94 protein-coding genes, 1 tRNA gene and 5 pseudogenes (1 of these 100 only partly in view) are annotated in these 115,343 nt (G+C 50.5%); 72 read left to right on the top strand and 28 right to left on the bottom strand.

Translation table 11 applies throughout. The annotated features are described in order from the left end of the window. From FPZ45_RS13555 to FPZ45_RS13535, 5 genes are all read left to right on the top strand, one after another. Nucleotides 1–76, top strand: the final stretch of a protein-coding gene (locus FPZ45_RS13555; protein WP_186438383.1) for a DUF2232 domain-containing protein. 836 nt of this gene lie to the left of the window's left edge; only the last 76 of its 912 coding nucleotides appear in the window; its start codon lies off the left edge, out of view; it ends in the stop codon at nucleotides 74–76. A gap of 73 nt (nucleotides 77–149) precedes the next feature. Continuing rightward, complete coding sequence (locus FPZ45_RS13550; RefSeq protein ID WP_144702505.1) at nucleotides 150–2,114, top strand: DHH family phosphoesterase; 1,965 nt, start codon at nucleotides 150–152, stop codon at nucleotides 2,112–2,114. Continuing rightward, entirely contained in the window at nucleotides 2,111–2,554 is a 444-nt protein-coding gene (gene rplI / locus FPZ45_RS13545) for a 50S ribosomal protein L9 (RefSeq protein WP_144702502.1), read from the top strand. The genes FPZ45_RS13550 and rplI overlap by 4 nt, the downstream gene beginning before the upstream one ends. Nucleotides 2,555–2,558: 4 nt before the next feature. After that, nucleotides 2,559–3,935 (top strand): replicative DNA helicase, encoded by a 1,377-nt coding sequence (dnaB, locus tag FPZ45_RS13540; protein ID WP_144702499.1) that lies wholly within the window; start codon nucleotides 2,559–2,561, stop codon nucleotides 3,933–3,935. 177 nt (nucleotides 3,936–4,112) lie between these two features. Beyond that, nucleotides 4,113–5,402: an adenylosuccinate synthase gene (locus FPZ45_RS13535; RefSeq protein WP_144702496.1), complete on the top strand. Its 1,290-nt coding sequence runs from the start codon at nucleotides 4,113–4,115 to the stop codon at nucleotides 5,400–5,402. An 835-nt stretch (nucleotides 5,403–6,237) separates the two neighbouring features. Here the strand turns inward: FPZ45_RS13535 and FPZ45_RS13530 are convergent. Further along, nucleotides 6,238–6,810 carry a GbsR/MarR family transcriptional regulator gene (locus FPZ45_RS13530; protein WP_144702493.1) on the bottom strand — a complete coding sequence of 191 codons (573 nt, stop codon included), beginning with the start codon at nucleotides 6,808–6,810 and terminating at the stop codon, nucleotides 6,238–6,240. Between the two features lie 265 nt (nucleotides 6,811–7,075). Here FPZ45_RS13530 and proV point away from each other — a divergent pair, with 265 nt between their 5' ends. From proV to FPZ45_RS13455, 15 genes are all read left to right on the top strand, one after another. Continuing rightward, nucleotides 7,076–8,275, top strand: coding sequence for a glycine betaine/L-proline ABC transporter ATP-binding protein ProV (proV, locus tag FPZ45_RS13525; protein WP_144702490.1), 1,200 nt, complete (start codon nucleotides 7,076–7,078; stop codon nucleotides 8,273–8,275). After that, the gene (locus FPZ45_RS13520) at nucleotides 8,272–9,117 is read left to right on the top strand and encodes an ABC transporter permease (RefSeq protein WP_222430776.1); all 846 of its coding nucleotides are present in this window, start codon (nucleotides 8,272–8,274) and stop codon (nucleotides 9,115–9,117) included. The genes proV and FPZ45_RS13520 overlap by 4 nt, the downstream gene beginning before the upstream one ends. Continuing rightward, nucleotides 9,117–10,022, top strand: coding sequence for a glycine betaine ABC transporter substrate-binding protein (locus tag FPZ45_RS13515; RefSeq protein ID WP_144702486.1), 906 nt, complete (start codon nucleotides 9,117–9,119; stop codon nucleotides 10,020–10,022). Before FPZ45_RS13520 ends, FPZ45_RS13515 begins: the two co-directional genes overlap by 1 nt. A 217-nt stretch (nucleotides 10,023–10,239) precedes the next feature. Continuing rightward, complete coding sequence (locus tag FPZ45_RS13510; RefSeq protein WP_186438382.1) at nucleotides 10,240–12,006, top strand: iron-siderophore ABC transporter substrate-binding protein; 1,767 nt, start codon at nucleotides 10,240–10,242, stop codon at nucleotides 12,004–12,006. Nucleotides 12,007–12,244: 238 nt separating this feature from the next. Continuing rightward, nucleotides 12,245–13,348, top strand: a complete 1,104-nt coding sequence (locus FPZ45_RS13505) for an iron-siderophore ABC transporter substrate-binding protein (RefSeq protein WP_144702480.1) — start codon at nucleotides 12,245–12,247, stop codon at nucleotides 13,346–13,348. Further along, on the top strand, nucleotides 13,341–14,378 hold the full coding sequence (locus tag FPZ45_RS13500; RefSeq protein ID WP_144702477.1) for a FecCD family ABC transporter permease: 1,038 nt from the start codon (nucleotides 13,341–13,343) through the stop codon (nucleotides 14,376–14,378). The genes FPZ45_RS13505 and FPZ45_RS13500 overlap by 8 nt, the downstream gene beginning before the upstream one ends. Further along, complete coding sequence (locus FPZ45_RS13495; RefSeq protein ID WP_144702474.1) at nucleotides 14,375–15,406, top strand: FecCD family ABC transporter permease; 1,032 nt, start codon at nucleotides 14,375–14,377, stop codon at nucleotides 15,404–15,406. The genes FPZ45_RS13500 and FPZ45_RS13495 overlap by 4 nt, the downstream gene beginning before the upstream one ends. Continuing rightward, nucleotides 15,406–16,245 carry an ABC transporter ATP-binding protein gene (locus FPZ45_RS13490; RefSeq protein WP_144702687.1) on the top strand — a complete coding sequence of 280 codons (840 nt, stop codon included), beginning with the start codon at nucleotides 15,406–15,408 and terminating at the stop codon, nucleotides 16,243–16,245. The genes FPZ45_RS13495 and FPZ45_RS13490 overlap by 1 nt, the downstream gene beginning before the upstream one ends. A gap of 82 nt (nucleotides 16,246–16,327) precedes the next feature. Beyond that, nucleotides 16,328–17,011, top strand: coding sequence for a hypothetical protein (locus FPZ45_RS13485; RefSeq protein ID WP_144702470.1), 684 nt, complete (start codon nucleotides 16,328–16,330; stop codon nucleotides 17,009–17,011). A gap of 178 nt (nucleotides 17,012–17,189) precedes the next feature. After that, nucleotides 17,190–18,764, top strand: a complete 1,575-nt coding sequence (locus tag FPZ45_RS13480) for a peptidoglycan DD-metalloendopeptidase family protein (RefSeq protein WP_144702467.1) — start codon at nucleotides 17,190–17,192, stop codon at nucleotides 18,762–18,764. Between the two features lie 177 nt (nucleotides 18,765–18,941). After that, a complete protein-coding gene (yycF, locus tag FPZ45_RS13475) occupies nucleotides 18,942–19,682 on the top strand; it encodes a response regulator YycF (RefSeq protein ID WP_144702464.1) in 741 nt (246 codons plus the stop codon). Further along, nucleotides 19,679–21,523: a cell wall metabolism sensor histidine kinase WalK gene (gene walK / locus FPZ45_RS13470; RefSeq protein ID WP_144702461.1), complete on the top strand. Its 1,845-nt coding sequence runs from the start codon at nucleotides 19,679–19,681 to the stop codon at nucleotides 21,521–21,523. The genes yycF and walK overlap by 4 nt, the downstream gene beginning before the upstream one ends. Beyond that, nucleotides 21,520–22,836 (top strand): YycH family regulatory protein, encoded by a 1,317-nt coding sequence (locus tag FPZ45_RS13465; protein ID WP_144702457.1) that lies wholly within the window; start codon nucleotides 21,520–21,522, stop codon nucleotides 22,834–22,836. The genes walK and FPZ45_RS13465 overlap by 4 nt, the downstream gene beginning before the upstream one ends. Nucleotides 22,837–22,867: 31 nt before the next feature. Beyond that, the gene (yycI, locus tag FPZ45_RS13460; RefSeq protein ID WP_144702454.1) at nucleotides 22,868–23,632 is read left to right on the top strand and encodes a two-component system regulatory protein YycI; all 765 of its coding nucleotides are present in this window, start codon (nucleotides 22,868–22,870) and stop codon (nucleotides 23,630–23,632) included. A gap of 56 nt (nucleotides 23,633–23,688) precedes the next feature. Continuing rightward, nucleotides 23,689–24,492 (top strand): MBL fold metallo-hydrolase, encoded by an 804-nt coding sequence (locus tag FPZ45_RS13455; protein WP_144702451.1) that lies wholly within the window; start codon nucleotides 23,689–23,691, stop codon nucleotides 24,490–24,492. A 3-nt stretch (nucleotides 24,493–24,495) separates the two neighbouring features. Here FPZ45_RS13455 and FPZ45_RS13450 read toward each other — a convergent pair whose 3' ends face one another. Beyond that, the gene (locus FPZ45_RS13450; RefSeq protein ID WP_144702448.1) at nucleotides 24,496–24,693 is read right to left on the bottom strand and encodes a hypothetical protein; all 198 of its coding nucleotides are present in this window, start codon (nucleotides 24,691–24,693) and stop codon (nucleotides 24,496–24,498) included. Nucleotides 24,694–24,910: 217 nt separating this feature from the next. Between FPZ45_RS13450 and FPZ45_RS13445 the strand changes: the two genes are divergently transcribed. Together FPZ45_RS13445 and FPZ45_RS13440 are read left to right on the top strand one after the other, a co-directional pair. After that, the gene (locus FPZ45_RS13445; protein ID WP_144702684.1) at nucleotides 24,911–26,224 is read left to right on the top strand and encodes a S1C family serine protease; all 1,314 of its coding nucleotides are present in this window, start codon (nucleotides 24,911–24,913) and stop codon (nucleotides 26,222–26,224) included. 79 nt (nucleotides 26,225–26,303) lie between these two features. Beyond that, nucleotides 26,304–26,471 (top strand): CxxH/CxxC protein, encoded by a 168-nt coding sequence (locus FPZ45_RS13440; RefSeq protein ID WP_144702445.1) that lies wholly within the window; start codon nucleotides 26,304–26,306, stop codon nucleotides 26,469–26,471. A gap of 50 nt (nucleotides 26,472–26,521) precedes the next feature. On the opposite strand, the gene FPZ45_RS13435 is transcribed toward FPZ45_RS13440, so the two are convergent. Then, nucleotides 26,522–26,950, bottom strand: coding sequence for a threonine/serine exporter family protein (locus FPZ45_RS13435; protein ID WP_144702442.1), 429 nt, complete (start codon nucleotides 26,948–26,950; stop codon nucleotides 26,522–26,524). Between the two features lie 12 nt (nucleotides 26,951–26,962). Further along, complete coding sequence (locus FPZ45_RS13430) at nucleotides 26,963–27,727, bottom strand: threonine/serine exporter family protein (RefSeq protein WP_246120443.1); 765 nt, start codon at nucleotides 27,725–27,727, stop codon at nucleotides 26,963–26,965. A gap of 581 nt (nucleotides 27,728–28,308) precedes the next feature. Here FPZ45_RS13430 and FPZ45_RS13425 point away from each other — a divergent pair. From FPZ45_RS13425 to FPZ45_RS13390, 8 genes are all read left to right on the top strand, one after another. Next, on the top strand, nucleotides 28,309–30,060 hold the full coding sequence (locus FPZ45_RS13425; RefSeq protein ID WP_144702439.1) for an ABC transporter ATP-binding protein: 1,752 nt from the start codon (nucleotides 28,309–28,311) through the stop codon (nucleotides 30,058–30,060). A gap of 61 nt (nucleotides 30,061–30,121) precedes the next feature. Next, a complete protein-coding gene (locus FPZ45_RS13420) occupies nucleotides 30,122–32,143 on the top strand; it encodes an ABC transporter ATP-binding protein (RefSeq protein WP_144702436.1) in 2,022 nt (673 codons plus the stop codon). 304 nt (nucleotides 32,144–32,447) lie between these two features. Next, a complete protein-coding gene (locus tag FPZ45_RS13415) occupies nucleotides 32,448–33,290 on the top strand; it encodes a protein phosphatase 2C domain-containing protein (RefSeq protein ID WP_144702433.1) in 843 nt (280 codons plus the stop codon). A 134-nt stretch (nucleotides 33,291–33,424) separates the two neighbouring features. Next, complete coding sequence (locus FPZ45_RS13410; RefSeq protein ID WP_144702430.1) at nucleotides 33,425–34,546, top strand: ABC transporter ATP-binding protein; 1,122 nt, start codon at nucleotides 33,425–33,427, stop codon at nucleotides 34,544–34,546. Next, nucleotides 34,543–35,349 (top strand): ABC transporter permease, encoded by an 807-nt coding sequence (locus FPZ45_RS13405; RefSeq protein ID WP_144702427.1) that lies wholly within the window; start codon nucleotides 34,543–34,545, stop codon nucleotides 35,347–35,349. The genes FPZ45_RS13410 and FPZ45_RS13405 overlap by 4 nt, the downstream gene beginning before the upstream one ends. Continuing rightward, nucleotides 35,346–36,152, top strand: a complete 807-nt coding sequence (locus FPZ45_RS13400) for an ABC transporter permease (RefSeq protein ID WP_144702424.1) — start codon at nucleotides 35,346–35,348, stop codon at nucleotides 36,150–36,152. Before FPZ45_RS13405 ends, FPZ45_RS13400 begins: the two co-directional genes overlap by 4 nt. After that, complete coding sequence (locus FPZ45_RS13395) at nucleotides 36,149–37,222, top strand: ABC transporter substrate-binding protein (protein WP_144702390.1); 1,074 nt, start codon at nucleotides 36,149–36,151, stop codon at nucleotides 37,220–37,222. The genes FPZ45_RS13400 and FPZ45_RS13395 overlap by 4 nt, the downstream gene beginning before the upstream one ends. Nucleotides 37,223–37,245: 23 nt before the next feature. Further along, a complete protein-coding gene (locus FPZ45_RS13390; RefSeq protein ID WP_144702387.1) occupies nucleotides 37,246–38,760 on the top strand; it encodes a gluconokinase in 1,515 nt (504 codons plus the stop codon). Between the two features lie 134 nt (nucleotides 38,761–38,894). Here the strand turns inward: FPZ45_RS13390 and FPZ45_RS13385 are convergent, their stop codons facing one another. Continuing rightward, entirely contained in the window at nucleotides 38,895–39,050 is a 156-nt protein-coding gene (locus tag FPZ45_RS13385) for a DUF1540 domain-containing protein (RefSeq protein ID WP_144702384.1), read from the bottom strand. A gap of 303 nt (nucleotides 39,051–39,353) precedes the next feature. Between FPZ45_RS13385 and FPZ45_RS13380 the strand changes: the two genes are divergently transcribed. From FPZ45_RS13380 to FPZ45_RS13365, 4 genes are all read left to right on the top strand, one after another. Continuing rightward, a complete protein-coding gene (locus FPZ45_RS13380) occupies nucleotides 39,354–40,655 on the top strand; it encodes an SPFH domain-containing protein (RefSeq protein WP_144702380.1) in 1,302 nt (433 codons plus the stop codon). A 14-nt stretch (nucleotides 40,656–40,669) separates the two neighbouring features. Continuing rightward, the gene (locus FPZ45_RS13375) at nucleotides 40,670–41,116 is read left to right on the top strand and encodes a hypothetical protein (protein ID WP_144702377.1); all 447 of its coding nucleotides are present in this window, start codon (nucleotides 40,670–40,672) and stop codon (nucleotides 41,114–41,116) included. A 27-nt stretch (nucleotides 41,117–41,143) separates the two neighbouring features. Then, nucleotides 41,144–41,872: a hypothetical protein gene (locus FPZ45_RS13370; protein ID WP_144702374.1), complete on the top strand. Its 729-nt coding sequence runs from the start codon at nucleotides 41,144–41,146 to the stop codon at nucleotides 41,870–41,872. Nucleotides 41,873–42,388: 516 nt separating this feature from the next. Next, entirely contained in the window at nucleotides 42,389–43,909 is a 1,521-nt protein-coding gene (locus tag FPZ45_RS13365; protein ID WP_425457001.1) for a DEAD/DEAH box helicase, read from the top strand. A gap of 44 nt (nucleotides 43,910–43,953) precedes the next feature. Here FPZ45_RS13365 and FPZ45_RS13360 read toward each other — a convergent pair whose 3' ends face one another. After that, nucleotides 43,954–46,197 (bottom strand): putative bifunctional diguanylate cyclase/phosphodiesterase, encoded by a 2,244-nt coding sequence (locus FPZ45_RS13360; RefSeq protein ID WP_144702371.1) that lies wholly within the window; start codon nucleotides 46,195–46,197, stop codon nucleotides 43,954–43,956. Between the two features lie 114 nt (nucleotides 46,198–46,311). Further along, nucleotides 46,312–46,935 (bottom strand): TetR/AcrR family transcriptional regulator, encoded by a 624-nt coding sequence (locus FPZ45_RS13355; protein ID WP_144702368.1) that lies wholly within the window; start codon nucleotides 46,933–46,935, stop codon nucleotides 46,312–46,314. 181 nt (nucleotides 46,936–47,116) lie between these two features. Between FPZ45_RS13355 and FPZ45_RS13350 the strand changes: the two genes are divergently transcribed. From FPZ45_RS13350 to FPZ45_RS26035, 6 genes and pseudogenes are all read left to right on the top strand, one after another. Continuing rightward, nucleotides 47,117–48,316 (top strand): YhgE/Pip domain-containing protein, encoded by a 1,200-nt coding sequence (locus tag FPZ45_RS13350; protein WP_144702365.1) that lies wholly within the window; start codon nucleotides 47,117–47,119, stop codon nucleotides 48,314–48,316. 122 nt (nucleotides 48,317–48,438) lie between these two features. Beyond that, nucleotides 48,439–48,657 carry a YwbE family protein gene (locus FPZ45_RS13345; protein WP_144702362.1) on the top strand — a complete coding sequence of 73 codons (219 nt, stop codon included), beginning with the start codon at nucleotides 48,439–48,441 and terminating at the stop codon, nucleotides 48,655–48,657. 53 nt (nucleotides 48,658–48,710) lie between these two features. Then, a complete protein-coding gene (gene rlmH / locus FPZ45_RS13340; RefSeq protein ID WP_144702359.1) occupies nucleotides 48,711–49,190 on the top strand; it encodes a 23S rRNA (pseudouridine(1915)-N(3))-methyltransferase RlmH in 480 nt (159 codons plus the stop codon). Between the two features lie 79 nt (nucleotides 49,191–49,269). Next, on the top strand, nucleotides 49,270–49,800 hold the full coding sequence (locus FPZ45_RS13335; RefSeq protein ID WP_144702356.1) for a GNAT family N-acetyltransferase: 531 nt from the start codon (nucleotides 49,270–49,272) through the stop codon (nucleotides 49,798–49,800). Nucleotides 49,801–50,288: 488 nt separating this feature from the next. Beyond that, nucleotides 50,289–51,548: an MFS transporter gene (locus FPZ45_RS13330; protein WP_144702353.1), complete on the top strand. Its 1,260-nt coding sequence runs from the start codon at nucleotides 50,289–50,291 to the stop codon at nucleotides 51,546–51,548. 71 nt (nucleotides 51,549–51,619) lie between these two features. Next, a pseudogene (locus FPZ45_RS26035) lies at nucleotides 51,620–51,724 on the top strand (AraC family transcriptional regulator); the annotation flags it as partial. Between the two features lie 317 nt (nucleotides 51,725–52,041). Here the strand turns inward: FPZ45_RS26035 and FPZ45_RS13320 are convergent. Beyond that, nucleotides 52,042–53,469, bottom strand: coding sequence for a serine hydrolase domain-containing protein (locus FPZ45_RS13320; protein WP_144702350.1), 1,428 nt, complete (start codon nucleotides 53,467–53,469; stop codon nucleotides 52,042–52,044). A 1,222-nt stretch (nucleotides 53,470–54,691) separates the two neighbouring features. Here FPZ45_RS13320 and FPZ45_RS26030 point away from each other — a divergent pair. Beyond that, nucleotides 54,692–56,143 (top strand): annotated as a pseudogene (locus FPZ45_RS26030) (leucine-rich repeat protein); the annotation flags it as partial. A gap of 177 nt (nucleotides 56,144–56,320) precedes the next feature. Continuing rightward, nucleotides 56,321–57,268: an S-layer homology domain-containing protein gene (locus tag FPZ45_RS25755; protein WP_246120441.1), complete on the top strand. Its 948-nt coding sequence runs from the start codon at nucleotides 56,321–56,323 to the stop codon at nucleotides 57,266–57,268. A gap of 73 nt (nucleotides 57,269–57,341) precedes the next feature. On the opposite strand, the gene FPZ45_RS13310 is transcribed toward FPZ45_RS25755, so the two are convergent. The 3 genes from FPZ45_RS13310 to FPZ45_RS13300 all read right to left on the bottom strand — a co-directional run bounded on the left by FPZ45_RS13310 (nucleotide 57,342) and on the right by FPZ45_RS13300 (nucleotide 60,162). Beyond that, a complete protein-coding gene (locus FPZ45_RS13310; RefSeq protein ID WP_144702344.1) occupies nucleotides 57,342–58,766 on the bottom strand; it encodes a HAMP domain-containing sensor histidine kinase in 1,425 nt (474 codons plus the stop codon). Continuing rightward, the gene (locus FPZ45_RS13305; protein WP_281284904.1) at nucleotides 58,763–59,437 is read right to left on the bottom strand and encodes a response regulator transcription factor; all 675 of its coding nucleotides are present in this window, start codon (nucleotides 59,435–59,437) and stop codon (nucleotides 58,763–58,765) included. Before FPZ45_RS13305 ends, FPZ45_RS13310 begins: the two co-directional genes overlap by 4 nt. A gap of 362 nt (nucleotides 59,438–59,799) precedes the next feature. Continuing rightward, nucleotides 59,800–60,162, bottom strand: a complete 363-nt coding sequence (locus FPZ45_RS13300; RefSeq protein WP_222430775.1) for a winged helix-turn-helix transcriptional regulator — start codon at nucleotides 60,160–60,162, stop codon at nucleotides 59,800–59,802. A gap of 140 nt (nucleotides 60,163–60,302) precedes the next feature. Between FPZ45_RS13300 and FPZ45_RS13295 the strand changes: the two genes are divergently transcribed. Together FPZ45_RS13295 and FPZ45_RS13290 are read left to right on the top strand one after the other, a co-directional pair. After that, entirely contained in the window at nucleotides 60,303–61,031 is a 729-nt protein-coding gene (locus FPZ45_RS13295) for an NAD(P)-dependent oxidoreductase (protein WP_144702338.1), read from the top strand. Further along, the gene (locus tag FPZ45_RS13290; RefSeq protein WP_186438380.1) at nucleotides 61,024–61,470 is read left to right on the top strand and encodes a DUF2269 family protein; all 447 of its coding nucleotides are present in this window, start codon (nucleotides 61,024–61,026) and stop codon (nucleotides 61,468–61,470) included. Before FPZ45_RS13295 ends, FPZ45_RS13290 begins: the two co-directional genes overlap by 8 nt. Before the next feature lie 98 nt (nucleotides 61,471–61,568). Here the strand turns inward: FPZ45_RS13290 and FPZ45_RS13285 are convergent, their stop codons facing one another. Continuing rightward, the gene (locus FPZ45_RS13285) at nucleotides 61,569–62,369 is read right to left on the bottom strand and encodes a hypothetical protein (RefSeq protein ID WP_144702332.1); all 801 of its coding nucleotides are present in this window, start codon (nucleotides 62,367–62,369) and stop codon (nucleotides 61,569–61,571) included. Continuing rightward, nucleotides 62,353–62,901: an RNA polymerase sigma factor gene (locus FPZ45_RS13280; protein WP_246120440.1), complete on the bottom strand. Its 549-nt coding sequence runs from the start codon at nucleotides 62,899–62,901 to the stop codon at nucleotides 62,353–62,355. Before FPZ45_RS13280 ends, FPZ45_RS13285 begins: the two co-directional genes overlap by 17 nt. A 447-nt stretch (nucleotides 62,902–63,348) precedes the next feature. On the opposite strand from FPZ45_RS13280, the gene FPZ45_RS13275 reads away from it, so the two are divergent. The 7 genes and pseudogenes from FPZ45_RS13275 to FPZ45_RS13250 all read left to right on the top strand — a co-directional run bounded on the left by FPZ45_RS13275 (nucleotide 63,349) and on the right by FPZ45_RS13250 (nucleotide 73,993). Further along, nucleotides 63,349–65,088: an ABC-F family ATP-binding cassette domain-containing protein gene (locus FPZ45_RS13275; protein WP_144702329.1), complete on the top strand. Its 1,740-nt coding sequence runs from the start codon at nucleotides 63,349–63,351 to the stop codon at nucleotides 65,086–65,088. Between the two features lie 26 nt (nucleotides 65,089–65,114). Further along, complete coding sequence (locus FPZ45_RS13270) at nucleotides 65,115–66,689, top strand: ABC-F family ATP-binding cassette domain-containing protein (RefSeq protein ID WP_144702326.1); 1,575 nt, start codon at nucleotides 65,115–65,117, stop codon at nucleotides 66,687–66,689. Between the two features lie 300 nt (nucleotides 66,690–66,989). Continuing rightward, nucleotides 66,990–68,105, top strand: a pseudogene (locus FPZ45_RS13265) (response regulator); the annotation flags it as partial. Nucleotides 68,106–68,146: 41 nt separating this feature from the next. Continuing rightward, a pseudogene (locus tag FPZ45_RS26025) lies at nucleotides 68,147–68,214 on the top strand (PhnA domain-containing protein); the annotation flags it as partial. A gap of 336 nt (nucleotides 68,215–68,550) precedes the next feature. Continuing rightward, nucleotides 68,551–72,639 (top strand): S-layer homology domain-containing protein, encoded by a 4,089-nt coding sequence (locus tag FPZ45_RS25750; RefSeq protein WP_246120439.1) that lies wholly within the window; start codon nucleotides 68,551–68,553, stop codon nucleotides 72,637–72,639. Nucleotides 72,640–72,830: 191 nt separating this feature from the next. Beyond that, nucleotides 72,831–73,259, top strand: a complete 429-nt coding sequence (locus tag FPZ45_RS13255) for a VOC family protein (RefSeq protein ID WP_144702321.1) — start codon at nucleotides 72,831–72,833, stop codon at nucleotides 73,257–73,259. A gap of 149 nt (nucleotides 73,260–73,408) precedes the next feature. Further along, entirely contained in the window at nucleotides 73,409–73,993 is a 585-nt protein-coding gene (locus FPZ45_RS13250) for a TetR/AcrR family transcriptional regulator (RefSeq protein ID WP_144702318.1), read from the top strand. Nucleotides 73,994–74,154: 161 nt separating this feature from the next. Here FPZ45_RS13250 and FPZ45_RS13245 read toward each other — a convergent pair whose 3' ends face one another. Next, the gene (locus FPZ45_RS13245) at nucleotides 74,155–74,793 is read right to left on the bottom strand and encodes a nitroreductase family protein (protein ID WP_144702315.1); all 639 of its coding nucleotides are present in this window, start codon (nucleotides 74,791–74,793) and stop codon (nucleotides 74,155–74,157) included. Nucleotides 74,794–74,912: 119 nt separating this feature from the next. Between FPZ45_RS13245 and FPZ45_RS13240 the strand changes: the two genes are divergently transcribed. Beyond that, nucleotides 74,913–75,272 (top strand): MerR family transcriptional regulator, encoded by a 360-nt coding sequence (locus FPZ45_RS13240; RefSeq protein WP_144702312.1) that lies wholly within the window; start codon nucleotides 74,913–74,915, stop codon nucleotides 75,270–75,272. A 48-nt stretch (nucleotides 75,273–75,320) separates the two neighbouring features. Here FPZ45_RS13240 and FPZ45_RS13235 read toward each other — a convergent pair whose 3' ends face one another. The 6 genes and pseudogenes from FPZ45_RS13235 to FPZ45_RS13190 all read right to left on the bottom strand — a co-directional run bounded on the left by FPZ45_RS13235 (nucleotide 75,321) and on the right by FPZ45_RS13190 (nucleotide 83,889). Then, on the bottom strand, nucleotides 75,321–75,962 hold the full coding sequence (locus FPZ45_RS13235) for a DUF1266 domain-containing protein (protein WP_144702309.1): 642 nt from the start codon (nucleotides 75,960–75,962) through the stop codon (nucleotides 75,321–75,323). A 22-nt stretch (nucleotides 75,963–75,984) separates the two neighbouring features. Next, on the bottom strand, nucleotides 75,985–77,928 hold the full coding sequence (locus FPZ45_RS13230; RefSeq protein WP_186438379.1) for a J domain-containing protein: 1,944 nt from the start codon (nucleotides 77,926–77,928) through the stop codon (nucleotides 75,985–75,987). A 34-nt stretch (nucleotides 77,929–77,962) separates the two neighbouring features. Further along, nucleotides 77,963–78,118, bottom strand: a pseudogene (locus tag FPZ45_RS13220) (Hsp70 family protein); the annotation flags it as partial. Nucleotides 78,119–78,279: 161 nt separating this feature from the next. Then, complete coding sequence (locus tag FPZ45_RS13200) at nucleotides 78,280–82,587, bottom strand: S-layer homology domain-containing protein (RefSeq protein ID WP_186438378.1); 4,308 nt, start codon at nucleotides 82,585–82,587, stop codon at nucleotides 78,280–78,282. A gap of 219 nt (nucleotides 82,588–82,806) precedes the next feature. Next, entirely contained in the window at nucleotides 82,807–83,241 is a 435-nt protein-coding gene (locus tag FPZ45_RS13195) for a hypothetical protein (RefSeq protein ID WP_144702303.1), read from the bottom strand. 138 nt (nucleotides 83,242–83,379) lie between these two features. Continuing rightward, entirely contained in the window at nucleotides 83,380–83,889 is a 510-nt protein-coding gene (locus FPZ45_RS13190; protein WP_144702300.1) for a dihydrofolate reductase family protein, read from the bottom strand. Nucleotides 83,890–84,020: 131 nt separating this feature from the next. On the opposite strand from FPZ45_RS13190, the gene FPZ45_RS13185 reads away from it, so the two are divergent. From FPZ45_RS13185 to FPZ45_RS13175, 3 genes are all read left to right on the top strand, one after another. Next, a complete protein-coding gene (locus FPZ45_RS13185; RefSeq protein ID WP_144702297.1) occupies nucleotides 84,021–84,386 on the top strand; it encodes a winged helix-turn-helix transcriptional regulator in 366 nt (121 codons plus the stop codon). 170 nt (nucleotides 84,387–84,556) lie between these two features. Next, the gene (locus tag FPZ45_RS13180; protein ID WP_144702295.1) at nucleotides 84,557–85,102 is read left to right on the top strand and encodes a dihydrofolate reductase family protein; all 546 of its coding nucleotides are present in this window, start codon (nucleotides 84,557–84,559) and stop codon (nucleotides 85,100–85,102) included. Between the two features lie 141 nt (nucleotides 85,103–85,243). Continuing rightward, a complete protein-coding gene (locus FPZ45_RS13175) occupies nucleotides 85,244–85,600 on the top strand; it encodes a nucleotide excision repair endonuclease (protein ID WP_144702663.1) in 357 nt (118 codons plus the stop codon). Nucleotides 85,601–85,720: 120 nt separating this feature from the next. Here FPZ45_RS13175 and FPZ45_RS13170 read toward each other — a convergent pair. The 3 genes from FPZ45_RS13170 to FPZ45_RS13160 form a co-directional block, all read right to left on the bottom strand. After that, a tRNA-Met gene (locus FPZ45_RS13170) sits at nucleotides 85,721–85,797 on the bottom strand. Nucleotides 85,798–85,937: 140 nt separating this feature from the next. Beyond that, nucleotides 85,938–87,677 (bottom strand): fibronectin type III domain-containing protein, encoded by a 1,740-nt coding sequence (locus FPZ45_RS13165; protein WP_144702292.1) that lies wholly within the window; start codon nucleotides 87,675–87,677, stop codon nucleotides 85,938–85,940. A gap of 322 nt (nucleotides 87,678–87,999) precedes the next feature. Next, nucleotides 88,000–88,734 carry a DUF1266 domain-containing protein gene (locus FPZ45_RS13160; RefSeq protein ID WP_246120447.1) on the bottom strand — a complete coding sequence of 245 codons (735 nt, stop codon included), beginning with the start codon at nucleotides 88,732–88,734 and terminating at the stop codon, nucleotides 88,000–88,002. A 268-nt stretch (nucleotides 88,735–89,002) separates the two neighbouring features. Between FPZ45_RS13160 and FPZ45_RS13155 the strand changes: the two genes are divergently transcribed. Both FPZ45_RS13155 and FPZ45_RS13150 read left to right on the top strand, forming a co-directional pair. After that, nucleotides 89,003–90,304: a BaiN/RdsA family NAD(P)/FAD-dependent oxidoreductase gene (locus FPZ45_RS13155; RefSeq protein ID WP_144702286.1), complete on the top strand. Its 1,302-nt coding sequence runs from the start codon at nucleotides 89,003–89,005 to the stop codon at nucleotides 90,302–90,304. Further along, nucleotides 90,270–91,646: a BaiN/RdsA family NAD(P)/FAD-dependent oxidoreductase gene (locus FPZ45_RS13150; RefSeq protein WP_246120438.1), complete on the top strand. Its 1,377-nt coding sequence runs from the start codon at nucleotides 90,270–90,272 to the stop codon at nucleotides 91,644–91,646. The genes FPZ45_RS13155 and FPZ45_RS13150 overlap by 35 nt, the downstream gene beginning before the upstream one ends. A gap of 123 nt (nucleotides 91,647–91,769) precedes the next feature. On the opposite strand, the gene FPZ45_RS13145 is transcribed toward FPZ45_RS13150, so the two are convergent. Beyond that, entirely contained in the window at nucleotides 91,770–92,534 is a 765-nt protein-coding gene (locus tag FPZ45_RS13145; RefSeq protein WP_144702279.1) for an SDR family oxidoreductase, read from the bottom strand. A gap of 285 nt (nucleotides 92,535–92,819) precedes the next feature. Between FPZ45_RS13145 and FPZ45_RS13140 the strand changes: the two genes are divergently transcribed. From FPZ45_RS13140 to FPZ45_RS13090, 11 genes are all read left to right on the top strand, one after another. Continuing rightward, nucleotides 92,820–94,124, top strand: a complete 1,305-nt coding sequence (locus FPZ45_RS13140) for a DUF5050 domain-containing protein (RefSeq protein WP_144702276.1) — start codon at nucleotides 92,820–92,822, stop codon at nucleotides 94,122–94,124. A 171-nt stretch (nucleotides 94,125–94,295) separates the two neighbouring features. Further along, the gene (locus tag FPZ45_RS13135; protein ID WP_144702273.1) at nucleotides 94,296–94,643 is read left to right on the top strand and encodes a DUF4260 domain-containing protein; all 348 of its coding nucleotides are present in this window, start codon (nucleotides 94,296–94,298) and stop codon (nucleotides 94,641–94,643) included. Nucleotides 94,644–94,816: 173 nt separating this feature from the next. Further along, nucleotides 94,817–95,767, top strand: a complete 951-nt coding sequence (locus FPZ45_RS13130) for a LysR family transcriptional regulator (protein ID WP_144702270.1) — start codon at nucleotides 94,817–94,819, stop codon at nucleotides 95,765–95,767. 271 nt (nucleotides 95,768–96,038) lie between these two features. Then, nucleotides 96,039–97,718, top strand: a complete 1,680-nt coding sequence (locus tag FPZ45_RS13125) for an ABC transporter substrate-binding protein (RefSeq protein WP_144702267.1) — start codon at nucleotides 96,039–96,041, stop codon at nucleotides 97,716–97,718. Between the two features lie 24 nt (nucleotides 97,719–97,742). Next, nucleotides 97,743–98,669, top strand: coding sequence for an ABC transporter permease (locus FPZ45_RS13120; protein ID WP_144702264.1), 927 nt, complete (start codon nucleotides 97,743–97,745; stop codon nucleotides 98,667–98,669). Between the two features lie 12 nt (nucleotides 98,670–98,681). Next, nucleotides 98,682–99,578, top strand: coding sequence for an ABC transporter permease (locus tag FPZ45_RS13115; protein ID WP_144702261.1), 897 nt, complete (start codon nucleotides 98,682–98,684; stop codon nucleotides 99,576–99,578). Nucleotides 99,579–99,604: 26 nt separating this feature from the next. Beyond that, on the top strand, nucleotides 99,605–101,686 hold the full coding sequence (locus FPZ45_RS13110) for an ABC transporter ATP-binding protein (protein ID WP_144702258.1): 2,082 nt from the start codon (nucleotides 99,605–99,607) through the stop codon (nucleotides 101,684–101,686). Nucleotides 101,687–101,733: 47 nt separating this feature from the next. After that, nucleotides 101,734–102,693, top strand: coding sequence for a glutathione S-transferase C-terminal domain-containing protein (locus FPZ45_RS13105; protein WP_144702254.1), 960 nt, complete (start codon nucleotides 101,734–101,736; stop codon nucleotides 102,691–102,693). A gap of 238 nt (nucleotides 102,694–102,931) precedes the next feature. Next, complete coding sequence (locus FPZ45_RS13100) at nucleotides 102,932–103,630, top strand: hypothetical protein (protein WP_144702251.1); 699 nt, start codon at nucleotides 102,932–102,934, stop codon at nucleotides 103,628–103,630. Nucleotides 103,631–103,767: 137 nt separating this feature from the next. After that, entirely contained in the window at nucleotides 103,768–105,906 is a 2,139-nt protein-coding gene (locus tag FPZ45_RS13095) for a penicillin-binding transpeptidase domain-containing protein (RefSeq protein ID WP_144702248.1), read from the top strand. A gap of 18 nt (nucleotides 105,907–105,924) precedes the next feature. Continuing rightward, a complete protein-coding gene (locus FPZ45_RS13090; protein WP_144702245.1) occupies nucleotides 105,925–107,013 on the top strand; it encodes an ankyrin repeat domain-containing protein in 1,089 nt (362 codons plus the stop codon). Nucleotides 107,014–107,077: 64 nt separating this feature from the next. On the opposite strand, the gene FPZ45_RS13085 is transcribed toward FPZ45_RS13090, so the two are convergent. Further along, nucleotides 107,078–107,551 (bottom strand): SRPBCC family protein, encoded by a 474-nt coding sequence (locus FPZ45_RS13085; RefSeq protein WP_144702240.1) that lies wholly within the window; start codon nucleotides 107,549–107,551, stop codon nucleotides 107,078–107,080. Between the two features lie 113 nt (nucleotides 107,552–107,664). On the opposite strand from FPZ45_RS13085, the gene FPZ45_RS13080 reads away from it, so the two are divergent. Continuing rightward, a complete protein-coding gene (locus tag FPZ45_RS13080) occupies nucleotides 107,665–108,081 on the top strand; it encodes a winged helix-turn-helix transcriptional regulator (protein ID WP_186438377.1) in 417 nt (138 codons plus the stop codon). Between the two features lie 56 nt (nucleotides 108,082–108,137). Here FPZ45_RS13080 and FPZ45_RS13075 read toward each other — a convergent pair whose 3' ends face one another. Together FPZ45_RS13075 and FPZ45_RS13070 are read right to left on the bottom strand one after the other, a co-directional pair. Further along, the gene (locus FPZ45_RS13075) at nucleotides 108,138–108,800 is read right to left on the bottom strand and encodes a response regulator transcription factor (RefSeq protein WP_144702234.1); all 663 of its coding nucleotides are present in this window, start codon (nucleotides 108,798–108,800) and stop codon (nucleotides 108,138–108,140) included. Further along, the gene (locus tag FPZ45_RS13070; protein WP_144702231.1) at nucleotides 108,797–109,975 is read right to left on the bottom strand and encodes a sensor histidine kinase; all 1,179 of its coding nucleotides are present in this window, start codon (nucleotides 109,973–109,975) and stop codon (nucleotides 108,797–108,799) included. The genes FPZ45_RS13075 and FPZ45_RS13070 overlap by 4 nt, the downstream gene beginning before the upstream one ends. 197 nt (nucleotides 109,976–110,172) lie before the next feature. On the opposite strand from FPZ45_RS13070, the gene FPZ45_RS13065 reads away from it, so the two are divergent. The 3 genes from FPZ45_RS13065 to FPZ45_RS13055 all read left to right on the top strand — a co-directional run bounded on the left by FPZ45_RS13065 (nucleotide 110,173) and on the right by FPZ45_RS13055 (nucleotide 111,955). Beyond that, entirely contained in the window at nucleotides 110,173–110,940 is a 768-nt protein-coding gene (locus tag FPZ45_RS13065; protein WP_144702228.1) for a CPBP family intramembrane glutamic endopeptidase, read from the top strand. Nucleotides 110,941–111,040: 100 nt separating this feature from the next. After that, on the top strand, nucleotides 111,041–111,415 hold the full coding sequence (locus FPZ45_RS13060; protein ID WP_144702226.1) for a YciI family protein: 375 nt from the start codon (nucleotides 111,041–111,043) through the stop codon (nucleotides 111,413–111,415). A 90-nt stretch (nucleotides 111,416–111,505) separates the two neighbouring features. Further along, entirely contained in the window at nucleotides 111,506–111,955 is a 450-nt protein-coding gene (locus tag FPZ45_RS13055) for a YdeI/OmpD-associated family protein (RefSeq protein WP_144702223.1), read from the top strand. 135 nt (nucleotides 111,956–112,090) lie between these two features. Here the strand turns inward: FPZ45_RS13055 and FPZ45_RS25745 are convergent, their stop codons facing one another. After that, a complete protein-coding gene (locus FPZ45_RS25745) occupies nucleotides 112,091–115,324 on the bottom strand; it encodes a glycosyl hydrolase family 18 protein (protein WP_144702220.1) in 3,234 nt (1,077 codons plus the stop codon). Nucleotides 115,325–115,343 lie beyond the last annotated feature (19 nt).

Raw genomic sequence — 115,343 nt, 5'->3', positions numbered from 1 at the left:
GCTGTTCTATCCCCGGACCTTTCTTATCGGCCTGTTAGACGCAGCGTTCCCGCTGCGCAAATACTTCGTGAAATAACGCGGGAAAGCGATATGGGGGCGTAGCGAACGCCACCATTTTCATCTCGATAATAGACGGGAGCGAAGTGGATATGCCCAAGTTTCTCGTGCAACGCTGGCACGGCATGCATATCGTCTGGGCACTGGTGCTCATCTTTGTATTGACCGTGGCGCTGGCGTGGTACCAATGGGTACTCGGTTTATTAGGTTTACTGTTGGGCGGCTTTGTCGCTGGATACGGCATTCTGGCGGAGAAAGCGTTCCGGCACGACCTGGACGATTACGTTCTGACGTTGTCCCACCGGATCAAGAATGCAAGCAACGATGTCATCGGCCATCTTCCGTTCGGCATCGTCATCTATAACGAAGACAAAGAAATTCAATGGCACAATGGATTCGTCGCTGCTATCATCGGCAAGCCCTCTGTAGTGGGAGAATCGCTATTCGCGATTTTCCCGGTGCTGCAGCCACCCGGAAAGGACAAGGAACCGGGTACGGAGATTACGATCGGAGGCCGCGTATACGAGCTTCTGCTACGACAGAATGAGCGGGTTCTCTACGTTACCGACATTACCGATCGTTGGACGCTCAAGAAGCGTTATGAAGAAGAGAAGCTCGCGCTTGGAATCGTGATGATGGACAACCTCGAAGAGGTTGCCCAAGGAATGGACGAACAGCAACGGGCGCTCATGCTGTCCAAGGTGACCGGGGAGATCAACGAATGGGCGCAGAAGTACGGCTTGCTCTTGCGCAGATTGTCTTCGGACCGCTATATGATCATTACGAACCAGGCGTCGCTTAAAAACCTAGAGCAGTCGCGTTTCGAATTGCTGGACGACGTACGCGAGATTACGATCGAACAGAAGCTCCCGATGACGCTAAGCATCGGATTCGCTTCCGGGACGGACAACGTCGTCGAGCTCGGACATCTGGTGCAAGGCAGTCTGGATATTGCGCTCGGCCGCGGAGGCGACCAAGCGGTCGTCAAGTTCGGCCAGCGGCAGAGCTTCTACGGCGGCAAGAGCAACGCGGTAGAGAAGAGGACGCGGGTGCGCGCCCGAGTCATTGCCCACGCGCTGCGTGATTTGATGAAAGAAAGCGACAATATGATCATAATGGGTCATAAAATGCCGGATATGGACTCCGTCGGAGCGGCGATCGGCGTCCTGAAGGCGGCCCAATTGTATGGCAAGGAAGCTTTTATCGTTCTGGAAGGCGTCAACCCGTCGATTCAACGGATGATGGATATGCTCAGGGAAGATGAGAAGCTGATGAAGCGGTTCATTACGCCTGAGCAAGCTTTAGGAATGACGGGCAAGCGATCGCTCGCCGTCGTCGTCGATACGCATCGCGCTTCGATGGTTGCTGAACCGAGGCTGCTGCAAGCGACGGAGCGCATCGTCGTTCTGGACCACCATCGGCGCAGCGAGGAGTTTATTGACGACGCGGTACTCGTGTACATGGAACCTTACGCTTCGTCTACTTGCGAACTGGTAACGGAATTGTTGCAATATATTCACGAACGCGTATCTTTGGATATGAGGGAGGCGACGGCGCTGCTTGCGGGCATTACCGTCGACACGAAGAGCTTTGCTTTCCGTACGGGCTCTCGGACGTTCGAAGCCGCATCCTTCCTTCGCCGCAACGGAGCGGATTCGGCGCTGATTCAGCGGATGCTGAAGGAGGATCTGGAGGAATACGTCCGCAAAGCGGAGATTATTCGCCACGCGGAGATGTATCGCGAGTGCATCGCAATCGCGGCCGCCGATTCTGGCAAGCAAGTCACCCAACTGCTCATCGCGCAAGCGGCGGACACGCTGCTTAACATGACGGGGATTAAAGCTTCGTTCGTCATTGGAACAAGGCCCGACGGACTGATCGGGGTGAGCGCCCGGTCGATCGGCCAGATCAACGTTCAGGTGGTCATGGAACGGATGGGCGGAGGCGGGCACTTTACGAACGCCGCCGCGCAGATTCAGGGGACGATCGCGGAAGCGACGTCCAAGTTAAAGCACGTACTACAAGAACTCGAGAAGGAAGAGGGGTTGTTCGAATGAAAGTTATTTTTCTGCAAGACGTGAAGGGTCAGGGGAAAAAAGGCGAAATTAAAGAAGTATCCGAAGGTTATGCACGCAATTTTCTATTGCCTAAGGGAGTCGTCCAGATCGCGACCGAAGGAGCGAAGAAGACGCTGAACCAACAAACCGCATCCGCCCAGAAGAAAAAGGACAACGAGAAGAAGGATGCGCAAGATCTTGCCGCCCGTCTATCCGAGATGACGATTGTCATTAAAGCGAAATCAGGAGAAGGCGGACGTCTATTCGGAGCGATTACGAGCAAACAAATCTCCGAGGCGTTGGAGCTGCAAAAAATCGTTATCGACAAACGGAAAATCGAGCTCGACGAACCGATTCGTGTACTCGGCGTCACGAAAGTAACCGTAAAACTCTATCCAGACGTAAAGGGCACGTTAAACGTTCAAGTCGTGGAGGAATAATCGAATGAACGGAAGCGGGGACCAACACCTGATGTACGATCGCGTTCCGCCTCAGAATCTTGAGGCGGAGCAAGCGGTTCTTGGCGCGATCCTGCTTGAAGCCGAGGCTTTGATCGCGGCGATGGAGCGCTTGAAGTCGGAGGATTTCTACAGCGTCTCTCACCAGCGGATATTCGATGCCATGATTGCTCTTAACGACGACAACGAACCGATCGATCTCATCACGTTGACGGCCAGGCTCCAAGATCTGGGCCAGGTGGAAGAGGTCGGAGGCATTATTTATTTGACCAAACTCGCCAATGCGGTTCCTACGGCGGCGAACGTGGAATACTATGCCCAGATCGTCGAGGAGAAGTCGATTCTTAGACGATTGATCCGCACGGCGACGCAGATCGTCTCCAACGGCTATGCCACGGAAGAGGACGTCGGCATTTTGCTGAACGACGCCGAGGCGCGGATCATGGAAATTTCCAGCGGCCGTACCGCAACGGGATTTATCAGCATTCGCGACGTGCTCATGGAAGTGTTCGAGCGCGTCGAGTTTTTGTATAACAATCGCGGAGGCGTTACTGGGATTCCTTCGGGATTCGTCGATCTCGACCGCATGACGTCGGGCTTTCAGCCGAACGATCTCATTATCGTAGCCGCCCGTCCGTCCGTCGGTAAAACCGCATTCGCTTTGAATATCGCCCAGAACGTAGCTGTCCGAGCTTCGGAGACGGTTGCGATCTTCAGTCTGGAGATGTCTGCAGCCCAGCTCGTTCAGCGGATTATATGCGCCGAATCCAACGTCGACGCGCAGCGGATGAGAACGGGACACCTGGAAGGAGACGACTGGGAGAAGCTGTCGATGGCGATCGGTTCGTTATCGGAAGCCCAGATTTACATCGACGACACGCCGGGAATTACCGTATCCGATATTCGCGCGAAATGCCGCCGTCTGAAAAAAGAAAAAGGGCTGGGCATGATCCTGATCGATTATTTGCAACTGATTCAGGGTCGGGGCAAAGCCGGGGAGAACCGTCAGCAGGAAGTCTCTGAAATTTCCCGTACGCTCAAGCAGATCGCGCGCGAGCTCTCCGTGCCGGTCATCGCCCTATCGCAGTTGTCGCGGGGCGTCGAGCAGCGCCAGGATAAACGTCCAATGATGTCCGACCTTCGGGAATCGGGCTCGATCGAGCAAGATGCCGACATTGTCGCGTTCCTGTATCGGGACGATTACTACGACAAGGAATCGGAGAAAAAGAATATTATCGAGATTATTATCGCCAAGCAGCGGAACGGTCCGGTCGGAACGGTCGAGCTGGTGTTTCTGAAAAATTTCAATAAATTCGTCAGTCTTGACCGATCTCATAGCGAAGCCTATGCGGGCACTGCATAATTGGACGATTTAGGTCCAAATTCCGAACATTCATATGGGCAGTTTCGCTATTGTTCGTTTTTGCGTTGACTTCGCCGTTTCCAGTTGATACACTTATCATGCTGCCTGATCGCTGTTTGCGATGTCGGGTAGCATTATCATGCCGGCGTGGGGAACGCTCCGGACGGAGGGATTGCAATGTCAACAGTCGTTGTTGTAGGTACGCAATGGGGAGACGAGGGCAAAGGGAAGATCACCGATTTTCTGGCTGAGAAAGCCGACGTCGTCGCTCGTTATCAAGGTGGGAATAACGCCGGACATACGATCCTGATCGATAACAAAAAGTACAAATTGACAATGGTTCCTTCCGGTATTTTCAATGAAAACAAGCTCTGCGTTATCGGCAACGGAATGGTTATCAACCCGGCCGCTCTAGTAGAGGAAATTCAATATATCCGAGACAACGGATTTTCGACCGACAATTTGAAGATTAGTGACCGTGCTCATGTTATCATGCCGTACCACCTTGTGCTCGACGCCTTGGAGGAAGACCGCAAAGCGGACAACAAAATCGGCACGACGCGTAAAGGCATCGGTCCTGCATATATGGATAAAGCGGCCCGCAACGGGATCCGCATCGCTGATCTGATGGTCGCGGAAGCTTTCGAAGAGAAGGCTCGCGCCGTCGTCGCGGAGAAAAACCAAATCATTACCCAAATGTATAACGGAGAAGCGTTGGACGCTGACTCCATTATCAAGGATTACCTGGCGCTTGCCGAAATCCTTCGTCCGTTCGTGACCGATACTTCGGTCGTTCTGAACGATGCGATTGACACCAACAAGAAGGTGCTATTCGAAGGCGCGCAAGGCGTTATGCTCGACATCGACCAAGGAACCTATCCGTATGTTACGAGCTCCAACCCTTCGGCTGGCGGCGTATGCATCGGTTCGGGCGTTGGCCCTTCGAAGATCAAGGAAGTTATCGGGGTAGCGAAAGCCTACACGACCCGCGTCGGCGACGGTCCGTTCCCTACGGAGCTGGACAACGAGATCGGCCAATGGATCCGCGACAAAGGCCACGAGTACGGTACAGTAACGGGTCGCCCTCGCCGCGTCGGCTGGTTTGACTCGGTCGTCGTTCGCCATGCCCGCCGCGTCAGCGGTATCACGGGGCTTAGCTTGAACTCGCTCGACGTGCTGACCGGACTTGAGACAGTCAAAATCTGCACGGCTTACAAATTCCGCGGCGAACTTATGGAGCACTACCCGGCTAACCTGAAACTGCTGGAAGAATGCGAAGCGGTATACGAGGAACTTCCGGGCTGGAGCGAGGATATTTCTGGCGCGAAGAAGATCGCCGATCTGCCGGCGACGACCCAGAAGTTCATTCAGCGGATTACGGAGCTTACCGGAATTCCGATAGCGATCTTCTCGGTCGGCCGCAACCGCGAGCAAACGAACCAAGTCGCTCCGATCTACGGGAATTAAGCAAAGCGAGTAAGCCGTTCGGTAGAAATTCAGCCATATGAAGAACCTCAGATCTTACTAAGATAAGGGATCTGGGGTTTTTTCGCATACAAGGAGACCAGCGCACTGAAGCGGATTTGCTCTCTGGCCCGGGGAAATTAGCGATGAAAAACACCATACTTTCGCTTCGTGGGCCGAGTGTTGCTAGTAAGTACGATGAAAAACATCGCTTTTAGCGGAGATGCGCTACATATGCTCGCTCCCCGGGATGATTAGCGATGAAAAACATCGTACTATCGTCTAGTGGGCCAAGTGTTGTGAGTAAGTACGATGAATAGCATCGTTATTAGCGGAGATCTGCCACACTTGCTCGCTCCCGGGACGATTAGCGATGAAAAACATCGTACTATCGTCTAGTGGGCCAAGTGTTGTGAGTAACTACGATGAATAACATCGTTATTAGCTGAGATGTGCCACACTTGCTCGTTCCCCGAGACGATTAGCGATGAAAAACATCGTACTATCGTCTCGTTGGCCAAGTGTTGGGGGTAAGTACGATGAATAACATCGCTATTAGCGGAGATGTGCCACACTTGCTCGTTCCCGGGACGATTAGCGATGAAAAACATCGTACTATCGTCTAGTGGGCCAAGTGTTGGGAGTAAGTACGATGAATAGCATCGTTATTAGCGGAGATGTGCCACACTTGCGCGCTCCCCGGGACGATTAGCGATGAAAAACATCGTACTATCGCCTCGTTGGCCAAGTGTTGTGAGTAAGTACGATGAATAACATCGCTATTAGCTGAGTGGTGCGCTTATTCAGAAGAGAGAGGAATATTTACAAAAAGCCCGCCTTATTCGGCGGGCTTTGTCTCTTCCTTCGGAACCCAGTCGAAGATTTCTCCGGATTCGAGTGCGTCGATGAAACGGTCAAGCCATCTATAGTATTGGAGGGCGTGCGTCATTTTCTGAATGTCGAATTCGACCTGATCTGCCAGCTTCTCCTGACCGGGATTCTCGTCGCGAAGCTTGCGCAATTCCGCCAGTGATTTATTCAAAGACGACATATTGATCTCGAGCGACTTCCGCCACTTGATGGAGAAGTAATCGACGAAATTCTGATGCCAGTCCTCTTCGACCCCGTAGAGGTCCTTCCTCGAACCTTTGCCCCAGATTTTGCTGATCATCTTCAGATCAACGAGCGTGCGCATACCTGTGCTGATGCTTGTCTTGCTCATGCCCATCTCTTCGCCCATTTCGTCGAGCGTGACGGGACCTTCGTGAAAATACATCATGCCGTACAGATGCCCAATCGACGTGGTGACGCCATACAAATCCATGTTATTGCCGATGGAATCGACGACCCGCCGACGCGATTTCTCGATTGCTTTGATCTGATCTTCCGTTAATCCCTCGAAAGGCGTCATGCCCCTACACTCCCTATTCCTTAAACGCTACATGAGCTGAAGATATCCATTGTCTCCTATTGTAGAAAAGAGTCATTCGTAAGTAAAGATCGCGCTTCGGAAGGAAGTGTAAGGAAACGGGAGTATACAGTAAATAAAGTGTGTAAAGTTAAAACTGTACGAACTATACGGCGGGATATCAATTTTGACCCCCCAAAGAAGAGGCGTCTACACTTGTAACAGCGGCTGTATGAGAAGCATGGGATTTTTCAGAAGGGGGAGTCATATGGCGATCATTGAAGTCCGAGAGTTATCGAAAGTGTTTGGAAACGACCCGAAACGGGCTTATCGTTTGCTGGATCAAGGGTGGTCGAAGGAACGCATCGCCAAGGAAACGAAGCTGACAGTAGGCGTCAATCGGGTCAGCTTCTCGATCGAGCCCGGCGAGATTTTCGTCATCATGGGGTTGTCGGGGAGCGGCAAGTCGACATTGGTTCGGCTGCTCAACCGGTTGATCGAGCCCACGTCGGGGCAGGTACTGATCGATGGCAAAGATATCGTGCGGTTAAGCGCGGAAGAGCTGCGCCAGGTCAGGCGTAAGACGATCAGCATGGTTTTTCAGAAGTTCGCCCTGTTTCCTCATCGGACCGTACTGGAGAACGTGGAGTATGGGCTCGAGATTCAGGGAGTAGCGAAGAGCGCTCGTACGGAGAAGGCGCTAAAGACATTGGAACTCGTCGGTTTGGGAGGTTGGGCGGATAAGAGTCCGGATGAACTCAGCGGAGGCATGCAGCAGCGCGTCGGGCTTGCCCGAGGGCTGGCTAACGATCCGGACATTCTTCTGATGGACGAAGCGTTCAGCGCGCTGGACCCGCTCATTCGCAAGGATATGCAGGATGAACTGTTGGAGCTTCAGGCGACGATGAAGAAGACAATCGTATTCATTACGCACGATCTAGATGAGGCGCTGCGCATCGGCGACCGGATTGCGCTCATGAAGGACGGTGTGGTCGTGCAGATCGGGACGCCGGAAGAGATACTAACGCATCCCGCGAACGAGTACGTAGAACGCTTCGTCGAGGATGTCGACTTGTCCAAGGTGCTTACGGCTTCGCATGTCATGATCCGTGCCGAGACGATCACGATGGACCGCGGGCCGAGGGTCGCGCTGCAGCTCATGCGAGACCGCGGGATTTCCAACCTCTATGTCGTAGATAAAAGCCGGCAGCTCCTCGGTGTCGTTACGGCCGAAGCGTCTGCGGAAGCGGCGAAAACGGGCAGGGGATTGGAAGACATCCTTGTCCGGGAGATGACAACCGTCCCGCCCGATGTCCATCTGAGCGAGCTGTTCGAGGTTGTGAGCGCCGCGAAAATCCCGGTTGCCGTCGTCGACGATCGGCAGCGATTGCTTGGCATCATTATCCGCGGGGCCGTTCTGTCGGCACTGAGCGGAAACACGGAGACGGAAGCGGGTGATGCCGAATGAATCTGGATTTGCCAAAATTGCCGATCGGTCGCTGGGTAGAGACGGTTGAGGGATGGCTGGAGTCGAATGCTGGACCTCTCTTTAAGGGGATCAAGACGCTGATCGGCTCAACCGTAAACGGGCTTTCGGATGCTTTCAACGCGGTACCCGCGCTCTTGATGATCGTTCTCTTTACCGTCCTAGCCTATTGGATCGGTAGAACTAGAATCGCCCTATTCACGTTGCTCGGGCTGTACCTTGTTTATAACCTAGGCTACTGGGAGCATACGATGGAGACGCTCGCGCTGGTGCTGACCGCCTCGGTCATCTCCGTGGTGATCGGGGTCCCTTTGGGGATCGGGTGCGCGAGAAGTAACGGCTTGCAGAAGATCGTCACGCCCGTGCTTGACTTCATGCAGACGATGCCCGCGTTCGTCTATCTGCTGCCCGCCGTCGCCTTCTTCTCGCTGGGCGTCGTGCCCGGTGTGATCGCGTCCGTGATCTTCGGCATCCCGCCGACCATTCGGTTGACGAACCTTGGCATTCGCCAGGTTCCGGGCGATCTGGTCGAAGCGGCCGACGCGTTCGGATCGACGCCGATGCAGAAGCTGTTCAAGCTGCAGCTTCCGATCGCCGCGCCGACGATCATGGCGGGAGTCAATCAGACGATCATGCTGTCGCTCTCGATGGTGGTCATCGCTTCGATGATCGGCGCGCAGGGCGTAGGAGCGGATGTCTATCGGGCAGTCACCCAGGCCAAGACGGGAGTCGGTTTCGAAGCGGGCTTGGCCGTAGTCGTGCTTGCGATCATTCTCGATCGGATCACGCAAAATCTGATCACCAATAAACGAAAAGGAAAGTGATGAGTTTGAAGAAAAGCGTATATCTGTTGTTGGCAGCCGTTATGGTCTTCGCGTTCGCGCTTGCGGGATGCTCGAAAGGGGAGAACGAGGGCAAGAATACAGGTTCCCCGGCGAAAAATAAAGAGATTACGCTTGCGTACGTGGCATGGGATTCGGAGATCGCCAGCACGAATGTCGTCAGGGAAGTGCTGGAGAGCAAGCTCGGCTACAAAGTGAAAATGATGCAGGTCGACGCCGGCCCGATGTATGTCGGCATTGCCGACGGCAGCGCCGACGCGATGGTTGCGGCTTGGCTCCCGAGCACGCATGGGGATAACTATTACGAGCCGAATAAGAATAAGTTCGAGGATCTTGGCGTGAATCTAGATGGAACGAAGGTCGGATTGACCGTTCCTGCTAACATGGATATTTCCTCTATCGAGGACTTGAACAATGCGGAAATCGGCAAATCCTTGAATTTTACGATTACGGGAATCGAGCCCGGGGCGGGCATTATGATGGCCACGAGCAAGGCGATAGAGGAATACGGCTTAAAAGATTGGAAGCTGCTTGAAAGCTCTTCGGCGGCGATGACAAAAGTTCTTCAGGATGCCTATGCCAAGCAAGAACCGGTCATCGTGACGGGCTGGACGCCGCACTGGATGTTCGCCGAGATGGATCTGAAGTATTTGGAAGATCCTAAGGGGGTATTCGGAGGCGACGAGCAAATCCATACGCTGGTGCGTCTAGGTCTGAAAGACGATCATCCGGACGCTTATAAGTTCCTGGATCAGTTCGAGTGGACTCCGGCAGATATGGAATCCGTCATGGTCGATATCTACGGCGGCATGAGCGAAGAGGAAGCTTCGAAAAAATGGGTCGAGAATAACGCGGACAAAGTGAACCAGTGGATCGATGGGATCTAATTCGGAGAGACGTTGATAGAGCCGGGGGCGCATGCAGCGCCTCCGGTTCTATTTTATGGGAGCAATTCGGGGGAGAAGCAATTGCAAAAACTGCATACCATGCGCATAATTTGGTAAGGTAGAATAATAGACAAAGATTTGAAGAGCGGCACGATACGGTCATGTTATGAGCAAGGGGTGCATTCGTATAACTTCGACGATAAATCTGGAAGAACATTTGCAGCTATGGAATCAAGCTCATCTGCAACTGATTGAGGTGCGGTTATGCACGGTCGAGGTGGCTATGGATTTCTCCATGCCTACCAGCGGATTTATCTATGCGGCGGATCATATCCAATATGTCGAATTCGGCGATGTCCGTTACACGGAGCCGGCCGATATCGTTCTGCACGGCGGATCGGGAACGCCCGTGAAGATCGTCCCCCGGTTTAATCGAGGCCGATTTTATCTGGTGACTTACCATGCAGAGTGGGGACGGAATACGGATAGCCGGTGGCGCCGGTTGGCTGAACAATCGCATTTTGGCGAGAGGGTTAGCACAGTGCATGCCGGAGCGGAAACTTCGCTGCGCATGCTGCTGCACACGATGGAGGAGATCTGGCAGCAACGACAGCCTGGGGCGCAACTGCAAGCCAAAGCGTATTTTCTATCTTTTCTGTATGAATGGATCAAAATGCAGCATCAGCAGTCCGAGAGGACCGACTCCAGTCCAATAGCGCAAGTGATTCAATATATGCAGCATTTCTACGCGCAGCCGATCACGCTGAAGCAGTTAGCCGAGCGCGCGAGTTACAGCGTTCCGCATCTCTGTGCGCTGTTTAGGGAAGCTACCGGTTACACGGCTATTGAATTTTTGACCCGACTGCGCGTCGAGGCGGCGAAGACACTGTTGACGGATAGTACGCTCGGGTTGCCGGAAGTGGCCGAAAAAGTCGGCTACCGCGATCCTTCTTATTTCGGAAGGGTATTCAAGCGCATTGTCGGTTTGTCGCCGCTGCATTACAAGCACGCTGGGCAGAACAAGCCAAGCTTGGCGCCTGGCCCGGCCACGGAAGTATCCGAATTCAACCCGCTGACGATTAAGCGTTCTCTGCTGCGGAATATCGAGCACGCGCTCGGCGAAGCGGAGATAACCGCTATTCCGCAACGTATCATCGCGTTGGACTGGACGATGGCCGAGTATTTGCTAGCGCTTGGCATAATTCCGCTAGGTGTCTCGGAAGCGTGCGATATGCATCGTTGGGTAGGTCTGCCGATGACCATTCCGGATGGCATCGAAGATATCGGACCGCGCATCCAGCCTGACCTGCAGAGAATCGCCGAGCTGTCGCCTGACTTGATCATCGGCATCCGCTCGCTGACAGCGCCTCATTATGATGCTTTACAGCAGATCGCGCCTACCGTTGCCTACGATTTGTTTCCGCCGCGCAAGCAAACTTCGGAATACGAATCTCTGGAATTCTCTTTCCGGCATTTGGCCTCCGTTCTGGATAGGGGGACTCTTGCGGCCGGTATTCAGTATCGGCTGGAGGATTCGTACAAGGAGATGCGCGAGCATATCCGTACCTCCCGAATCGTAACGAGCAAAGTGATGATCGCCTTCGGATATTCCAGACATCAGAATTCCTTGCTGCGTTTGTCCAATGACGGCTCCTTGTCCGTCGGCGTTCTGGAGCGACTCGGTCTGACCAATGCCTTCAAGCCGGGGCATTATGAACCGTACGGCTTCACCACAGCTCATATCGATGAGATCGAAATTGAAGACAATGCCCTGATGATGTACGTTGTTCAGCGCGATGACAAGATCGCACTCTCGCGGTTGTTGAAAGAACGGAATTGGAGGATGCTGAACGTGTCTTCTCACAGACGAAGCCTGATGATTCCGTCCGGTATGATTTGGCCATATGGCGGCCCCCTTTCGGTAAACAGACTGGCCGTGGCCGCTACTCGTTCTCTGACTCTGCAATCTTCTCGCTATCGCTGACAAAGTTGAGCCGATATTCGGTCAACGGCTTGTCGGCGGTAGCTTTTTTATGTGCAGAAAAGGTGGTTGATATCCGAATATTGTCCGGTTTTTCAGGCGAATATCGTCTATTGTGACGATACCCGGTACTTGCTATACTGTTATCTGTCATCAATTGATAATGATTATCAACATCATTTAGTTGATGGAACGGCCGGAAGGGGCGTTGAAAATTCTTAAAATGAAAGGGATAGGGAAAATGAGAGATAAACAAAAAGTTACTGTTCTACTTACGTTGCTTATTGCTTTTATGCTGATTATAGCGGGGTGCGGAAACGCGTCGTCTAATTCCTCGGGCTCCAAAACCCCGGAGGAAACGAAGGAATCCGCAACTGCAGAGGCATCTGAAGCGTCTCCGACATCGTCTGATGCCGAGGAGGCGGGCGTGAAATATCCTATCGTGATCGAGCACGCTTTGGGAACGACGGTAATTGAGAAAAAGCCTGAACGCATCGCCACCATTCAATGGGCGAATCATGATATCGTACTCGCTCTTGGCGTGGAACCGGTCGGTTTCTCGGCGGCCAATTTCGGCGTGCAGGACGGAAGCGGGATGTTGCCTTGGACTCTTCAGGAAGTCAAGAAACTAGGGATCGAGAAGCCGAATATTTTCCAAGATACCGACGGACTTGATTTCGAAGCCATCTCGGATGCGAAGCCGGATGTGATTCTGGCCGCTTACTCGGGCATAACGAAGGAAGATTATGACTTGTTGACCAAGATTGCTCCTGTCGTTGCTTATCCGACAGCGCCTTGGGCTACGACTTGGCGGGAGCAGGTCATCTACAATGCGACGGGCATGGGGATGGCTCCCGAAGGGGAACGGCTGATTAAGGATACCGAAGGGCTGATTCAAGATAAATTGACGCAATATCCGCAAATCAACGGCAAGAAGGTCGTTTGGGCCAATTTCTCGGGAAAAGATTTGTCCAAGCTGCATATATACACCCCGATCGATTCACGCGTTGCGTTTTTGCATGAGCTTGGCCTGTCCTACCCTGATGCGGTGACCAAGCAAATTACTGATCCGAAGAGCTACGCCTTGGAATTGAGCGCTGAAAATGCGCAGGCGTTGTACGAGGCGGACGTTATCGTCGGGTACGGTAATAACGAGTTGCTTAAAGTGCTTCAGGCGGATCGCTTGCTGGGTAAAATTCCGGCGATCAAGAAGGGGGCGGTCGCCTTTATCGACACCGATACGCCTCTAGTTGCCGCCGGCACGCCAAACCCGCTTTCCATCGCTTACACGATTGACGAGTATCTGAAGCTGATCGGGGACGCTCTGGATCGAGGAAATGAATAATTCATCCTCAACTCTGCCCCAGCACAGTTGGCGTGTGCCGAAGCACTTCAAGCTCATTCTGCTCTGCAGCATCGTCTTGCTTGTCGTATGCGCGGCGGCATCGCTGATGCTGGGCTCGCGGGGAGTCGGATTTTCCGAGATGATGGACGGCTTGTTCCGTCCGGAAATCGACTCCTATGAGGCGAATATCGTTCGGAAGCGCATCTCGCGGACGGTGTTCAGTTTGTGCTGCGGCGCAGCGCTAGGCGTATCGGGCGCGTTGATGCAATCCGTGACGCGCAATCCGATTGCCGATCCGAGCATATTAGGCGTGAATACCGGCGCTGCTTTGTTCGTCGTAAGCGGAATGGCCTTCTTGAATATCGGCTCCGCCGAACCTTCCATCTGGCTGGCGCTTGCAGGCGCTGGGGGAACCGCGATTTTCGTTTACGGAATCGGGTCGATGGGGCGGGGCGGCGCCACGCCGATCAAGCTTGTACTGGCTGGAGCGGCTACCAGCGCAGCACTGTCCTCACTGGTGGCCGCTATCATGCTTCCGCGCGCTTATGTGATGGATCAGTTTCGGTTTTGGCAGGTAGGCAGTGTGGGGGCCGGCTCCTGGAGTGCAGTCGCCACGATTGGGCCGTTTCTCATCGCTGGCCTCCTGATTGCGATCGTGACTGCCCCGGCGCTGAACGCATTGGCGCTCGGAGACGAAGCCGCCGCGGGCTTAGGCGTACGGACAGGGGTGCTCAGAATTATGGCTGCATTTGCCGGCGTTATCCTGTGCGGCGCCACGACGGCTTTGTCGGGCCCGATCGGCTTTGTCGGTCTGCTGGCGACGCATGTGATGCGTCTGATTCTTGGCCCCGATCTGAGATATGTCATTCCCATGTCAGCGATTTCGGGCGCGCTGATCTTGACGATCTCCGATGTGTGCGGCAGAGTCATCGGAAGCCCCGGCGAGTTGGAAGTCGGCGTGGTTACAGCATTTATAGGAGCTCCGATTCTTATCCTGCTGGCGATAAGATCGAAAGTGCGGTCGCTATGAACAATGAAACGATATCTATCATTCGCCAGGGCAGGAATTCGCGTCGCCGCCGCTGGGTGCTGATTACCGCCTTGCTTGCGGTGCTCGCATTCGCGCTCTGCTGCGCGATGCTGCTCTTGGGCAACACGATCTATTCCATAGATGAGGTCATCCGGGCGCTGCTTGGGGAGCAGATCAAGGGTGCGTCTTTTGCGGTCAATACGATACGGCTGCCGAGAATGCTGGCGGGGCTGTTTGCCGGATTCGCTTTCGGCATTGCCGGATACACGTTCCAGACGATGCTGCGCAATCCTCTGGCTAATCCCAATGTGATCGGGATCACGTCCGGTTCAAGCGCTGCTGCCGTATTTTGCATCACGGTGCTGCATGCGAGCGGTGCAGTTGTGTCCGCCGCATCGATCGTTGCTGGCTTGGCCACCGTTACGGTGATGTACATTCTGTCCAGAGGCAAATCCTTTTCGATTGGAAGACTGATTCTGGTCGGGATCGGCATCCAGGCGATGCTCGACGCAGTTATTTCCTATCTCATATTGATCAGCTCCTCGAAGGATATTCCGGCAGCGATGAGATGGCTGGGAGGCAGCCTGAACGGCTCGCAGCTGCATGAGCTGCAACCGCTCGTCATCGCGGTGCTGGTGTTATCGCCGATCCTGATCGGATTGGGCAAGCACTTGAATCTGCTGGAGCTTGGCGAGCATTCGGCGACTTCCCTCGGCATGAATACGGACAAAACCCGCATGATGCTCATTCTGATCTCCGTCTTCATCATTGCGATCGCGACGGCTGCCACAGGGCCGATTGCCTTTGTCTCCTTTCTGGCTGGACCTATTGCCAATCGGTTGGTTGGCAGGGGAGGCTCGAATATTGTGCCTGCGGGACTGGTTGGCGTGAATTTGGTATTAGCGGCCGATCTGATCGGACAATTTGCCTTCGAGACCCGATTCCCCGTGGGCATCATCACGGGGATGCTCGGGGCACCGTATCTGATCTATTTGCTAATCCGAATGAACCAAAAGGGAGCGCTATGATGAAATCGACACATCTCTTTCAAGCGCAGCAGCTTGTCGCCGGCTACGACCATAAAGCGATCATTCATGGCATAGACCTTGCAATCCCCAGCCATAAGATCAGTGTTATCATGGGATCCAATGGCTGTGGAAAGTCGACGCTGCTCAAAACGTTAGCCAGACTCATCAAGCCGATGTCCGGCACGATCACGATCGACAATGAAGCGATTGGGGACTTGTCGCCGAGGAAATTCGCGAAGGTGGTCGGCCTTCTGCCGCAATCGCCGATCGTGCCGGAGGGGATTACAGTCGCGGATCTGGTCGGTCGCGGCCGCTTCCCCCATCAATCCTGGTTTGGCGGCTGGACGAAAAGGGATTATGAAGCTGTAGCTGAAGCTATGGATATGATGAATATTACCGAGTATGCCAACCAGCACATGGATGAATTATCAGGCGGTCAGCGGCAGCGGGTATGGATTGCGATGGCGCTTGCCCAGCAAACGGATATTTTGTTTCTGGATGAGCCTACCACTTTTTTAGATATTACCTACCAGATCGAAATTCTGGACCTGCTTACGGACTTGAACCGCAAGTACGGGACGACCATTGTGATGGTTCTTCACGATATTAACCTGTCGGCGCGTTACGCCGATCATGTGTTTGCGCTGCGCGAGGGCAAGCTGGTGGCCGGGGGTACGCCGACAGAAGTGATCACCAGCGAGCGGATCAAAGATATTTTCGGCCTGAGCTGTTCGGTCATCACGGACCCGCTGTCCGGGTCGCCTTTAGTCGTCCCGCAGGGGCGTCATCATGTGCAAGAAGCGTCCTCTAGCGATTCGAACCGCTTTCTAACGAAGTAGAGAAAACAATAGAAAGAAAGGTTTGCAGGTAGTCCGGTTTGCCCATACTAAACTATGAAAACCTATAGCAGGAGGTTACGTAATGGTTAAGTGGGCAAGCTGGGTCATCCGGGTAGTAGCGACCGCTCTGCTGCTCAGCTTCTTGTGCATATGGACGACGGGTTACATCGTGAACAGCTACATGGAATCGGTACTTAAACAATTGGATATCCCGCTTGAGATTAAGCCGATGGCGCTGTCGGGGGTCTGGGGCACGTTGTGGGGGGCGGATAAGTCTCCCAAGAAGAATGCCGATTCTAGCGGCGCTCCTTCGAAAAAGCAGCTAGACGGAGCTGGTGAGCCGGAATCTACCCCTGCGGCAGAAAATCGGAACGGCGAGCCGGGCAGCCGGGAGCCGGATCAGGGGAATCGAAGCGGGACTGTTCTGGACGAGAAAGCCGATGAGGACAAGCCAGATGAGTTGTCGAACGCAATCCCGAATCCGGGCGTTTCCGAAGATGACGCGGTTCCGGCGTTCGGCGGAACTTCCGCCGCAAGTCAGCTGACCGATGAGCAGAGGCAAACTTTATATGCAACGGTCGTATCTAAGCTGAACCAGGAGCAATTGAAGCAGCTTTCCGACTCGTTGCAGGGGGGGCTGACTCCGGAAGGGCTGACGCAAGTGCAAGAGATGTTGAAATCGGCTCTTACAGATGAAGAATATTCGCAAATGATGGAAATGCTGCAAGGGCAGCGAGAGCCGGAATCGGACGCGCCGCCCCACTAAATGAATCGCTTACAATGACAAGGACCGCCGGGGTCTAAAACCGGCGGTTCTTTCCATTTTTCATAATTCTAATCCTTCCAAACTGTTGATAGGGCTGTCGATCCTATGCTAAAGTGAAATACAAGCTTCTGGCAGAACCGGGAAAAGAATACCGAAAGCAAGGGAAAAGGAGAAGATCATGGCCGTTTTTAGGGGAACGGATCGGATCCGGAAAATCCTTGTCGCATCGCGGCAAACCTTCCGGTTTATTCGATTCAAGAAAGCTCAAGCACTACCCGTTTCCAACAAACAGACACAGCCTATACCTACTAACTTTTATAGAAAATATCGCAAGCCGATCGCCTATGCATTATGCGGCCTTGTTGCTGCTACGGTGATAGGAATCCTCGGAAGACAATACGTTCAAGCTCATAGCGTTGACTATTATAGCGTGACGATTAACGGGGAAACGGCAGGAAATATCAGCGCCAAGGAGAAAGTCGAAGAGCTGCTGGCGGCCAAAGCCGAAGAGCTTGAGAACGCGGAAACTACCGTCCATCTGGTCCTGAACGACAATCAGGTCACATATTCGGCTGAAAGGGCTTACAAGAAGAAGGTCGACGACGAAGAGACGCTGGTTCGACTCGAAGGCATGCTGCAAACCCATGCCGTCGGCGTCAAATTGATCGTAAACGGCGAAGAGGTCGGAATCGTTCGCGACGAGATGGCCGCGAAGAAGCTTCTTCAGCGGGTCAAGAACAAATACGTTCCGGCAAGGTTAGTCGCGAAGAAAGCCGCAACGGAAGTCAGGTCGTTGTCTCTTACGGCGGGTGCTTCGGATGCTGCGACGGCGGAAGCCAAGCCGCAAAGAATCGTGACTTCCGTCGAATTCGCGGAGAAGGTGGAGATGGTTGATTCCCAGATCGACGCGGCACAGTTATCCGATCCGGACGAACTGTTTGCCAAGCTGACGGAGGGCGAACCGATTCCGCGGACGTATACCGTCCAGAAAGGCGATTGCATCGGTTGCATCGCCGCCAAGATGGACGTCACGGAAGAATTGATCCATCAGAACAACACCTGGATCAAAGGCGACCGAATCACGGTCGGCGACGTCCTGGATCTGTCTGAATCGGAACCGCCGATTCTGAACGTGAACTCGGAGGAAGAGGTCACCGAGATCGAGGAAATCGAACCTCCGATCGAATACGAGAAGAGCGACTCGATGAAGCTCGGCCAACAGAAGGTGCTCCAAGAGGGGACGCCGGGCAAGCAACAGGTTACATACCGACTGCTGAAAAGAAACGGTTCTCTCATAGAAGAAGAGCAAGTGTCCGTGAACGTGTTGGAGGCTCCGATCGCGACCCGTATTCTGAGAGGAACAAAAGTCATTCGCGGCGAAGGTTCCGGCAAGTTCTCATGGCCTGTCGTAGGAGCTCGGATTACCAGCTACCAAGGTCAAAGATGGGGGCGCATGCATAAGGGCATCGACATTATCGGCAAGAGCAACATCCTGGCCGCGGACGAAGGCGTCGTCGAATTCGCGGGTTACAAGTCCGGCGGATTGGGCAATTCGGTTACGATCAATCACCAGAACGGCTTCAAAACCGTCTACGGGCACATGAAGAGCGTGAAGGTAAAGAAAGGCCAGATCGTCGAGAAAGGCGATATCATCGGCGTCATGGGCAGCACGGGACATTCTACCGGCACCCATCTCCATTTCGAAGTCTACTTGAACAGCAACCTCAAGAATCCGACAAGTTATTTGAAATAATCATATATATAGAGGCTTTCCCTCAGGCTAAGTCGGCCGGGGAAAGCCTTTTTCCGTCTTGCGGGAGGGGCGCCGCGGAACGGTTCGCTTCCTGCGAAACGCCATTGGGGTCTTGACTTCGATATGGTAAAATAGAAACAGGAGCAAGCTGCCGAATAACGGGAGGCGGTGACGCATATGTTAGGCAAAATTCTGGTCGTCGACGATGAACGGCCAATTGCGGATATTCTTAAATTCAATTTGGAGAAAGAAGGCTACGAGGTCGTCTGCGCATTCGACGGGGAGACGGCGGTTCGGCTCGCGTTCGAGGAGGAGCCGGATTTGATCCTGCTCGATCTGATGCTGCCAATCAAGGACGGTATGGATGTGTGCCGCGAAGTGAGAACGCGGTTGTCCACGCCGATCATTATGCTGACGGCCAAAGATAACGAGATCGACAAGGTGCTCGGCCTCGAGCTAGGCGCCGACGATTACGTCACAAAGCCGTTCGGAGCGCGTGAGCTGCTTGCCAGAGTGAAGGCGCATCTGCGCCGCCAGCGTAAGATGGAAGCGCCACGGGCGGACGAAGAGACGCAGCCGGAAGCCGAGCGCCAGGGCATCAAGCTATTTAATCTTTTTATCGATACGGATATGTACGTCGTCTACAAAAATAACCAGCCGCTCGATCTGACACACAGGGAGTTCGAGCTCGTGCATTACTTGGCCAAGAACAGCGGGAAAGTCATGACGCGCGAACATCTCTTGCAAGCGGTGTGGGGCTTCGAATATTTCGGGGACGTGCGCACGGTGGACGTGACGATCCGCCGGCTTCGGGAGAAGCTCGAGGACGATCCGAGTCGTCCCGAGATTATTTTGACGCGGCGCGGTCTCGGTTATTTGGTGCGTAATCCGAAGATTACGGGCGGTTATTACGGATGAAAGGCGTCCGTTTCTACCGCAGCATTCAGATCAAGCTGATCATGATGGTGCTGTTGCTCATCTTGATCGCGGTTCAACTGATCGGAGTATACTTCATCAGCACGATGAAAACTTCGCTCACCAATTCTTTTACGAACAACTTGAATGACCAGGCGAATTTGCTGACGTCCCTCTTGTCCGCGCCGACGCTGTCTTCGGACAACAAGGACGCGAACGCCCCGACGGACGCCGAAGCGAAGCTCAACGACCTGGTCAGCAACTTCTCAAGCAGCGGGGCGGAGATCCAGGTGCTGGACGCAGGAGGGAAAGTGCTTGCGATCTCTCAGAATTCCCAGCCCGCGCAGCAAGCCTTTATCGGCCGCAAGAACACGTCCTTGCTCGTGAGCCGTGCGCTCCAAGGCGTACGGGACAATGAAGAGGATATTATCGACGAGGACAACAATCGCAATAAGGTCATCGCGAAGCCGATCTTCAGCAGCAACGGAAAAATCATTGGCGCGATTTATATCGTCGCTTCGATGAAAGATCTCTATCGGACGATGGAGGGCATTAACCAAATTTTCGTGTCCGCGACTTTAATCGCGCTCGGGCTTACAGCTGTACTGGGGGTGCTGCTTGCGGGCACGATTACGTCGCCGATCAAGGCGTTGACCCGCCAAGCTACCGCGGTGGCGGAAGGGCGGTTCGATGAAAGGGTTCCGGTATTCGGCAAAGACGAGATCGGTCAACTTAGCGTCGCGTTTAACGATATGACCGACCGGCTCAGCGACGCGTTGTCCGTGAACGAGGAAGAGAAAGAAAAGCTGTCTTCCATTCTATCGAACATGAGCGATGGGGTCTTGGCGACGGACGAATTAGGACGGGTCATCGTGACGAATCGAAGAGCGAGGGCGATGCTCGACATCTCCGAGCTGAAGGACGGCATCACGTTATCCGAAGCGCTCGGCATCGAGAAGGAGCCGATCGCAGAGACGCTGCAGGGCAACGAATCGTCCTTGCTGCTGAACCGGGAGCTTGCGGATCAAGGCGAGGAACTCGTATTTAGAGTAACGCTGACGCCGATTCGCCGAAGGGATAAAGGGGTAGCCGGAGCGATCGCGGTGCTGCAGGACGTGACGGAGGCGGAGAAGCTGGAGCAATCGCGGCGGGAATTCGTCGCGAACGTCTCTCATGAGCTGCGCACGCCGTTAACGACGATTAAAAGCTACGCGGAAGCACTGGATGACGGAGCGCTGGACGAGCCTCCGCTCGCCGATCGTTTCGTCGGCGTCATTCGCAGCGAGACGGAACGGATGATCCGGCTCGTAACCGATCTGCTGCATCTGTCCCGTTTCGATTCTCGCCATAACCAATTGCGTAGGCAGAAGACCGACTTGACGGAGATGCTGGAGGAAGTTGTCGACCGATTCTCGTTCCAGCTACGGCAGAAAGCGATCACCGTATCGGTGAAGGTGGACCATCAGCAGAAGTCGGCGTGGTTGGACCGGGATGGAATCGACCAGGTACTGGACAACCTTGTATCGAACGCGATCAAGTATACGCTCGACGGCGGATCGATCGACATCACCGCCGGCGCCAACGAAACGGGACAGCTTGCGATCGCGGTGAAGGATACCGGGATCGGCATCCCGAAGAAAGATCTTCATCGCATCTTCGAGCGGTTCTACCGCGTGGACAAGGCTCGCTCGCGCAATATGGGAGGTACGGGTCTGGGCTTATCGATTGCCCGGGAAATCGTCCGGGCGCACGGCGGCTCCATCGCCATCGATTCCGAGGCAAACGTAGGCACTGTCGTGACGGTGCAGCTGCCGATCGTGCCGGAAGGAAGTGAGACCGCATGATCGAGAAAGGCAAATCCGTTCTGTTGTTCCTGTTAGTCGTCATGAGCCTGTATCAGAGCTACTTGCTCGCTTACAGCAAACCCTTCATGGAAGCGAAGGTCAAGACGGAGCTGGACTACGTGAAGACGGAACCGCTCGGCAAAGAGGAAGAGATCAAGAACCTGATCTTCCCCGAGCAGCTCGTCATTCATCTCGGGGATAACAAGCATACGGTGTTCTATCCGAACACGCGACCGTATTACGATCTCATCCTCGGCAAGCTGCAGGGTCGGGATTTTAAAGGGATGCAGCGGGATTCGGTCAAGTCGATCGACTGGGATCAGATCCGGCGGGAGGACCAAGGGGTCGAGCTGCGATTCGGCCGCGCGGTGCCTTTCGAAATGCTGCAACGGGTATTCAAGATCGACGGAGATTTTTTGTTCTATAGAGATTCGATAGACAGGATCTGGATCTATACGAGCAAGCTTCGCGACGAAGTGCGGACGTTCTTCTTCAGCTCGGACGGACATAGCGTCTACGAAGCTCAAAAAGCGGATTTAACGGTAGGCGACGTCGAAGGTTACGTAGGGTTCGGCCAATATTGGGACCCCTATATGATCTTGGACGACGATCTGTACGTGCCTGAAAAGCCAATTACAAGAATGCTCGAGATGGAAGTGGCCTTTAATCGCTATTCGACGGAACAGATGCAAGACAATCTATTCTTCGATCCGGGAAGCACAAGAACGCTTCAAGACGGCAAAACGGGTCCTCAACTCTACACCAACGGGAAGAGAGGGCTCAAGATCGAGCAGAACGGGACGTGGCTCTCGTATACCGACATCGCCGAGCCGACGGAGGACAAGAACGAATTGACCGACAATGTCATGTCGGCCGTCAACTTCGTGAATCAGCATGGGGGCTGGGACGGGAAACATCTGTTTACGAAAGAAGCCGGAGCCGGGGCGGATCGTACGACGATCCGATTCCAGCAGTATTACCGGGATGTTCCGATCGTGTCAGGCAAATCAGTCAACTTCGGTTACATGCAGTTGACCTTGCAGCAGGGTCTGGTCGTCGGCTATAATCGGTCGCTCGTCATTCTGGACACGGACGTTACGAACAAGAAACAAAGGAAGCTGCCCGGAGGCAACGAACTCAGGACGATACTGAAAGATCAGGATATCATCGGAGGGAAGGCCGAGGCGTTATTTCCTGCCTTCAGGCCAACGTTTAAGGAGAAGTCGATCGTATTAAGTCCGGTATGGGCGGCCAGATTGACGAGCGGCGAGGTGGTCGTCGTCGCGGACTCGAGTCCGGCGGCGAGCCGATGAACGAATGCGATAGCGGGAAAGGAGGAGCGGGATGGACTGGAGAAGAGCCAAGAGCGTGCTGATCGTTTCGTTCCTGTTGCTGAATATCGTGCTTGGTTATCAGCTATGGAACGAATGGCGCGAGCGATTGAATACGGCGGTGAACTGGACATCCCTCCCTCCGGAGACGCTGCAGATCATGCGCGACAAGAACATCCAAGTCGACGACAACGCTAAAATCCCGACGGAGACGCCTTCGATGCGCGAGCTGACCTATACGTTTAAGCAGCGAGCAGGTGTAGCGGACAGAGACAGAAAGCCGATAAGCCCTTCCCCCGAGACACGTATCGTGTTCGATGAGGGGCTGGGCCAAGCGCTCGGAGGGATCATACCGGAGCTTGACCGCTATACGCTCGATCAGCTCGGGAGCAGGGAAGGCGCGTACTTCGTTTTTAACCGAATGGACGCCGGGTGGCCGATGTTCGACATTCACTTGAATTTATTTTACAACGAGCAAAGAATCAGGTCCTTCACGCAGGATCTCGTCGAGATCAAGCCATCGGCGGGGGCCAAGGATCAGCAGGTGCTGTCGGCTACCAAGGCGCTGGCCAAGGTCATCGAGAGGAATTTGCCTGCGGGTTCCGTGATCAAGGAGATTCGCTTAGGTTATCACGGGGAAATTTTCGAAGGCGCTAAAGACCAAGTTTCTTACCCTTCTTGGAGGGTTTTGTTGGAAAATGGCGAAGAAGTGTACTATGTGAATGCCATCAGCGGGGAAGTTACGACAGAGAATGGCGATGCGGCCGTTACTCCGTAGGCCAGAATCGCCTGGGGTATCGGAAGCGAAGCCAGGGAGAGGAATAGGTTAAGAATATGGGACTTCGATTCACGGTGCTGGCCAGCGGATCGACCGGGAATGCGACCGTCGTATCTTCGGATGCGGCGACCGTACTGATCGACGTCGGACACAGCGCCAAAAAAATAGAAGAGTTGATGAAAGAAAGAGAGATTAGCGGCAAAGATCTGGACGCGATCTTCGTGACGCACGAGCATTCCGATCATATTAAAGGGTTGGGAGCATTCGCGCGCAAGCATCAGTTGCCCGTATACGCCAACGAGAAGACATGGGGGGCCATGCTGAAGACGATCGGCGATATCCCGGACGAGAAACGCAACATCCTGCCGACCGACGGCGTCATGGAGATCGCCGATCTGCGGATCGAATCCTACGCCATCTCGCACGATGCGATCGAACCGGTTGGTTATTGCTTTCAATCGAACGGGGCCAAGCTAAGCCTGGCTACGGATCTCGGTTATGTGAGCGACAAAGTCATGAGCCGGCTGCAGAATTCCGACGTCATGGTGCTCGAATCCAACCACGACGTAGACATGCTGCGAATGGGAAGATACCCGTGGAACATCAAACGGCGCATTCTGGGCGACACCGGGCATCTCTCCAACGAAGCGGCGGGAGAGGCACTGTGCAGTTTGCTAACGGGCCGCCTCAAAAGAGTTTATTTGGCTCATTTGAGCCAAGAGCATAACTTGATGGATTTAGCCAAACTGACCGTGAATACAGTATTAGAGAACAACGGCTTTTTCTATCAACGAGACGAATTCGCTTTGTGCGATACGTATTACGATCGGCCGACTCCATGGGACGTCGTCGGCAAGTAATGGCTATAACAGAAGCTGACGGTTAAGCTCGGCTTCCATCTCGGAAGCTTTGGTCTTGATTTCCTCCGGCGATAAGAGGCCTTTGTCGACTAGAAGCTCGATCAGAGTGCTAATGGCGAGGAGCTGCTTGTAGTGGTCGTGCTTCATCTCTGACAATTGGGAAGCGAGATCAAGGAACCAGCCGTACTCCGCGTTTCTCATTGGAAATCCTTCCTTTCTTTACATATGGAAGATGTGGGGAATTCACTTGCTTGTCCTCTCCGATTCTATTACTATTCTAGTCAAAACCTTAAGAAACATTCCTATTAATTTGCCATAAATAAGTATAGAAGAGTTGCAATCAGCTAGGATAGATAAGAGAAGAGTCTCAGCGGAGAGAGGGAGCGGAAGGCTCCCGATAGAAGGATGGTGCATGAACATGAGTTTGTTCGATGACGATTTTTACTCCACGAGGGTTAAGCGGCGCTGGCGCGATTTGCCGGGTTTCGGTTCCCGGCCGGGAAGAGCTCGGCCATCATCGACGCTTCGCGTCGCTTTGATCTCCTCCGTCACCAGCTCGCTATTCGTCGCGGTGTTGTTCATGCTTCTGTACGGAGGCGGCAATTCGAAACCGGAAGCAAGACCGGCGCTTGCCGGAGGTCAGCCGCTTGTAGAGACGTCAGAGCGGATTATCTCGGCTTCGGAGAAGGTGCGTCCGGCGGTGGTTAGCATCATCAATCTATCGAAGCAAGCTCTTGATCTGCAAGGAGCGGGAAACTTGAAGGATGGCGAGATTCCATACAATGCAAGCATGGGGTCGGGCGTTATTTTTCAGAAAAAAGACGGAAAAGCATACATAATTACGAACGCGCATGTGATCCAAGATGCCGGGAAAGTACAGGCGGTTCTCGGTAATGGGAGCAAGAAGGACGCGAAGATCGTCGGCAAGGACATCGTGACCGATCTTGCGGTATTGGAAGTGGACGGATCGGGCATCGACACCGTCGTCGAGATCGGGGATTCGGATAAGCTTCGCATCGGGGAGATGGTTATCGCGATTGGCAATCCGCTCGGGTTCGGGAATTCGTTCACGCAAGGGATCGTTTCCTCGACGAAACGGATCATTCCGGTGTCGATCAACCAGGACGGCAACTACGATTGGGAACAGGAAGTCATTCAGACGGACGCCGCGATCAATCAGGGCAACAGCGGCGGAGCGCTGGTCGACTTGAATGGCAGGCTAGTCGGGATCAACAGCATGAAGGTAGCCGACATGGGCGTGGAAGGAATCGGCTTCGCCATTCCGATCGACGGCGCTATGCCGATCCTGAAAGATTTGCTGGAGAAAGGAAAAGTCTCGAGACCCTATATGGGCGTCTATACAATGGATCTCAGCTCATACCTGGACAGCGCGGATATGGGCGACCTGTATAACGATTCGGATTCGGACGTTCCAGCGGAAGAAGGCGCGGACAGCGACGAGTACGCGCCGGAAGCACCGGTTATCCCGGATGGAGTCGAAGATGGCGTGATTGTGCTGGAAGCGGTAGGGCCTTCGCTTGACGCGGGATTGAAATTCAACGACATCATCGTAGCGCTCGACGGCAAAGCGATCGAAAGCACGCTCGATCTTCGTAAATATTTGTATAGCGCCAAGAAAATCGGGGAAACGCTGAAAGTAACCTATTATCGCGATGGGAAGAAGCAAACTTTGGACGTCAAGCTGTCTGAGAAATCGGATAAAGAGGAATAGCGATCTGTAACCGCGGCGTTATAAGCTCAGGTAGGATTAACACGAGACGAAATAGAGAGCCGGAAGGGAATAACACAAGATGTACTGCGTATGTCGTGAACACGTGGAATTAGCGATCGATAAATTCGTCGACGAGTATGAGGACGCGCCGGATCTGGTCAATCTTCAGACGACGGCATTCTCCGCCTGGACCCCTCCGGAGCATTGCGATTGGTGTGGCAACAAGGCTGAGGTATTGGTTGTCTAACTCGAATAAGGACGCCATCTCCCTGAATAGGGAGATGGCGTCCTTTTGCGTCAGACCCGCACTTTGCGAATCGCCTGATTGATAACTTCCGACAACACGAGGCCGAGCGCGATCGCTCCGGAGATCATGAAGGCTTTCGTGCCTAGCTGCATCGCGATATCGTATTGGTTCTCCACGGCGTGCCGCATCGCGTCGTAAGCCGTCCCGCCGGGAACAAGAGGAATGATGCCCGAGACGCTGAACACGATGATCGGCATCCGGAACATCTTGGCCATCACTTGGCTCAGCACCGCGACGCTGCCTGCGGCGAGCAATGTAGCGATCGTCGAGTTGACCCCCTGCTCCGTTAGAACGACATATAGAGCCCAACCGAGCATTCCGATGAGGCCGCATTGGACTATCGCTCGCTTCGGCACGTTAAAGATCAATCCGAAAGCGGCCGAGGCGACGAAGCTGGCGGCCAATTGTTCGATTATCACCAGGTTCCCTCCTCAGTTCAAGACGGACAGCGTAACGGCAATGCCGGCGCCGATGGCGGAAGCGGTCAGCATAGCTTCGGCCCCCTTCGACAGTCCGGACACGAGATGTCCGGCCATCAGGTCCCGCACCGCGTTCGTAATCAGCAGACCGGGTACGAGAGGCATCACCGAGCTGATGATCATGAGGTCCAGCTCCTGGCCGATTCCCGTACGGACGAATAGGATCGATAGAGACCCGATCATCATCGAGGCTAGGAACTCAGCGAAGAACCGGATCGGCACCAGCCGCTGAAGGGAAATGAGCAAAGCGAAACCGATGCCGCCGGCCAGCAACGCAGGGCCGAAGTCGTTCCAGCCGCCCCGGAACATGATCAGAAAGCAGCCGCTGGCAATCGCGGCGGAGGCGACCTGCAACCAACCGGGATATGCTCCTCGCGCCCGCTCAATTTCCTTGAGCCGCACGAGGGCTTCGGCGGCCGACCATTCTCCTTCGCTGATTCGCCGGGACAGCTCGTTGACCAGGGTCACCTTATTCAGGTCGGTCGATCGGGCGGAGATGCCCACGAGCCGCGTAATGGGATTGGCGCCGCTGATGGCAAAAATGATTCCGGTCGGCGTGACAAAGCACTGGGAGTCGGGGAAGCCGCACGCCTCGGCGATGCGCTTCATCGTATCCTCCACGCGGTAGGTTTCGCCGCCGTTCTGCATAATGATTTTCCCCGCCAACAAACATAATTCCGCGGTCATATAGTAATCCGTTGCCATCGACTGTGTCATAGACTTAGATCTCTCCCGCTCACATTCTCCCTCAATTATAGCCGAAAATACAAGAGTTCCAACATGAGAATCGTCGGTCAGGCGGGTTCGCGAAGATGATTTCTGTAATTGTCGATCCGAAAAATCGGGTATGAAGGGCGTTAGAAATTTGTAGAAAATTTATAATTTTTTTCTCATTTGCCCGTTGACAGCGCTCACGATGCGATGGTAAAGTTTCAAATATACTTTGATGAACGGAAGGGAGGGTTACAAGGATGTTTAACGTGATTCTGGATATGCTGAATCGGCGGAATGGCGGCTTTCATACATCTGACATACGTAACCCTCTCGCGAACAATCGCTGACGGACCGGGGAATGGCGGACATTTCCGGGGATCGCATGGCGAGGCGCATGGTTACGTAACGTAATCGTGCGCCTTTTTTATCGCAATCGGGGCTGCAGCGGCGTTGAAACGCCGGCTCTGGCCCCGACCGCGACGAGGGATGGGTATCCGTCCCTCTAAGGCGTATCGCTTACGGCGATATGCCTTTTTTGTTCTTTCATCAAGTATAACCGCATAGAAGGATGTGAACGGATAGATATGTTCATCGTTTTGAAGAAGTTAAGTTGGTATTTTAAAATGCAATGGAAAAGGTACACAATCGCGATTGTGCTGCTGACGTTGGTCGGGATCATCGATATCGTTCCCCCCAGGCTGATCGGCATCGCAATCGACGGCATCAAGGAGGAAACGCTGACGGGGGCCGGATTAGCGGAGCTGCTGCTCTTCTGGAGCGGACTGACCGTCGCCAGTTACGTGCTCAGCTACATATGGCTGTATAAGCTGTTCGGCGGCGCGTTCGTCCTGGAGCGGTTGCTTCGTTCCAGATTAATGAGGCACCTGATGAAGATGAATCCGACGTTCTACGAGCGCAACCGGACGGGCGACCTGATGGCCCGCGCGACGAACGATCTCGGGGCGGTCTCGACGACGGCCGGGTTCGGCATTCTGACGCTGATCGACTCGACGCTGTTCATGACGACGATCCTTGTCGTCATGGCGGGCCTAATCAGCTGGAAGCTGACGATCGCAGCCTTGCTGCCGCTTCCGATCATGGCGCTGCTCATGCAGCACTTCGGCAAGAAGATCCACGACCGGTTTATGAAAGCACAGGACGCTTTCGGTGGATTAAACGACCAGGTACTTGAATCGGTATCCGGGGTGCGGGTCATCCGCGCATTCGTGCAGGAGGAAGCTGACCGGAAACGGTTCAGCGACTCGGCCGACGACGTATTCGGCAAAAATATCCGCGTCGCCAAGATCGACGCCCTGTTCGAGCCGACGGTCAAAATTCTCGTAGGCTTCAGTTACCTGATCGGCCTTGTCTACGGCGCGGTGCTCGTATTCCGCGGAGACATCACGCTGGGCGAGATGGTATCGTTCAACATGTTCCTCGGGATGCTGATCTGGCCGATGTTCGCGATAGGCGAGTTAATCAATATCATGCAGCGGGGAAATGCATCGCTCGACCGCATTAGCGAGACTCTCGGAGTCAAACCGGACGTGGAGGAAGCGAAAGAGCCGGTCGAACTCGAAGTACCGGAAGCGATCGTCTTCGATCGTTTGACGTTCCGTTACCCGTCCTCTTCTATCGACAATCTCGTCGATATCTCACTCACCCTGCGCCGGGGTCAGACGCTGGGTATCGTAGGACGAACGGGAAGCGGGAAGACGACGTTGCTCAAGCAATTGCTTCGTGAATACCCGATGGGCCAAGGGGCGCTGACGGTAGGGGGCGTCCCGCTGACGGAATTGGAATTGAACCGTCTGCGCGGCTGGATTGGCTACGTGCCGCAGCAACCGATCTTGTTCAGCAAGACGATCCGCGAGAATATCTGGTTCGGCACGAAAGAAGAAGCAGGCGATGAAGAGCGGCTTAATCGCGCACTTGAGCTGGCTTCGTTCCGTAAGGACGTCGCCTTCCTGCCGGATGGGCTGGAGACGCTTGTCGGGGAGAAGGGCGTCGCATTGTCCGGCGGACAGAAGCAGCGCGTCAGCATCGCGCGCGCTGTAATCGCCGATCCGGAAATTCTGATGCTCGACGACTCGCTGTCGGCGGTGGACGCTAAGACGGAGACGGAGATCCTGGAAGGTATACGTACCGAGCGCAGGGGTAAAACGACGATTATTACGACGCATCGGTTAAGCGCCGTGCAGCATGCCGATTGGATCATCGTTCTCGACGAAGGGCGGATCTCCGAGGAAGGCACGCACGAGCAGCTTCTCAAACTCGGCGGATGGTATAAGGAACAGTACGACAGGCAACAGCTCGCGGCGGTCGTCGAGGGTTAACCGTATAGAAATCAATAGACTCCACTCTTTTTAAAAAAGAAATGTAGGTGAAAACGAACCGATGGGCAATAACGGCAAACGATTGTTCAATTATGCATGGAATTATAAGAAACCGATCATCATCGCGCTCGCGTTGCTCCTGATTGCGGTCGGCGTGGAACTGGTAGGACCGTTCCTCGCCAAAAGGATGATCGATACGAATATTATGGGAATCGAAAAGCCGTGGTACGAGACGAAGCAAGACGCGAAACATGCGGTCTCGTACAAGAACGGCTGGTATATCCGGGAGGATCATTTTGTATCCGGCGAACCGAAAGGGCGCGAAGTGCGAATTCTGCAATCGGGACGAAGCTATTACTTCGTCGATGCGGCCGGCGTGCCGAATACCGGCAAGCGCACGTTCGAAGGCGGCGCTCTCTCGATCGCCATGCAAGACGGGACCAAACTTGATTATCCCGCGGAGAAGCTCACCAAGGGCGAGGTATATGAATTCTACAAACCGGAGTTTCGCAGCATCGCGATGCTAGCTATCTCCTATGTCGGCTTGCTGCTGATCGGCGGCGTGCTTGCGTACTGGCAACGGCTGCTGCTGCAAGTATCCGCCAACCGGATCGTGCGGCAGATGCGCAACGACGTATTCCGGCACATCCAGCGATTGCCGGTGCAATACTTCGATAATCTGCCCGCCGGCAAGGTCGTTTCCCGGGTCACGAACGACACGGAAGCGATTCGCGAGCTGTACGTGTCGGTTCTGGCGAACTTTTTCTCCGGCGTGATCTACATCGCGGCCATCATCGGTGCGGTATTCGTGCTCGATGCGAATCTGGCGCTGATCGCGCTGCCGTTCATCCCGATCCTCTACGTGTGGATCGTCGTCTACCGCAAGTTCGCGGCCAAATACAATCATGTCATTCGTTCCCGGCTAAGCGATATTAACGGGATGATCAACGAATCCATCCAGGGCATGCCGATCATTCAAGCTTTCCGTAAGGAAAAAGAGACGATGGGCGAGTTCCACGAAATGAACGACGAGTACTTCAAGTACCAGAACAAGCTGCTGACGCTGAATTCGGTCACGTCGCACAACTTGGTCAACGTGTTCCGGAACGTGCTGTTCATGGCCGTCATCTGGATGTTCGCCGGAGACTGGCTGGGAACGGCGGTTACGGTCGGCGTGCTGTACGCGTTCATCGATTATATGAACCGGATGATGCAGCCGATCGTAGGCATCGTCAACCAGCTATCGAACCTGGAAGTGGCGAGGGTATCGGCGGAGCGGGTATTCACTCTGCTCGACGAGCCGGGCATCGAGGTGTCGGATAGCCGGATCGAGCGCTATAAAGGGAACGTGTCGTTCGAAGACGTGTCCTTCGCATATAAGCCGGGCGAGGACGTGCTGAAAAACATTACGTTCGGCGCGAAGCAAGGCGAGACGGTCGCGCTCGTCGGGCATACGGGTTCGGGCAAGAGCTCGATTCTGAACCTGCTATTCCGGTTCTACGACGTGGAACGCGGCTCGATCTCGATCGACGGCGTGGACGTCAAGAAGATGACGAAACAGGAGCTTCGCCAGCATATGGGCATCGTCCTGCAGGATCCGTTCCTGTTTACGGGGACGATCGCTTCCAACGTCAGTCTGGATGATCCGTCCATTTCCCGTGAAAAAGTCGAGCAGGCGCTGCGCGACGTCGGCGCGTACGATATGTTCATGCAACTGCCGGGCGGGCTCGATGAGCCGGTTATCGAGAAAGGCAGTACGCTGTCCGCCGGTCAGCGGCAACTGATCTCGTTCGCGCGAGCGCTCGCTTTTGATCCGGCGATTCTGATCCTGGACGAAGCGACGGCAAGCATCGATACCGAGACGGAAGCGATCATTCAGGCGGCGCTCGACGTGCTGAAGCGGGGGCGGACGACGTTCGTCATCGCCCACCGGCTGTCGACGATCCGCGCGGCCGACCAGATTCTCGTGCTCGATCGCGGCCGGATCGTGGAGCGCGGTAACCACGACGAGCTGATGCAGCAGGGCGGCAAATATTTTGCCATGTACCAGCTGCAGCTCGGCGCGGCCGAGGGCGTCGCTTAGGGGCGTCGGATGTAAAGCAAAAGAGGGGGGATCTCGCGTATTTACGCGGGGTGCTCCCTTTTTTTCGTAGGCAGCGGTTCTTAGGACGATTAGCGATGGAAAACATCGTACTTCCGCCTCGGGGAGCGCTGGCTGGGGGTAAGTACGATGTAAATCATCTATAATAGCGTTGTAGTGCCACTTTCATTTGATATATTGGACGATTAGCGATGAAAAGTAGCTTACTTTTGTCTCTTGAGGCGCAGGTTGGGAGCAAGTACGATGGAAAGCATCGCTATTAGCGCATAGGGCGGGAGGATATCGAATGAAGATTGAGCATCTTTCAATACAAGGGTGCAACGAATGGAACGAAGACGCATTGATCCTGAACGAATCGCAGCGTATATACGGCGTATTAGACGGAGCAACGTCGCTGGCAAGCGTCGAAGGCGAGGAAACCGGAGGGTACCTGGCCTCGCAAACGGCAAAAAAGGTGTTCGAGTCGATCGATCGCAAGGACGGGTCTTTCTCCCTAAGAAGCATTGTGCTTGAAGCGAATCAACGCATTCGGACCGAAATGCTGGAGCGCGGAGTGGATGCGGACGACAATCAGGCGGTATGGGCTGCGGGCATCGCGGTCATTCGAATCGGCGAGCATCAGATCGAATACGCGCAGACAGGCGACTGCATGCTGATTGCGGTTTATAAGGACGGGACGGTGAGAATCGTCACGCACGACCAAGTCGATCACTTCGACGAGAAGTCGCGGCTTCTATGGGAACGATACGCGAGCGAAGGATTGCCGCCGAAGGAGATTCGGGCCAGGGTATTCGAGGTCATAAAGACCAACCGGTTAAAAACAAACACTTCGGAAGGATACGCGATTCTGAACGGCGATCCGGCGTTGGAACGCTACGTCGAGCACGGCATGATCAACCGGATTCAGCTTGAATCCGTGCTGCTGATTACCGACGGGTTATTCCTGCCCCGTAAGGCGGGAGATTCGGCGCCGACGATGTCCGATATGGTCGCGTTGATCGACGAGAAAGGGTTATCGGGATACGCAGAGTGGTTGATCGCGAACGAATACGACGAATCTCAGCAGGGGAAATACACACGGCTCAAAGTCGCCGACGATAAGACGGCGATCCGGATTCATTTTGACTAATCGGCTCGATCTGCTAAATGAAGACCGCCAGGGATATCTGGCGGTTTTTTTACATTGGTTGTTGCGAGTCTATTTTTGTATAATGAAGTCAAAAGATCATGGGTATGTACCCGGAAAGAGGACGATAACCGGAAATGACAGAGAAGACGATTATTCGGTTCGAAAACGTGACGAAAAAATACGACCAGGACACGGTGCTGAACAAGGTCAGCTTCGAGATCGAGCGCGGTAAGTTTTACACGCTGCTCGGACCGTCCGGTTGCGGCAAGACGACGATTCTGCGATTGATCGCGGGCTTCATCGAACCGACGGAGGGCAACATTTACTTCAATGGCAAAGTGATCAACAACGTTCCGGCGGATAAGCGCCAGGTGAACACGGTATTTCAGGATTACGCGTTATTCCCGCACCTGAATGTGTTCGAGAATGTCGCGTTCGGCCTGCGCATCAAGAAAATGAAGAAAGCCGACATCGCGGAGAAGGTGAAGGAAGCGCTCCGATTCGTGAACCTCGCCGGTTACGAGGAACGGGAAATTTCGGAGATGTCCGGCGGTCAGAGGCAGCGGGTGGCGATCGCCCGCGCGATCGTGAACGAGCCGGAGATTCTGCTGCTCGACGAACCGCTATCCGCGCTGGATCTGAAGCTGCGCACCGAGATGCAGTACGAGCTGCGGGAGCTGCAGCGCAGGCTCGGCATCACGTTTATTTTCGTCACGCACGACCAAGAAGAGGCGCTCGCCATGTCGGACGAGATCTTCGTCCTGAACGAGGGGGAGATCCAGCAAAGCGGAACTCCAATCGACATCTACGACGAGCCGATCAACCGGTTCGTGGCCGACTTCATCGGCGAATCGAATATCGTGCCCGGGCGGATGATCCGCGACTTCCTGGCGGAGTTCGCGGGACAGCAGTTCGAATGCGTGGACCGGGGATTCTCTCCGAACGAAACGGTGGAGATTATCATCAGGCCGGAAGACTTGGAGATGACGGAGCCGGAACAGGGCAATCTGGTGATCAAGATCGACAGCCAATTGTTCCGCGGCGTGCACTACGAGATCAGCGGTTACGACCAGGCAGGCAACGAATGGCTTGTCCATTCGACGAAGAGGGCGGCCGTTGGAGATAGCGTAGGGCTGCGCTTCGATCCCGAAGCAATCCACGTCATGCGCTTCGGCGAGACGGAAGAGGAGTTCGACCGGAGGCTGGAAGGGTATGGTCAGAACGGAACCGCCGCTGCGGAAGGTGAGCGGCAATGACGAGAACGCGCAATCTGTATCTGATCCCGTACGCGGCCTGGATGCTCCTGTTCGTCGCGACGCCGATCGTGTTGATCGTCTATAACTCCTTCTTTGACGTAGAGGGACATTTTACGTTGGGCAACTTCCAGAAGTTCCTGACGCCCGTCTATCTGCGCATGACGTTTAACTCGTTCTGGTACGCGCTGCTGATTACGGCGTTCTCGCTGCTAGTCGCGTATCCGACGGCTTATTGGCTGACGCGCACGAAGCATAAGCAGCTTTGGCTGCTTCTCGTCATCGTGCCAAGCTGGATCAATCTGCTGCTGAAGGCGTACGCCTTCATCGGCTTATTCGGCACGTACGGCTTCGTCAACTCGGTGTTCGAGATGGTCGGTATCGGGACGCAGCAAATTCTGTTCACCGACTTCAGCTTCGTGTTCGTGTCGGTTTATATTTTTATCCCGTTCATGATTCTGCCGATCTATAACGCGATCGAGGAACTGAACCCGTCCCTGGTGTACGCTTCCCGGGATCTCGGGGCTTCGCCGTGGATGACGTTCCGTCGCGTCGTGTTCCCGCTTACGCTCGGAGGAGTGAAGGCGGGCTGCCAAGCGGTGTTCATTCCGGCGCTAAGCCTGTTCATGATCACGCGCTTGATCGCGGGCAACCGCGTCGTGACGCTCGGTACGGCGATCGAGCAGCATTTTCTCGTGACGCAGGACTGGGGCATGGGCTCGGCCATCGCCGTGCTGCTCATTATCGTAATGGCCGTCATCATGCTGATGACCGGTAACCGGGGAGCGAGGAATACGATCCGATGAAAAAGAACGGCAAACTCGCTCAATCGTATCTCGTCGTCGTTTTTCTCGTTTTGTATGCGCCGATTCTCTACTTAACGTACTATTCGTTTAATAGCGCGGGGACGATGCAAGGGTTCGAAGGCTTTACGCTGGAATGGTACAAGGAAGTGTTCCACGACACGCGTCTGTTCATTATCGTGCTAAACACAGTCGTCATCGCGCTGTTATCGTCTGCGATCTCGACGATTCTCGGCGTGGTCGGGGCGCTGGCGATCCAGAGAGTGCGCCGCAACAGGCCGCGCAATACGCTGCTGGCGATGAACAACGTGCTTATCGTGAGCCCGGACGTCATTATCGGAGCATCGTTCCTGATCTTCTTCACAATGATCGGGATTAAGCTCGGGTTCACCTCGGTATTGCTATCGCATATCGCGTTCAGTGTGCCGATCGTCGTGTTAATGGTGCTGCCGAAGCTACAGGAGATGAGCCCGACGCTGATCGATGCAGCCAAGGATCTCGGAGCGAGCGGATGGGACGTGCTGACCAAAGTCGTGCTGCCTTTCTTGCGCCCCGGCATCTTCGCGGGTTTCTTCATGGCGCTGACGTACTCGCTCGACGACTTCGCGGTGACATTCTTCGTGACTGGCAACGGCTACTCGACGTTATCGGTCGAGATCTACTCGCGGGCGCGCCACGGCATCTCGCCTTCGATCAACGCGCTGTCGACGCTTATTTTCCTGTTCACGATCTCGCTTGTCGTGGGCTATTATTTCCTGACCCGGCGGAGCAGCCGCAAGCCTGATTGGGGGGTCGTACAGCCATGACGCAATTGGTACGCTTATTTCTTGCGGTGTTCATCGCCGCGTTCGGCCTCATGTACTGGACGTCGTATCTGAACTCTTCCCACGGGTACTCGGGATCGGATACATTGACGATCTACAACTGGGGCGATTACATCGATCCGGAGCTGATCGCGGAGTTCGAGAAGGAAACGGGACTGAAAATCATTTACCAGACGTTCGATTCGAACGAGGCGATGATGACGAAGATCGAACAAGGCGGCACGACGTTCGACGTCGCCATTCCTTCGGAATATGCGATCAGTAAAATGAAAGAAGAAAACCTGCTGCTCCCGATCGATCATGCGAAGATTCCGAATCTGACGAATATCGATTCGCGGTTTATGGACTTAAGCTTTGACCCCGGAAACCAATATTCGATCCCGTATTTCTGGGGAACGGTCGGGATCATCTATAATACCGAGATGCTCGACGGGAAGACGTTCACCAGTTGGAACGACTTGTGGAGCGAGGATTTGCGCAATCAAATCCTGCTCGTGGACGGGGCGCGGGAAGTGATCGGCTTCGGACTCAACAGCCTGAACTACTCGCTGAACGACACGAACGAAGAGCATCTGCAGGAAGCGAAGCGGAAGCTCGGCACGCTGACGCCGAACGTCAAGGCGATCGTCGGCGACGAGATTAAGATGCTACTCGCGGGCGAAGAGGCGGCGGTCGGTGTCGTCTGGTCCGGGGATGCGTCGGAGATTATGGACCAGAACGATAAGCTTGACTACGTGATTCCGGAGGAAGGCTCGAACCTGTGGTTCGATAACATGGTTATTCCGAAGACGGCGCGGAACTTAGAGGGGGCGCATAAGTTCATCAACTTTATGCTGGATCCCGAGGTCGCGGCCCGGAACACTGAATATGTCGGCTACTCGACGCCGAACGCTGAGGCGCTTAAGCTGTTGCCGGAGGATATCTCGGGAGACGAGCGCTTCTATCCAGACCCGGAACTGACGGATAAGCTGGAAGTGTACAAAAATCTCGGCAAAAAAATGCTGTCCCACTATAACGAGTTGTTCTTGGAATTTAAAATGCACCGGAAATAAAGCATGCCTCGGGAGCGGAGAACATGACTAGAAACGGATCGGTGTTTATCGGCATCGATATCGGAACGACGAGCACGAAGAGCGTAGCGTTCAACCGGGAGGGGGAGCAGCTTGGAAGCTTCACGGCGGAATATCCGCTGCTTCGCGAGCATCCAGGTTGGGCGGAGCAAGATCCGGACGAGATCTTCGGCGCGGTGATCCGGAGCGTTCGCGGCGCTCTGGAGCAAAGCGGATTAAGCGGCGGTGACGTCGCCGCCGCGAGCTTCAGCTCAGCGATGCATTCGTTGATCGCAGTTGACGCGGACGGGCATCCGCTGACGCGGAGCATCACTTGGGCGGATGGCCGGAGCGAGCAGCAGACCAGGGCGATTCGGAAGGAATTCGGCGGTCGCGAGATCTATCTGAGAACGGGAACGCCGATCCATCCGATGTCGCCGCTTCCGAAGCTGATGTGGCTAAGGGAGCGGCGACCGGACGTATGGGAAGCCGCTCGCAAGTTCGTGTCCATTAAAGAATATGTGCTATATCGCTTGTTCGGAGAATGGGCTGTGGATACGTCCATCGCATCGGCGACGGGATTGCTGAGGCTGGATACGCTGGAATGGGATGAGGAAGCGCTTGGAGTCGCGGGCGTAGATGCGGAGAGGCTGTCGGCTGTGCGGCCGGTTAGCTATCGGTTAGAAGGCATGGATCGATCGTGGGCGGAGCAAATGGGCTTGGAGGCGGATACGCCGTTTTTCTTGGGGTCGAGCGACGGGGCGCTGGCCAATCTGGGCGTCGGAGCGACCGGGCCTGGAGACATGGCGGTCACGATCGGCACGAGCGCGGCGGTGCGGATGATGACCAGGCGGCCGCTGACAGATGTGGAGCAACGCACGTTCTGTTATCACGTCGCGGAATCTTCCTATATTATCGGCGGGGCTACCAATAATGGCGGCATCGTGCTGCAATGGATGCGCGAGGCACTGTTCGGCGGGGACAAGACGACCGAGGAGCTGTTGTCGGAAGCGGCTCGCGTCGCACCGGGCGCGGAGGGCATGTTGTTCCTGCCGTATTTGTCCGGCGAGCGCGCGCCCATCTACAACGCCGAGGCGCGCGGAACGTTCTTCGGCGCCCACTTGGGGCATCGACGGGAGCACTTCGTACGCGCCGGGCTCGAAGGGGTCATGCTTGCGGTGGGATCGGTCGCCGAGGCGCTTAAGGATTTGGCCGGACCCGCAGCGGAAGTGCGCGCATCGGGCGGATTCGCCAAGTCGCCTCTGTGGCGTCAGATGCTTGCGGACATGCTTGGGCAAGAGGTCGGCATCCCTCGCGTGACGGAAGCTTCCGCGCTCGGCGCGGCGATGATTGCGATGCAAGGGCTTGGCGAGCTTGCGGATCTCGGCCTTGCGAAACAATGGGCTCCGATCGCGGAACGAATGCAGCCCGACCCGGAACAGAGTGAGATCTACCGCGAACTGTTCGGAATCTACTCGCGATTGAGAGACCAATTGCCGGAACGTTTCGCCGAGTTGGCGGAATTTCAGCGGAAGCGGTAAGAGAATACGGCAAAATCGAAAATGTTTAACTAGTGATAATAGTTCTCAATGTTGGATACAATACAAAGGAGCCAAGCAAAAGGCATCCGCGAACGAATGCCTCTTGCCTAGCAGGTAAGGCGTGTGGGCCACCCTTACATTTTCGATTCGAACGTTTTGCAGTCGGTTTCTTCGGAGTGGGACGCTTGTTTATTCCGGTTGTTCACGACATAGATCGAAGAGGCGTTGCAGGCATTTCCCGGCACCCAATACTTGCACGAATTCACTTCGCACAGAACATCTTTAGCCATCGTTATCTCACCTCCTTTCACTAGGATGGTCGATGCCGTTCGCTTTATACCTGCGGAACCCCGTTAACTTCCCTTGGCCGGAAGCTGGCGGGGTATTTGGCGTGCCGTGCTCTGAAGGCGGTGGCAAGAGAGTAAACATTTTTGAATCATGGAAGATGTTTCAAAGGAAAATTTTATTGCATGTAGAATAACAAATAGAAGAGTCGGATTTTGCGGAAAACGCGCGATTGCGGGGCTGCAGAACGACTAACCGGCGCATCGATCGGCGATTGCGCAAAGGGATTGGGGAGGCATGGGGAAGGCATGGCAATAATCGAAGTTGTGAAATTCGATGGACCCGCGGACGTATTCGCGTGGAAATATCCGAATCAAGAGCTGGGCACATGGACGCAGCTTATCGTGAACGAAACGCAGGAGGCCATTCTGTTCAAAGGCGGTAAAGCTTTGGACGTATTCCCGGCGGGACGGCATACGCTGAGCACGGCGAACATTCCGTTGCTTCAGGAGATCGTGAATCTGCCGTTCGGCGGGCGTTCTCCGTTCACGGCGGAAGTGTGGTACGTCAACAAGATCCACGCGCTGGATGTCAAATGGGGAACGGCGACGCCGCTGCAGCTGCAGGATCCGAAGTATCAGATTATCGTCTCGGTCCGTTCGTTCGGCCAGTTTGGGCTACAGATCGAGGATGCCCGCAAGTTCCTGTTGAAGCTGATCGGGACGATTCCGGTGTTCGACAAGGACGCCATGGTGAAGCATTTCCGCGGGTTGCTGATGATGAACATTAAAGAGCTGATTTCATCCTACTTGGTTTTCAAAAAAATCAGCGTTCTTGAGATTAACGCGTATATGTCGGAGATTTCTAAACATATCGAGGAACGGATCGAGCCGGTATTCGCGGAATTCGGCATTCGCGTGCTGAATTTCTATATCGATTCGATCAACACTCCGGACGATGATCCGGCTACGGCGAGATTAAAAGAAGCGCTCGCGAAACGGGCCGAGATGGACATTCTCGGGTATACGTACCAGCAGGAGCGCACGTTCGATACGCTTGAAGGCGCGGCCAGAAACGAAGGAAGCGGGAGCGCGAACGTCATGGGCGCGGGAATCGGCCTGGGGATGGGCTTCGGCGTTGGCGGGGCGGTCGGCAATCAAATGTCGAGCTTGACGAATCAGATGAATATCGCGAGCCCGAATAAAGCCTGCCCGAAATGCCAGAAGCTGAACCCTCAAGAAGCGCGATTCTGTCTTGCTTGCGGACACGATTATATGGCGGCGGTCCCCACTCAAAGTGCGGAAGTCCAATGCAGCAATTGCGGCAAAACATTCCCCGCCGGGGCCAAGTTCTGTTTGCATTGCGGGGATCCGAATAACGCCTGCGAGCAATGCGGGGCGGACAACCCGCAGGGAGCGACGAAGTGCTACAAATGCGGTCATTCCTTCGGCGGCAATCCGTGCCACCAATGCGGAACGGAAGTCGATCCCGAAGGCAAGTTCTGCACCAATTGCGGCACAAGCATGGTCCTGAAGTGCGGCAAATGCCAACATGAGGTTAAACCGGGACAGAAGTTCTGTCTGGAGTGCGGAAATAAACTGATCGAATAGAGGGGGTGTTTCGGATGGGAATGGAAACGGAGCTGGCTAAGGACGGAGGCTCGCAACGCGGATTCGTGCGTATCGTTACTTTTCTATATGCGGCTGTGCTGATCGTGACGCTCGCGGTCGTCTTGTTGTTCGAGTTGCCCTACGACCGGATAAGCCATACTTGGATTACGTTAACGTCATTGTTCTTTGGGGAAACGTTCCTGTACGGCATCGCGCTCCATTATTTGACCAACAGTCCGAGGTCCCGCAGGTTAATTCCGGCTTATATCGCCATGGGGACGATTTCGGGCGTCTATTTGATCGTCGCGATCGCCTTTATCCTTATTTTTTCATGGGCGCTTGACGTTTCGGCTTATACATACGGCTTGTTGCAGTTTATCGTCCTGGGACTCGCGGCGATCGTCATGGGCCTTATGGCGCTGTATATGAAAAACCTGGAGCTGCAGGAAAAGGGAACTTAAGACTTAATAAAGCGAGGACAATACTTCATGAGAATCGATTCTCCTAAAATTCACAGCGCGTTCATTATTGCTTCGACGGTGATCTTCTTCCCGGTGGCGATCGTGCTGATTATTATTCGGTTCGCGGCTCACGCGAGGGTCAACCATCTGAGGTCGCAAGATTACCGGGTGGTCGGACATGCGTTCGTGACCTTTTACGCTCTCATAGCGTTTATTGTTCTGTTGGCGACGCTGGGTAGTCCGAAGGAAGAATTCGGGAACTTCGTAGCTGTAGTTATTGCGATGGGTATTTTGTTCGTCACTCCGGCGGTCGTATTCTATATTCTTGCGGCGAGCAGGAAGAAAAAGATGAAAAATCTTTACGATATCTATTACCGCCTCGTCACGGCCGACGGGGTTCGCGCGCTCAGCGGACTGGCTCAGATGACGGGAGAGAGCGAGAAGAACGTCAGGCAAGACATCAGTTATATGATCGCGACTGGAAGGCTGCCTCATGCTTCGCTTAACTTAGCCGAGGGAACGGTTGTCATGAACAATCGGGGTCCAGGCGCGGGTCAGGCGGCGGGCGAAGAGCAAAGCCAAGCTTCCCGGCAAGCGGCCGCGGCGAGTGCGGGCGGTTCCGGAAGTCAGGCCTCTCGGCCGCAACCGGCCGTGCAGGCGATTACGTGCTTCGGCTGCGGATCGAGTTCGCGAATCGTTCCCGGCGTGCGGCAAGAATGCGAGTTTTGCGGGAATTCATTGTTTATCCCGGGTTAAGGGAGCCGCCCGCTGTGTGATTAGTGATAAAAAACATCGTACTTCCGCCTAGTGGGGCGCTGGTGGGGAGTAAGTACGATGAAAAACATCACTGTGAGGAGCGAGCCGCCACTTTTTGTTCGCCTCCGGGGTGTTAGCGATGAAAAACATCGTACTACCGCTTCGTGGGGTGCTGGTGGGGAGCAAGTACGATGAAAAACATCGTACTTCCGCTTAGTGGGGCGCTGGTGGGGAGCAAGTAAGATGAAAAACATCGCTATGGGGAGTGAGCCCCCGCATTTTGTTCGCCCCCGGGGTGATTAGCGATAAAAAACATCTTACTTCCGCCTTGAGGGGCGCTGGTGGGGAGCAAGTACGATGAAAAACATCGCTATGAGGAGCGCAACCCACTCAAAAGGGCCGTCAGGGCGATCTTTCCTGACGGTTTTTCTTATAGCACAGAAGCCGGGGGCTACATGTCATAGGGTTTGATGTGGTAGGATAGAGGGTATGTACATCTAGGATGGAGTGGATTTCGTGACGGATTTTGCGGGGTTGGGCGTAACCGAGAGCCGCGTGGCGATATTAAAAGCAATGGGGATCATCAAACCGACGCCTGTACAGGAGGAGACGATTCCGATCGTAAAGGCCGGCCATGACGTGATCAGCCAAGCCCAGACGGGGACGGGGAAAACGTTGGCGTTCGTGCTGCCGATGCTGGACAAGGTCAAGACGGACGTGCCGCATGTGCAGGGGTTGATCTTGACGCCGACGCGGGAGCTCGCGATCCAGATTACCGGCGAGATCAAGAAGCTGCTGAAGCCGGAGGATGGGATCAAAGTGTTGGCCGTATACGGCGGTCAAGACGTCGAGGCTCAGCTTCATAAGCTGAAGGGGGACATGCATCTGATCGTGGCGACGCCGGGACGGTTGCTCGATCACTTACGCCGGGAGACGATCTCCCTGGAAGGCGTGAGAATGCTCGTGCTGGACGAAGCCGACCAGATGCTGCATATGGGCTTCTTGAAGGAAGTCGAAGACATTCTGCGGCAGACGCCTTACAAGAAGCAGGCGATGCTATTCTCGGCAACGATGCCGCCTTCGATCCGGGAACTGGCGGGGCGCATTCTGCGCAACCCGCAGCATATTACGGTGAAGGCCGAGCGCGTGACGGTAAAGGATATTCGCCAGTGGGTCGTGGAGACGACAGACCGGAACAAGCAAACGACGCTTGTTCGGTTGCTGGAGGAGACCCAGCCGTATCTCAGCATTATTTTCTGCCGGACGAAACGGCGGGCGAATACGCTGAACGTAGCTTTGCAAGAGATGGGATACGCGTCCGACGAGCTGCACGGCGATCTGTCCCAAGCGAAGCGGGAGCAGGTCATGAAGAAATTCCGCGAAGCGAAGCTGCAATTGCTTGTTGCAACGGACGTCGCGGCGCGCGGACTCGACGTCGAAGGCGTCACGCACGTGTTCAACTATGACGTGCCGCTCGACGTGGAGAGTTATATCCACCGGATCGGCCGGACGGGCCGAGCCGGGGAGAAGGGGCTGGCGATTACGCTTATCGCGCCGAAGGATCGGCGGGAGTTCGCGGACATCGAGAACGGCATCCAGATGGCGATGGAGCGCAGAAGCGTCGAAGGAGCGCCGCTCGGGGGCGGCGGCCTGGAAGGTCCGCGAAGCAGAGGCGGACATGGACGCACGGGTAGCGAAGGTCGTCCGCCGCGCGGTGCGGGCCGGGAAGCGGCGAGCCGGAAGGATCGGGGCGCGCGCGGTCTAGCCGCAAGCGGAGAGCGGGGTCGCGGCGGCGATCGGCGAGGAGGAGCTCCGGTACCGGCGAAGCCGGGCAAGGGCGGCCGCCCGAGCGGGGGCGCCGAGCGCAGCGGGAGCGGATCTGCCCGCGGAAGCCGCAAGTCCGAGCCGCGAGGCGGCTTCGGGGGCGGTCGCCCGTCCGGCCCGAAAGGCGGCGGCTATGCCGGCGGAGGTTCTCGGGGTACGAAGGGCGGATCGCCCGGAGGTCGCGGAGGCCGGGGCGCATCGCGCGGCAAATAAAATGAAAAAACCGACGCCGGTCTCGTATCGGCGTCGGTTTTTTACTATGAAATGAGGGCTTTCGTCAGCAGAGGCTCGATCCGTTCCGCCGGCTGCGGCTTGGAGAAGATAAAGCCTTGGATCTCTTGGCAATTGTTGTCCCGAAGGAACGCCAATTGTTCGTTCGTCTCCACGCCTTCGGCGATGACGGTCAGGTTAAGCCGGTTTGCGATCTGAAGCATGGCAACGATGATCGCCTCGTCTTTGCGATCCCGCGCGATGCCGCTGACAAACGAGCGATCGATCTTGATTTTGTCGACGGGTAATCGCTTCAAATAGTTGAGAGAAGAATATTGAGTACCGAAATCGTCGATCGCGATTGTGAATCCTCTTTCCCGGAGCTCGTTCAAAGCGGGTTGCATGTCGTCTTTCATCGCGGTGTTTTCCGTAATTTCCAGCTCGATATATTTCGGGTCAAGTCCGTGCCGTTCGAGGATTCCATTGATTCGTTCCGCCAGATCCTCCTGCGCGAACTGTCTGGCCGATAGGTTGACCGCGATTCGAATCGGTGGTATCCCGGCCCGCTGCCAAGCGATGCTCTGCGCGCATACGATGGATAGCACTTTCTCGCCGATCGGCAGGATCAGTCCCGTCTCCTCCGCGATCGGGATGAAGTGGTTAGGCGGAATCAATCCGCGTACCGGATGCTCCCAGCGGATGAGGGCTTCAAGCCCGATGAGTTTGCCAGTCCGCGCCTCGATTTGGGGCTGGTAGTGAACGGTGAATTCGTTTTTCTCCAGGGCGCGGCGCAGACCGAGCTTGATTTCCATCGTTTCTTCGGCATTCGGATTCATCGCCGGGTCGTAGAAGCGAAATAGATTTTTGCCTTCTTCCTTAGCTCGGTACATGGCCAGGTCGGCATTGCGGATGAGCGTCGCGTCGTCTTGGGCATGATTGGGAAAGAGCGCTATGCCGATGCTCGTCGTCACGAGATACTCCGAATCCCTCAACAAAAAGGGCTGTTGAAACAACTCGCGGATCTGGCGTGCAATCAACTTGACCTGAGCTTGATCCTTCACGGAGGGGACGATAATCGTGAATTCGTCGCCGCCAATGCGGGAAATCACTTCACCATTCCTCAACGTATCGGATAATCTCCGAGCTACCTCTCTCAGCAGCAGATCGCCATAGATATGGCCAAGCGAATCGTTAACCATTTTAAAATGATCCAGATCCAAATAGAGCAACGCCAGCTTCTCTCCGGTCCGTCCGCATTCCGCGATCCTGTCCGCCAGATGCTCGTTAAAAAAAGTGCGATTGCGCATTCCGGTAACGGCATCGTGATAAGCGGCTGCGGAAAGCTCGTGGAAGGCGGTCTCCAGCTTCCGGTTCGTAATCTCCAGCTTGCGGGTGCGCTCTTCGACGAGGAGTTGGAGCCTGGCCTTCTGCGTAAGCTGAACGTATAAGAAATAGACGATCAGAAGCAAGGAACCCGCGCACGTGGCCTGTACGACGTGGATCTTGGAGGCGATCGAATCCAGACGGGAACGGTTGGGAACCGCCGCGATTTCCCATTGCCCGTCGGGAAGAGCGACTTTTTCCAGCAGGCCGGGATGATCAAAGAGCCTTGGGTCGCCGATGAGAATGCGCCCGTTCGCCCGAACGGAGAGGTCGATCCCTTTATCGCCGTTAAACAAGTCCGCTTCTTGCAAGATCGAAGAATTATCGAGAACGACCGATACGAAGCCCCAGAAACGGTCGCCCACGTAAACCGATTGTCTGGAGATAAGACCGACTCCTCCTTGGGTAAGCTCAATCGGACCAAGGATCGTCATGTCGTCGGCGAGCTTCGCTCTCTCGGCGTTCTCGCGGACGGAAGGATCGGGATGGCGGAACAGGTCAAGACCGAGAACCTCCTCGTTGCCGGCCAGTGGAAAGACGTATTCGGCGATGCCATCCGGATAGAGGGAGACGTTGCGAATACCGGGAATTCTTTCAATGAACGCGGCGGCGAACGTATCGAAACGGGACCGGGAAACGGTCGAAGTGTGCGCTAGCTCGTTGAGAACGAAGGCTTTGATTCCGTTGGTGAGCTGAAGCTTGATTGTAATGGCGGCAGACAATGTAGCGGCATTGGCAGCTAGTTCGTATGCAGCATCGTGATGGATTTCCTGCACGAGGCGATCGCGATAAGCATTCGTAAAAAGACCGATCAAGCTTCCGAGAAATAGCGTTACGCAAGCTAGAATGATCCATATTTTAGCCGGGACGGAATAGAATCCGCGGGTATTGGAGCCAAGTGTGGACATGTTAGATAAATCTCCCCGGAATGATAACGCGAGTAGTAGTGAGTGATACCATCTTACCGCATAAATATAAAAAAAGTATTAGGGAAAAGAATTAGCAAACTGTGAGCGGGCGGTTCAGACTTCGTTTTTCGATTTTTCCCTTATACCGGAAGAAACGATCGGGCCGTGATTCACAAGCTGGGTCGCGATCATGGCCATCTCGTAAGGGGACTCCTGCATTCCGCTCTCGACCCAGTGCATCAACATACCGAAATTAGCCGATGCCATGTAGGCGACCAAGTATTTTCTCGGAACGAGCATCTGGCCGTTTTCCGGCAGAATATATTCAAATTTGTTGAAAATATGCGACGCCATCATATTCCGGAAACGAATCGCATAAGAGAGGTCTCCGTTAGGGCCTAAGATGGTTTGGAAGAAGTCCTTGTTGCGCGCGATCTCCTCCAAGATGTCCAACAGCTTTGGATAAGGCTCGTCTCTATAAGCGTATTGGCTGAGTTCCCTGGGATCCATGCGGGAAGTGTAACCGAGAAGCCGCTCGAACACCTCGTTCATGATCTTATCCAACATGTCGGGGACATCGCGATAATGCAAGTAGAACGTTCCGCGGTTCACGTCGGCCCGATTCGCGATATCCGTGACGGTAATGCGCTCGATCCCTTTTTCCTCGATCAACTCCATGAGCGCTTGATGAAGGAGATGCTTCGTCCGAGCTTGTCTTCGATCCATTTTTTCCGGCATTGTTGCACCTCGAAGATTGGTATTTTGATTATTATTGAACAAAGTGCTGATCGACTGTTGATTACTTAACAAATACGGCTGAGATTGATTATTGTGGGCGGTTTGCCTCCTTATTATAATGAACATCATGAACGATAATCAACGTTTTGTTCATTATATTAGAGATAAGGAGTGGAGAATTGTGGCCATATTCAAGCAAAAAATAGCGTGGTTAGGACCGGTGATCGTGCTGGTTGTGTTGACCGTATTTGGGGCGGCCATGATGGGCTCGGTGCTCGGTTCGAAACCGAAGGAGCTTCCCGTGGCTCTCGTCGTTCTGGATCAGCCGGTGGAACTGCCGACCGGAGGAGCGCTTGCGGCCGGCGAGAAGATTAAAGATAAGTTGACGTCGATTCCGGGACTTCCGATCGCTTGGCATGTGGCGGCTTCCGAAGAAGAAGCTCGATCGGGACTGGAGGAGCGTGAGTATTATGGAGCGTTGGTGCTTCCGGCGGATCTGAGCGGCGGATTGCTCTCGTTAGCCACGCCTTCGCCGAAGCCGGCGGACGTGAAGATCATCGTTAACGAGGGCATGAACGCCCAAGCATCGACGGTTGTCAGGCAGTTATTGGGCCAAGCGATGAAAATGGTCAGCGCGGAGCTGTCGCAGCAGCTGTTGGGGCAGATCGGTCAACAGACGGGGCAGATATCGATCGAGGCGGCTAAAGCGTTAATGACCCCGATTAACGTTCAGGAGGAAGTCGTTCATCCGTCCGGATCGAACAATGCCTCCGGAAATGCGCCGGGGCTGCTCACGCAAATCATGTGGATCGGCAGTCTGGTTACCGCAATGACCTTGTTCTTGGCCGGCGGCAAAGCCGTCGCCGCGGGCTCCAGAAGGTGGACGGTCAGCACGATGCAGGCGGTCGCGGGGCTAGCGGTTGTCGGTGCGGCATCGGGCTTCGTCGTATGGATGGCTTCGGCGTGGTACGGGATGGAGCTTGCTAATGCGGTTCAGACATGGCTATTCTTGTGGTTGGTCGGATCGGCGTTCTTCTTGCTTCAATCTTCATTGTTATACTGGATCGGATTGCCAGCGATGGCGCTGCTCGTATTGCTCATGTTCTTCTCCATGCCGCTGCTGAACATGGCGCCGGAATTCTTGTCCCGGACAACGCACGATTGGATCTATTCGTGGACGCCACTGCGCTTTGCCTCGGGAGGGCTGCGCGAAGTGATGTACTTCGGCGGATTGGACGCGGTTGGTTCGAACGCTACCGTATTGTGGAGCATCGTTGGCGGATTTCTGTTGCTGCTGCTCGCTTCCGGATTTAAGCCCGCTAAAGCTGCCGCTCCTGCAACTGGATCTGGATCTGCCCCTGCTTCTGTGGCAGGTAACTAAAGCGAGAGATGATTATAGGCCCGGCTGGTTCTCTTCGGAGGATCGGCCGGGTTATTGCGTTGCGGGTCGGTTGTGGTACGATTGGAGGAAGTTAAGGACACAGTCAGGAGTGGAATAGAAACATGGCAGGCAACGGAAAAATTCGCAGCGACGTCAAGCCGGGACTTGAAGTCGATATTGTTTTGAAACAAGATCAACGAACGGGGAAGCTAACGCGCGGCATCGTGAAGGATCTGCTTACGAATTCGGCGCAGCATCCTCACGGAATTAAAGTCAGATTGACGGACGGCCAAGTCGGGCGCGTTCAGCATATTTTGGGCGGGGGAGATTCAGCGGAATAGGTGGCGCCGCCGTAGTGCTCTATGAATTTAATATTTAGGAGGAAACCCTCTTCATGCATATTCAGATCGTCAGCGTCGGAAAGTTGAAAGAGTCGTATTTGGTGAAAGGGATCGGGGAATACGTCAAACGTTTGGGCTCGTACGCGCGCATCACTTTAACGGAAGTGGCCGACGACAAAGCCCCGGAAGTGCTCAGCCCCGCCGAGGAACGCCAAGTCGTCGGCCGCGAAGGCGAGCGCATTCTGGCTCACATCAAGGACGACGCCCACGTCATCGCCCTTGCCATCGGCGGCGAGCTATGGTCGTCGGAGGAGCTCGCGTCCCACGTGGACAAGCTCGCCACCTACGGCAAAAGCCACATCGTCTTCGTCATCGGCGGCTCCCTTGGCCTCTCTGATGCTGTCCTGAAACGCGCCGACAAGAAACTCAGCTTCGGCCGCCTCACCTACCCCCACCAACTCATGCGGCTCATATTGGTTGAGCAGATTTACCGGGCTTTCCGGATTAACCGGGGGGAACCTTACCATAAGTGAGGCGAAATTTTTATTTGTGAATCCGTTCAAGAATTGTAACTTGGAATACTTGCTATCTTAATTAGAAGGAGGCTTTAATGTGAATTTAGAAAGTGAAAGAGTTTATTTGCGAAAACTTGAAGAAACAGATGCACCGATAATGTTAGCCAATACAACGGATAAAGAAATACGTTATATGACAGGTACAAAACCAAGCTTTACTTTAGAACAAATTCTAGCTCATATAAATAATATTAATAATGACTCTTCTCGCTATGATTTTGCTATTTGTTTAAAAGATGATGACCAAATGATTGGTGAATTATCTATTTTTGATATTGATGAAGAAGATAGAAAAGCAGGATTTAGAGTCTCAATGAGTTCAATTGAATTAACAGGAAAAGGTTATGGAACTGAAGCCATAAAAATTGTATTACGATTTGTCTTTGAAGAATTAAAATTAAATCGATTACAGTTAGAAGTATTTAGTCATAATCTTCGAGGTATCAGAGCATATGAAAAAGTAGGTTTTGTAAAAGAAGGCGTTCTACGTGAATCTTTATATTATGACGGAACTTATTCTGATGAAATTATTATGGCAATAATTAAAAGAGATTACAAGAAAATGTAGTGTTTACTCCGGAACCCGAACGGATACCAAAGTGAAATTGATTGCTTGTTGTGACAAGAAAGTTGTTCTAAATATAGAAGCTTACTCAAAAGCCCTCCGTCACTCTGAGGGCTTTTGTTATGGTAACGTGCATTTAGTGGGGGAGTAGATTAGGGCGAATAGTAAAAAATAAATGCAGCTGTCATAGCGTAGAGCAGGACTTATCATGGAAGGAACTAACGAGGTTAACGGAGGCACACATTTTTTAGATAAGCAGCAAAGCTGTTGATATTCATCCGCATATGCCGATTATTGCCTTCGAGTTGCTTATCATGATACTGCCCTCCATGATGGAAAGGGAGAAGGTAGCCAGTTTCCTCTATATCGAGGTCTGCTTTAAATTCGCCGCTTTGCAAGCCTTCGGACATTCCACTCTTGCAAAACAATGCATCTATGTTAATATCAAAGATACCTATCGGTATCTTTTTGTAGTAGCAGGGGGGACAAGAGTGGGCGCGACATGGTTTAAGGAATCCAGGCATGCTTGGATTGGGTTGGGGGCTCTCTGGATTATTGGATTTATTGGTGCATTGACCCGATTTAGCATGGCTTTTTTTCAGGTGCAAATATCGGAGGATTTACTGATTAGCAGGGGATTTATTTCAACGGCATGGTCAACCAATTTATTAATAACAGCTATATGCGCGCCCTTGGGAGGCTGGCTTGCCGATCGCTACGGCACAAAGAAGGTGCTTTTTTTAAGTGCAATCATGAGTACTATGGGCACTGGCGTTGTCTTGTTAGGGAACGATCCTATCGTCTTTTTTATTGGATATGGCGTTATCTCTGGGCTAGCTGGCATTGGGGCAACGACGAGCTATATGTTGATGTTAGAATGGTTTAGGCATCACCGAGCTAAAGCAATGTCGCTGTTGGCGAGCGCATCCTCTGTAGGGTTAGCGATTATTACGCCAATTTTCGTATCTGTTGGTTGGCTGACTTGGAAGGATGCCTTTATGGTTTCTTTTGCCCTAGGCATTTTTGTGACATTTCCAGTAATTTGGCTGGGAATCAAAAGTCAGCAACAGAAAGATATGGAGAAACCCCAATCGGATCATTCAGAAGTTGATAGGCCTGATACGCCCCTTACAGTAACTCCAAGCTCCAAGAAATTCATTCATCTTCCAATCTTTGTTGTGGTCGCAATTGCGCTTTTCACCTGTGGAGTCAATATGGGTTCCGTCGAAATGAATTTAGTAGCCATACATCAGCTGGCAGATGTGTCACCAAGCATGATCGCCCTATCCATGAGTATACTTGGCATTATGGAAATTACGGGGGCACTTATTTGCGGCTATTTTCTGGACCGATACAATAAATTAATGCTAATGTCTATTTTGTATGGCATACGTATAATGGGCTTTGCTTTCCTCTTTATGCACTTGGGAAGTTCACCTATTGTTTTTGCAATAGCGTTCGGAATTACCTACTTAAGCGCAGTGCCGGGGGGGATCCTTGTCATCAATGAATTTGCAAACGGAAAAGGAAAACATACCGGGATATTTCTGTTCTTCCACCAGGGCGGTGGCATTGCGGGTGCATTAATCGGAGGCTTTTCCTTCGATTATTTCCGAAATTATCAGAATTTGATCCTTGTTGACATCATGATATGTATCCTTGTCACGCTGGGATACTTCGTATTATTTATGACACATAGAAGGGGCCTTAGAATTCAAAATAAGAAGAGTGCAGTAAGCGGGGCACTTTAACTTAGACAAGCTCTCCACCTAAAAAGGGAAGAGCTTGTCATCGCTTTATGCTGACGGAGGATCTTGTCAAGCTGAAGGCTTATCCTCGCATGTCTTTCCAGATTTCGATTACGGGGAGGACAGGAATGAACTATAGAATTGAAAAAAAACCGGGATATACAGCTGCAGGTTTCAAAAATTCTTGCGGGACACGATAGTTGGATCACAAACAATCAGGCCGCCGATTACTTCGGTGGCCTTCTGTGCATGTTTGTAAAGGCATAGTCAAAGCTTTTGGGCCAAGCGGGAAATGTAGGAGAATAAGCGCCGCGGCAGGCTCCTTTCGCATTTTTCGCCGATCGACCCGTTTAGCTGAACCGTATCATAAGTAGGGCGAAAAATAGGGTGTGCCTGGCACTTCCTTTTTGCTGATATTGTTCTCTCATTAAAAGAAATCTTCGCGTTTTTTCAATAAGGCGAACGAATGAAATGCTTATTTTCGGAGCGAGGCATTTTATCGGTGAGTGTATACAAACCATGTAATGCTTGCTGTTAATAATGCCGACGAAATCAAAGCTGTAAGAACACTATATGTTTGCCAAATAAGTATCGTTGACCAATCTAATGCACAGCACATTATACACTGGACAATCGTAGCAATCAGCAAAATAGCTGTTACGATTATTCGCTTTTTTGTCATTGGCTGCCGCTCATTCGTTTTCCTTCTGCGTAATCCTAAGAGAAAGAACAGAACAGCCAATAGGCAAAGAATAATTGTGGTAGACGACAAAATGATGTCCAAAAGCTGTGTGCCGCTTATTCCATATGACTGCGTCAGATTGCCGTCTAATATATCTTTAACTTTTAGTACCATGCTTCTATTGATATTTGCGCCGTTGGTCAGCAAGCAGATGGCTGTTCGTTCATTTGGCAGTATGACCACTTCGGTTCCGAAATTGGGATTGCCCCCTGGGTGCTCTATAATCGTTTGGTTGGCGTTTACCGACCAGCCCGCCGCATAATACATTTCGTTGACAGCCGGAACAGACATATCACCCTGATGTGATTTTTCGATAACCGTATGGAATATTTCGGGTATGTCCTGCACTATACCCATCTGTATGCCCATCCAACGCGCCATATCTTTTGTACAAGAAATGATGTAGCCTGCGGGTTTATTCCCGGAATAATCCGGCGCGTTATATGGAGTTGTCATAAAAAAGGAAGAACGGTAGCCCTGTGCCAACTGTCCGGTGGCTTGAGCATCTTCTTTATAAACATACGTCTGGTGAAGACCCAACGGCTGAAATACCTGTTCCCTCATAAAGTCTTCATAGCTTTGTCCCGACACAATCTCAATAACCAGACCTAATACGTCATAATTAACAGTTCCGTAATTATACTGCTCACCAGGATAGAACGACAATTCAGAATCTACGAGCATTTCTACGGTTTTTTGCAACATATCCGGCGTATTGCCTTGTGGAATATTTTGACTGTGACTGCCATTTGTTAAGCCGCTAGTATGGTGTAAAAAGTTATTGAGTGTAATACTTTGCATATCAACGTGTTTCCCCTGATACTTTAACGTAAACCAAGGCAAATATTTCTGGATAGAGTCTGACATTGACAGCAGTCCTTGTTCTTCCATCAGCAGAATACCCATGCCGGTAAAAGCTTTACTTACCGAAGCCAGCTCATATAGAGTATTTTCACTTGCCGACAGTCCCTTTTCACGATCTGCGTACCCGGAAGAAAAGTAGAGCACTTCATTGTTCGCAAGTATTGAGATTGACATTCCCGGTACACCTGATATACGGCTTGCATCATCCAACAATGTTTGTATTGAATCAGATTGCGAATCTGATAATGCATAACTTGGTGTTGCGAATCCGGTGAACAGTATAAGTAATGCAATCATAAAGACAATAATTTTTTTCATAGTCTCTCCATTCCGAAAAAACTCCCGTACGGAAAATATAAATAATCCGCAGTACACCTTATTCCCCTAAAGTGTAATAAGGTGTATATTATGAAGCTTATTATTGCAAAATCTTATTGTATGTGAAGAATCATACGATATAAAAAATTAGATTGCTATCATAATCTTCTACTTACTACGAACTATTTTGCTAGGAACACAAAAAGCCCCCTCTGCTTCATTAGCGGAAGGGGCAATAGTTTGGAAGTATTCCTCAATCTTCTCATCAAAGGTTAGCTCAATCTCTTTGTGATGCACTTATTTACTGCTACAGTCAGATAGAAACACTGCATTTAGTCAAACTGGAATAGCTCAGAAGACTCCAATTGTGTTGATGTCGACCTTTTTCGGTGATATTCCAACTGTAAACAAGGTTGATAGTCAAGCATTTTGAGGCGATTTCCGAAAAACAATAATAATATGGGAGATTATTACCTATGGACGAGTTCTTCTGATAGGAGTTAAGTTCGCTTTATAGATGATATGGTGAGCCTTATCATAAGTAGGGCGAAATTTATGGCTGTTGGATTGTAAAGGGACTACAATGTTTCAATAGTGCTACTTGTTGATATTAAACGGAGAAAAGTGAGTGCTTGAGGTACGGGTACCGTTGCGGATGAGAACACGGTGAAGAAGTGGGACGGGAATAGACGAGTCCGCGAAATTTGGAATCAAGATCATACGTTGGCATCAGCCATGCGTTATTCCGTTGTGTGGTGCTTCAAGCGATGGCTCGCGATTTTGGCAAGGAACGAATGCAAGAATGGGTGAATAGAGCGGATTATGGCAGCAAGGACTTTAGCGGCGGGATCGACCGACTTTGGTTAAATAGCTCTCTGAAGATATCTCCGGTTAAGGATGTCTAGGATGGTATGCCCGATATCGTACAAACCGCGCTCACCCAGCTCGGTTATGAGCGGATGCGGGTCTTTTTGTGATGCATTATACGGAGAGTCGTTTTTCACGCCGATTACGCTGTGGGCTGGCTTCCAAGGTGGCGAGATGGCTTTCTAACGCCTGATCAGCACGGACGCACGTACAGTGAAACAGTGAAATGTTCCCGAATTTAAATTACATAAATTCACATTATCTATTAAGAGTCCATTAAGATTCAAGTAAAAATTATCTAGTAAAATATGGAGTGGTGCAATGGAACAATAATAGAAGAGGGTGCAACAGGCACATGATGCGATCAAATTTGTTGGAAATAAGGAAGTTGCTGATTTGTCTACTCACGCTGGCTTTGATTACGCTAGGCTCATGGACAGGCGGTAGTATTCAGGAGGCGAAGGCGGAAGTATCCGGAGATTATGAATACACAACAAGCAACTCAGAAGTAGCCATTATCTATTATTTTGGAACGGACAAAGAGGTCGATATTCCTGCTACAATAGATGGGAATCCTGTAACGAGCATAGAGGCAACTGCATTTGCTAGTAAACATTTAACGAGAGTGACGATCCCGAACAGTGTAACGAGCATAGGATATGCAGCATTTTATAATAATCAATTAACGAGTTTAACGATTCCGGACAGTGTAACGAGCATAGGCGTTTCTGCATTTCATTGGAACGAATTAACGAGTGTAACGCTCCCAAATAGTGCATTGAGCATAGGTGATTCTGCATTTTATTGGAACGAATTAACGAGTGTAACGATCCCAAACAGTGTAACGAGCATAGGTGATCATGCATTTTCTGATAATTATGGATTAACAAGCGTGATTATTGAAGGGGATTCAACTACAATTGGAACTAATGCGTTTAGTAATTCTTTTAAACCTGTTTCGGTGATAGCCTTTGATCCTTCTATAGCGAAGACGTATGCTTCTGATTGGGGGCATACATTCCTCAATATTTTATCTTACGGAGTCAGCTATTCTCCAAACGGCGAATCAGAGGGAAAGCAAGCTAATTCAACAAAGGTAACGGTTGCTGTTCCTGATTTTGTAGGATCTTCCAAAACGTATTACCGATGGTCAACAGCGGTAACGGTGCCCGATTGGCCGAACGTGGAGTGGGTAGAGTTCACGAGCGAAGAGTCCATTTCTACGCCTCCTGATTTAGGTACGTGGTATTTGCACGTTCGTGTTGAGGATCAGAAAGCAGTAAGTCACGTAGCGGGATATTCTCATTCAAATACGTTTAAAGTTGCTGCTGTGCCGAGCGCACCGACGAATGTAACGGCGACCGCAGGCAACGGGACGGCGACGGTCAGCTTCGATGCCCCAACGAGTGATGGGGGGAGTGCGATCACGCTGTATACGGTTACGTCCAGTCCAGGAGGATTCACAAGAACGAGCACAACCGCGAGTCCGGTTACGGTCACGGGTCTGACGAATGGCACAGCGTATACGTTCACAGTAGTCGCAAAGAATAGCGTAGGCAACTCTGCGGCATCAGTGGCATCAGGGAGTGTGACGCCCGCCGCACCGATCAGTGTGCCGAGCGCACCGACAAATGTAACGGCGATCGCAGGCAATGGAACGGCGACGGTCAGCTTCGATGCCCCAACGAGTGATGGGGGGAGTGCGATCACGCTGTATACGGTTACGTCCAGTCCAGGAGGAATCACAGGAACGAGCACAACCGCGAGTCCGGTCACGGTTACGGGGTTGACGAACGGAACGGAATATACGTTCACGGTGGTTGCAACGAATGGCGCGGGACCAAGCCCAACTTCCTCCCCCTCCAACCCCGTTTCGCCAAGAAACAGCTCAAGCGGAAGTTCAAGCAGTAACAATGGTTCAATAAGCAGCCCAATCTACTCAACGAATGGAAAACTAACACTTCCGGTAGGAAGCATCGGCGAAGTGAGTTTAGATCAAGCGATCTTCATTCGTATTCCTGCTAATGCGACCAGCAAACCATTGGAAATTAACATTGAGAAGGTATCGAATACGCAACCTCTTTTTGCTCACAATGAAGTTCCGGCAAGTTCGGTGTACGATGTCCAGAAGAATATTCCGGAAAACCTCAAAAAGCCAGCTACGTTGGTTATGGTATTCAACCCAATTCAAGTGAATAGCAACCAGACGGTAGCGATTTTTTACTATAATGAAGCTACGAAAACATGGGTGAAAATCGAGAACGGCAAAATCGAAGGCAATCGCATTAGCGTAGAGGTGGACAACTTCATGAAATTTGCTGTGCTGGTGGTAGATCGGGCGTCGGGGTTGCCCATTGGAGCACCCTCGATAGACGAGTCGAAGGAAGTTAACTTTAGTGACATAGCCGGACACTGGGCAGCGTCCGAAATCAATAAGGCAGCACAGAGCGGATTTGTGAATGGGTATTTGGATGGCACCTTCAAGCCGAATGCCATCGTAACTCGTGCGGAATTGGTGGTGATGCTGATGAAGGCGCTGAAATCGCAAGAGGAAGCTGCGAAGCTTACATTCACTGATTCGGCGAAGATTGGAACTTGGTCGCAGAAAGCGATAGAGCAAGCTGTTCAAGCGGGCATCGTTAACGGCTACTCGGATGGCAGTTTCCATCCAGATGCAGAAATTACACGCACAGAGATGGCTGTGATGATCGCTAAAGCGCTAGCACTGAAGGTGGAAACGAATACGGTAACCGACTTCGTGGATGACGCAGACATTCCAAGCTGGGCGAAGGCGCAGGTAGCAGTGTTGAAGAATCTTGGCCTTATGTCAGGCAAAGGTTCGAACAAATTCGCTCCCAATGATAAGGCAACTAGAGCGGAGGCCGTAGCAATTCTGCTAAAGATGATCGATCAAAAGAGTAAGCAGGGTTAAAGCAAGCGATCACCGTTATCAGAAACACGATTAACAGATAGGGCACCTTTTGGGTGCCCTATTACATTACCTATTATGACTTTGATTGTTCACGCTGATGATTTGGCAGCTGGACCTCGAATACTGTTCTTTCAAAAGGGATACTCGTCAATGTAATTGATCCTTCATGGAGGGAAATGATTTCTTGGACAATGGATAGTCCAATGCCGAGTCCTTCGCCTTTTCTGCTGCCATCGACACGGTAGAACCGTTCAAAAACATGCTTTTGATCCTGTAAGGGAATGCCGCGTCCTTTATCGATAACCGTCATGAATAGGGCATCATCCTTTTCCGTAAGCCCGACCTCAAGATAATGGCCTTCTGAACCGTAACGGATCGCGTTGTCCAACAGGTTTCGCAGCGCACGTTCGATTAGGGAGACATCAATCCAGGCTTGGATATCCTCGTCGGGGATATTTACTTCAACCGTGAAGGTTTGCCCTTCAAGCAACATTAGGTATTCTGCGGCAATTTTCCGCAACATTTCAGATACATTACACACTTCAGCATGAAGCTCTAAATTCCCCTCATCCTGCCTGGTAATATCTAACAATTGATCTAATAGCTTATCGATATAACGAGAGCGTTGCAGCAAAACTTTGGCACTCGCTTGTAGCTCCATCTCGTCCTTATATAATCCAGCGCGAATCGTTTCTGCGTAGCCTAAAATCATCGTTAGCGGGGTGCGTAGATCGTGGGAGAGATTAGATAGTAGTAGATTTCGTCGGGCGTCAAATAGCTTGATTTGTTCGCCTTGATTTTGAATGCGGCGAGCCATGGCGTTATAATGCGCTGTGAGCTGGCCAATTTCATCCTTTTTCGTGTCTTCCAGTACAGTGATTTCACTTTGGAGGTTAAGCTGCCCTATCGCATGGTTGAGCTTATTGATTCGTTTGTTCATGGAAGAGAAAAACCATAGAGCTAGCAGATAGGGAATTAATAAAGCAACGATTAACGGTAGCATAAAAGTAGACATGGCTTTAAAAGTGCGCATGAAAAAATAAATTTGCCCTTGTTTCATGTCGTCACTGGAAAAGCTCATTAGCAAATAATAGGGTTGATCCCCTTGGCTAATGGAATAAGTAAGCGTAACCGGTTTATCGACCCCCCATAGGTTCTGAGGCATATGAAGCATTCGATTCGCAAGCTGCCCAAAATCATAGGTTTTCTTTTCTCCGAAGGTATCATAGATCGTCGATCCATCTGCTGAAATCCATTCATAACGAATATCAGGATGGTTGCTATGAGCATTATCCAATATTGGCGTTATGTCTTCGATATGAAAAGCTTGACGGGTTGCAATCGTATCAAGGACTTCCTGCGAGATGGCGTTCAGGCTTTTCAGATCATAACCGCTATCTCCTATTTTACCTATAACGAGACTAAGTGAAGAAAACAGAAGAACACTAATGATTGCACTTATGAGCATAAATAGCCAAAGCTTTGTTCGACTTTTCATTGTCCATCTCCTGAGAACTTGTAACCGATTCCACGTATGGTGTGAAAGTAATGAGGCGAGCCCTCCGTGGGTTCAAGAATGCTTCGCAGTCTGCTAATAAAAACACTTAAATTGTTATCATCAAAGTTTTCATGATTCCATACACGCTTGTAAATTTCTCTTTTGGTTAAAACGCGGTCTGGATTTTGCATGAACAATTCTAACAGCCGGCACTCTACCGGGGTCAAAGAAAATGATTTTCCATCATATCGCAAAAAATAATTATCGATATCCAGCACTAATTTGTTTAGACGTAGAATCTTGGTAGGAAAAGAAGAATGAGGGCGATGTCTTCTTAACTGTGCTTGCACACGAGCAACCAATTCCACTGGGCTAAAAGGCTTTGTGACATAATCGTCTGCACCTAATCCGAGTGTCAGGATTTTGTCCTGCACTTCTCGTCTTGCACTAAGCACAATTACTAATGATTCCATATTTGCGTCCCGTAGATATTGCAGTACCTCGAACCCGTTGCCATCATCCATCATGAGGTCCAATATCACTAATTCTATGGCATATTCCTGTAAGTATTGAATAGCTTGTCGTCCTGAACTGGCTTCTATGACTTGAAGTTCCGCTTGTTCTAGATGCATCCTAATTAACTGACGAATTCCGGGTTCATCGTCTACTATTAAAATTTGATTGATGGTGAATCATTCCTCCTACTTCAGCGAGATGAAGCCAACTCGATCACGATCAAATCATATCAATAATAGATAGAGGAATAAATATTTACTGCAATTCATTAAGAATCTATTAAGAAAAGTACATCTGTATTTTGATAGGAGAATAAAGGAATGATTTTTGAGTCAACTAAAATGAGGAGGTTGGTTATGTTTGATCGATGGTACATTGATTCAATAAATCGATACTCTGAATGCCAGATCTAAATTTTGCTCTATAGATGTTACGCTGAACCGTATCACAAGTAGGGCGAAACTAGAAAGAAGCTCGGGAAAGATCCCGAGCTTCTTTGTTTGTCGTGATTCGTAGATCAACTCTGCATCTGCCGAACCGACATGTCGCCGCCGAGTCGATTGTGATTCCTGCCCCAATCGCACATTGACTGCAGAACCGGCACAAGCGTCCGTCCATATTCGCTGAGGGAATATTCCACTTTGGGTGGAACACTGGGGTGGATTGTGCGCGTGACAATGCCTTGATTCTCCAGTTCCCTCAAGTGTTGGGCCAGCATCTTTTGCGTCACATCGGGAATCCTCTTCTCCAGTGCGCTGAACCGCATCGTGGAATCCATCAGATGCCACAGGATGGTCGGCTTCCACTTCCCTCCGACAACGTGAATGACTGTCTCAATTGGGCATTGTTCTTCGGAAACAAACGGCTTTCTCGCTTCCACGCGCCCCCTCCTCTCCCATACTTACTTTGAAGTCAGTTCCCTACATGAAAGTGCGTTCTTCACAAGATTATATGACGGATGCTAAAGTGAGGTCAATTAAAAGACGCCAATAAATAGCGAAGAGGAAGAGGGAGAGAACGATGAGAATTATAGTGTTCGGAGCAACGGGGAATACAGGGAAGCGGATACTGGCAGCGGGGGTAGAAAAGGGCCATGAAATGACCGCTTACGTTCGGAGTCCAGAGAAGCTGCACGAGCAGCAAGGCGAGAGGATCGCCGAGCAAGTGAAGATGGTCGCGAAGGATATTCTCGATCCGCATAGTGTCTATGAGGCGCTGACTCATCAGGATGTAGCGGTCATTGCGGCCGGGAATGCGGGCCAAGGCGAGGCATTCATTCGCATCGTTGACAACATCGTCACTCAGTGTGTGGATCATCCTCATTTCTCCGGCCGTATATGGGTCATGGGAGGTGCGGGATTGTTGGAGATTGCGGATACCGGATTGACCGGCAACGATCTTCCAGGCTTGCCCCCAGTTTTCCTTATTCACCAGCGAAATCTAGATCGGCTTCGACAGACCCAGTTGGATTGGTCCATCATGTGCCCCAGCACCATGACGGAGACCCCTGCGGCGTATGCGTTTGATCGTTTGAATATAACCGTCGATCGCATTCCCCTGTCGTTCTCGGAATCCGTGAAGGATCTGTCAGAGGAGGAGCTGGCCGGCCAATTATTCAGCCGCATTCAGGAGCTCGACGTCGCTTATGAAGATGTGGTTGCTTGCATGCTTAATCATCTTGAGGCTGACGGACCCTTCAAAGGGAAAAGAGTGGGGATCGCTTACCGGAGAGAAGGTATGGATGTATAACTACTTGTTGTTCTTACACATTACCTCCGCGGTGACGGCGATCGTCTCCGTTGTCGGGTATCCGCTCATCATGAGCGGCGTTCGGTCGACGGAGCAGGCGAAGTTCGGTTTGACGTTGTTGGAGAAGCTAGCAATCTTGCCGAAGCTCGGTGGCACGCTGATGTTCCTTACGGGGCTGGCGCTCGGATACGAACAGACCTATCTTTTCCGACAGTTATGGTATTGGATCGCGATTGCCCTCTTTGCCGTTATTGTCGTCATCATGGCCGTCCTGATTCCAGCTCGCATCAAGCAGCAACGGGCCATTCTGGAACCGATTCAGAGCGGCGCCTTGCCTGATGCCTACCGGAGGAGCCGCCGGCACTCATTGCTCCTGGAGGCTGTTGCTAACGTCGCTGTCGTGATCTCTATTTTACTGATGGTGTTTAAGCCTGTATGAGCATGCGCCCGAGGGGCTCGCGACTAGTTGCTGGTCCCCTACATTTCCAAGGGGAGTAAGCAGAAAAGGCACCCATCGGGGTGCCTTTAGATTTCGCTCTATGGTTCTTTCCGAGAATGAGTGGAGAGCACGGTTCCGTGCTCGTCAAGGGCTTCGATCTTAAAGTCCTTAACCGATCCAAGCATATCGGTGAACCAATACCTGGTACCATCCGAACTCGGGAAAATATGCGCTTTCCACTGCTTGCCGGATCCATCGACGACCCGAATGCTTGCGATGTTGGATTGAAATAGTTCTCCAGTAAAAATGCTAAGAACGCCGTATGTGCCCAAAGGAAATTCTATATCTCCCCACGATACCCCAGACACTACGAGGGGCTTAGTCCCCTCTGCTGCTGAACTACCAAAGGCATGAGACCAGCCATCGAGGCCGGTTCCGATAGAACGATCCCCTCCGTAGTCCGTCCACTTCAATAAGTCCATGTATAATTCAGAACTGCTTGTGGTTTTCGGCAGCGAGGAATAAATCAATACAAAGTTGTTGTTAATACGCTCCTCCAGTAGAATTTGTCTCTGGGGTTCCGCGTTACCACTATGATTAATCAATGTGTCCCGGAATTGCGGAGTGAGTGCGTCGGCTACTCCTTCTGCTTTGGACGGAGATGCTGGCGCAACGTTTAATTTAGGAAAATTCATAGTTAGGGAGAGCACGCATACGGCTGCGACAATCATCACCGCTCCAAACATTTTTTGCTTATTCAATAAAAATGATCTTCTTGCAGGCATTTTCAGTGCCTTTGAATAAATTCTGGCAGCCAGTTCCTCAGTGAAAATGCGCGTTCGAACCGGCTGATCCTTCTCCAGATCGTAATACCAATGGGGCTTAGATAAATTGTTCATTCACATCTTCCTCCTCCAGAAGCCTTGATAATTTTTGTCGGGCACCAAACAATCTCGACTTCGCGGTTCCTTCGGGTATGCCGAGCAGCGAGGCAATTTCTTCTATTGACAGTTGAAGCCTCGCATGAAGCAGTAGTATCTCACTATATTTGGCAGGCAGACTGAACACTCTACGCCAAACTTCGTTCGTCGCTTCTTCGTCAAGGAATGCTTCCTCTGCAGATCGATGGTTTCCTCTCGGGACGATTCGATCGAGCAACAGCGCTCTTCTGAAGAATGCTGAATTTCTATAGTTGTAGCTCAGGTTTCGCGTAATACGGAGCAGCCAAGTTTTTACGGATGCTTCCCCACGGAATGAAGCAAACTGACGGTATGCCCTCAGAAATACATCCTGTGAAATATCTTCAGCCATGCTTCTGCTACGGCAAATCAAATAGGCATAGTTACATACTTCCTGTCCATAATCGTGCATTAGTGATTTTAGAGTCTCCGCATCCATGACAACAGCGTGTTTCAAGTGATCGTAGTTCAACAACAATCACCTCCCATATAATAGACAAGATGAGAAGGCTTGGAGTTCATTTCAACCTTAGATAATTCCAATCTTATTATAATTTCGCTATTGTAAGGCGATATGAAGGAGTTTGTTCTCTGTGGAAAGCAAAGTCCCCTCCACCGCTTTGGTAGAGGGGACTAGCATAAAAAACTTCCGCAGGTCAAATATTTAACGCGGTCCAACATTCGATCGGACGGGATTTTTGTGGCGAAATTTGGTTAGAGCAAGGCGTAGTAAAATGTATGTGATAAGCTGGTTCTATTTTGTGAAGCAATGAAGTGGAAAAGTTAGGCTATTCGTCAGGATACAAATAGATTGAGATTGGTTGTAAACAGTGTTACTCTAACGACGGTAAACTTATAATCTATGTTCTTCAATACATCCAATAATAGTCACCATTTTAGTTATAAGAAAGGTAACACTATGATAAAAGTTGAAAACTTATCCTTCTCATTTCCGCAAAAGGAACTATATACAAACATTTCATTTACGCTTGAAGAGGCACAACATTGTGCTTTTATTGGAACAAGTGGCAGTGGTAAAAGTACACTGATAGATATACTGATGGATCCAGAAAGATATTTGTTCGAGGGCAAGTTAGAGATAGATCCAGCCTGCAGAATTGGGTATGTAAGTCAGTTCTCTCAACTAGACAGAACTAAAGAAACAACTGTTTTTGAATATATCGGAGAAGAATTTATTAAGGTACAAAATGAGATACAATCTATTTGTGCTGAAATGGAAACATCATCAGACATTGATCCGCTCCTAGAAAAGTATCAATTAGCTTTAGATGTTTTTGATGCAATGGGTGGGGGAGATTTTGAAAGCAACATTAATAAGAAACTAAATCTAGCAAACCTCATGAAGCTAAAAGATGTTAGGGTATCCGATCTGAGTGGCGGGGAATTCAAACTCATTCAAGTGATGAAGGAAATGCTTAATAGTCCAGACTTAATGATTATGGACGAACCAGATGTATTTTTAGACTTTGAAAATCTAAATGCACTTAAAAATCTGATTAACGCTCACAAAGGCATACTGCTAGTTGTTACGCACAACCGATATTTATTGAATCATTGTTTTAACAAAATTATACACCTTGAAAACATGGAGATCCAAGAGTTCGATGGGCGATATATTGATTATAATTTCTCATTACTGCAGGCAAAAATTGAGTTACAAGAACTCACAGTCGCCGAGGAAGAAGAAATTGAGAGAAACGAGAAAATCATCAATAATCTAAGAGCTATTGCAACTTATAATGCAGATGCCTCTAGAGGTAGAGCGTTAAAAGCTAGAGTTAGTTTTCAAGAGAGATTGGAAGCACGTAGAATTAAAGCGCCATTTGTTGATATTAAGCAGCCGACTATCAGTTTCGGTATGGATAATGAAATTGAAGACACCGCTGTTATACATGTCAGTAATTATAGTGTTGCCTTTGATGAGTTGCTTTTAGACAATGTTAATTTTGAGATACAATCTACGGATAAAGTGGCCATTATCGGTCCAAACGGTACCGGAAAAACGACTTTACTTAGAGAAATCTTTAACAATAATCATGATTCAATTAAAATAAATGCTGATGCTAAAGTGGCTTATTTATCACAGCTTCAAGGTGAAATGCTAAATGATTCTAATACAATATTAGAAGAATTCATCGATGCTGGGTTTAACACTTATGATGAGGTTAGATCGTATCTTTCAAACTATGGCTTTGAAGGAGAAATCGTTAATCAAAAGATAGAAACTTTATCCGGCGGAGAAATAAATATGCTTCAATTAGCTAAAGTTTCTGCCGGTAAAGCAAACGTATTGCTTCTTGATGAACCGACAAGTCATTTAGACACCTATGCACAAATTGCGCTGGAAAAAGCCATTGAAGACTATAAAGGCGCGATTCTCATGATATCTCATGATTTCTATTCTGTTGTAAATGGTATGGACTATGTATTAATCATTGACGATAAGACGATTAGAAAAATGAGTATGCGAAAATTTAGACAGATGATTTATGCTAGCCATTTTGATAAAGACTATTTAGAAACGGAACAAAGTAAAAAATCAGTTGAAATGAAAATAGAATTGGCTTTAAAAGATACTGATTTTGAACTTGCAAAAGGATTAGTTGATGAGCTAGAAGCGCTGATTAAGTTGCTTTAAGTGTTGGAACCAGAAGGGTGATAACCATGAGCGTAATACGGTTGGAGAACGTCACGAAGAAGTATGAAGAGTCCATGATTTTTCGCGACATTTATTTTCGAGTTATGCAAGGGGAACGTATCGGCCTAATCGGACGGAACGGCGCCGGCAAGTCGACGGTATTTAAGCTCATCATGGGCAAGGAAGAGCCGACGTCCGGCAGAGTAGAAATAGATCCTCAGGTGAGAATCGGATATTTCTCGCAATTCTCGGAACTCAGCGGAGGCATGTCCGTTCAGCAAGAACTAGAAGCATGCTTCAAGCAGGTTGCTCTAATTGAACGAGAGCTGCAAGAGGTCGGAGATAAACTGGGTGTGGTTACCGACGATAGCGAGATGAATGCGCTGCTAGCAAGGCAAGCGGAGTTATTCGAACAGATGAATCATCTCGATGGCTGGAACGTTTCCGTCGAGATTAATACGGTGCTTACGAAGCTAGGGTTCAATGACAGATCTCGCAATCAGCCAATCGATGAGTTGTCCGGGGGATGGCGTAACCGCGCGGCGCTCGCGAAGATGCTCATCGAGCTGCCCGATGTCGTTCTGCTCGACGAGCCTACGAATTACTTGGATATGGAAGGGATCGCATGGCTGGAGCAGTGGCTGTACCGATTCAAGGGAGCCATGATTCTGGTGTCGCATGACCGGCAATTTATCGACAAGGTCGTCACGCGCACGATCGAGATCGAGAACTATCATTTTCAGGAATACGAGGGCAACTACACAGATTACGTCCGCAAGAAGAAGATGCGCAAGAAGGAGCTGGACCGCCAGTTTGAGTGGGAGGAAGAGCTGCTGCTCATGGAATCCGAGGCGATCGACGATCGCGCGAACCGGAAATCCGGTTCCAAAGACCGTCTCTCGCGGAAGCTGGCGGATAACAAGAAGCGGATAGAGCCTCATCCCGTTAACGTACTGATTACCGACATCTACGAGAGGTTGCGCTTTCCCGACAAGCTATGCGAAGTGAAGAAGATCGGGCAGACATACGAGGGCAGGCAGATCTTCGAGAACGTTAGCTTCGATATTCAGAAGGAAGATCGCTTGGTCATCGTGGGACCGAACGGAAGCGGGAAGTCCACGCTTATTAAGGCGCTTACCGGGCAGGAGAAGCCGGATTCCGGGCAGGTTGTCTGGGAGAAGGGAGTTAACTACGCCTATTTCAACCGGATGTGGGAGGAGCTTGATCCTAAGGATACCGTCAGCCACGCGGTGAATACGTATGGATTGGGACTGGACGCTCCGCGCAAAAAGGTGAACAAATTCCTAGCTATGCTGCAATTCTCCGAGGCGGATCTGAGCAAGGCGATCGGCAATCTGTCCGGCGGGCAGAAAGCTCGGGTGGCGCTAGCTAAGTGTCTTCTCTCGGGTGCGGCTGTTATTATCTTGGACGAGCCGACCAACCATCTGGACCTTACGAGCATACAGGTTATGGAGCAAGCTCTGATTCATTTTCCCGGCGCGGTCATTACGGTAAGCCATGATCGATTCTTCATCGATAAGATCGGGACCAAGATGCTGACCTTCGATCCGGTAACGGGAGTGACCGAACAGAGCTTGTAAGAGAAAAGTCCCGCATGGACTACGGGCGGCTCTAGCCAGAAAAAAAAGCTTCGATGCTAGACGGTAGCAAGCATTAACATAAAGCTATGCAAAGAAGGCACTCAACTGAGTGCCTTTTAATTTCGCTCTATAGATGATACGGAGAGCCTTATCATAAGTAGGGCGTGTGCTGGTTAACAGAAGTGTATTGTAAGCGCGAACTTAAAGTTTTCTTTGTAATTCCCAAGTGGTCCCATCTACCATGATAAAATAGGAGGAGAAAAATCGACATAATTCGAATTCGGTTCAATGAGGTGACTTATGCTGCGAGCAATACTAGTCGACGATGAGCAACCATCACTGGATTTGCTTGAAAGGCTGTTGATAACGATCGGAAACATCGAGATTGTCGGGATGTTTACGAAACCGGATGAAGCGATAAATAAGTTATTGCAGGAGCGCATAAATGTTGTGTTTTTGGATATTGAAATGCCTGGTTTGAACGGTATCGAGGCGGCCGAACATATCATGGCGATTGATCCCGGAATCGATGTGGTTTTTGTGACAGCATGTCATCATTATGCAGTCGAAGCCTTTGAGCTGGATGCCATCGATTACGTGCTGAAACCAACCACAGCAGAACGATTAAGCAAGACTATCGCACGGATTATGGCAAAACAGAGCGCCGGTAAGCAAGAAAAATTCAAAAAGGAGAGGCAAACAAGGAAGTCCCGATTTATCTGTTTTGGCCGTTTTGAATGGATAAGCGATGCGAACGCGGAACTAACATTTCCGGTAAAATGGAGAACATCCAAGGAACGCGAACTGATGGCGTATCTCGTTCATCATCGGAATACGTTTGTCATGAAAGAGAAAATTCTGGAGGATATTTGGCCTAATGCAAATTTGGAGCAAGGTACCACATTTTTGCACACCTGTATCTATCGCATCCGGAAAAAGATAGCGAGTTTCGGTGACAACTACAAGCTGGAGTTTCATAACAACTGCTATCGTTTGGAGACGCGCGGGGGAGAGTGTGATGTCGCCGAATTTGAACGGGTTACTAGCGGTGAAATGGTAAATACGCCGGATTCTATCGGCGAATTCGAGAAGATAGCAGACCTATATAAAAGCAATTATATGGAGGAAGATGGTTTTGATTGGACTCAGCAAGCGAAGGAAAAGTACAAAAGCGATTATTTTGAGTTAATGAGACGAATGGCGGACTACTATCTCTCCGTACAAAATCACCGCGCGGCGGAGCATTGTCTGCGAAGCGCCCTTCTTCAAAATCCTTTCCTTGACGACATCAATGAAAGGTTGCTTCGGATCTACGCGAAGATGGGCGACCGCTTGTCCATGCAGCAGCATTACGAACGATTTACGAAGCTGCTGCAGGAAGAACTGGAGACCACCCCATTAAAATCCACCGTTCAATTATTTACCGAGTTGTACTACGGCGATGACAACCATGATGAGATATCGATTGCAAAATCGATGGGTTCGGCGCGATGAAATTAAATCCGAGTTCGTGAAAAAGGCATAGGATGGACTTTGCGTACGACTCTAGCAATTTTGCAAACAAGGAAGCGAGCCTTTAAGGGCCGCTTCTTTCGTTTTTTAAGGGCGCAAAATATTAGCCTTCCTCTTTCTGGGCATGCAATTCTAAGGCGAGTCCGAACTCTATCTCCATCTCCCAATCCTCCAGTGACAGAAGCCCCACGCTTTTCGCGAAATACCCGAGGGACTGCGTATCCCGACGAAGATACCCCTTAATAGGTATTCAGGAATGAGTGCTTCTCCTTTAAGATAAGAACATTCATTCATAATTCGGATAGGGTCAGGCGAGAGCAGCTAGATCGTGAACAGTGGAGGAACAAATATGAAAGCAAGAAAGTGTCAATTAAAGCCGAAAAGACTTATTTGGATTTGGATGTTGGTCATTAGTCTGGTCATTCCGTTGTTGCCTGTGCAGCAAGCGACGGTTCAAGCCGCCGGTGTCAAGGAATGGCAATCCGTGGGCGGTGCGGGTCTTACTGCAAGCCAGGCTATGTATACATCGATTGCGATAGACAACGGCGGCACCCCTTATATTGTCTATATGGATGGTGGGAACTCTAATAAAGCGACTGTGATGAAATACAGTGGAAGCAGTTGGGTGACCGTAGGTCGTGCGGGCTTCTCGGCAGGTCAAGCTGAATATACAAAGATAGCGATAGACAGCCGTGGTACCCCATACGTTGTCTATAGGGATGTTGAAGACGCCAATAAAGCGACCGTGATGAAATATGACGGAAGCAGTTGGGTGACCGTAGGCCGTGCGGGCTTCTCGGGGGGTGGGGTTAAGGATATATCAATAGCAATAGACAATACAGACACCCCGTATGTTTCTTATGTAGATTATAGTAACTCCTTTAAATCGACCGTAAAGAAATACGATGGAAGCAGTTGGGTGACCGTAGGCCGTGCGGGCTTCTCAGCAGATCAGGTTCAATATCCAACGATAGCGATAGACAGCGATGGCATCCCTTATGTAGCCTATTATGATTCTGGGAACTTCTCAAAAGCGACTGTGATGAAATACGACGAAAGCAGAAGCAGTTGGGTGACCGTAGGCCGTGAGGGCTTCTCGGCAGACATAGCTAATTTCACATCAATAGCAATAGATAGCAGCGGCACACCTTATGTTGCTTTTTCGGATGTTGAGAAGGACTTAAAAGTGACAGTGATGAAATATGACGAAAGAAGAAGCAGTTGGGAGACCGTAGGTAGTGCGGGTTTCTCGGCAGGTACAGCTTATTATACATCAATAGTGATAGACAGCAGCGGCATCCCATATGTTGGCTATACGTATGGTGGGAACCCGAACTCTAATAAAGTGACCGTAATGAAATATGACGAAAGCAGAAGCAGCTGGGAGACCGTAGGCAGTGCGGACTTCTCGGCAGGTAAGGCTTATTCTTTCTCGATGGCAATGGACAACAGCGGCATTCCTTATGTTGTCTATTCGGATGGTGAAAACTCCTTCAAAGCGAACGTTATGAAATATTCTGCGATGCCTCTGTATACCGTGAGTGCAGCCGCAGCCTCGGCAGCTCCCGGAGTTGGAGTGGACGAGGCGGTCACGCTGACAGTGAAGGACTCGATGGAGAACACGGATACGACGTTTAGCGGAGCGCACAATGTGACGATTTCCGGTTATACAGCAGCGCCCGACGGCTCTTATGGCAGCTTTAACGGGACGGTTTTGACGGCAGGGCCGAACACGATCAGCGTTACGTTTGCGAATGGCGTAGCGATAGCGAACCTGAAGCTGAACAAGGCGGCGGCGCAAACGATCGGTTTCAGCGTGGCGGGCGTGGCAACGCCGGCAGCGAATACGGTGAGCATCACGCCAGAAGCGGGAAGCACGGCAGCGATGGTACTGAACACAGACATTACAGCTCCAGTCAGCAATGGAGGTTCGTTCGCGCAGCAGCCTATTGTGACGCTTCTTGATGCTTACGGGAATACGAGTACGGGAGATAGCAGCACGATCGTGACGGTATCGAAGAAGGATACGGGTACGTGGACGCTGACAGGAACAGCAACGTCGACGGCGAGCTCTGGCGTGGCAACATTTGCGGATCTTGGCGCAACGAATGCAGCCGAGGTGACAGGGGCACGGCTCGCATTCGATGCGACAGGTTTGTCGCAGAGGACGAGTACGATCGTAACGCTTCCGGCTCCTGCACCGGCGCAAACGGTCAGCGCGTCCGCCGCTGCGGCGACTCCCGGAGTCGGCGCGGATGATGCGGTCACGCTGACGGTGAAGGACGCGCTGGGCAACACGGATATGACGTTTAGCGGAGCGCGCGATGTGACGATTTCCGGTTATACAGCGGCGCCCGACGGCTCATATGGCAGCTATAACGGGACGGTCTTGACGGCAGGGCCGAACAAGATCGGCGTTACATTTGCCAGTGGCGTAGCGACAGCGAATTTGAAGCTGAACAAGGCGGCGGCGCAAACGATAGGGTTCAGCGTGGCGGGCGTGGCAACGCCGGCAGCGAATACGATAAGCATCACGCCTACAGCGGGAAGCGCGGCTGCGATGGCGCTGACTACGGACATTACAGCGCCAGCCAGCAATGGAGGCGCGTTCGCGCAGCAACCGGTCGTGACGCTTCTAGATGCATACGGGAATATAAGCGCGGGCGACAGCAGCACGGTCGTGACGGTATCGAAGAAGGATACGGGCGCGTGGACGCTGACAGGAACAGTAACGGCGACGGCGAGCTCGGGCGTGGCAACATTTGCGGATCTTGGCGCAACGAATGCAGCCGAGGTGACGGGGGCACGGCTCGCATTCGATGCGACGGGATTGATGCAGATGACGAGCCGGACGGTAACGCTTCCTTGGCCTGGAACAGTCGCGCCGAGCGTGGAGTCGGTTACAGCAGGAGACAGCCATGTGCTTTTGACTTGGAGTGAAGTGTATGGGGCAGACGGCTATGCTGTGTACCAACGGACAGCTTCCGGCACATATGGAGATGCGGTAGCTACAGTGACCGGATTATCGTATGATGCCACCGGATTAACCAATTGGACAACGTATTATTTTGTTGTGAAAGCCGTGAATCCATCCGGAATCAGCGCGGCTTCTAATGAAGTGAGCGCTACGCCGCAGGCTCCGGCTCCCGGAGTACCGGTGCTGGGGCCAGCTACGCCGGGAGATGCCCGAATAAGCCTAACATGGGATCCGGTGCTCGGTTCCACTGGGTACAAAATATTCAAAAGTACGGCCTCTGGCGCTTATGGATCAGAGGAAGCTTCGGTAAGCGATTCGGTATACGGCTATGATGCCACCGGATTAACGAACGGCACAACGTACTATTTTGTCATCCAAGCGACGAACCCGACAGGGGACAGTACTGCGTCCAATGAAGTGAGCGCAACGCCGCGAACGGTTCCATCGGCTCCAACGGGCGTAACCGCGGTAGCTGGCAATGGACAAGCAATGGTAAGCTTCGCTACCCCGGCGAATGGCGGAAGCGACATCACTTATTACGAGGTTACGGCTATGCCGGGAAATATTACCGTAACAGGGACGGGGAGCCCGATCACGGTAACAGGGCTATCCAACGGAGTAGCGTATACTTTTACGGTGCAAGCTGTCAATAGCGCGGGCAGCAGCGAGGCTTCCGACGCCTCTCATTCCGTGACGCTGAGAAAACCATCCAGTGGCAGTAATCCATCGACGCCATCTTCAACGTCTGAGACACCTGCTACGACACCTGACCCGGAACGGACACCTGGTTCTCCACAGCCTAAGGTAGGTGTATTTAACAGCGGTATTGTTAATGAAATCAATTTAATAAAAACAATTGAAGCCAAGGTAGCGGGGGCGAAGAAAGCAAATGTTACGATAAATATTGCTGACATTAAAGGGCACTGGGCTGAAAAGACGATCGGTATTTTCTATAAACTGCAAGTCATTAAAGGCTACGAAGATGGTACGGTTAGGCCGGATGGCAAAATCACGCGCGCTGAGTTTGCGGTGATTCTGAATCGAGTGTTCGATATCCAAGGTGGCAGCAATACGAGTATTGTATTGAAGGACATTGGCGATAGCTGGGCGAAAGAAGCGATTGAGAACCTTGTAGCGGCAGGGGTAATCAATGGCTACAAGGATGGTACGTTCAAGCCCGATAACGCGATTACACGTGAAGAAATGGTCGTTATGCTGTCCCGTATCGTAGATCTTAATAACGTGGCGAAAGATACAACAAAGGGCAATTTCAATGATGTGAATGGTGCTTATGCGGCTGGCGAGATCAAAGCAGCAGCGCAAGCATGTATCGTTAGCGGTAAAGGGGATGGAGGATTCGGTCCCAAGAGTAATGCCACACGTGCAGAAGCGTTGCAGATCATCTTGAACGCGCTGAAGCTTGATCCGCAATTAAAGACGTTGCTCGATTCACTTAACTAGTGCAGATTCCAATTAGAGAGCTAGACACAAAAGCGAAATCATTGTGCCGCGGTGCAAGAGATTTCGCTTTTTGTTATGATACGGTGAGCCTTATCATAAGTAGCGGCAACGGTTTGAATTTACTACATTATTTACATACATACAGAATGTATGTTAAAATGGGTGCTATCATAACCGAGAGGGGTATTATTATGAAAGTATCCAGTTTTTATCCCGTCATTTTAACAGATCAAGTTATTTCCACGGCAGCATTTTACGAGGATTACTTTGGATTCAAAAAGATGTTTGAGGCGAACTGGTATATCAGCTTGAATATGCCCGGCAATGACATCCCGTATGAATTGGCTATTCTAGACGCCTCTCATACGACCATTCCCGACGCATACCGGACAAAAGTAAGAGGGCTGATTCTTAATTTCGAAGTGGACGATGTTGATGCTGAATACGAACGTCTCATTCGGAAAGCCAAGCTACCACTAGAGCTCGATATCCGGAGCGAGGATTTTGGACAGCGGCATTTCATTACCTCCGATCCCAACGGGGTATTGATCGATATCATTACCGTCATCCCACCCTCGAATGATTTTAGTACCCAATATTCCGAAGAGATATGGAAATAAGGGAGGGAATACTTGCAGGAGCTGGCTGTACGGCTAGCCAATTTAATCAAGCCCTACTACCCGGGGCTCCTTGAGTGGTTTGACAAAGGATTACAAGCAGATCACAATAAATTGGATGCTATGTAATGCGAATGGAGAACTAGTCGATTATGAGAAGAAACAAAGCTGCGACTGCGGAAACGATCCGTAAGCTGATCGATGTCGCCAGAATACATTTTACCGATTACGGTTATGCTGATACGGCATTGGAATCGATCGTTCATGAGGCGAATCTGACGCGGGGAGCGGTCTATCATCATTTTCGCAGCAAGAAGGAATTGTTTAGAATTGTACTTGAAGATGTCCAGCGGGAGGTTGCCGAAAGGGTGGAGCAGGAGGCATCGGCAAGTGAAGATCTATGGCAGCAGCTCTACCTGGGTTGCCGCGCATTCATTATGGCTGCTGTCGAAGAGCGAAATAGACGTATCATGCTGATCGACGGCCCTGCGATTCTTGGCTGGGAAGTATGGAGAGAGATGGATAAGAACCATTCCATGCGTTTATTAAGGGAGCAGCTTGGAACCATGCAGGACCATGGATACTTTCGGATGGTTCCCCTTGATGCAATGACCCATTTTGTTTCGGGCGGTTTGAATGAGACGGCGCTCTGGCTTGCCAACGAGTCTCTGCAGCCTAATGTTCTGGACGAGACGATGAAGGTACTTGCAGTATTCTTGGAAGGATTAAAACAATGACGATTCACTTACCTGAAGCGATGTTTTTATACAGCGTGGATTTTTCGTCGATAAAATGAAAGAAACAGCGGCAGTCATGGACGAGGAGATAAAGTCCGAAGCTGTCGCTGTTTGTATTGGACGAACTATCGCTTCCCGTCGGCGCAATGTTTAATCAGAAGTTACCTCCAAAATGTAATCTTGTCAGAACTTAATCGAACTGACTCATGCCCTTCTTCTTTGGCTTTTCCTATTGAAATAATCATTACTGGAGCATAGCGTTCTTCATCTAAATCAAATGCTTTAGCTACTTGGTCAACTTCAAAGCCTGCCATTGGATTCGTATCATACCCATGTGCACGAGCTACTAACATTAACTGCATTGCAAAGAGGCTGCTATCGATTTTTGCAACTTCAATTTTGAGTTCTTTCGGTAGAGTCGGATACATCGATAGAATTGTTCCGAGTTGACGATCTCGTACTTCAGCTGGCATTTTTCCTTCTTCCACGGCTGTATTGTAAATTTCTTCAGCATATAAATAGCTTTCGGTATCACCAAAAATTAATAACATGGCCGATGAAGTATCGTTTTGTACTGTATTGAACCGCACAAGAGGCCTTAGTTTTTCTTTTCCTTCTGGAGTGTCGACCACGACTACGCGCCACGGCTGCATATTGGCGGAGGACGGAGCCAAGCTGGCTTCCGAAATCATTTCGTTTAACTCTTCTTTCGATATTTTAAAGTTCTCGTCATAATGACGAACGGAACGTCTTCCCTTGACTATACTGGCGAAATCGTTATTTTGAATATGGTTAAACATAGAAGCTCTCCTTTTGATAACATTGAATTTTTGGACATTGTGTATGTCGTCTGTTATCATATTCGCATTATGAACTATAAACCTAGGTTTATAGCAAATGAATAAGAAGAGGTCCTATTATGAAAATAAAAGATGTTTCAAAATTAACGGGGCTGCCCATATCAACACTGAGATTCTATGAACGTAAAAACCTAATTCCAGACACATTTGTGAAAAGGGATGTAAATAATTATCGTATTTATTCTGAAGAAGTTGTTGAATTTCTAAATGATGTGAAGGCACTTTTATCCGTAGACTTTTCTATAGAGGAGCTAAGCTTGCTAGTCAATCAAGAACTTAATTTAACATACGACGTAAAGAAAAAAATTGTTGAACAAAAAATTAGAGAAATTGAAGATATCCAGCAGCGATTGAGAAAATCGAAAAAATTCTTGCATGCGATCTTAGAAGGAAAAGCGAATTTTCAAACACAGTGTTAAGGATGATTAAAGTGCTGTCGCCCGAAACATATCGCAGTGGACGGCTGCTTATAATTCAACCTGGCGAAGCAGGCTATGCTCGGACGCTAGCAGCTTCGCCAGTACGGCCTTATTAATGCCAACGTAATCGACGTTTGCCTTCGTCGCGAACTGGCTGCCAATGCTAAGACTGATGAGATAATCTCGCCAGTTCGAGAAGAGCTCTCTGGTTAATTGCACGATTCGCTCGATGAACGACCAGTGTTCAGCTTCTTCTATAGTAAACACCTGTTTACCCCCGCAGCAGCAAAACATCGCCGTGGAGCAGTCAAAGGCCGCAATGCCTGCAGGTGAAACGCGCCACATATAATCCCGGACGATAGACATTTGACGCCGACGCTCAGGGGACGTCTCGGATTCTATAATGGTCGCGTGCGATGCTTCAGGAATCGCGACAAGCAACATACGAAGCTGCTCGAACTGCTCCCGGAAACCATGTGTGATTAGCCATTCTAATTGCTGTCGGAGGCTATTTGCGTCGCTAATGTTGAATGCCCCGAGATGTTGTTTCACATGCCCGTTGCTCCAGCTTCCCGGATTCTGCGCGTAGAAATCGCCCAGATGATTACTACTGCTAATAATATTCGACGATAAGATCGCATTCTTGTACAACTCTAGCGCATCTCTGCCCAGCTTGCCGGTCTCATTCATCGATTCATCCTCCTCCCGTTGATCAGATATATTTTATGTAGTTTACGATTTTTAGATAGAGCCTGTACAATCTGAGATAACCTAGCACCAAGATCAGCGTGTACAGAAAGCTTATAAAAGGTACGTGTTTGGGATCCGATCTCGTTTGCTGATGTTTCCAGTCCAAGTAACGATCGGGATACGATGCGCTGCTCTTGAGACTCACATTGCTGGCCGAGACCTTCTTCAATTCAGACGGTACCTCTGAATGGATGTAGCCATCCACTTCAGCTGTGTGATTATTGTACATTTCCAATGCTTTCTCATAACTCGTCACGATGTAGATGACCTGCTCGCCTAATAAGCCTACGCAGACGTAGCCGGTGTTCGAGTCGACTATCCCTCGCTTCTCCGCCTCGGCGGTCGCTAGATAGAAGACGGTTTTACTGTTTTTATCATAGTATTGTTCGAATCCTGTAAAATAAGCCTTTGTTACTTGCAGCCTAACTTTCTGTACCCCCGGAGGCAGCGTCTCCAGCTTATCCGGCGAGGCGACGATGACTTTCGAGACGGATGCAGCGTCTGCTATATAGGCAAAAGGACCGCTTACGCCGGCCTCTTTCATGAAGGAATGGTATACCCAAAAATGCATGAAAATAATAAAGGCGATATTCAGCCACCTTCGAGATATTAGCATTCGAACGCCTTGGTTGAGTCTGGTACGAAACGGCTGTCGGCCGAGTTCTTGATTCAGGCGCTGCAGGTACGCTTTTTTTCCTGGCATGCGCTTGTTCTTGATGGACTCGCGAAGCTTCCCGTTGAGCTCGGTCAAGGATAGGAAGGCGTCGGCATCGTTCTCATTCATTGACAGGATGCTCCTGAACATCTCCTCTGCCTGCTCGTATTGACCCATCTGTGAGTAGCAATGCCCTGCGTAGGATAGCGCTTCGATACGAGTCGGTTCCTGTCCAAGTACGTAGGTCAGATCCTTCAGCGCTTCCTCATGCTTACCAAGACGGAACGCGACACGTGCGCGCTGGAGATAGCCCTCCAATTGCTCCGGAGCCAGCTCGACCAGCCGATTGCACCACTGCATCGCATCGTTCAATCGGTTTCTTTTCCAAGCATACTCGATGCAAAGACGAATCAAGTCCGGATCACCGTCATACAGCTTCAAGGCGTTGCCCAGCGCAATAAAAGCTTCATGCCATTCTTGACTGTACAAGGCTCGCCATGCCATATCGCGATGACGAAGATATGTGTCATAATTCATCGATGCTTGCAGAAGCGCCGAATAGCCCATATAAGCAGCGGCATTCAACGAATCAAAGGCGAAGGCATAGACTTGAGGGTACTGGTTCTGCAGCTCCTGGGGCTGGCTTTCTGTCCACTGGAACATCATCTCGATGAGCAACTTCCAGATTGGTTTGGGCAAGTAACAATGCGTATTCAAATATTCAAGAAGCCTCCCGGAAACGGCATACCGCTGCTTCATGTCCCAAATAACATCTTCTTGTAGCAGCTTCTCCCAGTTCCGGATATCGATCCGCGCTGTGTAGTCGTTATAGATTGCTTCAACCTGCAACATGAACGCATGTACATCATCCTTAGGCGGGTCTCCGTAGGAATGTAGGTCCTGTTCCAGATACCATTTCGGCCTCCGCCTGTGATCGATGTACTCGAACTCAGCTTCTTCCTCTTCTTCGTCATCTAATACTTCCACGTTGTCCGCGTCGTCCTCTTCTTCGTCATCCACTACTTCCTCGTTGTCTGTGTCGTCATCCTCTACTTCTTCGTCATCTTCGATCTCATATTCTTTGGGCCGCTGCTTCGCCCATTTCACCGCAGCATCGTATGCTTCCCTCACTCGCTGATAGCCTTCCGGATCGTCCTCAGGATGGTGCAGCTTCAACTGAGCCGCGTAGGCTTTGCGAATTACAGAGAGATCCGAAGTGGGCGCTATCTTCAGTACGTTCCATGGGTGCATAAGAAGTCCTCCTGCCATTCGAGCTGCTCTAACTCGCAATTTGTCCAACCAGGATGTCTCCATTATCGTTAACGCTCACAATTGATGGCGTCAGACGCTCTCCTAGTACATTAAGTATAATTTCAGGTCCTTGCTCCGACCAGAAGGCAACCAAGCTGTTCGTCGTTCCTAAATCAATTCCAACTTGCATTCGATTTCATAACCTCATTTCTGTCAAAATCCGAGCTTATATGCATTTATCGGTGGTACTAGAGATTTTGTTTAACATGAAATCGGCATTTCTCTACACAAAGGGAAAGCCCCTTCCGCCATGTTGTCTGCGGAAGGGGCTACGCCCTGTCTAAGAGAAAGTTATTTCAGCAAGCCCGAAATCACTTTCGCACTTTCTGCTCGAGTCGCCATACCTTGCGGCACAAATTGATTATGCCCTCGACCACTGATCAAACCAAGCTGTTGGCCTTTCCCTACAGCATCCTGAGCCCAACGATTAATTTTCGCATGGTCCCCAAAGGAATTCTGACCTGCTTCAGAGATTTTCTTGCCTGTCTGCCACTCGTAAGCCCGAACGATCATGACCGCCATTTCTTCTCGCGTAATTTTCTCTGAAGGTGCGAACAGATCGTCACCACGTCCCGTCACAATACCTACTTCGCTTAAGGCAGTAACGGCATCCGCATACCATTGCGAAGATTTGATGTCCTTGAATTTGGATTCGCCTTGAGCGCTCAAAACTAGTGCTCTTGCGATCATGGCTGCGAACTCCGATCTCGTAACAAGGCCATCGGGAACGAATGTCGTGTCGGTAACCCCATTGATAATGTGCTTAGCCGCCATTTTGTGAATGATCCCGTTTGCCCAATGAGTCGGGCTAACGTCAGTGAAATTTTTCTTGTATTCCAATACGGCATATGAGCTGAAGTGCTGTATAGCAGCCGTCATAACCCCGTTGACAAGTGTACCGCCTACGTACTGGATCGTTCCATCCAGTGCGATATAATATACGCCGAGCAAATCGGGATTCACATTCGGGTCAACTTGGATTGTTAATGTTAATGGTTCCTTAAACGTTGTGACCGGAATGCTTCTGTTATCCTTCGTTATGACTGACAAGCTGAATTCATATACATCACTTCCGATGGTCAAAAAGACCGAACCGTTGCGACCAGATTGTCGGATCAGATTTTCAATGTCTGCTCGTGATACCTTCTTCGCAGTGAAGCGAATTTTTGCGCCATCCAACTGTTCGCTTGGGACTAATGCTTTCATGCTCTCCAAGTTTGATTTATTGAATGTTATGGACATTTTCTGATGGGCGAATGTTAACGACTTGTCCCCGATAAGATCTGCCGTCGTAATCGGCAACAATACGGAATACATGGAGTCCGGGATCTGAATCGTTACGGTTTTTTCTGTCGATTTCGCCAAATCCGCAGCACTTACAATAAGCTCTGTTGGCGCTGCAGGCGAAGTTGGACCTGAAGGACCTGAAGGACCCGAAGGACCCGAAGGACCGGAAGGATCTACAGGATCTACAGGAACCGTAGGACCTCTATAAATCGTAAAAATTAAATCCCGCATACCGTTGTTTTCCGCGCTCCAAGTCATACCGCCGTCGGTCGATACTGCCGCGAAACCGTCGGCATATGAATTATTGTCGGAGTAGGCAACCCCGTACTTGTTGTTGGTAGAGTTGTTGTCGATCGTATTTGGCGATCGGAGAACGATACCGTATTTCTTCGTCGTATCGAGGCCTGTTAGCCGCGGATAGATGGAATACGGAGTTGGATCGCCTGGAATGTTATTGGAAGCTAACGATGCCTTAAACAGCTTTTTCGATGGTTGGTTATTCGCATCGAGTTCTACGATATCGATATAGTAATTATCCTCCGGAACGTCATTAACGTAGTTCTCATAGAGGTAAACATCAATCTTAGGCAGGCTAGTGGAAGTAATCGAAAATGTTTGCATCCGCTGCATGCCCGCACTAATATCTGATTGCTTCATATACGGTGCTGAGCTATTATCCTGATCGATGATGTACCCGGTATTGCCAGGTATGTTATAGATTTCAAGCTCTTTAATAGAAGGAAGGAACCGGTTTTTACCCATGTACAACCGGATCTTCGAGGTCGAGATAGTCGGAAAATCAATAACGCGCTTATCTCCTAACGTGTAGCCTTTCGTTATATTTACATAATCCGTGCCGTCCCAGTATTGCAGCGACCAAGTCACATTAGGGAAATATTGACCGCCGCCGCCATCTTCCTTAATGATGACGCGGTTGACATCCGTCTCGTTCTGAAGGTCGATTTCGAGCCATTGATTGTCAACCTGTGACGCGCTCCAACGCGTTCCTTCGTCGCCATCTCTCGCATTCCATGCGGCATACCAATAATTATCATATTCGGAGGATGCGGCAGCCGGCATACCAATAGCGAGGTTCACCGGCGGCGGTGTCGGCGGCAACGAGGAGCTTGTCGTCGAAATCCGGAGAATGACAGATTCGCCACTCAGTTGATTCCGGGTGTAGCTACCCGTAAACGCACCTAGATTCGTGCCGCTGTAAAGCTCCGTAATCGTATACTGCTCCGTCGGGCTTAGACCGAGATCGGAGAACGTAACCGTATTCGTTGTCGATCCGTTCAGGTTCCAGTTGGACATGCCGACGAGCTTATCGCCGTTACGATCTGTCGAATAGACCAGAGACGGAGAATGCTCAAGCTTGTTGGTAATATTCGTCATGGAGACCGGTCTGGCCGCCATGCCTTGCTTGGCGATATCGATTAACGCAGGGTTAAGGTAAGCGCTATACCTATCTTCGGAGACAAAAGGCATATTGTCACCTAGAATGAGATGCCCGCCTCCCAAAAAGTCGATGGTCGATTTCAGGCGGCTTTCGTTCAGTGGATATTTATTAAATCCGTTCGCGATGTTTTCCGGGATGGCCATATCAGGATCGTTGTATTCGTACAAAGTTCCGTTCGTCCACCAAGAGGCCGCCGCGTTCAGCGCCTGGCGCTCGATTCCCGAATAAAGTTTATTATTCGTGTCCCAATCCCACAGTTCAATCGTCGTATCGACGCCCGATCTTCTCCCATGGGCATAACCGGACGGAAGAAGCGGAGCGATGGATTCGTTGATAAAAATATCGCGATCTCCCGCAGATAGCAGCGCGTCGCGGGCAATCTGCATGCCAAGGCGATAAGCTTGGATGCCGTTCATGGTTGGATCGTAGTGTTTTCCCTCGAACATACCAAAGTCGAGAAAATCCAGCTTGACATAGTCAATGCCCGTGTTGACGAAATATTCTTCCATCTGGTGTCTGATAAAGGCTTGACCGCCCGGATGGGTGGCGTCGACGATATATGTGCTTAAATAAGTCTTAATCGGATCGCCGTTATCGTCCCTCAGCGCAATATCGCCATAGGTATAATTCGGAGCTTCTGGAACGATTTCATCCAGACCCGACCATATGGCGAACGGAACAGCATATCCGCCGGCTTTCATGCCTTTGCTATGCACATAGTTGGCATAGTCTCTTACGTCGTCGCTCGTGCCATTACCTGACGGACCTCTGAAGCAGCAGTCCAAATTCATATACGTATAGCCGAGCGACTTCAGATTGTCGTAAAAATAATCGACCATCGCATGCATGGACTCGTTTGTCACCAAGCCGTAGTAGGTGTAGTAAGTGTTGTAGCCCATTGGGACGCCATGGTCCCACTTGAGCCTTGGATCCCCGATCGCATACGTACTGCCGTATTGCTCTAAGCCATCGCGATAATCATCGTAGTAGCCTAGGAAAAACAGGTCGGAATCTACGGAGGTTCCGCTTTGCGTGCCGCCAGCGTTGTAGAGAGAGAAGCCCGTCAATGGACCGTTAGCGGACGTAGCTGGGCTAAGGAATTCCATGCTCTTCCACTTAAACGTCGTGGCGGCTCCACCGATAAAGCCGTGCTTGTTCGTATTGTCGAACATGGCGGCAACCCAATAACTCGTCCCGTTGAATGGAGCCCATTTCACATCTAATCCTTCTGGACGATCGTAGCCGTTCTCGCTGTGGCCAAAGTCATTGACTGGAGCAACTCCGAAATCAGTATTGTTGTTATAGGGCGCGGTATAAATACGTTTATCCGTACCGTAGCCAATGTCCAGGTTATCCGCTGCGATCGGCTCCATGACGCTGATGGTTTGCGAGGTGCCACTGTTCACTGTCATACTTACGAGCGCGAACGGTTTACCTTCGTACAAGGATAGATTGAGCACCATACTCGAGCCCGAAGCAAAATCGTTCGTGATAGTTAGCATCTGACCTGTCCCGTATTTATCGGTTCCATTGGTGCCGACATTGGACCAAGTCGCCGTGCTTGCATCAGCGTCGTAAGAGTTGATGCGCGTCGTACTGCCGTCGACTTCGTAATTCGAATAGAAGTCACTCATGATGCGAGTCGTGCCGGCGTTGAAGTTACCTTTGCCAGTCGACAAATCGTAAGTGATTGTAAGCATTCCATTCGTTGCCGTAACGACGTCGCCGGATTGTTCGATCGATACCGCCGAACTCGATGCTGCTGCCGCGGACGTCATTGGCGCGCCGAACGGTATCAATCCAACAATTAATACTGTGGCTAGAGCGACTGATTTGAGCCAACTGAGTGTCAACTAAATCCCCCCGATTCCAAAATGATAGCGCATACAAACGTGCTGCGAATTCATTATAGTTCCGGGTAAAAAGGCAAAACAATTTAATAATATGTGCATTAAATGTCCAACTTTTTGTAAAGAATGCAACTCCTCGAAAGGGGGCTTGGCGTAGGATCAAGAATAAAGGCGCTATCCACTGGATAGCGCCTAATAATAAGGACATCTTCAATATCCGCTTCATTTTGCGATAAACCGGAACGTTTTGACGACTTTTGGAACGTTGTCGTTCACCATACGCTTCATTAGCCTAATCTGTTTGCCGTATTTTCGATAATCAAAGTCGTTGCCGGATTTATTGAGAAACTCGCTAGGAAGCTCTTCCGGCGTCAAATAGGCAAAAATGTTGCCGTTGCGGCTGGCAAGCACCACGTAAGGAGAATCGTTGAAGCCTCTTTTGCGCCATTGTTGCAAGGTCATCCGAAAGACGTATATACCGAGAACCTCTTGATATACTTTCCCTTTGTACTTAAAGCGGAAAAATAGGGCATGTTGCGCATCTCCGGGATGATTTGTCCTTTTTACGACGATATAGGGTTTCCACCATCTCGGAAGTTTAAGCGAGAAACTGTATTTCGGGTCGGCGTACGCCCAGAAACGATCGATGATAACCATCTCCTCAAACATAATGAAGGCCGGACGATTATCATCAGGATATTCACTTTTCTTTGCGAGTGATTGTGCGTTTGTGGAGAGCTTCAACAGTCGATTGCTGGAACCCAGTTCAATAACCGCTAGGGGGCGACGAACCGTTTATCGGTCAATCGCATAACGCAGTTGAATAACGTCGCCGCCAAGGGGCTTGCAGCCTAGCAATTTTACATGCTTATACTGGTAGTTATCTTTGTTGATTAGAAGATTTAGCCCTTTACCTTCCAACACAGGCGCCACATTAAAAATTACTTCGTCTACAAGGTCTTGGCCTAGAAACGAATTATGGATATCGGCACCGCCACTAATGAGCGCGGTTTGATGGCCTTTTTGCTGCAAGTAGCTCAAGGCTTCCTGAGGCGACCGCACCACTGTTACTCCCGGAATTTCTGAGGCGTTCTTCGATACTACGACGATATCCACTTCGCCAAAGGGCCCTCCGCCGCCATTTCCGCGCATAGCCTCGAAAGTCCGCCGCCCGACAATAAAATTCCCTGCAGCTTGAGCGTGTGTTGCGAAGTCTGCTAATGCTTCTTTTTTCGGCGGATTTTCAGGACCGGATTGCGCATAATTGCCGTTAGCAGTTAAAGTTGCCCATAAAATTGTTTTCATTGTAATACTCCTCCTTGTATTCTGTTCATTATTATTCCCTGGTCCACATCTTATCGGATATATGGTACATTTGAAAAGTAGTTACATTTAAGTGCAATAGTTTCAAAAAATGAACTATGGAGGATTTACGAATGGAAATGGATCAATCTTGTCCTGGGACAGTCGAGCCGATTCTTGAAATACTGGATAGTAAGTGGATGATCCTTCTCTTGTACGAGTTGTTTAACGGTAACCGACGGTTCGGAGAATTGCGCCGTAGGTTGCATCCGATTAGCCCCAAAACATTGACAGACCGACTGCGCCTGCTTGAGGAGAAGAGACTCATCACGCGCACGTTGTACCCCGGTGTGCCGTTACATGTTGAATACGATTTAACGGTGGCCGGGCAGGGCCTTCAGCCGATTTTCGCTGCCATGTGGACGTGGACTCAGGAATATGGCGCATATCTACGGAAAGAGTCGGATAAGGCAGAGGAAGAAACAGGAACGGTGATGTGATTGTCATGAGCAAATAGAGGCTATCCTAACAAGGATGGCCTTATTTGCCGTTACAGACAGAATCGCGGACAGCATTGTTAAAAAGATATCCTCTCTTTTATTAAGATGACATAAGGTGACATATTTGAGGTCTAAAATGGGTGGTAGATTAATGAAAGGAGTAACAAATCATGAAACGTAGAATTATTTTAGATTTAGCGGTTACTTTAGATGGTTTTATTGAAGGGAAAAATGGTGAAGTTGATTGGTGCATTATGGACTCTGAGATGGGGTTTATTCATTTTTTAAATCAAATTGATACCATTTTATATGGGAGAAAAAGCTACGATTTATGGGGACAATTTACTCCGGAAAATGAACATATGGATTCTGAAAAAGAATTTTGGGAATTGGTTCATAGTAAAGAGAAATATGTGTTTTCCAGGACGCAAAAGGGGACTGATAATAAAGCAGTATTCATAAATGATAGTATTCTTGAAGAAGTAAATAAATTAAAGAATAAGCCTGGTAAAGACATCTGGCTATATGGTGGAGCAAGTCTGATTACAACTTTTATCAATTTAGGACTTGTTGATGAATTTAGATTATCTGTTCACCCTGTTGTTTTGGGAGAAGGGAAACCGCTGTTTGTGGATATAAAACAGAGGTTGAATTTAAAAATGGTTAATACAAGAACGTTCTCCTCGGGCGTTGTACAATTAATTTATCATTTTTAACGCCTCCTACGTGGATATTATCAATGGCAAAGTACCCCTCGTTCTTGATAAAATGAAGGATACGACGATCAAAGGCCAGCAGCTGAAGGTTTATGAGGCGAATAGGAAATAAAAAAGACGCAGAAGAGAGAGTGAATGTTCATGATTCAAATCACGATACCAACACCGGAAGTCACGATATACAAGCAGGAGGCTCCTGAATTAAGCCATATTTACGGGTTTACGGATTTTATTCTGATTCCTAGAGATAAAGCGGGGATCTTCATGTTCTACAATGATAAGGATGAGCTCCTATTCGTCGGCAAGGCGCGGAAGCTAAGACCACGAATCAAGAAGCATTTCGAGGATACGGTGTCGGTCATGAAGGAGCATCGGGAGGAAGTGACCAAGATAGAGGTTTGCTTGGTTGAGGACCCCGTCCACAGAGAAATTTACGAGACGTACATTATCAACGATTATAAAGCTAAGTACAATGTAGATAAGGTGTTATACAAATAATAGACAGATCTGTTATCGCTCGAGGGAACAGGGGATGTTATAAAATAAAAAAAATTCCTTTAATCCACGTTCAGTGGGTTGAAGGAATTTTGCTATATGTGCCGAGCTTGAATGATAAGTTGGTTGCGGGGGCAGGATTTGAACCTGCGGCCTTCGGGTTATGAGCCCGACGAGCTACCGGGCTGCTCCACCCCGCGATAGAATAACTAAGCATGATTCGATATTTAACGTTGGCCAGGAGTCTCATAATACAGCAGTTCGAGCCAATATGCAAGCTCTTAATACATAATTCAGAGATAAAGCCCAACCTATGAAGGATGGGCTTTATCTCTGGACTTTACGGCATATTGCTGAGGAATGGCTTCACCGTATTCGCGAAGTTGTAGCCGCTCGTGTTGTCCCAGTTGATCGACCAGGTCATGGCGCCGCGAATATCCGGGTATTTGGCCACGGGTTTATAGTTTCCGCAGCTAGCTCCTGTTGCCAGGCATTGCAAGGCGTTGTTGACAGTCGTTGGGGAAACGTAACCGCCTCCGGCAGCCGACGGCGTGGCCGGCAATCCGAGCCCGAGCTGGGAAGGAGCGACCCATTGCAGCGTAAGATCAGTCAGCGCGGTTAAGAAATCCACTGTTCCTTGGGAGTAGCATTTGCCGTCGCGCCCGAGCATGCATCCGGAGTTGTAGTATTGAACGTTGATGACAGTCGTGATGTCCTTCAGGTTCGTATACAGTTGCATATAGGATGAATTTTGGTATTGCATGTCAATCGTCTGCGGTGCCATCGTCAGAATAAAGCCGGCTCCGACCTTTTGTTGAAGCTGGCGTACGGCGTTCGATAAGTTCGTCACATTCATTCCGTTTTCCAAGTCGATATCGATGCCGTCGAATCCGAATTGGGTGATAAGGCCGTACATACTGTTGACGAAATTACTGACATTAGGTGATGCGCTGTTTAGATTGACGTTGCCTTTCTCCCCGCCGATCGACAGGATGACTTTTTTTCCGGCAGCTTGCTTTGCCTGAATATCACTGATGAGGTTGGCATTGGTGTAACCGCCAAGAGCTGATGATAGCCCTGGATCGACGCTGAACGTCACGCCGCCCGGATTGCTCATGTCCATATCCGCGAATGAGACCACGATGATATCGTACTGACTCGGAACGGCACTGAGCTTGATGTTCGAGGAGTTGTTCGTGAAGTTATGCCAGTATCCGGTCAGAACGTGCTTCGGAATGCTCCCCCCGCCGCTACTAGACTTGGTTGTTCCGCTCACGACCGAGCTGGCAGCCGAAAGATTGCCCGCTGCGTCTTTTGCTTTCACCGTAAAAGAATAAGTAGTGCTTGCTGCGAGACCTGTGACGGTTGCCGTCGTTCCTGTTACGGTCGTAGCGAGAGCCGAACCGTTGTAAACGTTATAACCGGTCACGCCTACATTGTCCGTTGATGCCGTCCAGGACAGGGAAACGCTGGAAGATGTCGTTCCCGTTACGATCAAATTCGTTGGCACGGTAGGCGGTTGCGTATCGCCGCCGCCCGAAGAATTCGTGGTCGCGCTGACGGAGTTGCTTGCGGCCGAAACGTTGCCGGCTGCGTCTTTTGCTCTGACGGTAAATGAATAGTTCGTGCCCGCGCTCAGCCCTGTGTTCGTAAACGTCAACGTGCTTCCGGAGACACTGCCGGCTATAGTCGAGCCCCGATAAACGTCATAGCCGGTCACGCCGACGTTATCCGTCGAGGCGTTCCAAGCAAGCGCTACGCTGGATGAGGTGGTTCCGGTAACCCGCAGGTTGGATGGAGCCGTGGGAGCTTGCGAATCGCCTCCTTGAACAAGGCCCCATAGAGCTGGAACGATAGGTGGTTCCCAGCCGGTTAGGGAAGTATGGGCTTGAATGCAGGAATACGTCTTCCCCCCGTAAGTAACCGTATCATTTACGGCATACGCCGTGTTAGGTGCCCACTCGCCACGGCTGGCAGCTGATGTCACGACTGGGATTAAAGTGATCAGTAGGGCGGCGATAACAAGCATAGACAGCACTCTCTTCGCGACGAACGATGAACCGATTCCCATTTTCTTCATTTAGATTCCTCCTAAGAAATGAAATAATGAAGCGGTTTCAACCGAGCAAGCTCACCTCCCTCAAAAAATAAGCATCCTTTCCGTGGGACGAAAAGGGTGCCATTGCCTATATTTAAGCACTAATAGGTTTGTAGGATAAGGGATAAAATTCCTCTTCAAGGGATAACTTTGGATTTTTTGGCGTTAAAAAAAAGCCGCCAAAGTTGCGGCGGCTAAACATTTATCCTTACATATGATTTTGAAGCTGCTATAAACTTTCTTCTTTTTGTAAAGAATCTAATAAGGCACAAGTTTATAGCAGGATACTTGGCCTCTCGGAACATTAAGCGGATCGCTTAATGCTAAATTCATTCCAGATCGAGTCCGCTTCACCCAGCAATTCTTTTCCATTCCAAATGATATCGTATATGTATCCCTCGTAAGCAAGTGCCCGGCCAAAAGCAAATGAAATAAAGTAGTCTTTCCAAGAATGGAAGATCCGGCTGGCATCATCAGCAGCTCTTTCTATATAGCCCCATGCCTGATCTTCGGTTATATAACCGAGTACGTGGCTCCATCGTGCAATATTGACAGCTCGGTCAAAATCCCAGGCAGCAATGGTATTCACCCGGTCAAAATCAGCTTTCTCAAAGGATAGCCTCTTCATTATCGCTTCTTGGGCTGATTCATAGCATTCCTGGGATTTCCCCACTTCGTCCTCTGTAAAAGTCTGGCCAGCTTGAAGCGCCGTGAGGAGTTGATCAAACTTTGCACGATGCCCTTCCGTAAGCAGCCATTCCAGGGTTTGTACAGCTTCCTCCGGATTACTGATGTCCCAGACTGAAGAAAGGCCTTCCTTTAAAGTTTCGTGATCCACCTTCACCGGCAGGATCCGTGGCGACTCAGAACGGTAAAGAGAGAGATTGGCACCGTAGGCAAGCAAATGCTGTTTCTCCTTCGGTAAAGGGTTAGCCATCTCCATTTCTTTTCGCAATTTTTTATTCTTTTTCTCAATTCGCTTGCTTGCTGTAACCAGACCAAAGATAAGCAAAATCACAATTATTACAATAATCCCCACGATCTTCAAATCATCACATTCCTCTCTAAGTTTGTATTTGGCGCAGGTTATACAACCCAACCTATTTTGTATCGGAAAACTATGGGATATTTGTTACATCAATGGAAAAGGTAAGCTTGCGATACAAAGAAATCTAGAAGAACGAGAGCTATTGGTTTTTAAAGATGTTATTGTTAACATGGATCTTGAGTCAGAAAGTAGCTCGACATCAAGCGATGGTCACGCGACGAATGACACATCGACTAATCATAAATGAGGATCAACTGCCATGCATCACAAATTGTTTATTATCGGCGCAGGCGCTGCAGGACTTATGGCCGCCGTTGTTGCGAAGGATCTAGGCATCGATACCGCGATTCTAGAGAGGAACGACCGAATTGGAAAAAAAGTATTAATGACAGGCGATGGTCGCTGTAATATAACAAATGAATCGACTGCGACGGGTATGGATGAAGGAGTCGCCTTATTGCGCAAGTATCACAGCACTCAAGCTGAATTTCCGCTAGGGGTACTGGAGCAATTCGGTATCCGTCAAACGATCGATTATTTCTTCATGCTCGGACTTCCGCTCACCAAATTGAAGGAAGGCATGATGTATCCGATGTCGCTGCAAGCTGCATCGGTACTGGATATTTTCCAGCTTGCGCTGGAGGATCGAGAAGTTCCAGTTTACTTCAATAACAAAGTGGTGGATGTGATCGTCTCAACGGATCATCCGCGTTTTACAATCGTATGCCAGACGGAGACAGAGGAGCGGGTGGTTTATACCAGTGAATACTTGTTTCTATGTGCCGGTGGCTCTGCTGCTCCGAACACGGGATCAGATGGTTCTGGGTATACGCTTGCCCAACGTTTGGGACATTCCTTGATCGAGCCTGTACCGGCCATTGTACAACTGAGGCTGCAATATCCTCATATGAAGGCGCTGTCCGGTATCAAATTGCAGGGCAAGGCCCATATCGCCGTCAATGGGGAAGTCGTTCGCAGCGAATCTGGCGAAATTCATTTCGCGGAATACGGCTTATCCGGTCCGACCATTCTCCAGCTTGGCCGGGAGGCTGCGTATCATCTTGCGGAAGGTGATTCCGTGACCGTAACGGTTGATCTGATGCCGGGCCGCTCGGACGAACAATTAGTTGACTTTCTGGAGATGCACTGGGGGATCTTCGGACACCGGACGGTTGTGGAATCCTTTATCGGTATCTTACACAAGAAACTGGTTCCTGTACTGCTGAAGGAAGCAGGGATCGACCAGCAGCCGCATATGCTTTGTCAGGATCTGTCGTGGAAGACGAAGAAAAAATTTTATCGATTACTGAAGCATTGGGAATTTAAGGTGATCGATACGAATGGCTTCGCAAATGCGCAAACGACAGCCGGCGGCATTGATACAACGGAGTTAGTAGAAGGAACGCTGGAATCTAAGCTAGTGCCTGGGCTTTATTTGGCTGGCGAGGTGATGGACGTTGACGGGGATTTTGGCGGCTATAACCTGCAGTGGGCCTGGAGCTCCGGTTATGTCGCGGCTAAGTCGCTTGCTCAACAAGTTGCAGAAGGGAAAAACCAGTGATTCTTGGACAAAAGGGTGCATCGACGAAATGAATAAAAACCAAACTTCTAAGCATCACCAGCTGATCATTATCGGCGCAGGCGGTTCCGGCCTAATGGCTGCGGTTACGGCACGGGACATGGGTATTGATGCTGCTATCATTGAAAGAAACGATCGGGTTGGAAAAAAGGTATTAACGACAGGTAATGGGCGCTGCAACATTACGAACGAATCGACGGCAACAGGTACAGATGAAGCGGTCGCTCTATCACGTAAATATCATAGTAACCAAGCTGGATTTCCACTGCCTGTGCTGCAACAATTCGGCGTCCGTAAAACCATCGATCATTTCTTAACGCTCGGGCTCCCACTGATCAGTTTGGAGGATGGACGGATGTATCCGATGTCGCTGCAGGCTGCATCGGTGTTGGATATTTTTCAGCTTGCGTTAGATGATCGGAATGTTCCGGTTTACTTCAAAAACATAGTGCTGGATGTTATCTATTCGCCGAACCATCCGCGTTTTACGATTATATGCCAGACAGAGACAGAGGAGCAGGCGGTTTATACGAGTGAATACCTGTTTTTATGTACGGGTGGCCTAACCGCTCCGAAAACAGGAACGGACGGTTCTGGTTATGAGCTTGCCCAACGTCTTGGACACACCTTGGTCCACCCTGTGCCGGGGATTGTGCAATTGAAGCTAGATTATCCGCATTTGAAGGAACTGTCCGGCATCAAATTCGAGGGATGGGGCCATATCATCGTCAGAGATGATGTCATTCGAAGCGAGTATGGTGAAATTCTTTTTACGGACTATGGCATCTCCGGCCCACCGATTCTCCAGCTAAGTCGAAAGGCGGCATTTCAGCTTGCAAAAGAAGAATCTGTGATCTTATCGGTCGATTTGATGCCGGGCCGCACAGAGGAAGAGGTCGTTGATTTTCTGGAGACGCGCTGGGGGGTGTTCGGACACCGGACCGTTGCGGACTCCTTTATCGGTATCATAAACAGGAAGCTAATTCCTATCCTCCTGAAGGAGGCAGGGATCGATCAAGAACCCCATCTGCTTTGCCAAGATCTATCGTGGAAGACGAAGAAAAAATTCTATCGATTATTGAAGCAGTGGGAATTTAAAGTGACGGATACCAACAGCTTCACGAATGCGCAAACGACGGCTGGCGGCATCGATACGACGGAGCTAAAAGAAGGAACACTTGAATCCAAGCTAGTACCGGGGCTCTATTTGGCTGGCGAAGTGATGGACGTGGATGGGGATTGCGGCGGCTATAATCTGCAGTGGGCCTGGAGCTCCGGCTATGTCGCGGCCAAGTCGCTTGCTAATCATCTTTCCGGAGTATGAGATTGAGTCTAATGCAAACGAAGAAAACAACACATAGCGTGGGATGCACATGTGTTGTTTTCCATGTTCTAATATCCGTAATTTTTAAATCATATGTTGTTGCTAGATAGGCTTGCCCGGCTTTTAAAGATGTGAACCACCGCTTGCGTCGATCAACTGACCGGTTACCCAGCGGCTATCCGGAGAAGCGAGGAAGGCGGCGATTTCCGCAACGTCTCCGGGTTCTCCCCAGCGGCTGAAAACAGACAGGCCTGCCGCATATTTTTGTCCGTCCGGATCGCTCAAAGTTCCTTCATTCATCTCGGTGTTGATGATGCCGGGTTGGATGGAGTTGACCGTAATATTTCGGCTCCCCAACTGCTTGGCCAGCAGCAGCGTAAATGTATTGATCGCTCCTTTTGTCATGCTGTAGGTGAAGACGCCCGGGGAAGCTACCCGTGTCACGAAGGAAGAAATGTTAATGATGCGCCCGCCGTCATTCAAACGCGGCAAAGCTTGCTGCGTGACAAAAAACGGCGCTTTGACGTTAATCGTCATCACTTCGTTATAAGTAGCTTCCGTCGCTTCTTCGAAAGTAAGAATTTGCCCGATTCCCGCGTTGTTAACCAAAATATCGAATCCGTCGCCGTCCCCGTGGTCTCGAATTGCTTCGTCCAGCCCCGCGATCAACTCGCGAATGCCATCAGGCGCACTCAAATTGGCGCCAATCGCACAGGCTTTTCCTCCGTTTTGGGCAATTTGTTGCACGACAGCTTCCGCTTCTTGGCGGCGTTGACCGTAATGTACGGCGACAAAGGCGCCCTCCTGCGCCAGACGCAACGCGACGCTGCGCCCGATCCCCCGGCTGGCCCCCGTTACTAACGCTATTTTTCCTGTCAATTTGCTCATCAGTACTCAGCTCCTTATTCTCTGTTCCTCTATAGTTGTAACATAGGAGCCTTTTTGAAATGTTGCTCTCCTATTGCTTCGGGTGGCCGCACTGCCGTTCGCGTTCGCGTCGCTCATACCAATCAAAATAAGGTATAAAGTAGTGGGTATAAATAATCATTGAAAACTGCGAAAAATTTGTCGATAAATAACTGTCTCTTCTATTTATGAACCAAGAGAGGCGCGTTTCACCAATAGATCCAGTAAAAACCATTCTACTGGAAATCAACTAGAAGGAGATTTGAAATGAATCGTATGTATTTATCGCTCAAAAAAACGACGTTTATGCTGCTCGTATTTACCCTTATTCTATCCGCGATCGGAGCAGCAGGGGTACAAGCAGAGGAATCGGCAAGTACGGACGATGCCATCGTCTATTATGTTTCGAATGGGAACTTATACCGTGTCAAGACCGATGGCAGCCCCTCACAAATGATACGTAAAAATTTCGAAGGTGTTGAGCTTAAACCTGCCGGGGATTATTTATATTATTTTTACGATAATAAATCAACGACCCTCCTGCGGTTATCTTTGAATGAATCTGATTCGAAAGCACAAATCTCAAATTTTGGCGGAGACAAAAGAATATTGCATTACGTAACGGACGGCGACATGATCTATTTCATGGACGACAAGGGTGGAATTTACCGTGCTTCAGCCAACGAGAAGGCTATCGATGGCGTGCTTGTAACGGACATGGCGGACATCAATAATCCCCGTTTTATCGTAGAGAGCGGACGAATATATTACAATGCGCTCAAGAGCGGACGCACGACTTGGGTAGCTTCGAAAGCTGCCAATGGAAGCGGACAAGTACAGTGGATCGCTTCGGGCGCTTTCCAGGACCCCTACTATGCACGTACCGATAGCACGACCCTTTATCTCATGATAAACACAAAGCCGTCAGAGACTAACTATTCTATCGATTGCATGGTGCTTTATACGCTTCCTAAAAAAGGCGGCGCTGCTAAAGCGGTGAATCCGAAGGCCCCGCTCGATACAAACGCTGTATATTCGGGCTCATGGGCTAATGAATATTATTTGTATAACAACGGTATTCGCCTTGGATCAGACCAAGATTACGACTACACCAAAGGCCAGGGTTATGTCCTTCATAAGAATGGGACTAAGATTCAATTAAGCAAGACGGGCATCTATGAAATCGCCAATGTAGGTACGAATAAGCTCGCCTACGTGGACGCGTATGGCAAGGCTTACGTCAGTACGATACAAAATAATAAAGTGACAGCAACCAAAACCCTCGCCATCAAAAACGCAGGTTACGTGCGTAATCTGATGACCGACGGTAAAGTACGGACTACGATGTTGTTTGGGGAGAGCGGAGCATACATCCTGAACGCCGACTTATCCCTCAAAAAAATGATCGGCGTAGAATGGGATTTATGCCAATACCAAGACGATATAACGGGTGTATTCTATATCAATGCGGGGGACAATGGTCGATTGTACCGCATGTACGAAGATGGTAAAACAACCGTTAAACTGAGTGATGAGAAAGTATCCAGGATTGTATTAATTTCGAAGCCATAATCCGTATGATAAAGCTCGGCCACAGGATTGATTCCTGTTCGCCGAGCTTTGCTGTCTTCTTCAAGGAAGCACCCGGCTGTTCGCCGTACAATGGATTGGTTTGCTTGGAATGGGCCATCCTTTGTAGGGTGGCTCTTAAATTTGGTGCACCTGAAAAAGGAGAATAAAACCATGAATAAGAAATTGATTAGAATCGAAGGACTAGCCGTTCTGGTCTTAGGCACTTATTTGTACTTTTCGAACGGGTACAATTGGGCCGTCTTCCTGCTGCTGCTAATGCTGCCCGACTTGTCCATGATCGGATATGCGTTCAGCAAAAAGACAGGAGCGCATACGTATAATTTTGCCCATACGTTCGTCACGCCTTTGTTGTTGTTACTGGCGGGACTGATTTTCTCGGTCGACTTCCTCATGATGATCGGCTTCATCTGGATGGTTCATATCGGTATGGATCGAATGATGGGTTATGGATTGAAATACGAAACGGATTTTAAAGACACGCATATTCAAAGATTATAATATTCGCATCGAGGCGCAGCGGTATGCCCGGGCGGACAATCCATGCTAAGAAGAGCGATTGACTTACATGGCTTCCCGTGCTATCATACTCCTCAATTCCTACTAAACATATATAAATAAAAGGATTAAACACGAATCCAATTTACATATTTATATAGAAGAAGCGGCAGCTATTGAAGCTGAAGCAGGAAGTCGAAGGGAGCACGAATATGGACAGCCGAAAGCTGCATTATTTTATGGAAGTTGCGTCAGCGTCCAGCTTCACCAAAGCTTCGGAAAAATTGCGAGTTGCCCAGCCCGCTATCAGCAAAACGATACAGAGGCTGGAAGATGAAATTCAATTAATTTTGTTCGATCGATCCGACAAGTCGGTTAATCTGACACCGGAAGGCAAGGTTTTATTCGAATACGCCGTCGAAATACATGCCAAAATCGAAGAAGCTCGGCGGGTGATGGAAGAATTGCGCGACGCGCGGAGAGGGGAAATACGCATTGCGCTTCCATCCATGTTCGGAAATACGTATTTCATCCCAATCGTGAAAGAGTTCAAGAAATTATATCCATTTCTCAACGTAAGCGTGATGGAAGAGGCGACCAAACAAATTCGGATTTTAATGGAACGTGAAGAGATCGATTTCGGGGTAATCGCCATCAATCCGGAAGAACCCGAGCTAGATGTCCTTCCTCTGCTGGACGACTATATGGTGGCTTGTTTTCCCCCTTATCATCCGTTGGCTGAACGGCCTAGCGTCAACTTACGAGAACTGCTGAACGAGCAACTGGTTCTATTCAGAGACGATTGTCTACAATGGGATATGCTCTATGAGGTCGGCAGTCGGGCGGAATTTGAAATGAACGTTACCATTACGACCAATCAATTAACACTAATCGAATCAATGGTCGCGGATGGAGTGGGAGCCACTCTGCTGCTGAATAAAGTTATCGCTCCGAATAGCGAGCTGTCTATCGTGCCGCTCAATCCGCCAGTCCCCGTACAGTTGGGGGTATGCCGGAAGAAGAAAACCTTTTTGTCCAAAGCAGGTGAAACCTTTCTCGATTTCTTGAAACGAAATATAGTCGGGGAGAGTGTCCCGGCAGGGACGATTGCCCAAGCATCGTCATAAAGCGACGACATCCGTAAAATCGGTAAACGTAGATTGACACTATCGTTTACTGGTTTTTTTGCGTTTACGTTCAGTCATTGGGGTCCATTCCTTGAAGTTATGTTGTGATGAAAATTAAGTATTATCCTATTACTTTAAGCTATGATACGATTTCTTCATCATCTTGGCCGGGATGCAAGGGGGAAGAGCTGTCGCATTAAAGCATACTATTTCTGTAAGAATAATTTCATATAAAGCTATTCCTACTACATGAATTGAGAGGAATCTAACGATGAGACAATTATCTAAATCAACGAAAACGGTAGGTTTGCTTATGGCGGTGCTTCTAGTGTTGTCCGCTTGCGCCGATAACGGAGGCAATAAGAAGGAGAAAACCGCCGCTGGAAATGAAGCCTCGGCTTCGCCGTCCGCAAGCACGCAAGCGCCGAGTGCCACCGCAGTCCAAGGAGGCGATCTGACGTTCGCGTTAGCCAGTTCGCCGGATTCACTCGACCCGCAACGCAGCAATCTTGCGGTAGCCTCGCGGGTATATAGCAGCATCTTCGACAATCTCGTCGCGAGGGACACGGACAACAAGATCAAGCCTTGGTTAGCGACGGAATGGACCGTCTCCGACGACGGACTGAGCTATACGTTCAAGCTCCGCCAGGACGTTAAATTCCAGGACGGCACTCCGTTTAATGCGGAGGCGGTCAAATACACATACGATCGTATTCTTGATCCGACTACGAAAGCGACCAATTCCGTCCCGTTGATTGCGCCTTACCAATCTTCGGAGATTATCGACGAATATACAATCAAGCTGAACTTGGAGACGGCCTCCCAAGCGTTCCTGGGTAACTTGAGCGAATCGCCTTTGGCGATCGTCTCGCCGACCGCCGTGAAGAAGTACGGCGAACAATTCGGCAAAAATCCGGTCGGCACAGGACCATTCAAGTTCGTCAACTGGGAGGAGAACGCGGAAATCAAAGTCGAGCGCAACTCGGATTACCGATGGGGTCCCGATACTGTCGACAACAAGGAAGCGCCGTACCTGGACAGCATCGTCTTCAAAATCATCCCGGAGGAAGCGACGCGCATCGGCAGCATTCAGAGCAAGCAAGTACTCGCCGTAGAGAGCGTGCCGCCGCAAAATATCGTATCGCTGCAGAGTGATCCGGCTTATCAAGTGCTGCAGGTTAACACGAACGGTCACCCGTACTCGTTGCTCATTAATCAGAAGAAAGCCCCATGGAACGAGCTCAAAGCCAGACAGGCGCTTCAATACGGGATCGATGTAGGCACGATCGTCAAAACGCTGTACCTAGGAACTTACGAACAGGCGTGGTCGGCGATAACGCCCGGCATCTTCGGTTACGACACTTCGTTAGAGAATTCGATCCTGCCGGATCAGGAGAAAGCCGGCAAATTGCTGGACGAACTTGGATGGGTTCCAGGCAAGGATGGCATTCGCGAGAAGGACGGGAAGAAGCTGACGCTTCATTACGTAGATAGCTCGCCGAACCGCGATAAACGCAACGACATCGCCGTCATCATTCAGCAGCAGCTTAAGAAGATCGGCATCCAGGTCAACGTGGAGCTAACGCAGGACGTGTTGACGAAAGTATTCAAGAACGATGATTTCGACATCTTTGGCAACAGCCAGGTGAACAGCGATCCGAACTTGCTTTATCCGTTTTTCCATACGGCCCCTGAAGGTGCGTTAACCAACAACATCGTTCACGTGTCCGATCCGCAGGTGGATCAATGGCTGGAGCAAGGCGTCGTCGAGAGAGACGAAGCCAAGCGGGCGGAGCTCTACAAAAATGTTCAGCAGTACGTCAAGAATAATGCCGTCATCATCCCGGTTTACGTATCCCGCTATTCGGTCGTGGCAGCCAAATCCGTACAAGGGTTGAAGTTCGACCATTCCGGATATCCGCTATTCAATGACGTCAGCATTCACAAATAATATGCGAAATGAGGTGAGGCGATCGTGGTCGGAGCGGTAATCGGACGTATGTTCACTTCGCTGCTGGTCGTTGCCGGATCCTCCGTGCTTGTCTTCGTCATCCTGTATTTGCTCCCGGGAGACCCGGTCAATTCCTTACTCGACCCGACCTTCGCCACGTCGGAGCAAATCGCGAGCCTCCGCCATCAGCTTGGCGTCGATCAGCCTCTGCACGTGCAGCTTGCCGATTATTTCGGCAAGCTGCTTCACGGGGATTTCGGCAATTCTTTGCTTAATTCCGAACCGGTGTTGCCCAGAATCCTGTCCCAATTTCCGGCGACGCTTGCTCTTGCCGCCGCCAGCGCTGTCGTTGCTGTCGTAATCGGAGTGCTTCTCGGTGTGCTGTCCGCCATTCACCGAAACAAGCCGATTGACGTCATCGCCCGAATCGTTGGCTTGCTTGGCATCTCGATGCCGGCATTCTGGTCGGGCATTTTGTTGTTGCTTGTTTTCTCGATTCATCTCGGCTGGCTGCCGACAATGGGGTCGAACGGTTGGAAGACGCTTGTGCTGCCGTCGATAACGCTTGGACTCATCGGCGCGGGCTTCCTCGTCCGCATGATTCGTAACAGCATGCTTGAAGTCGTGAACGAGCACTTTATCGTGACGCTGCGATCCAAAGGGCTGTCGGAGAGGTCGATCATGTATCGGCATGCGCTTCGCAACGCGCTTATCCCCGCGGTGACGATGATCGGCATGCTGGTTGGAGAGATGCTCGCGGGCGCGGTCGTCATTGAGACGGTATTCGCAAGGCAGGGCATCGGTCGTATTATCGCCGACGCCATTATGGCGAAGGATTTGCCCGTCGTCCAGGGCGTTATCTTCTTTTCAGCCATAATTTACGTGTCGGTTAATCTCATCGTCGATATTTCGTATTCGTTCATCGATCCGCGCGTAAGGCGAGCGACATAAGGAGGGAACAGGATGAGGGAGACGGTTGCCGCAAGATCCGCGTTGCGTAAACGCAAGTGGGAGCTGCCGGCGCTGCGTTCGTCCGAAAAGCGGTTCTTATTTTCCAAAGCATGGATTGTAATCGCAATAGCCATTATTGCATTCATGGCGCTGTGTGCCATCGCTCCGCAATGGATCGCTCCATACTCGCCCGTGGAGATGTTTACGGACAGCATTATGCAGCCGCCGAGCGTTGTACATCCGTTCGGGACCGATTATTTCGGCAGGGATGTGTTCAGCGTTGTCGTTTACGGCAGCAGAGAGTCTTTGTTGATCGGTCTGATGTCGGTCGTCGCCGGCGGAATCGTCGGCGGCACGATCGGCGCGTTGTCCGGGTATGTCGGCGGATTGCTCGACATGGTGTTGATGAGGGCGATTGAGATTTTGATGACCATTCCGGGCATTCTGCTTGCGCTTACGATTGCTGCGGCCATGGGACCGAGCATGACCAACATCGTGATCGCCGTCGCGGCCGCTACTATTCCCGGCTATGCAAGGGTTATGCGGGGACAGACGATGAGCATCAACGGCCGGTCGTACATTACTGCAGCCCGTTCGATCGGCGTATCGCGATGGGGTATTTTTTGGCGGCACGTACTGCCCAACTCGCTGTCGCCGCTACTCGTCATGGCGACGCTTGGCATCGGCAGCTCCATTCTGGCCGGGTCTAGCCTAAGCTTCCTGGGTCTTGGCGTGCTGAAGGAAATCCCGGATTGGGGAGCGCTGCTGTCGCAGGGGAGAGGCTACTTGACCGTTGCATGGTGGATTTGCACGTTCCCCGGACTCGCGATAACGCTACTCGTTCTGGCGGTCAACATTACTGGCGATTGGCTGCGCGACTACTTGGATCCGAAGCAGAAGGAAGGATAGTAGCATTTAGAAAAGAGGGAGCGGCCATGGAGCAATTGCTCGAAATACAACATCTGTCGGTCGGCTTTCATACGAGAAGAGGTTTACTCCAAGCGTTGAACGACGTGTCGCTGACCATCCGGCCGGGGGAGACCGTATGCCTCGTCGGGGAATCCGGAAGCGGGAAAACCATTACCTCCAAAGCGGTGATGCGGCTGCTCGATTACGAGAACGGGCGCATTACGAACGGTCAGATTCGGCTTGGCGGCATCGACCTGACCGCGTTGTCCCAGAACGAATTGCGCAGTCTGCGGGGCAAGAAGATGGCAATGGTGTTTCAGGAGCCAATGTCGGCCTTCGATCCGGTCTATACGATCGGTTATCAGATTGTCGAAACGATCCGCACACATGATTCAAAGAGCAAAGAGGAAGCGTGGGAGCATGCGGTGTCGTTGCTGGAGCGCGTCGGCATTCCGGAGCCCCGCATTCGGATGAAGCAATACCCGGGCGAGCTGTCCGGGGGGATGCTTCAGCGAGCTATGATCGCTTTGGCGCTCTCGTGCGGGCCGGAGCTTCTGATCGCGGATGAACCGACGACCGCTCTTGACGTTACGATTCAAGCGCAAATATTGCAATTGCTGCAAGAGCTGAAGGAAGAATTCCGGATGTCTATTCTGCTGATTACGCATGATCTGGGAATCGCCGCGGAAGTTGCGGACAGGGTTGTCGTTATGTACGCGGGAAGAGTGGTAGAGCAGGCGCCGACAGCGGAGTTGTTCAAGCAACCGCATCATCCTTACTCCCAAGGACTTCTTCAATCGGTCGCTTCGCTCGATACAGAGAAGGGAGAGAGACTCCATTCGATTGAAGGCGCGATTCCAAGCTTATCCGCATTGCCGGACGGCTGCCTGTTCCATCCGCGTTGCCCTTACGCGACGGAGAAGTGCAGGGCCGAAGTCCCGCCGCTCGTGTTCGAGAACGGGCGGGAATCGGCTTGTTGGCACACGCAAGAGCTGCTGAGATCGTCGGCTGCCAACGATGACAGGCCCAAGTCGGCCAAGTCCGAAGCCTTCACGGCACAGTCAGGCCTGAGAACAGCCGAATCGAATATGGTCTTGGAGACGGTAGAACTGCAGTTGATCGAAGCTGCGGCCGTTGATGTGCCCGACCTGTTCCAGATTAGCGGTCTGCGAAAATATTATCCGGTCAAGAGACGAGGATTTCCAGGCCGAGCGCGACCTTACATTCGCGCCGTGGATGACGTAAGCTTCACGATCCGCCGAGGCGAGACGTTCGGTCTCGTCGGTGAATCGGGCAGCGGCAAATCGACCTTAGGCAGGGTGCTTCTGCAACTGGAAGCAGCGACATCGGGTCAAATCCGGTTCGGCGATCAAGAGATTACCAAGCTCGGAAGCTCAGCCCTTCGCAGAGCGCGCAAGGATATGCAAATGATTTTCCAAGATCCGTACGGTGCGCTCGATCCCCGATGGACCGTAGGCGACATCATCGGCGAGCCGTTAGGCGTTCATGAGCGGTTAAGCACGATGGAGAAACGGAATCGCGTGGCAGAACTGCTCGCTTCCGTGGGTCTGGACGCCTCCTATGCAACCCGCTATCCGCATGAATTTTCAGGCGGTCAGCGTCAACGAATCGGTATTGCGCGCGCCATCGCGCTGAAGCCGAAGTTCATTCTGGCCGACGAGGCCGTCTCCGCCCTAGACGTGTCGGTGCAGGCGCAAGTCGTCAATCTGCTCCAAGACCTGCAAGCGAAGATGGGCCTGACTTATTTGTTTATCGCTCACGGGCTTCAGGTCGTCCGGCACATTTCCGATCGCATTGGGGTCATGTACTTGGGCAAGCTGGTCGAGATCGCGCCGAGCCACGAACTGTTTCTTCATCCGGCGCACCCTTATACGAAGGCATTGATCGCTTCCATTCCGGATATGAGTCCGGGAGCGAAGAAGGCGCATACGGTGCTGCAAGGAGAAATTCCGTCTCCCGCCCGTCCGCCGTCCGGCTGCCGGTTCCACACCCGCTGTCCGTTAGCGACGGCTAAATGCCGGGAGGAAGAACCAGATCTGAACGCAATTGCCGCCGAACACAGCGTCGCCTGCCATTTTCCTTTTTGAAGGAATAGATAATAAATACTAGGAATTGTTTAGGAGGAGACCAAACAATGGCTAATGCTAATGAGATTACTTCGGGATTAACAACGGAATTATCAAAGGAAACTTGCAGTAATGTAGCATCTTCTCAGCCAAAGATACAGTTCACGACGCCTTTTGGGAACGGGGAAGGAGAGCTGCCGATTGAAGCCAATCGTTATCGGATCGTTTGGGCTCAGATCTGCCTTTGGGCACAACGGGTAGTCATTGTGCGCAGCGTGCTTGGGTTGGAGGATGTAATTAGCGTTGGCACAACAAGCTCTGTAAGATCTAAGCAAGGCTGGGCGTTCTCTTTAGATGAGGGCGGGATTGATCCTGTGCTGAACATTCAATACCTCTCGGAAATCTATAAAGAAACCGATCCTGGATATGACGGACGTGTCACTGTACCTGCCGTTGTAGATGTACTTACCCGTAAAGTCGTAAACAATGATTCCTACAAATTACCGAGATACCTGGAAACGGTATGGGCTCCTTTCCACAAAGAAGGCGCTCCCGACTTATATCCAAAGCATTTGCGCAGTGATATTGACGAGCTAAACGAGATTATCATCCGTGAAGTGACTAACAATGTGCGCAAAGCGTCTTCTGCCCTTTGGCAAGAAGAATACGAGGCTGCCTATGCTGCACTGTTTGCACGACTCGACCAATTAGAGGAAAGATTGTCTGCCCGCCGTTATTTGTTTGGCGATCAGATTACGGATTCCGATATTGAGCTTTATGTGACACTCGTACGACTCGATATCGTCTATAACTCGCATTATAGAACAGAACGGAACAAACTGCAGGACTTCCCGAACTTGTCTGCTTATGCGCGCGACCTGTATCAGACGCCCGGATTTGGAGACACAACGGATTTTGACGCCATTAAGCGAGGCTTTTATTTGAGAGATGCGGTTCTAAACCCTGACGGCTTGGCTTCAGAAGGACCTGATTTATCCTTCTGGAGGACGCCTCATGGGAGGTTCTAGTAGATAAGTCGTAGACGGAATGAATAAGGTCCAATTAGCTTGTTCTATAGCTGATATGGGCCTTTTTTGCATGGAATGTTCCAAAATTCTGGAAAGAAGTAGGTGGATATAGGACAAGCGATCACTATAATGGAAATAAGTAGCTATAATATTACGTTCGAGGCGGCGAGGCAAGGAGACGAAAGCGACACGCCGGGATCGACGATTGCGGAACTCATCAAACTAGGAGGCCTTCATAATGCTGCTGAAAGATACGGATCAATTGGACGATCTAAAGGAGTTTCTAATCAGTTGGTATGGTAAATACGATAGCTCCTACGGCGTGCCGGTGGGCGAGCTCCCGGCAGATCTGCCTAAGGCGTTGCGTGAATTATATGCTTTTGCAGGCCGATGGAAAGCGGGTTCGGACGATCACCTCGAGAACTCTCCTGAAATCTTTCAACAGCAGGATTGTCTCTATTCGGTGGAGAGGTTGAGGAGACATGCGGATAGGATTACGTTTCTAGAGGAAAACCAAACCAACTGGACGTGTCAAGCGGAAGCGGGCAACGACGGTTCTCCAGTCTACTGCGACGAGCGCTTGCTGTGGGATGACAATGCGGAAGGACATATCCTCGTAAATGACTCCTTATATCATTTTCTGAAAAGCTTTTGTTTGCAGGAGGTTGTTTTTGGCTGCAAGCATCTGTACGTAATAGAAGGAACAGTGGATCAAATACAGGTGTTGTTCAATATGCCGCTTGAAGACGTGTGGCTTAACGGGTATTATACCGGCGCCAAAGAAGAGGGACCTACTCATTCGTTCTACCGATGCGGAGACGTGCTTATCATGGAGCGCTACAGCGACTTATGGTTAGGGTCTAACCGTGATTTGTCCGGAGCCTGGAATGACGAAACCCTGACCTCGCTCGAATTGAGAAAAATTAAGCCCGATTAATCAGTTTTACGAAACGTAAGCTCATCGGGAAAAGTAAAAATGGAAAAAGCAGAAACATCGAACGATGATCGCGGTATAAACAATAAGCGTTGTGTTTACAAGTCGGTGATTTTGGTATATCGAGGAGGTCAATCCAGATGAAAGGACAGTCCAGCGTTCGCTTGGTGGCGATTATCGTTCTGCTGCTCCCATTCCTGCTCGGAGGCTGTTCCGATTTCTTCGGCAAATCGTCTCCGGAACCTTCAGCTTCGGAAAAGTCTACGGACGTTCCTTCTCCGGACCCTTCGAACGCGCCGGATTCGTCGGGAGGCGTAACCGCGTATCTGTCAGCGTGGGAACGGCTTGATTATGAGGGGATGTATGCGCTGCTTTCGCCTTTCGTGAAGAAAGATCTGACGGAAGAGCAGTTCGTCAAGCGGTATCAGAAGATCTACGATGCGCTTGAGGTGTCCAATCTGGTCGTAACGGCGCTTCCGGCCGAACATCAGACGTCGGATGGAGCGGGTACGGAAGGTACGGCGGTTACTGGGGCAGGAACTGCTGTTAAGGGGTTCACATATCACGTCACTATGGATACGGCGGAAGGATCCATCTCATTCAACAACCAGGGCCGGGTCAGAAAGACGGTGGAGGACGGCGTAACGTCCTGGTTGATCGATTGGAATCCTTCGTATATTTTCCCCGGCATGGAAGAAGGGGATACGGTGCGAATCGAGAAAACTCAGGCGGTACGCGGCGAGATTGTCGATCGCAACGGCAATCCGCTGGCGGTCAACGTCGAGGCGGCGCAACTCGGCATTGTGCCGAGCAAGCTTGGGGACTCGGCCGATACGGTTAAAGCATCGATGGCAAAGAAGCTCGGCATGGCCGTACAAGATATTGACCGTAAGCTTGGTGCGTCATGGGTGAAACCGAATCTGTTCGTTCCGATCGCCGTAGTGGTCGATGATGCGGTGAAGGACGAACTCGTCGCGCTTCCGGGGGTTTCTGCTCAGAAGGTTATGGTGCGGCGCTATCCACTCGGCGAAGTGGCGGCTCATCTGATCGGCTATATCGGGGAGATCAACGCCGATGAGCTGAAGATGCGCGAAGCTCAGGGCTACAAGGCGGGCGATATGATCGGCAAGGCGGGGCTGGAGCTTACGCTTGAGACGCAATTGCGTGGTACGTCAGGCAAAGCAGCTGTTATTGTTGATAGATCAGGCGTGCGAAAATCCGTGGTCGCGGGGCAGGATGCCATCGACGGTGCGACGTACAAGTTGACGATCGATTCGGCGTTGCAGCAAGCAATCTATGAGGAAGTAAAGGCCGATGAAGCTTCCGTTGCGGCGATCCAGCCCGTGACTGGCGAAGTGCTGGCACTGCTCAGCAGCCCGTCGTACGATCCGAACGCTTTCGTACAGGGTGTGTCCAAGGAGCAATACCAGCAATGGAATGAAGATCCGCGTCATCCTTTCCTGAACCGTTTCTCTCGGACGTATGCGCCAGGCTCGTCCTTTAAGGTCATAACGGCAGCGATTGGAATCGACAGCGGTGCTCTTGATCCGGACCGGGCGAAGGAGATTTCCGGATTGACCTGGAAGAAAGACAGTTCCTGGGGCAAGTATTACGTGAAGCGGGTGCACGACGTGAATCCGGTCGATCTGTCGCAGGCGTTGGTCTATTCTGACAATATCTACTTCGCTCAGACGGCGCTGGCAATCGGTAAAAAGCAATTCGCCGCAGGCGCGGCACGATTCGGGATAGGCGAACCACTTCCGCTCTCCTATCCGCTCAGTGCTTCGCAGCTTGCAGGCGGCGGAGGTGCGCCGTCCGGGGATATTCAGCTTGCCGATTCCGGCTACGGACAAGGACAGGTGGCAATGACGACGCTGCATGTCGCCTTCGCCTACTCCGCGCTTGCCAATGGCGGAAATATCGCCTATCCGCAGTTGTCGGAGGCCGATTCGGCTTTTGCGGGAAAGCTGTGGAAGGAGCAAGCGATGTCGGCGGATACGGCGGAACGAGTCAAAGCCGATCTCGTGAAGGCGGTGGCGAGTCCGGAAGGCGTCGGGCATGGCGCCTATATTGCCGGCGCTTCAATCGCTGGCAAGACGGGCACTGCGGAGCTGAAAGCGAGCAAGGGCACAGAAGGCCAGGAAAACGGCTGGTTCGTCGGTTTTAACGCGGATGACCCGCAACTGCTGATCTCTATGATGATCGAGAACGTACAAGGTCGTGGGGGCAGCCGCTACGTGGCGCCAAAAGTAAAACGAGTTTTCGAGCAAATCAAGTAGCAATAAGGAGTGTTTTGGATGATCGTCCTGAAAGATATCGGGAGATTCGAGGAACTGCCGGAAAGCGCGATGCATATTTACAAAGGTAATATTCCGGCTTTGCATGCTGCAATTGCTGCAGGATGGGATATTGAAGAGGGTATCGTCCTTAGCAAGCATATCACAATTAGTCCGTTGGATCTGGCGCTTGTATCGCAGCAATCGGAGGTTGTAAAGCTGTTGGTCGAGCACGGTGCCAACCTGAATGTCCATCATAATCCAGCTTTTTTACGGGCTGTTCGTTATTGCAAGGAGAACATCGTTCGCTACGTTGTAGCGCAAGGAGCCGAGATGGACAAGCTCAATCAAACGGGGTCGGGTGCATATTCACAGGCCTACTATGGCAACAAAAACAATATTCCGCTTATTCATGAGCTGGGATTAGATATCAAGCTGCATGGCGGTGCCGTATTGCGTCAAGCCGTATCAGACCATGATTATAAAACACTCACGTATTTGCTCAATCAGGGGGTGGACATCAATTATAATCAACCGGACATGGTCTATCCTTATCAAGCGACTCCATTAACCGTGGCTGCACGTATGGGTGTTATGGCCATGGTTAAATTTTTAGTTGAACATGGCGCGGACGTTACGTTAGCGGAAAAGGACGGCGAGCGGCCGTATACGATTGCGGTTAGCAATAAGAATACAGCCTTGGCTGACTATTTGAGATCACTGGAACCGGCTGACTTCCATAATGCGGAAAATAAGAAGCTTGAGCTTAAAAAATATAAATTAACCGATGAAATGGTCAGCTTTCTTACTGGAGACAAGCTGCGCCTTGAGCTAGCGCAAAATGAATATGAAATCAGGTATATCGACTTTTTCGCATTGACCGATACGATTGAGATGAAAGTGGGTAGACAAAAGCTACTGCGTCTTTCAGCCGATATCGATAATTACTCTGGCCTGCAGCTGGTTTGGAATCCGAAGTCAAAGGGTTTAATAGGTTGTTATGATGTGGAGCACCAGGTTTATGCTGATTTATGCAGCTTCATAGAGTTCCTCGCGCGGCCTGAATTGCACCTCATGAAGTTTCTTGAGGGTGAGTTGTCGAATGCCTAATGGTGACATTGATTTGCCCCTATTTATGTTACGGAGAACCGCATCATAAATAGGGGCTCAACCTTTAAGCATTCTCTATGCCGTGTTTATTTGCAATTTGCTCGTTTTGGTTGGGTTGGCCTTTACCCTTGGCAATTAAGTCATGCAGGCTCCCGTTTATGTAGGTGCCCCAAGCGTCTGAGCAGACACTGTAACATTCGTAAGTGGGGACGAGGCCTACATGCGTAAAGCGAATTTCTGTTTTGTCACCCTTCTTGGAGATTTCAAAGACAATGTTGGTTTCCTTCCACTCGTTCTTGTCCTCTACGAAACTAAAGTAGTTGTCGATAACGTGCCAAACAACCTTTTGACCTGGAACAAGTTGAGTGATTTGGATGGTACAGCGGTGAACATCTCGGTAATGGTACTTGAATTCACCGAGTTCCGCGGTACTGCCCTCAATTTCCTCCGACCACCATTCGCGGACGTTATTGATGGCGGCGAAAACTTCATTGGGGCCTTGATCTACCGTAAAAGAAGTACTGAAGCTTTGATCCATGCAATTGATCTCCTCTCAAAATTTTTTTGCTGTATTCTGAGTATAAAGTTTGTACTTGCACAATGCAAGTACGAAACTTGCATTATGCAAGCGCGGATAGTAAAATCATACACATGAAAAAGCGAACTTCCACAGTTTGTCCAATCGTATATGCGCTCGACATATGGGGCGATCCATGGAGCCTAGTCATACTTCGCGACGTCCTTATCCATAACAAGCGGTATTACCGTGAGTTTCTGGCTTCACGCGAGCACATCTCAACCAATATTTTAAGCGCACGGCTCCAATCTCTCGTAGAAACAGGTCTACTCGTCAAGATTGAAGGCGAGTCTAACCGCGCACAAACGATGTATCGGCCAACACAAAAGGCACTGGATCTTTTTCCGGTTGTATTTGCCATTATGCACTGGGGCCTTAAATATAATCCAAATACCGATATGAGCATTCCGATCATGCAGGAACTAACAACAGACGAAAAAGGATTAGAGAAGCGCCTTCTGGCGAACTTCGACGATATTCATTCAAAATAACCAGGGGTACTCGATGGAGTACCCCTGGTTTTTTCCGAAAACTTGCCGTTGCATCTTTAGAACTCTAGCAGATTCTCTTCTTGCGCTTTAAGAATTGCGTGAATTCGTTCGGATACACTGAGCTTCGAATATATAGTAGAGATATAATTTTTAACGGTTCCCTCTGACAAAAACAAATCTCGTGCAATTTCGCGGTTATCCTTCCCATTTACGAGCAATCGCAAAACGTCTAACTCCCTTACTGTCAGTCCGTAGCGAGGCTTTTTCTCTTTTTCTTTCATTCGCTTAGAAGAAATGACCCCGCTTGTCCATTCAGCCACCATGATCTTTGCGATTTCCTGAGGGATCAAAGTCTCGCCATTATTCACCAAGCGAATGCTAACTGCTAAATCTTCAGGTTGCATAGCCTTAAGCAAGTATCCCACAGCCCCGGCTGCAAGCGCCTCCCTGACATAATCCATATCATGAAACGTTGTAAGCATAACAACGCGTATATTAGGATAGAGCTTCTTAATATGTCGTGTTGCCTCCACCCCATCCATCTCAGGCATGTGGATGTCCATTAAGACAACATTTGGTTCGTGCTGTTTGCATAGCTCAATGGCTTCGGCACCGTTAGATGCCAAAGCGACAACATCAATGTCTTTCTCTCCCCGCAATACAATCCGCAAGCTGCCTCGAATTAAATCCTGATCGTCTGCGATTAATACTTTTATCATGATTGACCACCTTTTCTATTCTTAAGTGGCAACTTACAAAGTACGGTAGTACCGCTGTTCTTATTCGACCTCACGAGTAATTCACCTTGATACGCTTCGATTCTCTCTTGCATCACAGATAGACCGAATCCGTAGTGAATTTCTTCCATGCCGCAGCCATTATCATGAATGGTTAATGTAAGCAGCTCTGGCAGAACTGTGAGGGAGATATGGATTTGTGTTGCACCTCCGTGGCGCTTCGCATTCGTCAGAGATTCCTGCAGACACCTGACAAGTGACATCGTTACCGGTAATGGAACCGCAATGTCGGTTTCATCGGCTTCAAACTCAATGCTTGTATCCGTGTGAACAGCAAAATCAGTGGCAATTCTCCTGAGCTGAGCTGAAAGTGTCTCTCCCTCTCTCTCAGGGGCGATATGATGAATTTGTTTCCTCATCTCATCAAGACCCTTCCTGCTCACTACTCTAAGCTGATTAATGCTTACGACAGCTTCTTCTGAAGCATCCGTAATTAAGTAAGAGACGGCATCGAGACCCATAATTACTGAGGTCAAAGTATGTCCTACAGTATCGTGCAGTTCCCGAGCTAGTCGGTTTCGCTCTTCTAGCAGCGTAATTGTCTCGACTTGTTTCGCATATTGTTCGAGCACTTGCCGCTGCCGTTCATTCTCATCAAGGAGCTGCTGCATTTTCCGCTGCGTATCAAGGAATTTCCAAATTCCAAATCCAAGTGCAAAGAAGAAAAAACCTTCAATAATAGAGATGTTAAAGGAGGATAGCGGAAGAACAATTGCCATTGCGATAGCTGGAACGATTGAAAACCATATCCATAAAGGGATACGGAGTCTTACCGAATGGGTGGTAGCAGCAGCACACATCGCTGGAATCGCAAGATACGGGAAATATCCCCCTATCGCATAGGATCCAATAATAAGAAAAAGCCCGCTCAGTATAAGCTCCGTAACCGGATACACCCAAGACGATTTTTGCGCCGTCCTTATCCATATCAGTTGCGGGATCGCCCCAACGATTAAGCATGATAAGAGTAGAACGTACCAACTCCAATCCTGAGCTTTATACTCATATCCCAATAAGAAGAGATGAAGCAGCACCCAGATGATTCTTGTGTAGAATAACGCTTTCAATCCCCAGTGATTGTGCGTGGCGGTAGGCATGCCGATGGGGCTCCCCTTTCGTGCCCTTCATGCTTTCATCATATCTAATAATGACATGGATTCACAGACTCAATTCAGTAATAGTCAAGTCATATATGACTTGATGATTAAACCCTTACCACAGGCACTGGGGGGTATTACCAGATTTGCTGCATAATAAGGGTATTCCGAAACGATAAAATGAGGAGATTGATACAATGAAAGCACTCGTAAAAATACAAACCTTCTTAAGGAGCCACCCCCTCCTGTTCGCCATTTTCACTCTGATCGCCAGTCGTATTGCAGGGTTAGGTACCACTGCACTCGTCCAGCTTTTACAACCAGAATTGTCCATTCAAGAAGATCTCGGTTGGCTGCTTATGGTTGTTTACGCAAGTGTTGTAGTAAGTCTTGTGTACTGGACAAATACCGCTGATGAAGTTGGCCTAAGAAAGCCAGCTTCCTTGAAGGAATGGCTCCTAATAACCCCTTTGCTAACCCTTCCATTATTAGTTCTATTAGAAAACGGCATACAGTCTTGGGGATTTGCACAAAATCTTGTTCTTGTCATTGCTGCCATTGGGGTTGCGATTAATGAAGAAGTTTTGTTTAGAGGAATCTTGCTTCGCGGCTTCATGAAATGGGGCCAGTGGGTTGCTATCTTTGTTCCGAGTGCAATGTTTGCCCTTGCACATTTATCCAATGCTTTTGTCGGTGGCGACGTAACCTTTGCCATCTATCAAACGATCTGGACATTCGCAGCCGGGGTCATGTTATCCGCAATGAGATTGCGCAATAATAGCTTAATCCCTGTCATCGTACTCCACATCATACTGGATGGTATCGAATATTTTTCAACAGGGGAGTATGGCGTTCATACCCAAGAAATATCTCCAATATGGCTTCAGTTGTTTGTCTTGGTCAATATTGTTCTTGCTTTCTACTCTTTATTCCTCTTCTATAGAAGAAACAAATTACTTTTTTGAAATTTCTTTTAAAGGTATGTCGATTTAGTTGTATATCGTTCGTTGATTAAATAGAGGCAAAAATGGATGCTTCAATCTAACGTCAAAGGAGAAATTAACAATGAAATTCTTATGTCTGGGTTACTTGGATTCAGCGAAAATGGATGCTCGTCCCAAGGAAGAGATCGACGATGTTATGCTCCAATGTCAGCCTCACCTAGAGGAACTCTACAAAAGCGGTCAAGTGATAATAGATGCAGGTCTCGCCTCTGAAGCGAAAAGTGTGCGGCGGGTGAATGGGAAGGTGAAGGTAGTGGACGGTCCTTTTATTGAAACGAAGGAGATAATTGGCAGCGCTTTTCTCATAGAAGCACGAGACATGGAGGAAGCAATTCAGATCGCCTCCTTACATCCGTCTGTACAGGTGGGTGCGGGCGAGCAGTTTGGATGGGGGATTGAGATCCGTCCGATCCACTACTTCGAACGAAGAGGCTAAAGGGAATGAAGGATTTGGACGAACGACGTAGTAATAATAGACGACATGGATACTGTGAATTCTGAAAACGAATCCGAGGAGGAGTGCTTCATGAAATTTAGAACGACGCTTCAACTCAGTAAGAAAACAGCTACCGGAATTGAAGTCCCGGACGAAATTGTGGAGGCACTTGGAGGGGGGAGGAAGCCGGCTGTTAAGGTGACAATCGGCCCATTCACCTATCACAGCACGATTGGGTCGATGGGCGGTAAATTTATGCTGCCGGTCAGCAAGGAGAATCGCGAAGGAGCAGGCATTCAGGCTGGGGATGACATCGAGGTTGAAATCGAGCTGGACAATACGCCGCGCGAAGTAAGTGTCCCGGATGATTTTGCCCAGGCATTGGACCGTTATGCGGAGGCCCGGCAGTTTTTTGATGGCTTGTCTTATAGCAACAAACGCCGGTTCGTATTGAATATTGAGGGTGCTAAAAGCGCCGAAACCAGGCAGCGACGTATTGAGAAGTCCGTTGAATTGTTGCGCGAAGGCAAGCTTCAATAATGAAACCTGCTCATGATGGCTGATGTCAGCCGTATAAAGGGCAGGATTAATGTACTCATAAAATGCCCCTTCCAAAACTGGTCATCCAGTTCGGAAGGGGCATTGCTTCATTATTTCAGAAGTAGTTATGAGGTTTTATCTTGTTCTTGTTTTGATGCTGAAGGCTTCCCAAGCTCCCCCGACCGCGTCCCGATTGGCAACAAGAACACCGCCGTTATTCATATCTGCAGTCACGTATTTATTGTTGGCTAACGCCTGTAGTGCTACATTGCCATCCGCCAGCGTTACTCTTCTGAATTTCTCCCATTGCTGGATGGTATCGCTTCTGGCAATCAACTTAGCCCCTTCATTGAGATCCGCAGCTACGTATTTGTTGTTGCTCTTGGATTTCAACGAGATGGTGCCGTCGCTATTATTGATGATTTCAAACAACTCCCAGTCCTCGGCTGCATCGCGATTAGCAACCAGTGGAGAAGTTCCGTTATTGTCAGCACTAACGATTTTTTGATTGGCCTGAGCCACCAAATAAGAATATGTTGCACCTGATTGCGGTGGAGTGGTGGCCGAGGTGTATTTTTTCACCAGGTTTTGGAACGTTGTATTCGCTCTGAAGTTCTCAGTGTTAAACTTGCTCCATTTGGAGGCAATCGTGTCTGCACTGTCGGTGTTGATGTTAGGAACCGGGTTCGTATTATTATTGTAATAGCCCCAGTTGCCATAGTTGGCGGTGACCTTGTAGGTCCAGTTGGTCCATGAAATGTTGGAAGCATTCATTTCACCCAGGAACCTTTCCCACAGGTCATTGAAATCAAAGAGGCAGAACTCCCCGACAAAGATTGGCACATTCCAATCTCTCTGATGGTTGCGCATGCCTTGAAGCGCGCCGTTAATCAGATTATTTTGCGCGGTCCAACTGGACGCCTCATTGCCTTGCATCGCATAATAGTGCATTTCATAGACGACATTGGTCCAGCCATATTGAGAAGGAGCACTGAGTTGATTCCAATCCCAGGCCGCTTCCATATAAATGGTGTGATCAGGATCGATCGCCCGAATGGCCTTGTATAATCTGTCGTAAAATTGATTCAATTGCTGCTTACCTACACGGTCAGGCTCGTTCAGTAGATCATAACCCGCGATGGCCGGGTTGCCTTTGAAATGGGTAGCAATTCCTTCCCATAGTCGAACGGTACGATCTTGATAGGTTGTGTTTTTCCATAGCTGTGGATCGGAGTTCACCTCGCCGGAGTTGTCGAAGGTATTTTGCGCTCCAAACGTTCCGTGAAGGTCGAGGAGGGTGTAAATACCACGGTCAGCAGCTTCTTTGACCAGCCAATCCAGCTTGTTCCAGGCGTCCGGGCGCCAGTTGCCGTACTTGTCCATCAGCTCTAGATACAAAATAGGGACACGGATTACATTCATCCCCATATCCTTGATGCGATCGAGATCTTTGGTGGTGAGCCAGGCATTCTGATACGTCTTGATCAGTTCCTCTGCTTTAGCAGCGCCAAAGCGATTCGTGAGCGTCTCGCGCAAAGTCCACTCATCCTTGACGCCTAGCGGAGACATCCAGCCTTCCTGCAGCATCCAGCCACCCAAGTTGGTGCCGCGCAAGTTAACCACGCTGCCTGTACCGGAATTGTTTCTAATTACCGTGCCGTTGGTCTTAAGAAAATCGCTGGCTTTCATACCATTGGTCACTGCCGCGCTTGTCGATACAGTTAGCGGTGCGCTCGCTGGCGATACTCTACCGGCAGTATTTTTTGCAGTAACGGTAAATACATACTGCGTATTAGGGTTCAGTCCGTTAATGGTTGCGGAGGTACCTGTGACGCTCTGTACCCTCCCGCTATAGTTGACATCATAGCCGGATACACCAACAGTATCCGTTGAGGCTGTCCAAGTCAGAGTAATACTGTTAGCAGAAACAGCCGTTGCACGAACATTGCTTGGAGTGCTAGGAGTGCCTATAACTGGTCCTGTACCGCCGCCATTCATTTCGCTATAAATGGCTCCCAGCAGTTCACCGGTGCGATCGTTGCTGTATTCCCAGAACATGATGCCGCCTAGCTCGTTATTTTTTACATATTGTGTTTTGAGCTTTAAGGATTGCGGATCATCATACGTAATAAAAGTGCTTCCATTGAACAAATAAGGTGCTTGAGCTACGTTATCCCAGTATCGGGTATAACCGTTTTTGTTCAAGTATTGATTGGCAATCGTCGTGTAATCAACCTCGATGCCTCCACCGGATACGGGCTGATTAAGACCATTATTGCTGTTCGTTACACCGGTCCAGCCGCGTCCGTAGAAGGCGCCGCCCACAACGAGCTTATTAGCCGGAACACCATTGTTCTTGAAAAGTTTAACGGCGGCATCCACACTGTTGTCCCGGCTGTACAGATTGGTGTGATGCCCGGTCGAGCGATCCCAACCTCCATGGAAATCATAGGTCATCAGATTGATCCAGTCGAGAAGTGGAGTGACTTTATTGATTTCAATGCCATTGAGATAGCCGTTGCTGGCTCCTGCGGCAATCGTCACTAAATAGCTTTTTCCATCGATAGCTCCCTGAGCGTTTAGCTTCTCGCGCAATTTGGCGATCATCAATGTGAAGTTCTGCTTGTCCTCGGGTCTAGCTTTAATGCCGGCGGAGCTATTCGTCGGGTATTCCCAGTCGAGATCCACGCCATCCAGCCTATGGGCGGTGATAAGGCTCACGACACTGTCTGCGAATACTGTTCTTGCGGAATCAGTCAGAGCAGCGTCGGAGAAGCCGTCAGCTCCCCAGCCACCAATGGATAGAAGCACTTTAAGGGAAGGATTTTTCGACTTTAAATCAGTCAATGTTCTGAGATTGTTACCGTCCTGAGCGCTCAGGGTAGCTTTGCCTCCCCTAATTAGGGAGAAGGCATAGTTGATATGAGTCAATTGCTCGGGCTTGACGCTGTTGGCGTTCCAGGTTACCCAGCCTGCCATATAGGCAATAATTTTGTTTCCGGTAGCTGTTACTGCCAGAGGGCTGCTCTCAGGCGAGACATTGTCGGTTGCGGTGCTGCAAGGTCCGATCACCTTCCAAACATCCCATGGCCCGGACTGATCCGGCCTGTCGCCTTGCGTCCACCATTTGGCTTCATACACATTTCCATTATAAACAACGTGTTGCCCGCCTACATATATACTGCTTGCATCCCATTCGGCTTCAGTACAAATGGCTTGATCCTGAATGTCCATCACATTGAATGGTGCAAATGCTTCCGACTTAAGGGAGTCTGCTACTTCCACCTGCTCCAATGCAAGATTTCCATCTGCGGCATGGGCAGTCGGTACTGTGGGGGACAAACCTAATGTAGGAATAATAATAGCCAAACTAAGGAACGCACTCCAT

Origin of the sequence: Cohnella terricola, assembly GCF_007786475.1 — a bacterium.
In the GTDB taxonomy this organism is placed as follows: Bacteria; Bacillota; Bacilli; order Paenibacillales; family Paenibacillaceae; genus Cohnella; species Cohnella terricola.
This window is presented reverse-complemented; position numbering and strand designations above follow the sequence as displayed.

What these genes read in the sequence shown, in the direction of transcription:
- FPZ45_RS13550 (WP_144702505.1), top strand. Translation starts at nt 150, where the DNA reads ATGCCCAAGTTTCTCGTGCAACGCTGGCACGGCATGCATATCGTCTGG.
- rplI (WP_144702502.1), top strand. Translation starts at nt 2,111, where the DNA reads ATGAAAGTTATTTTTCTGCAAGACGTGAAGGGTCAGGGGAAAAAAGGC.
- dnaB (WP_144702499.1), top strand. Translation starts at nt 2,559, where the DNA reads ATGAACGGAAGCGGGGACCAACACCTGATGTACGATCGCGTTCCGCCT.
- FPZ45_RS13535 (WP_144702496.1), top strand. Translation starts at nt 4,113, where the DNA reads ATGTCAACAGTCGTTGTTGTAGGTACGCAATGGGGAGACGAGGGCAAA.
- FPZ45_RS13530 (WP_144702493.1), bottom strand. Translation starts at nt 6,810, where the DNA reads ATGACGCCTTTCGAGGGATTAACGGAAGATCAGATCAAAGCAATCGAG.
- proV (WP_144702490.1), top strand. Translation starts at nt 7,076, where the DNA reads ATGGCGATCATTGAAGTCCGAGAGTTATCGAAAGTGTTTGGAAACGAC.
- FPZ45_RS13520 (WP_222430776.1), top strand. Translation starts at nt 8,272, where the DNA reads ATGAATCTGGATTTGCCAAAATTGCCGATCGGTCGCTGGGTAGAGACG.
- FPZ45_RS13515 (WP_144702486.1), top strand. Translation starts at nt 9,117, where the DNA reads ATGAGTTTGAAGAAAAGCGTATATCTGTTGTTGGCAGCCGTTATGGTC.
- FPZ45_RS13505 (WP_144702480.1), top strand. Translation starts at nt 12,245, where the DNA reads ATGAGAGATAAACAAAAAGTTACTGTTCTACTTACGTTGCTTATTGCT.
- FPZ45_RS13500 (WP_144702477.1), top strand. Translation starts at nt 13,341, where the DNA reads ATGAATAATTCATCCTCAACTCTGCCCCAGCACAGTTGGCGTGTGCCG.
- FPZ45_RS13495 (WP_144702474.1), top strand. Translation starts at nt 14,375, where the DNA reads ATGAACAATGAAACGATATCTATCATTCGCCAGGGCAGGAATTCGCGT.
- FPZ45_RS13490 (WP_144702687.1), top strand. Translation starts at nt 15,406, where the DNA reads ATGAAATCGACACATCTCTTTCAAGCGCAGCAGCTTGTCGCCGGCTAC.
- FPZ45_RS13485 (WP_144702470.1), top strand. Translation starts at nt 16,328, where the DNA reads ATGGTTAAGTGGGCAAGCTGGGTCATCCGGGTAGTAGCGACCGCTCTG.
- FPZ45_RS13480 (WP_144702467.1), top strand. Translation starts at nt 17,190, where the DNA reads ATGGCCGTTTTTAGGGGAACGGATCGGATCCGGAAAATCCTTGTCGCA.
- yycF (WP_144702464.1), top strand. Translation starts at nt 18,942, where the DNA reads ATGTTAGGCAAAATTCTGGTCGTCGACGATGAACGGCCAATTGCGGAT.
- walK (WP_144702461.1), top strand. Translation starts at nt 19,679, where the DNA reads ATGAAAGGCGTCCGTTTCTACCGCAGCATTCAGATCAAGCTGATCATG.
- FPZ45_RS13465 (WP_144702457.1), top strand. Translation starts at nt 21,520, where the DNA reads ATGATCGAGAAAGGCAAATCCGTTCTGTTGTTCCTGTTAGTCGTCATG.
- yycI (WP_144702454.1), top strand. Translation starts at nt 22,868, where the DNA reads ATGGACTGGAGAAGAGCCAAGAGCGTGCTGATCGTTTCGTTCCTGTTG.
- FPZ45_RS13455 (WP_144702451.1), top strand. Translation starts at nt 23,689, where the DNA reads ATGGGACTTCGATTCACGGTGCTGGCCAGCGGATCGACCGGGAATGCG.
- FPZ45_RS13450 (WP_144702448.1), bottom strand. Translation starts at nt 24,693, where the DNA reads ATGAGAAACGCGGAGTACGGCTGGTTCCTTGATCTCGCTTCCCAATTG.
- FPZ45_RS13445 (WP_144702684.1), top strand. Translation starts at nt 24,911, where the DNA reads ATGAGTTTGTTCGATGACGATTTTTACTCCACGAGGGTTAAGCGGCGC.
- FPZ45_RS13440 (WP_144702445.1), top strand. Translation starts at nt 26,304, where the DNA reads ATGTACTGCGTATGTCGTGAACACGTGGAATTAGCGATCGATAAATTC.
- FPZ45_RS13430 (WP_246120443.1), bottom strand. Translation starts at nt 27,727, where the DNA reads ATGACACAGTCGATGGCAACGGATTACTATATGACCGCGGAATTATGT.
- FPZ45_RS13425 (WP_144702439.1), top strand. Translation starts at nt 28,309, where the DNA reads ATGTTCATCGTTTTGAAGAAGTTAAGTTGGTATTTTAAAATGCAATGG.
- FPZ45_RS13420 (WP_144702436.1), top strand. Translation starts at nt 30,122, where the DNA reads ATGGGCAATAACGGCAAACGATTGTTCAATTATGCATGGAATTATAAG.
- FPZ45_RS13415 (WP_144702433.1), top strand. Translation starts at nt 32,448, where the DNA reads ATGAAGATTGAGCATCTTTCAATACAAGGGTGCAACGAATGGAACGAA.
- FPZ45_RS13410 (WP_144702430.1), top strand. Translation starts at nt 33,425, where the DNA reads ATGACAGAGAAGACGATTATTCGGTTCGAAAACGTGACGAAAAAATAC.
- FPZ45_RS13405 (WP_144702427.1), top strand. Translation starts at nt 34,543, where the DNA reads ATGACGAGAACGCGCAATCTGTATCTGATCCCGTACGCGGCCTGGATG.
- FPZ45_RS13400 (WP_144702424.1), top strand. Translation starts at nt 35,346, where the DNA reads ATGAAAAAGAACGGCAAACTCGCTCAATCGTATCTCGTCGTCGTTTTT.
- FPZ45_RS13395 (WP_144702390.1), top strand. Translation starts at nt 36,149, where the DNA reads ATGACGCAATTGGTACGCTTATTTCTTGCGGTGTTCATCGCCGCGTTC.
- FPZ45_RS13390 (WP_144702387.1), top strand. Translation starts at nt 37,246, where the DNA reads ATGACTAGAAACGGATCGGTGTTTATCGGCATCGATATCGGAACGACG.
- FPZ45_RS13385 (WP_144702384.1), bottom strand. Translation starts at nt 39,050, where the DNA reads ATGGCTAAAGATGTTCTGTGCGAAGTGAATTCGTGCAAGTATTGGGTG.
- FPZ45_RS13380 (WP_144702380.1), top strand. Translation starts at nt 39,354, where the DNA reads ATGGCAATAATCGAAGTTGTGAAATTCGATGGACCCGCGGACGTATTC.
- FPZ45_RS13375 (WP_144702377.1), top strand. Translation starts at nt 40,670, where the DNA reads ATGGGAATGGAAACGGAGCTGGCTAAGGACGGAGGCTCGCAACGCGGA.
- FPZ45_RS13370 (WP_144702374.1), top strand. Translation starts at nt 41,144, where the DNA reads ATGAGAATCGATTCTCCTAAAATTCACAGCGCGTTCATTATTGCTTCG.
- FPZ45_RS13360 (WP_144702371.1), bottom strand. Translation starts at nt 46,197, where the DNA reads ATGTCCACACTTGGCTCCAATACCCGCGGATTCTATTCCGTCCCGGCT.
- FPZ45_RS13355 (WP_144702368.1), bottom strand. Translation starts at nt 46,935, where the DNA reads ATGCCGGAAAAAATGGATCGAAGACAAGCTCGGACGAAGCATCTCCTT.
- FPZ45_RS13345 (WP_144702362.1), top strand. Translation starts at nt 48,439, where the DNA reads ATGGCAGGCAACGGAAAAATTCGCAGCGACGTCAAGCCGGGACTTGAA.
- rlmH (WP_144702359.1), top strand. Translation starts at nt 48,711, where the DNA reads ATGCATATTCAGATCGTCAGCGTCGGAAAGTTGAAAGAGTCGTATTTG.
- FPZ45_RS13320 (WP_144702350.1), bottom strand. Translation starts at nt 53,469, where the DNA reads ATGAAAAAAATTATTGTCTTTATGATTGCATTACTTATACTGTTCACC.
- FPZ45_RS13310 (WP_144702344.1), bottom strand. Translation starts at nt 58,766, where the DNA reads ATGAAAAGTCGAACAAAGCTTTGGCTATTTATGCTCATAAGTGCAATC.
- FPZ45_RS13295 (WP_144702338.1), top strand. Translation starts at nt 60,303, where the DNA reads ATGAGAATTATAGTGTTCGGAGCAACGGGGAATACAGGGAAGCGGATA.
- FPZ45_RS13290 (WP_186438380.1), top strand. Translation starts at nt 61,024, where the DNA reads ATGTATAACTACTTGTTGTTCTTACACATTACCTCCGCGGTGACGGCG.
- FPZ45_RS13285 (WP_144702332.1), bottom strand. Translation starts at nt 62,369, where the DNA reads ATGAACAATTTATCTAAGCCCCATTGGTATTACGATCTGGAGAAGGAT.
- FPZ45_RS13275 (WP_144702329.1), top strand. Translation starts at nt 63,349, where the DNA reads ATGATAAAAGTTGAAAACTTATCCTTCTCATTTCCGCAAAAGGAACTA.
- FPZ45_RS13270 (WP_144702326.1), top strand. Translation starts at nt 65,115, where the DNA reads ATGAGCGTAATACGGTTGGAGAACGTCACGAAGAAGTATGAAGAGTCC.
- FPZ45_RS25750 (WP_246120439.1), top strand. Translation starts at nt 68,551, where the DNA reads ATGAAAGCAAGAAAGTGTCAATTAAAGCCGAAAAGACTTATTTGGATT.
- FPZ45_RS13255 (WP_144702321.1), top strand. Translation starts at nt 72,831, where the DNA reads ATGAAAGTATCCAGTTTTTATCCCGTCATTTTAACAGATCAAGTTATT.
- FPZ45_RS13250 (WP_144702318.1), top strand. Translation starts at nt 73,409, where the DNA reads ATGAGAAGAAACAAAGCTGCGACTGCGGAAACGATCCGTAAGCTGATC.
- FPZ45_RS13245 (WP_144702315.1), bottom strand. Translation starts at nt 74,793, where the DNA reads ATGTTTAACCATATTCAAAATAACGATTTCGCCAGTATAGTCAAGGGA.
- FPZ45_RS13240 (WP_144702312.1), top strand. Translation starts at nt 74,913, where the DNA reads ATGAAAATAAAAGATGTTTCAAAATTAACGGGGCTGCCCATATCAACA.
- FPZ45_RS13235 (WP_144702309.1), bottom strand. Translation starts at nt 75,962, where the DNA reads ATGAATGAGACCGGCAAGCTGGGCAGAGATGCGCTAGAGTTGTACAAG.
- FPZ45_RS13230 (WP_186438379.1), bottom strand. Translation starts at nt 77,928, where the DNA reads ATGCACCCATGGAACGTACTGAAGATAGCGCCCACTTCGGATCTCTCT.
- FPZ45_RS13195 (WP_144702303.1), bottom strand. Translation starts at nt 83,241, where the DNA reads ATGGTTATCATCGATCGTTTCTGGGCGTACGCCGACCCGAAATACAGT.
- FPZ45_RS13190 (WP_144702300.1), bottom strand. Translation starts at nt 83,889, where the DNA reads ATGAAAACAATTTTATGGGCAACTTTAACTGCTAACGGCAATTATGCG.
- FPZ45_RS13185 (WP_144702297.1), top strand. Translation starts at nt 84,021, where the DNA reads ATGGAAATGGATCAATCTTGTCCTGGGACAGTCGAGCCGATTCTTGAA.
- FPZ45_RS13180 (WP_144702295.1), top strand. Translation starts at nt 84,557, where the DNA reads ATGAAACGTAGAATTATTTTAGATTTAGCGGTTACTTTAGATGGTTTT.
- FPZ45_RS13175 (WP_144702663.1), top strand. Translation starts at nt 85,244, where the DNA reads ATGATTCAAATCACGATACCAACACCGGAAGTCACGATATACAAGCAG.
- FPZ45_RS13165 (WP_144702292.1), bottom strand. Translation starts at nt 87,677, where the DNA reads ATGAAGAAAATGGGAATCGGTTCATCGTTCGTCGCGAAGAGAGTGCTG.
- FPZ45_RS13155 (WP_144702286.1), top strand. Translation starts at nt 89,003, where the DNA reads ATGCATCACAAATTGTTTATTATCGGCGCAGGCGCTGCAGGACTTATG.
- FPZ45_RS13145 (WP_144702279.1), bottom strand. Translation starts at nt 92,534, where the DNA reads ATGAGCAAATTGACAGGAAAAATAGCGTTAGTAACGGGGGCCAGCCGG.
- FPZ45_RS13140 (WP_144702276.1), top strand. Translation starts at nt 92,820, where the DNA reads ATGAATCGTATGTATTTATCGCTCAAAAAAACGACGTTTATGCTGCTC.
- FPZ45_RS13135 (WP_144702273.1), top strand. Translation starts at nt 94,296, where the DNA reads ATGAATAAGAAATTGATTAGAATCGAAGGACTAGCCGTTCTGGTCTTA.
- FPZ45_RS13125 (WP_144702267.1), top strand. Translation starts at nt 96,039, where the DNA reads ATGAGACAATTATCTAAATCAACGAAAACGGTAGGTTTGCTTATGGCG.
- FPZ45_RS13115 (WP_144702261.1), top strand. Translation starts at nt 98,682, where the DNA reads ATGAGGGAGACGGTTGCCGCAAGATCCGCGTTGCGTAAACGCAAGTGG.
- FPZ45_RS13110 (WP_144702258.1), top strand. Translation starts at nt 99,605, where the DNA reads ATGGAGCAATTGCTCGAAATACAACATCTGTCGGTCGGCTTTCATACG.
- FPZ45_RS13105 (WP_144702254.1), top strand. Translation starts at nt 101,734, where the DNA reads ATGGCTAATGCTAATGAGATTACTTCGGGATTAACAACGGAATTATCA.
- FPZ45_RS13100 (WP_144702251.1), top strand. Translation starts at nt 102,932, where the DNA reads ATGCTGCTGAAAGATACGGATCAATTGGACGATCTAAAGGAGTTTCTA.
- FPZ45_RS13095 (WP_144702248.1), top strand. Translation starts at nt 103,768, where the DNA reads ATGAAAGGACAGTCCAGCGTTCGCTTGGTGGCGATTATCGTTCTGCTG.
- FPZ45_RS13090 (WP_144702245.1), top strand. Translation starts at nt 105,925, where the DNA reads ATGATCGTCCTGAAAGATATCGGGAGATTCGAGGAACTGCCGGAAAGC.
- FPZ45_RS13085 (WP_144702240.1), bottom strand. Translation starts at nt 107,551, where the DNA reads ATGGATCAAAGCTTCAGTACTTCTTTTACGGTAGATCAAGGCCCCAAT.
- FPZ45_RS13080 (WP_186438377.1), top strand. Translation starts at nt 107,665, where the DNA reads ATGAAAAAGCGAACTTCCACAGTTTGTCCAATCGTATATGCGCTCGAC.
- FPZ45_RS13075 (WP_144702234.1), bottom strand. Translation starts at nt 108,800, where the DNA reads ATGATAAAAGTATTAATCGCAGACGATCAGGATTTAATTCGAGGCAGC.
- FPZ45_RS13070 (WP_144702231.1), bottom strand. Translation starts at nt 109,975, where the DNA reads ATGCCTACCGCCACGCACAATCACTGGGGATTGAAAGCGTTATTCTAC.
- FPZ45_RS13065 (WP_144702228.1), top strand. Translation starts at nt 110,173, where the DNA reads ATGAAAGCACTCGTAAAAATACAAACCTTCTTAAGGAGCCACCCCCTC.
- FPZ45_RS13060 (WP_144702226.1), top strand. Translation starts at nt 111,041, where the DNA reads ATGAAATTCTTATGTCTGGGTTACTTGGATTCAGCGAAAATGGATGCT.
- FPZ45_RS13055 (WP_144702223.1), top strand. Translation starts at nt 111,506, where the DNA reads ATGAAATTTAGAACGACGCTTCAACTCAGTAAGAAAACAGCTACCGGA.